The 115,343-nt window shown below is 64.6% G+C and carries 100 protein-coding genes, 1 tRNA gene and 3 pseudogenes (1 of these 104 running past the window's edge); 65 read left to right on the top strand and 39 right to left on the bottom strand.

Translation table 11 applies throughout. The features are described 5' to 3' along the window. Positions 1–1,090: the 5' portion of a BTAD domain-containing putative transcriptional regulator gene (locus C1D09_RS09855; RefSeq protein WP_167514548.1), read on the bottom strand. It extends 929 nt beyond the left edge of the window; 1,090 of the gene's 2,019 nt are visible here — the first part of the coding sequence; its start codon is at positions 1,088–1,090; its stop codon lies off the left edge, out of view. 214 nt (positions 1,091–1,304) lie between these two features. On the opposite strand from C1D09_RS09855, the gene C1D09_RS09850 reads away from it, so the two are divergent. From C1D09_RS09850 to C1D09_RS09840, 3 genes are all read left to right on the top strand, one after another. Then, positions 1,305–2,393 (top strand): PLP-dependent cysteine synthase family protein, encoded by a 1,089-nt coding sequence (locus tag C1D09_RS09850; RefSeq protein WP_143974080.1) that lies wholly within the window; start codon positions 1,305–1,307, stop codon positions 2,391–2,393. A 12-nt stretch (positions 2,394–2,405) separates the two neighbouring features. Continuing rightward, entirely contained in the window at positions 2,406–3,893 is a 1,488-nt protein-coding gene (locus tag C1D09_RS09845) for a pyridoxal phosphate-dependent decarboxylase family protein (protein ID WP_143974079.1), read from the top strand. Between the two features lie 67 nt (positions 3,894–3,960). Next, positions 3,961–4,317 carry a hypothetical protein gene (locus tag C1D09_RS09840; protein ID WP_143974078.1) on the top strand — a complete coding sequence of 119 codons (357 nt, stop codon included), beginning with the start codon at positions 3,961–3,963 and terminating at the stop codon, positions 4,315–4,317. A 26-nt stretch (positions 4,318–4,343) separates the two neighbouring features. Here C1D09_RS09840 and C1D09_RS09835 read toward each other — a convergent pair whose 3' ends face one another. Further along, a complete protein-coding gene (locus tag C1D09_RS09835) occupies positions 4,344–5,852 on the bottom strand; it encodes a winged helix-turn-helix domain-containing tetratricopeptide repeat protein (protein WP_143974077.1) in 1,509 nt (502 codons plus the stop codon). Positions 5,853–6,088: 236 nt separating this feature from the next. Here C1D09_RS09835 and C1D09_RS09830 point away from each other — a divergent pair, with 236 nt between their 5' ends. The 8 genes from C1D09_RS09830 to C1D09_RS09795 all read left to right on the top strand — a co-directional run bounded on the left by C1D09_RS09830 (position 6,089) and on the right by C1D09_RS09795 (position 14,233). After that, complete coding sequence (locus tag C1D09_RS09830) at positions 6,089–6,337, top strand: DUF1127 domain-containing protein (protein ID WP_143974076.1); 249 nt, start codon at positions 6,089–6,091, stop codon at positions 6,335–6,337. 142 nt (positions 6,338–6,479) lie between these two features. Then, positions 6,480–6,851, top strand: a complete 372-nt coding sequence (locus C1D09_RS09825; protein ID WP_143974075.1) for a hypothetical protein — start codon at positions 6,480–6,482, stop codon at positions 6,849–6,851. Positions 6,852–6,956: 105 nt separating this feature from the next. Further along, positions 6,957–7,583: a CDGSH iron-sulfur domain-containing protein gene (locus C1D09_RS09820; protein ID WP_143974074.1), complete on the top strand. Its 627-nt coding sequence runs from the start codon at positions 6,957–6,959 to the stop codon at positions 7,581–7,583. A 59-nt stretch (positions 7,584–7,642) separates the two neighbouring features. Further along, positions 7,643–7,945 carry a cupredoxin domain-containing protein gene (locus C1D09_RS09815; protein WP_143974073.1) on the top strand — a complete coding sequence of 101 codons (303 nt, stop codon included), beginning with the start codon at positions 7,643–7,645 and terminating at the stop codon, positions 7,943–7,945. A 176-nt stretch (positions 7,946–8,121) separates the two neighbouring features. After that, entirely contained in the window at positions 8,122–10,164 is a 2,043-nt protein-coding gene (locus tag C1D09_RS09810; protein WP_143974072.1) for a hydantoinase/oxoprolinase family protein, read from the top strand. Between the two features lie 254 nt (positions 10,165–10,418). Beyond that, positions 10,419–12,590: a malate synthase G gene (locus tag C1D09_RS09805; protein WP_143974071.1), complete on the top strand. Its 2,172-nt coding sequence runs from the start codon at positions 10,419–10,421 to the stop codon at positions 12,588–12,590. Between the two features lie 321 nt (positions 12,591–12,911). Continuing rightward, positions 12,912–13,514 carry a DUF308 domain-containing protein gene (locus C1D09_RS09800; RefSeq protein WP_143974070.1) on the top strand — a complete coding sequence of 201 codons (603 nt, stop codon included), beginning with the start codon at positions 12,912–12,914 and terminating at the stop codon, positions 13,512–13,514. A 131-nt stretch (positions 13,515–13,645) separates the two neighbouring features. Then, entirely contained in the window at positions 13,646–14,233 is a 588-nt protein-coding gene (locus tag C1D09_RS09795; RefSeq protein WP_143974069.1) for a TetR/AcrR family transcriptional regulator, read from the top strand. A gap of 61 nt (positions 14,234–14,294) precedes the next feature. On the opposite strand, the gene C1D09_RS09790 is transcribed toward C1D09_RS09795, so the two are convergent. Both C1D09_RS09790 and gshB read right to left on the bottom strand, forming a co-directional pair. Further along, the gene (locus C1D09_RS09790) at positions 14,295–15,827 is read right to left on the bottom strand and encodes a YifB family Mg chelatase-like AAA ATPase (protein ID WP_143974068.1); all 1,533 of its coding nucleotides are present in this window, start codon (positions 15,825–15,827) and stop codon (positions 14,295–14,297) included. A gap of 181 nt (positions 15,828–16,008) precedes the next feature. Continuing rightward, positions 16,009–16,953 carry a glutathione synthase gene (gene gshB, locus C1D09_RS09785; RefSeq protein WP_143974067.1) on the bottom strand — a complete coding sequence of 315 codons (945 nt, stop codon included), beginning with the start codon at positions 16,951–16,953 and terminating at the stop codon, positions 16,009–16,011. A 223-nt stretch (positions 16,954–17,176) separates the two neighbouring features. Between gshB and C1D09_RS09780 the strand changes: the two genes are divergently transcribed. The 9 genes from C1D09_RS09780 (at position 17,177) to C1D09_RS09740 (ending at position 27,033) form a co-directional block, all read left to right on the top strand. After that, positions 17,177–18,421 carry a glycosyltransferase family 2 protein gene (locus tag C1D09_RS09780; RefSeq protein ID WP_143974066.1) on the top strand — a complete coding sequence of 415 codons (1,245 nt, stop codon included), beginning with the start codon at positions 17,177–17,179 and terminating at the stop codon, positions 18,419–18,421. Then, the gene (locus C1D09_RS09775) at positions 18,418–18,825 is read left to right on the top strand and encodes a GtrA family protein (protein ID WP_143974065.1); all 408 of its coding nucleotides are present in this window, start codon (positions 18,418–18,420) and stop codon (positions 18,823–18,825) included. Before C1D09_RS09780 ends, C1D09_RS09775 begins: the two co-directional genes overlap by 4 nt. A 115-nt stretch (positions 18,826–18,940) precedes the next feature. Then, complete coding sequence (locus C1D09_RS09770; RefSeq protein ID WP_143974064.1) at positions 18,941–20,758, top strand: GtrA family protein; 1,818 nt, start codon at positions 18,941–18,943, stop codon at positions 20,756–20,758. A gap of 210 nt (positions 20,759–20,968) precedes the next feature. Then, positions 20,969–22,318, top strand: a complete 1,350-nt coding sequence (locus C1D09_RS09765; protein WP_143974063.1) for a putative bifunctional diguanylate cyclase/phosphodiesterase — start codon at positions 20,969–20,971, stop codon at positions 22,316–22,318. Between the two features lie 251 nt (positions 22,319–22,569). Continuing rightward, on the top strand, positions 22,570–23,337 hold the full coding sequence (locus C1D09_RS09760; RefSeq protein WP_143974062.1) for an SDR family NAD(P)-dependent oxidoreductase: 768 nt from the start codon (positions 22,570–22,572) through the stop codon (positions 23,335–23,337). Beyond that, positions 23,334–24,293: a 2-dehydro-3-deoxygalactonokinase gene (locus C1D09_RS09755; RefSeq protein WP_143974061.1), complete on the top strand. Its 960-nt coding sequence runs from the start codon at positions 23,334–23,336 to the stop codon at positions 24,291–24,293. The genes C1D09_RS09760 and C1D09_RS09755 overlap by 4 nt, the downstream gene beginning before the upstream one ends. Then, complete coding sequence (locus C1D09_RS09750; protein ID WP_143974060.1) at positions 24,290–24,928, top strand: 2-dehydro-3-deoxy-6-phosphogalactonate aldolase; 639 nt, start codon at positions 24,290–24,292, stop codon at positions 24,926–24,928. The genes C1D09_RS09755 and C1D09_RS09750 overlap by 4 nt, the downstream gene beginning before the upstream one ends. After that, positions 24,928–25,800: an SMP-30/gluconolactonase/LRE family protein gene (locus C1D09_RS09745; protein ID WP_425463410.1), complete on the top strand. Its 873-nt coding sequence runs from the start codon at positions 24,928–24,930 to the stop codon at positions 25,798–25,800. Before C1D09_RS09750 ends, C1D09_RS09745 begins: the two co-directional genes overlap by 1 nt. A 159-nt stretch (positions 25,801–25,959) precedes the next feature. Continuing rightward, complete coding sequence (locus tag C1D09_RS09740; RefSeq protein WP_143974112.1) at positions 25,960–27,033, top strand: D-alanine--D-alanine ligase family protein; 1,074 nt, start codon at positions 25,960–25,962, stop codon at positions 27,031–27,033. A 7-nt stretch (positions 27,034–27,040) separates the two neighbouring features. On the opposite strand, the gene C1D09_RS09735 is transcribed toward C1D09_RS09740, so the two are convergent. Beyond that, positions 27,041–27,577: an autotransporter gene (locus C1D09_RS09735; RefSeq protein WP_143974058.1), complete on the bottom strand. Its 537-nt coding sequence runs from the start codon at positions 27,575–27,577 to the stop codon at positions 27,041–27,043. 138 nt (positions 27,578–27,715) lie between these two features. Here C1D09_RS09735 and C1D09_RS09730 point away from each other — a divergent pair, with 138 nt between their 5' ends. Beyond that, positions 27,716–28,402 (top strand): GntR family transcriptional regulator, encoded by a 687-nt coding sequence (locus tag C1D09_RS09730; RefSeq protein WP_246135694.1) that lies wholly within the window; start codon positions 27,716–27,718, stop codon positions 28,400–28,402. A gap of 99 nt (positions 28,403–28,501) precedes the next feature. On the opposite strand, the gene C1D09_RS09725 is transcribed toward C1D09_RS09730, so the two are convergent. From C1D09_RS09725 to dnaK, 6 genes are all read right to left on the bottom strand, one after another. Further along, a complete protein-coding gene (locus C1D09_RS09725; protein ID WP_143974056.1) occupies positions 28,502–28,789 on the bottom strand; it encodes a DUF1330 domain-containing protein in 288 nt (95 codons plus the stop codon). Positions 28,790–28,804: 15 nt separating this feature from the next. Beyond that, entirely contained in the window at positions 28,805–29,518 is a 714-nt protein-coding gene (pyrF, locus tag C1D09_RS09720) for an orotidine-5'-phosphate decarboxylase (protein WP_167514555.1), read from the bottom strand. 11 nt (positions 29,519–29,529) lie between these two features. Next, positions 29,530–30,126: an NADPH-dependent FMN reductase gene (locus C1D09_RS09715; protein ID WP_143974055.1), complete on the bottom strand. Its 597-nt coding sequence runs from the start codon at positions 30,124–30,126 to the stop codon at positions 29,530–29,532. A gap of 342 nt (positions 30,127–30,468) precedes the next feature. After that, entirely contained in the window at positions 30,469–31,074 is a 606-nt protein-coding gene (gene pmtA / locus C1D09_RS09710) for a phospholipid N-methyltransferase PmtA (protein WP_143974054.1), read from the bottom strand. 144 nt (positions 31,075–31,218) lie between these two features. Continuing rightward, a complete protein-coding gene (gene dnaJ, locus C1D09_RS09705; RefSeq protein WP_010912681.1) occupies positions 31,219–32,349 on the bottom strand; it encodes a molecular chaperone DnaJ in 1,131 nt (376 codons plus the stop codon). A 223-nt stretch (positions 32,350–32,572) separates the two neighbouring features. Then, complete coding sequence (gene dnaK / locus C1D09_RS09700) at positions 32,573–34,489, bottom strand: molecular chaperone DnaK (protein WP_143974053.1); 1,917 nt, start codon at positions 34,487–34,489, stop codon at positions 32,573–32,575. Positions 34,490–34,975: 486 nt separating this feature from the next. Here dnaK and C1D09_RS09695 point away from each other — a divergent pair, with 486 nt between their 5' ends. From C1D09_RS09695 to C1D09_RS09675, 5 genes are all read left to right on the top strand, one after another. Next, a complete protein-coding gene (locus C1D09_RS09695; RefSeq protein WP_143974052.1) occupies positions 34,976–36,937 on the top strand; it encodes an NHL repeat-containing protein in 1,962 nt (653 codons plus the stop codon). A 10-nt stretch (positions 36,938–36,947) separates the two neighbouring features. After that, entirely contained in the window at positions 36,948–40,799 is a 3,852-nt protein-coding gene (locus tag C1D09_RS09690; protein WP_143974051.1) for a DUF7929 domain-containing protein, read from the top strand. A gap of 186 nt (positions 40,800–40,985) precedes the next feature. Then, positions 40,986–41,663 (top strand): ribulose-phosphate 3-epimerase, encoded by a 678-nt coding sequence (gene rpe / locus C1D09_RS09685; RefSeq protein WP_143974050.1) that lies wholly within the window; start codon positions 40,986–40,988, stop codon positions 41,661–41,663. 319 nt (positions 41,664–41,982) lie between these two features. Next, positions 41,983–42,726 carry a GntR family transcriptional regulator gene (locus C1D09_RS09680; RefSeq protein ID WP_143974049.1) on the top strand — a complete coding sequence of 248 codons (744 nt, stop codon included), beginning with the start codon at positions 41,983–41,985 and terminating at the stop codon, positions 42,724–42,726. Between the two features lie 176 nt (positions 42,727–42,902). Next, positions 42,903–44,429 carry a malonate--CoA ligase gene (locus C1D09_RS09675; protein ID WP_143974048.1) on the top strand — a complete coding sequence of 509 codons (1,527 nt, stop codon included), beginning with the start codon at positions 42,903–42,905 and terminating at the stop codon, positions 44,427–44,429. Positions 44,430–44,436: 7 nt separating this feature from the next. On the opposite strand, the gene C1D09_RS09670 is transcribed toward C1D09_RS09675, so the two are convergent. From C1D09_RS09670 to C1D09_RS09645, 6 genes are all read right to left on the bottom strand, one after another. Further along, positions 44,437–46,494, bottom strand: coding sequence for an ABC transporter ATP-binding protein/permease (locus tag C1D09_RS09670; protein WP_143974047.1), 2,058 nt, complete (start codon positions 46,492–46,494; stop codon positions 44,437–44,439). 75 nt (positions 46,495–46,569) lie between these two features. Next, positions 46,570–47,682 (bottom strand): NAD(P)/FAD-dependent oxidoreductase, encoded by a 1,113-nt coding sequence (locus C1D09_RS09665; protein ID WP_143974046.1) that lies wholly within the window; start codon positions 47,680–47,682, stop codon positions 46,570–46,572. Between the two features lie 10 nt (positions 47,683–47,692). Continuing rightward, entirely contained in the window at positions 47,693–48,865 is a 1,173-nt protein-coding gene (gene nagA / locus C1D09_RS09660; RefSeq protein WP_143974045.1) for an N-acetylglucosamine-6-phosphate deacetylase, read from the bottom strand. Next, positions 48,862–49,896 (bottom strand): SIS domain-containing protein, encoded by a 1,035-nt coding sequence (locus tag C1D09_RS09655; RefSeq protein WP_143974044.1) that lies wholly within the window; start codon positions 49,894–49,896, stop codon positions 48,862–48,864. Before C1D09_RS09655 ends, nagA begins: the two co-directional genes overlap by 4 nt. Then, a complete protein-coding gene (locus C1D09_RS09650; RefSeq protein WP_143974043.1) occupies positions 49,893–50,675 on the bottom strand; it encodes a GntR family transcriptional regulator in 783 nt (260 codons plus the stop codon). Before C1D09_RS09650 ends, C1D09_RS09655 begins: the two co-directional genes overlap by 4 nt. Next, positions 50,672–51,553 (bottom strand): glucosamine kinase nucleotide-binding domain-containing protein, encoded by an 882-nt coding sequence (locus C1D09_RS09645; protein ID WP_143974042.1) that lies wholly within the window; start codon positions 51,551–51,553, stop codon positions 50,672–50,674. The genes C1D09_RS09650 and C1D09_RS09645 overlap by 4 nt, the downstream gene beginning before the upstream one ends. Before the next feature lie 198 nt (positions 51,554–51,751). On the opposite strand from C1D09_RS09645, the gene C1D09_RS09640 reads away from it, so the two are divergent. The 7 genes from C1D09_RS09640 (at position 51,752) to C1D09_RS09610 (ending at position 58,606) form a co-directional block, all read left to right on the top strand. Continuing rightward, positions 51,752–52,681 carry an N-acetylmuramic acid 6-phosphate etherase gene (locus C1D09_RS09640; RefSeq protein WP_167514546.1) on the top strand — a complete coding sequence of 310 codons (930 nt, stop codon included), beginning with the start codon at positions 51,752–51,754 and terminating at the stop codon, positions 52,679–52,681. A gap of 117 nt (positions 52,682–52,798) precedes the next feature. Continuing rightward, the gene (locus C1D09_RS09635) at positions 52,799–54,058 is read left to right on the top strand and encodes an ABC transporter substrate-binding protein (RefSeq protein ID WP_143974041.1); all 1,260 of its coding nucleotides are present in this window, start codon (positions 52,799–52,801) and stop codon (positions 54,056–54,058) included. A 234-nt stretch (positions 54,059–54,292) separates the two neighbouring features. Further along, complete coding sequence (locus C1D09_RS09630; RefSeq protein ID WP_143974040.1) at positions 54,293–55,222, top strand: carbohydrate ABC transporter permease; 930 nt, start codon at positions 54,293–54,295, stop codon at positions 55,220–55,222. 9 nt (positions 55,223–55,231) lie between these two features. Further along, positions 55,232–56,071, top strand: a complete 840-nt coding sequence (locus C1D09_RS09625; protein WP_010912697.1) for a carbohydrate ABC transporter permease — start codon at positions 55,232–55,234, stop codon at positions 56,069–56,071. After that, on the top strand, positions 56,068–56,529 hold the full coding sequence (locus tag C1D09_RS09620; protein WP_143974039.1) for a DUF4304 domain-containing protein: 462 nt from the start codon (positions 56,068–56,070) through the stop codon (positions 56,527–56,529). The genes C1D09_RS09625 and C1D09_RS09620 overlap by 4 nt, the downstream gene beginning before the upstream one ends. A gap of 6 nt (positions 56,530–56,535) precedes the next feature. Beyond that, complete coding sequence (locus C1D09_RS09615; RefSeq protein ID WP_143974038.1) at positions 56,536–57,591, top strand: Gfo/Idh/MocA family protein; 1,056 nt, start codon at positions 56,536–56,538, stop codon at positions 57,589–57,591. A 16-nt stretch (positions 57,592–57,607) separates the two neighbouring features. Beyond that, positions 57,608–58,606, top strand: coding sequence for an ABC transporter ATP-binding protein (locus C1D09_RS09610; protein ID WP_143974037.1), 999 nt, complete (start codon positions 57,608–57,610; stop codon positions 58,604–58,606). Between the two features lie 179 nt (positions 58,607–58,785). Here the strand turns inward: C1D09_RS09610 and C1D09_RS09605 are convergent, their stop codons facing one another. The 5 genes from C1D09_RS09605 to C1D09_RS09585 form a co-directional block, all read right to left on the bottom strand. Beyond that, on the bottom strand, positions 58,786–59,631 hold the full coding sequence (locus tag C1D09_RS09605; protein ID WP_143974036.1) for a fumarylacetoacetate hydrolase family protein: 846 nt from the start codon (positions 59,629–59,631) through the stop codon (positions 58,786–58,788). 190 nt (positions 59,632–59,821) lie between these two features. Then, the gene (locus C1D09_RS09600) at positions 59,822–60,553 is read right to left on the bottom strand and encodes an SDR family oxidoreductase (protein ID WP_032932457.1); all 732 of its coding nucleotides are present in this window, start codon (positions 60,551–60,553) and stop codon (positions 59,822–59,824) included. Between the two features lie 188 nt (positions 60,554–60,741). Then, complete coding sequence (locus tag C1D09_RS09595; RefSeq protein WP_143974035.1) at positions 60,742–63,114, bottom strand: aldehyde dehydrogenase family protein; 2,373 nt, start codon at positions 63,112–63,114, stop codon at positions 60,742–60,744. Positions 63,115–63,181: 67 nt separating this feature from the next. Next, entirely contained in the window at positions 63,182–64,228 is a 1,047-nt protein-coding gene (gene deoC, locus C1D09_RS09590; RefSeq protein ID WP_143974034.1) for a deoxyribose-phosphate aldolase, read from the bottom strand. Positions 64,229–64,407: 179 nt separating this feature from the next. Continuing rightward, positions 64,408–65,235 carry a ferredoxin--NADP reductase gene (locus C1D09_RS09585; protein ID WP_143974033.1) on the bottom strand — a complete coding sequence of 276 codons (828 nt, stop codon included), beginning with the start codon at positions 65,233–65,235 and terminating at the stop codon, positions 64,408–64,410. Between the two features lie 221 nt (positions 65,236–65,456). Between C1D09_RS09585 and C1D09_RS09580 the strand changes: the two genes are divergently transcribed. The 4 genes from C1D09_RS09580 to C1D09_RS09565 all read left to right on the top strand — a co-directional run bounded on the left by C1D09_RS09580 (position 65,457) and on the right by C1D09_RS09565 (position 71,476). Continuing rightward, positions 65,457–67,541 carry a hydantoinase/oxoprolinase family protein gene (locus tag C1D09_RS09580; RefSeq protein ID WP_143974032.1) on the top strand — a complete coding sequence of 695 codons (2,085 nt, stop codon included), beginning with the start codon at positions 65,457–65,459 and terminating at the stop codon, positions 67,539–67,541. A 16-nt stretch (positions 67,542–67,557) separates the two neighbouring features. Beyond that, on the top strand, positions 67,558–69,300 hold the full coding sequence (locus C1D09_RS09575; RefSeq protein ID WP_143974110.1) for a hydantoinase B/oxoprolinase family protein: 1,743 nt from the start codon (positions 67,558–67,560) through the stop codon (positions 69,298–69,300). Between the two features lie 122 nt (positions 69,301–69,422). Then, complete coding sequence (locus tag C1D09_RS09570; protein WP_143974031.1) at positions 69,423–70,190, top strand: ABC transporter substrate-binding protein; 768 nt, start codon at positions 69,423–69,425, stop codon at positions 70,188–70,190. Positions 70,191–70,360: 170 nt separating this feature from the next. Next, complete coding sequence (locus tag C1D09_RS09565) at positions 70,361–71,476, top strand: aminomethyl transferase family protein (RefSeq protein ID WP_246135693.1); 1,116 nt, start codon at positions 70,361–70,363, stop codon at positions 71,474–71,476. A 35-nt stretch (positions 71,477–71,511) separates the two neighbouring features. On the opposite strand, the pseudogene C1D09_RS09560 reads toward C1D09_RS09565, so the two are convergent. After that, a pseudogene (locus tag C1D09_RS09560) lies at positions 71,512–71,698 on the bottom strand (ABC transporter permease); the annotation flags it as partial. 142 nt (positions 71,699–71,840) lie between these two features. Here C1D09_RS09560 and hpaR point away from each other — a divergent pair. The 9 genes from hpaR (at position 71,841) to C1D09_RS09515 (ending at position 80,831) form a co-directional block, all read left to right on the top strand. After that, positions 71,841–72,236, top strand: a complete 396-nt coding sequence (gene hpaR, locus C1D09_RS09555; RefSeq protein WP_425463411.1) for a homoprotocatechuate degradation operon regulator HpaR — start codon at positions 71,841–71,843, stop codon at positions 72,234–72,236. A gap of 61 nt (positions 72,237–72,297) precedes the next feature. After that, positions 72,298–72,801 (top strand): helix-turn-helix transcriptional regulator, encoded by a 504-nt coding sequence (locus tag C1D09_RS09550; protein ID WP_246135692.1) that lies wholly within the window; start codon positions 72,298–72,300, stop codon positions 72,799–72,801. Positions 72,802–72,899: 98 nt separating this feature from the next. Continuing rightward, complete coding sequence (locus C1D09_RS09545; protein WP_143974028.1) at positions 72,900–73,994, top strand: transporter substrate-binding protein; 1,095 nt, start codon at positions 72,900–72,902, stop codon at positions 73,992–73,994. Then, entirely contained in the window at positions 73,991–74,608 is a 618-nt protein-coding gene (locus C1D09_RS09540; RefSeq protein WP_143974027.1) for an ANTAR domain-containing response regulator, read from the top strand. Before C1D09_RS09545 ends, C1D09_RS09540 begins: the two co-directional genes overlap by 4 nt. Then, entirely contained in the window at positions 74,586–75,494 is a 909-nt protein-coding gene (locus tag C1D09_RS09535; protein ID WP_143974026.1) for an ABC transporter permease, read from the top strand. Before C1D09_RS09540 ends, C1D09_RS09535 begins: the two co-directional genes overlap by 23 nt. Then, a complete protein-coding gene (locus C1D09_RS09530; protein ID WP_143974025.1) occupies positions 75,491–76,411 on the top strand; it encodes an ABC transporter permease in 921 nt (306 codons plus the stop codon). Before C1D09_RS09535 ends, C1D09_RS09530 begins: the two co-directional genes overlap by 4 nt. 34 nt (positions 76,412–76,445) lie before the next feature. Then, the gene (locus C1D09_RS09525) at positions 76,446–78,089 is read left to right on the top strand and encodes an ABC transporter substrate-binding protein (protein WP_143974024.1); all 1,644 of its coding nucleotides are present in this window, start codon (positions 76,446–76,448) and stop codon (positions 78,087–78,089) included. Beyond that, complete coding sequence (locus C1D09_RS09520; RefSeq protein ID WP_143974023.1) at positions 78,079–79,023, top strand: acetamidase/formamidase family protein; 945 nt, start codon at positions 78,079–78,081, stop codon at positions 79,021–79,023. The genes C1D09_RS09525 and C1D09_RS09520 overlap by 11 nt, the downstream gene beginning before the upstream one ends. Then, positions 79,020–80,831, top strand: coding sequence for an ABC transporter ATP-binding protein (locus C1D09_RS09515; protein WP_143974022.1), 1,812 nt, complete (start codon positions 79,020–79,022; stop codon positions 80,829–80,831). The genes C1D09_RS09520 and C1D09_RS09515 overlap by 4 nt, the downstream gene beginning before the upstream one ends. Position 80,832: 1 nt before the next feature. On the opposite strand, the gene C1D09_RS09510 is transcribed toward C1D09_RS09515, so the two are convergent. From C1D09_RS09510 to C1D09_RS09500, 3 genes are all read right to left on the bottom strand, one after another. After that, complete coding sequence (locus C1D09_RS09510; protein ID WP_143974021.1) at positions 80,833–83,226, bottom strand: glycoside hydrolase family 99-like domain-containing protein; 2,394 nt, start codon at positions 83,224–83,226, stop codon at positions 80,833–80,835. 256 nt (positions 83,227–83,482) lie between these two features. Beyond that, positions 83,483–84,802: a rhamnan synthesis F family protein gene (locus C1D09_RS09505; protein WP_143974020.1), complete on the bottom strand. Its 1,320-nt coding sequence runs from the start codon at positions 84,800–84,802 to the stop codon at positions 83,483–83,485. Next, positions 84,792–85,667, bottom strand: coding sequence for a glycosyltransferase family 2 protein (locus C1D09_RS09500; RefSeq protein ID WP_246135691.1), 876 nt, complete (start codon positions 85,665–85,667; stop codon positions 84,792–84,794). The genes C1D09_RS09505 and C1D09_RS09500 overlap by 11 nt, the downstream gene beginning before the upstream one ends. 369 nt (positions 85,668–86,036) lie before the next feature. Between C1D09_RS09500 and C1D09_RS09495 the strand changes: the two genes are divergently transcribed. Genes C1D09_RS09495 through C1D09_RS09475 form a run of 5 tightly spaced genes read left to right on the top strand, consistent with a single transcriptional unit; the run spans position 86,037 to position 90,630 of the window. Next, a complete protein-coding gene (locus C1D09_RS09495) occupies positions 86,037–87,245 on the top strand; it encodes an ABC transporter substrate-binding protein (protein ID WP_143974018.1) in 1,209 nt (402 codons plus the stop codon). A 13-nt stretch (positions 87,246–87,258) separates the two neighbouring features. Further along, the gene (locus C1D09_RS09490; RefSeq protein WP_143974017.1) at positions 87,259–88,038 is read left to right on the top strand and encodes an ABC transporter ATP-binding protein; all 780 of its coding nucleotides are present in this window, start codon (positions 87,259–87,261) and stop codon (positions 88,036–88,038) included. Then, positions 88,031–88,741 carry an ABC transporter ATP-binding protein gene (locus C1D09_RS09485; protein WP_143974016.1) on the top strand — a complete coding sequence of 237 codons (711 nt, stop codon included), beginning with the start codon at positions 88,031–88,033 and terminating at the stop codon, positions 88,739–88,741. Before C1D09_RS09490 ends, C1D09_RS09485 begins: the two co-directional genes overlap by 8 nt. A 7-nt stretch (positions 88,742–88,748) precedes the next feature. Then, entirely contained in the window at positions 88,749–89,636 is an 888-nt protein-coding gene (locus tag C1D09_RS09480; RefSeq protein WP_143974015.1) for a branched-chain amino acid ABC transporter permease, read from the top strand. A 22-nt stretch (positions 89,637–89,658) separates the two neighbouring features. Further along, on the top strand, positions 89,659–90,630 hold the full coding sequence (locus C1D09_RS09475) for a branched-chain amino acid ABC transporter permease (RefSeq protein ID WP_143974109.1): 972 nt from the start codon (positions 89,659–89,661) through the stop codon (positions 90,628–90,630). Between the two features lie 74 nt (positions 90,631–90,704). On the opposite strand, the gene C1D09_RS09470 is transcribed toward C1D09_RS09475, so the two are convergent. From C1D09_RS09470 to C1D09_RS33715, 4 genes and pseudogenes are all read right to left on the bottom strand, one after another. After that, entirely contained in the window at positions 90,705–91,097 is a 393-nt protein-coding gene (locus tag C1D09_RS09470; RefSeq protein ID WP_143974014.1) for a lysozyme inhibitor LprI family protein, read from the bottom strand. 143 nt (positions 91,098–91,240) lie between these two features. After that, positions 91,241–92,221 (bottom strand): 2-dehydropantoate 2-reductase, encoded by a 981-nt coding sequence (locus C1D09_RS09465; RefSeq protein ID WP_143974013.1) that lies wholly within the window; start codon positions 92,219–92,221, stop codon positions 91,241–91,243. Between the two features lie 2 nt (positions 92,222–92,223). After that, entirely contained in the window at positions 92,224–93,744 is a 1,521-nt protein-coding gene (locus tag C1D09_RS09460; protein ID WP_143974012.1) for an acyl--CoA ligase, read from the bottom strand. A gap of 359 nt (positions 93,745–94,103) precedes the next feature. Continuing rightward, positions 94,104–94,312 (bottom strand): annotated as a pseudogene (locus C1D09_RS33715) (thioredoxin domain-containing protein); the annotation flags it as partial. Positions 94,313–94,508: 196 nt separating this feature from the next. Between C1D09_RS33715 and C1D09_RS09450 the strand changes: the two are divergent. Continuing rightward, positions 94,509–95,019, top strand: a pseudogene (locus C1D09_RS09450) (dihydrofolate reductase family protein). Then, positions 95,016–95,213 (top strand): hypothetical protein, encoded by a 198-nt coding sequence (locus tag C1D09_RS09445; protein ID WP_143974011.1) that lies wholly within the window; start codon positions 95,016–95,018, stop codon positions 95,211–95,213. Before C1D09_RS09450 ends, C1D09_RS09445 begins: the two are co-directional and overlap by 4 nt. Here C1D09_RS09445 and C1D09_RS09440 read toward each other — a convergent pair. Then, positions 95,203–95,955, bottom strand: a complete 753-nt coding sequence (locus tag C1D09_RS09440) for an SDR family oxidoreductase (protein WP_143974010.1) — start codon at positions 95,953–95,955, stop codon at positions 95,203–95,205. The two genes, C1D09_RS09445 and C1D09_RS09440, sit on opposite strands and share 11 nt — an antisense overlap. 229 nt (positions 95,956–96,184) lie before the next feature. Here C1D09_RS09440 and C1D09_RS09435 point away from each other — a divergent pair, with 229 nt between their 5' ends. From C1D09_RS09435 to C1D09_RS09425, 3 genes are all read left to right on the top strand, one after another. Continuing rightward, on the top strand, positions 96,185–98,038 hold the full coding sequence (locus tag C1D09_RS09435) for an ABC transporter ATP-binding protein (RefSeq protein ID WP_143974009.1): 1,854 nt from the start codon (positions 96,185–96,187) through the stop codon (positions 98,036–98,038). A 181-nt stretch (positions 98,039–98,219) separates the two neighbouring features. Continuing rightward, on the top strand, positions 98,220–98,756 hold the full coding sequence (locus C1D09_RS09430) for a helix-turn-helix domain-containing protein (RefSeq protein WP_342780218.1): 537 nt from the start codon (positions 98,220–98,222) through the stop codon (positions 98,754–98,756). A gap of 13 nt (positions 98,757–98,769) precedes the next feature. Beyond that, positions 98,770–99,294 (top strand): GNAT family N-acetyltransferase, encoded by a 525-nt coding sequence (locus tag C1D09_RS09425; RefSeq protein WP_143974007.1) that lies wholly within the window; start codon positions 98,770–98,772, stop codon positions 99,292–99,294. A gap of 326 nt (positions 99,295–99,620) precedes the next feature. Here the strand turns inward: C1D09_RS09425 and C1D09_RS09420 are convergent. Continuing rightward, positions 99,621–99,697 (bottom strand) — tRNA-Arg (locus tag C1D09_RS09420). Between the two features lie 270 nt (positions 99,698–99,967). Beyond that, positions 99,968–101,455, bottom strand: coding sequence for an ATP-binding protein (locus C1D09_RS09415; protein WP_143974006.1), 1,488 nt, complete (start codon positions 101,453–101,455; stop codon positions 99,968–99,970). Positions 101,456–101,735: 280 nt separating this feature from the next. Here C1D09_RS09415 and rpmH point away from each other — a divergent pair, with 280 nt between their 5' ends. The 4 genes from rpmH (at position 101,736) to C1D09_RS09395 (ending at position 104,786) form a co-directional block, all read left to right on the top strand. After that, positions 101,736–101,870, top strand: coding sequence for a 50S ribosomal protein L34 (gene rpmH / locus C1D09_RS09410; protein WP_008833937.1), 135 nt, complete (start codon positions 101,736–101,738; stop codon positions 101,868–101,870). 35 nt (positions 101,871–101,905) lie between these two features. Continuing rightward, positions 101,906–102,238: a ribonuclease P protein component gene (gene rnpA / locus C1D09_RS09405; protein WP_019862424.1), complete on the top strand. Its 333-nt coding sequence runs from the start codon at positions 101,906–101,908 to the stop codon at positions 102,236–102,238. Between the two features lie 14 nt (positions 102,239–102,252). Beyond that, positions 102,253–104,064, top strand: a complete 1,812-nt coding sequence (yidC, locus tag C1D09_RS09400) for a membrane protein insertase YidC (protein WP_143974004.1) — start codon at positions 102,253–102,255, stop codon at positions 104,062–104,064. A gap of 161 nt (positions 104,065–104,225) precedes the next feature. Next, on the top strand, positions 104,226–104,786 hold the full coding sequence (locus tag C1D09_RS09395) for a fasciclin domain-containing protein (protein WP_143974003.1): 561 nt from the start codon (positions 104,226–104,228) through the stop codon (positions 104,784–104,786). Between the two features lie 181 nt (positions 104,787–104,967). Here the strand turns inward: C1D09_RS09395 and C1D09_RS09390 are convergent, their stop codons facing one another. Genes C1D09_RS09390 through C1D09_RS09380 form a run of 3 tightly spaced genes read right to left on the bottom strand, consistent with a single transcriptional unit; the run spans position 104,968 to position 108,105 of the window. Then, positions 104,968–106,515 (bottom strand): DHA2 family efflux MFS transporter permease subunit, encoded by a 1,548-nt coding sequence (locus tag C1D09_RS09390; RefSeq protein ID WP_143974002.1) that lies wholly within the window; start codon positions 106,513–106,515, stop codon positions 104,968–104,970. Next, positions 106,512–107,807 (bottom strand): HlyD family secretion protein, encoded by a 1,296-nt coding sequence (locus tag C1D09_RS09385; RefSeq protein ID WP_143974001.1) that lies wholly within the window; start codon positions 107,805–107,807, stop codon positions 106,512–106,514. The genes C1D09_RS09390 and C1D09_RS09385 overlap by 4 nt, the downstream gene beginning before the upstream one ends. Continuing rightward, positions 107,800–108,105 (bottom strand): hypothetical protein, encoded by a 306-nt coding sequence (locus tag C1D09_RS09380; RefSeq protein WP_143974000.1) that lies wholly within the window; start codon positions 108,103–108,105, stop codon positions 107,800–107,802. The genes C1D09_RS09385 and C1D09_RS09380 overlap by 8 nt, the downstream gene beginning before the upstream one ends. A gap of 177 nt (positions 108,106–108,282) precedes the next feature. Between C1D09_RS09380 and C1D09_RS09375 the strand changes: the two genes are divergently transcribed. From C1D09_RS09375 to yihA, 3 genes are all read left to right on the top strand, one after another. Next, complete coding sequence (locus tag C1D09_RS09375; RefSeq protein ID WP_143973999.1) at positions 108,283–108,597, top strand: hypothetical protein; 315 nt, start codon at positions 108,283–108,285, stop codon at positions 108,595–108,597. Between the two features lie 121 nt (positions 108,598–108,718). Continuing rightward, a complete protein-coding gene (locus C1D09_RS09370; RefSeq protein ID WP_143973998.1) occupies positions 108,719–109,357 on the top strand; it encodes a CatB-related O-acetyltransferase in 639 nt (212 codons plus the stop codon). Further along, positions 109,354–110,013, top strand: coding sequence for a ribosome biogenesis GTP-binding protein YihA/YsxC (yihA, locus tag C1D09_RS09365; RefSeq protein ID WP_143973997.1), 660 nt, complete (start codon positions 109,354–109,356; stop codon positions 110,011–110,013). The genes C1D09_RS09370 and yihA overlap by 4 nt, the downstream gene beginning before the upstream one ends. Before the next feature lie 59 nt (positions 110,014–110,072). Here the strand turns inward: yihA and C1D09_RS09360 are convergent, their stop codons facing one another. After that, complete coding sequence (locus C1D09_RS09360) at positions 110,073–110,807, bottom strand: TetR/AcrR family transcriptional regulator (protein ID WP_143973996.1); 735 nt, start codon at positions 110,805–110,807, stop codon at positions 110,073–110,075. 128 nt (positions 110,808–110,935) lie between these two features. On the opposite strand from C1D09_RS09360, the gene C1D09_RS09355 reads away from it, so the two are divergent. Together C1D09_RS09355 and C1D09_RS09350 are read left to right on the top strand one after the other, a co-directional pair. Next, complete coding sequence (locus C1D09_RS09355) at positions 110,936–112,126, top strand: HlyD family secretion protein (protein WP_143973995.1); 1,191 nt, start codon at positions 110,936–110,938, stop codon at positions 112,124–112,126. A gap of 72 nt (positions 112,127–112,198) precedes the next feature. Next, on the top strand, positions 112,199–113,794 hold the full coding sequence (locus C1D09_RS09350) for a DHA2 family efflux MFS transporter permease subunit (RefSeq protein WP_143973994.1): 1,596 nt from the start codon (positions 112,199–112,201) through the stop codon (positions 113,792–113,794). Positions 113,795–113,916: 122 nt separating this feature from the next. Here the strand turns inward: C1D09_RS09350 and msrB are convergent, their stop codons facing one another. Then, the gene (gene msrB, locus C1D09_RS09345) at positions 113,917–114,420 is read right to left on the bottom strand and encodes a peptide-methionine (R)-S-oxide reductase MsrB (RefSeq protein WP_143973993.1); all 504 of its coding nucleotides are present in this window, start codon (positions 114,418–114,420) and stop codon (positions 113,917–113,919) included. A 208-nt stretch (positions 114,421–114,628) separates the two neighbouring features. Then, complete coding sequence (locus tag C1D09_RS09340; protein ID WP_143973992.1) at positions 114,629–115,186, bottom strand: fasciclin domain-containing protein; 558 nt, start codon at positions 115,184–115,186, stop codon at positions 114,629–114,631. Positions 115,187–115,343: the final 157 nt, after the last annotated feature.

The following is a 115,343-nucleotide window of genomic DNA, read 5'->3' as shown; positions in this document are numbered from 1 at the left end:
TGACGATGAGGCGGCCTGTCAGGCTGCGCACCGTGCCGTTGGCGACATAGTCGACGCCAAGCCTTCTGCCGGCCTCCTCGGGCGCGATGGCCTGCTCGGCCAGTGCGAACACCGATCCGCGTGCGATAACGAAGAAATCCCTGAGCTTGGCAAGCCGGGTGATGATGTCGTGGGTGAACCCGTCGGCCAGCCCGCCGCGTGCGCCGCTTTCGTCGACAAACGGCATCACCGCCAGTGAAGCGTGGCTGGGCTCGACCGGGCCGGCATCGCCCGATGGGGCCACCGATTGCGATAGGGTGGACAGGCGGTCCGGCGGCGGTGCCTGGTGCGCGGCGCGCTGGTCACGGATCGCCCGCCAGGCCTGACGAAGCGGGGCGAAATCCAGCCCTTCCGACTGAAAAAGCCGCTCCGCTGAAGCCAGATGCTGCTCGGCCGCGCCGATCTCGCCGCGCCGGGCAAGACCGGCCAGCAGCGCTGCATGCGCACGCCCGTCGAACGGCGCCAGCTCTACCCATCGATCGAGATGTCCGACCGTCTCGTCACATTCCGCCGGCAGGCTCGCGACGAGCCGTTCCAGCACCGCGGCGTGGTGCGCGTGAAAACGCCGGCGCTGGGCGACCAGCCAGCTGTCGAAAAGCGGACTCCGCTCCAGTTCCAGTCCGTCGAGCAGATCGCCGTCGAACTGTTTTGCCAACCCCTTCAATTGGTCGATGTCGAGCGTACCGATCCCTTGCGCGGCGGCACGACCGATTTGCAGCGCGTCGACACGGCATCCGTCGAGATCGAGCGCGACCATATCGCCCTGGGTGATGACCCGGCGCCGGTCCGGCGTGTCGAGGGCGGCGCGCAGCTTGCTCAGGCACCAGCGCAACTCGCCGCGGGGGTCGTTGGGCACATCCCACAGCAGCTCGCACAGGCGGGCGCGGCCCACGGCATGCGGCGCCAGCGCCAGATAGGCCAGGAGCGCGCGCAGCTTGCGCGAAGCCGGCAGCGCCACGGGCACGCCATCGCGCAGGATTTCCAGCGGTCCGAGCAGGCGCAAGGACAGGATCGGCCTGTCGCCCTCCAGTCTCGATGGTGCGGATTCCACGTGCGTTTCCACGCCTGCTCCCACGCTGGCCCGTCGGCCATTGCTTTATCACCAAACGTGACACGGCGCATCCGGGGCGAATTTCGCGCCGGGTACCGTCATTGCCGCATCGTCGGCATGTCAGTCCTAACGCGGCGATGTCTCGAAACCTCGCCGCCCAAACCGCCGGTTTGTAACCGGCCTGTGAAGCCGAACACGATCGAGGAGATCAAACATGTTGAATAGACAGAAGATCAGAACCACCGCCGGGCGCGGCCGCCTGTTCGACAGTATTCTCGACACTGTCGGCGACACGCCGGTGATCCGCGTCAACAATCTGGCACCGGCCCATGCGACGATCTACGTCAAGGCCGAGTTCTTCAACCCCGCCGCTTCGGTGAAGGACCGGCTGGCGCTCAACATCATCGAGGAGGGCGAGCGCGGCGGCGCGTTGAAGCCCGGCCAGACGGTGGTCGAGGCAACCAGCGGCAACACCGGCGTTGGGCTGGCCATGGTCTGCGCGCAGAAGGGCTATCCGCTGGTCGTCACCATGGCCGACAGCTTTTCGATCGAGCGCCGCAAGCTGATGCGCATGCTCGGCGCCAAGGTGGTGCTGACGCCGCGGGCCGAAAAGGGTTTTGGCATGTACAAGAAGGCGGTGGAACTGGCCGAGGCCAATGGCTGGTTCCTCGCCCGCCAGTTCGAGACGGCCGCCAACGCCGCCATCCACGAGGCCACCACGGCGCGCGAGATCATCAATGATTTCGCCGGCTCGCGGCTCGACTGCTTCGTCACCGGCTACGGCACCGGCGGCACCGTCGTCGGCGTGGCGCGCGTGCTGCGCCGCGAGCGGCCGGAGACCCGCATCGTGCTCTCCGAACCGGCCAATGCCCAGCTGATCGGCAGCGGCAAGGCGCAGCAGCGCGATACCCATGGCGCACCCGCCGCCAGCCATCCGGCCTTCGAGCCGCATCCGATCCAGGGCTGGACGCCGGATTTCATCCCCAATGTGCTGCAGGAAGCCATCGACGCCAGTCTCTACGACGAGGTGATGCCGGTTGCCGGGCCAGAAGGCATCAAATGGGCCAGGGCCCTGGCGCGGAAGGAGGGCATCTTCACCGGCATTTCCGGCGGCGCCACCTTCGCCGTGGCGCGGCAGGTCGCGGAAAAGGCGCCGGCCGGATCGGTGATCCTGTGCATGCTGCCCGACACCGGCGAGCGCTACATGTCGACGCCGTTGTTCGACGGTATCGAGGCAGAGATGGACGCCGAGGAGATGGCGCTGTCGCGCTCGACGCCCGGTTGCCAGTTCCCGGCGGCTTGACGGAGACCGGTCATGGACATCGCGCAGGAAACCCTCGGCATGGCCGCCGAGGAGACGCTCGACCCCGCCGACTGGGCCGCTGTCCTGGCCCTGTCGCACCAGGTCATCGACGATGCCGTCGATTATCTCAGCGATGTCAGGAACCGTCCGGCCTGGCGAGAGATGCCGGCGGATGTCAGAGAAAGCTTCGCGGCACCCTTGCCGCGATCGCCGGCACCGCTGGCCGCCGTCTACGACGAGGTCTCGCGTACGGTGATGTCCTATCCGATGGGCAACATCCATCCACGCTTCTGGGCCTGGTACATGGGGTCCAGCAACTTCACCGGCGCGCTCGGCGACTTCCTGGCGGCAATCCAGGGCTCCAATCTCGGCGGCGGCAACCACGCCGCCGGGCTGATGGACAGCCAGGTGGTGAACTGGTGCAAGCAGATGCTGGGCTTTCCCGCTTCCGCCTCCGGCACGCTGGTCAGCGGCGGCTCGATGGCAAACATCATCGGGCTGACCGTGGCGCGCAACACCAAGGCCGGCATCGACGTGCGCGAGCACGGCGTCGCGGCAATCGAAAAGCCGCTGCGCTTCTACGGCTCGGACCAGCTCCATTCCTGCCACCGCAAGGCGATGGAAGCGCTCGGCCTCGGCAACCGGGCGCTGCGGCGCATCCCGACGGATGCCGGCCTGCGCATCGACATACCGGCCTTGCGCGCGGCGATATCAGAGGACCGTGCGGCCGGTTTCAAACCGGCTTGCGTCATCGGCAATGCCGGCACCGTCAACACCGGCGCGATCGACGATCTTCAGGCGCTTGCCAAACTGGCGCATGAGGAAGGCCTGTGGTTCCACGTCGATGGTTGCATCGGCGCGCTGATCGCGATCGCGCCCGACAACGCGCATCGCGTCACCGGCATCGAATGGGCGGATTCGGTCGCGCTCGATCCGCACAAATGGCTGCACGCGCCGTTCGAGGTCGGCTGCGTCCTGGTCAGGGACGCCGTCGCGCATCGCCGGACCTTCGCGGTGACGCCGGAATATCTGGAATCGGCCCCGCGCGGCCTCGCCTCCGGCGAATGGCTGCACGATTACGGCCTGCAGACCTCGCGCGGCTTTCGCGCGCTCAAAGTGTGGATGGCGCTGAAGGAACACGGCGTCGATAAATTCGGCCGCCTGATCGACCAGAACATCGCGCAAGCCTCCTATCTCGCCGCACGCATCGAGGCCGAGCCGCTGCTGGAGCTGGCCATGTCGCCGACCATCAACATCGTCTGCTTCCGCTACCAGCCCGGCGTCACCGGCGAGGCGCTCAAGGCGCTCAACACCGAAATCATGCTGCGGCTGCAGGAACAGGGCATCGCCGTCCTCTCCGATACCACCGTGCATGGCGAGCACTGGCTGCGCGTGGCGATCGCCAACCACCGCACGAGGCGCGGGGATCTTGATCTTCTCGTTGGCGAAACGGTGCGGCTGGGGCGCGAGATCGCGGCGGAAGGTCCTTCCGTGAAATAGTTCCAAAAGCGAGCGACAGGCATGGGCGGCCATGCGATTCTGGGGCGGTGATTCGGGAGGTCCGTCCGTGACGCTGTTTCGTATGGCCGTGCTCGCGGCGCTGGTCTGTGCCAGTTCGGCCGAGGCCGCCGACATGGCCTTCTTCGTCAAGAACCTGCGCAAGGAAGCGGTTGCGGTCGAACTGTTCAGCCGCGACCGCGAGACCATCTGGCCGGGCAACGGCAAGGTGTTCCTGATCGACCCGAATTCCCAGAAATCGGTGCCGCTCTCCTGCAATTCCGGAGAGCGTATCTGCTATGGCGCCTGGGTCGACGGCAATGACCGGATCTCGGCCGGCGTCGGGCCGGACAACGACCAGCCTTGCGATACCTGCTGCTTCATCTGCGTCGAACACACGACCGAGACGATCGATCTGGTGCCGTGATTGGCGCCTCCGCGCAGGAGGTCACGTCAGTCCGGAAGACCGGCCTTGCGGAAACCATCGACGAAGTGATCGCGCATCGCGCCGTCGCGGAAGGGCTCCGTCCACACCCAGTAGCTGGTCGTGAAGTGCGGGTTGCCGATGAGGAACAATTCGACTTCGGCGCGCGCCTCGTCGAGCCGTCCGAGTTGCGCCAGGCTCGCCGCCAGGAAGCGGCGTGAGCTCGTCCGGTAGGTCTCTTCCCGACGCAAGGTCTCGACGGCGGCTTCGTAGTCGCGCGCCGCATATTGCGCCTCGCCGAGCGTCAGATAGTACCAGCTTGCCGGATAGGGATTGAGCCGGAACGCCTTGCGGATATGCTCGAGGCCTTCCTCGACCCGTCCGGCCAGCACCGCGATGTCGGACAAGGTCGCCCAGGCGTCGGCCTCGTTCGGGTCGAGTTCGAACGCCTTGGCGAATTCGGTTTCCGACTCTTCGAAACTGTGCTCATAGGCGAGCAGATTGCCGAGCACCCAACGGCAGCCGGCATCATTGGGATCGATCGCCACCGCCCTGCGCGCCAGTTCCAGCGCGATGCGACGGTTGGGTTCGACCGGCTCGCCCCAATGCACCCATCCCATCCAATGGTTCATGGCAAGCCAGCGATGGGCTTCGGCATAGTCTGGATCGAGGGACACAGCGCGCGTCAGCAGCAGATGCGCTTCCCGTGCCGTCTGGGGTGATTCGTCGATCAGCTTGCGCGCGCGCACGCACAGATCGTAGGCCTCGAGATTTGTTGGCCGGTTGCGTGGCGGCGCCGCTCGCAGCCGTCCGAGCAGGGCCTCCACGATCTTGGCCGTGGCCTCGTCCTGAACGGCAAAGATATCGTCCAGGCCGCGATCGAAGCGTTCGGCCCACAGATGCTCGCCGCTTATCGCGTCGACCAACTGGGCGTTGATGCGCACGCGCCCCGCGGCGCGTCTGGCGCTGCCTTCCAGGAGGTAGCGCACGCCAAGTTCCTCGGCGATCGCGCGCACGTCCATCGCCTTGCCCTTGTAGGCAAAGGTCGAGTTGCGCGCGATGACGAACAGGCCCGGGGCCCTGGACAGGTCGGTGATCAAATCTTCGGTCAACCCGTCGGCGAAGGCCTCCTGCTCGGGGTCGGTGCTGAGATTGACGAAAGGCAGCACCGCTATCGATGGCTTGTCGGGCAGCGGCAAGGGTTTACGCTTCGCCCGGTCAAGCTGTTCGATGGCGCCCGTGAAGCGGTAGCCGACGCGCGGAACCGTCGATATCCATTCGCCGCCATCGGCGGGAGGGCCAAGCAGCTTGCGCAGCTGCGCGATCTGGCCGGTGAGGTTGCCTTCCTCGACCGCCGTCCCCGGCCACGCCGCGTCCATCAGCTCGGCTTTCTCCAGGATTTCGCCGGGCCGTCCGACGAGCGCGGCAAGCAATTTCAGCCCGCGATAGCCGACCGCAACGGGATCGTCGTTCCGAAGCAGCGTTCCCGCACCCGGATCTAGCACGAACGGACCAAAGGCAAAGCGCGATCCCTGCATAGGCGCATCTATAGAGCAATTCCGGGAAAAATGTGAGCGGTTTCAACGCGAAAAGCGCACCGCTCTTCCCCAGGGAATGATGCCAAAACAACGCGTTAGGGCCTGTTTGGAACTTTTGAGAACTATTTGGCAGGGCTTAATTACGGCGCCCACCATATCCTGCAGAATTCAACCTCGTTCAGCTCGAAGGCCGCCCATTCTCAAACCTGTGGGCGCCAAACCATACGGAGGTTGACATGGCCAATATTCTTGCATCGGCTCCCCATCAGGCAGTGCAGCGGGGAATGTGTGTGGGGCAGGCATCGCGCCGGCGCCATGGCCTTTCCACCTTGCGGAACGCCATCGCGGCCTGGCGCGAACGGAGGCGCTTTCGCTGGGACCTCAAGCGGATCTCGGAAACCGGTCCGCATCTGATCGACGATATCGGTTTGACCAGGCGGCAAGCCGAGGAAGAGATCGCCAAGCTGCCCTTCTGGCAACGATAGGTGAAGGGCGCAATGACCCCGGTTCGTCGGCTGGCGCGTGCGATTATATTAGGGATTGCCGTTATCATCCCTTTAGCACCGGCCCCTGTCATGGCATGATGACCCCATCGGCCGCGGGGCCGATTCTTCATCGGGGGTTTCCATGTCTTTCATACCAGCGCGCGGGCTTGCCACCGCGTTTTCTCTCGCCGTCCTGTTTGCACCCGCCGCCCATGCCGGCGACGTCACCTTCGCCGTCAAGAACAGCCATCCCAACGCCATGCGCCTTGAGCTCTATAGCCAGGATCGCGACTATGTCTGGCCGGGCAACGGCAAGGACTTCTATCTCGACGACGGCGAGACCAAGTCGCTGCCGATCTCCTGCAACGAAGGCGAATCGATCTGCTACGGCGCCTGGGTCGATGGCGACGAGGGCACCTATTGGGGCGTCGGCCCCGGTAACAAGGAAAAATGCGAGGATTGCTGCTACACCTGCAGCGGCGGCGAGACCGAGGAGATCAATCTCGTCCCCTGACCGGTTTGCCAGCTTGACGGTCTTCCCCATGGGAGCCATAGCCTGATGCCCAAAGCGCGCCGCGTCCGTTCAGCCGCGGCGCGCGGTGGCAAGAGGAGCACGGCAATGGCAGGCACGGTCGAGGGCGGGAAGATCGACGTCGGCTTTGCCGGCAAGCGCTGCATCCACTCGCGCAATTGCGTGCTCGGCGACCCGCATGTCTTCGAGCCCAACGCACCGGGGCAATGGATCCATCCCGACGCGGCCAGTGTCGAGAAGATCGTCGCCATCGCCGAAAGCTGCCCGTCCGGCGCCATCACCTATGTCAGGAAGGATGGCGGGCCGCAGGAACGGCCGCCGGTGGTCAACACCGTGCGGCTGCGCGAAAACGGCCCGCTCGCCGTGCACGCCGAGATCGTGCTCGACGGCGAAACCTTCCATCGCGCCACGCTATGCCGCTGCGGGGCTTCGGAAAACAAGCCCTTCTGCGACGGCAGCCACGGCAAGGCCGGCTTCACCGCCACTGGCGAACCGGCGCTGAAGGACACGCCGGCGCTCGAAGCGCGCGATGGCCCGCTGAAGGTGACGCCGACCACCAACGGTCCGCTCAAGCTCGAAGGCAATGTCGAGATCGTCACCGGCACCGGCCACACGATCGACCGCACGCAACGCACCTTCCTGTGCCGCTGCGGGCACTCGGCCAACAAGCCGTTTTGTGACAATACGCATAAGAAGATCGGCTTCGTGGCATAAAACGCCGTTCACCGGCGTTAGTGCAGGATGAGGGTTAGCGCTTCAGGAGGAAATCCATCATGCGCACCATGCTCGTTCTTGCTCTGCTTGCCTTTGCCATGCCCGCCTATGCCGCCAATCATGCGGTTCAGATCAAGGGCATGAAATTCAACCCGCCGAAAATCTCGGTCGCCGTTGGCGATACCATCACTTTTACCAATGCCGACTCGATGACGCACACCGCCACCGCGCTCGATGGCTCCTTCGACACGGGCCATCTCGCCACCGGCAAGAGCGCCAAGGTCAAGGTATCGGCTGCCGGTGCACATCCATTCCATTGTGCGATCCACAGCTCGATGAAGGGCATTGTCACGGCCAAATAGGGGGTATCCTGCCGGATGGTCCCTGGCGTTGCGATCAAGGTGGCCGGTCTCTTCCCGGGGACGACCCGACGCTCCTATGGCGGTCTTCGCGTGTTGGCCCAGCGCTCGCAGCTTTATCGGCCGGCCGCGATAGGCTAAGGGCGGAGAAGCAAAATTCCCCACCGCCCGGACTGCCAATGACCGCCAAGACCAAGCCAAGCCCCCTGTTCCTCGGCATCGACACCGGCGGCACGTATACCGATGCCGTGCTGTGGTCCGAGACCGAAGGTCCGCAGCACGGACCGAACAAGGGCAAGGTGCTGGCCAAGGCCAAGGCGCTGACCACCAGGCATGATCTCGCCGTCGGCATTTCCGGCGCTGTCGACGCGGTGCTCGAAAAGGCCGGTACCGATCCGGCTGCGATCAAACTGGTCTCGATGTCGACGACGCTTGCCACCAATGCGCTGGTCGAGGGCCAGGGTGGCCGCGTCGCGCTCGTCATGATCGGATTTTCCGAAGCCGACCTCGCCCGCGACGGGCTGAAGACCGCGCTCGGCACCGATCCGGTGGTGTTTTGCCCGGGCGGCCACGACGTCCATGGCAATGCCGCCAAGCTTGATTTGTCAGGCCTGGAAGAGGCCTTGCCGGAACTCGGCGCCTCGGTGTCCGGCTTTGCCGTGTGCGCCTATTTCGCCACCCGCAACCCGGCGCATGAGATCGCCGCCCGCGAACTGATCCGCGACAGAACCGGCCTGCCGGTCACCGCGAGCCACGAACTGTCGGCCAAGCTTGGCGGCCCACGCCGGGCGCTGACGACGCTGCTCAACGCCAGGCTGATTTCGATGATCGACCGGCTGGTCGCCGCGACCGAAGGGTTTTTGCAAGCCCGCAACATCGCCGCCCCCCTGATGGTGGTGCGCGGCGACGGCGCATTGGTCTCGGCGGCATTCGCCCGCCAGCGGCCGATCGAGACCATCCTCTCCGGTCCGGCGGCCAGCCTGGTCGGTGCCCGCCACATGACCGGGCTCGACAATGCCGTGGTCTCCGACATTGGCGGCACCACCACCGACGTCGCCGTGCTCGACAAGGGCCGGCCGCGCCTAGATCCCGAAGGCGCCACCGTCGGAGGCTTCCGCACCATGGTCGAGGCGGTCGCCATGCGCACGTTCGGCCTCGGCGGCGATTCCGAAGTGGCGCTGGAGGACGGCGCGCTCAATCCAAAAATCCAGCTTGGGCCGCGCCGCCTTGTGCCGCTGGCGCTGGCCGGCATGGCGCATGGCGAGGCCGTCAGATCAGAACTCGAACGCCAGCTGCGTTCGCCCAATCCCGGCCGCATGGACGGCCGCTTCGCGGTGCGTACCGGCGTGCCGGACAGGCTTGCCGCCGGGCTGACCGCTCCGGAAGCGCGCCTCTACGAGGCGATCGGCGCGATCCCGCTGGCCCTTGACAGGCTGCTGACGTCGAATGCCCAGAACGCCACCTTGAACCGGCTGGTCTCGCGCGGGCTGGTGCATATCTCAGGCTTCACCCCGTCGGACGCAGCGCATGTGCTGGGCAAACAGGCCAATTGGGATGCCGCCACCGCGCGCCTCGGCGCCGAGCTGTTCGCCCGCAAGCGCGACGGCCGCGGCCAGCCGATTGCCGGGTCGCCGGAGATAATCTCGGAGCGCGTGCTGGTGACGCTGACGCGCTGGTCGGCCGAATACATCCTCGAAACCGCCTTCGCCGAGGACGGGCTCGATGGCGCGGCGACAGTGGCACATGCGCTGGTGCAGCGCGCCGTCGATGCCCATCCCGGCATCGCCCGGCTGAGTGTCGCGCTCGACCGCCCGGTCATCGGCCTCGGTGCCTCGGCGCCGCTGCATTATGCCGGCCTGGCGCCTCTGGTCGGCAATGACTGCGTGGTGCCCGAGGACACCGATGTCGCCAACGCGCTTGGTGCCGTCGTCGGCCAGGTCAGGGTCTCGGCCGAGGCGCGGGTCAGCCAGCCCAGGGAAGGGCTGTTCCGGCTTGCCTCGGGTGAGGCGGTGCGTGATTTCCTCGATGAGGCGGCGGCGATCGCGGCCGCCGAGGCCGATGTGCGGGCGATTGTCGCCGAGCGCGCCCGGGACGCCGGCACCGACAGCGCCGAGATCGACGTCGCGACAGAATTCAAGGTTTCCACGGTGGAAGCCCAGCGCATGTTCATCGAGGCGCATGTCGTGGCGGTGGCCTCGGGACGGCCAAGGATCGCGGTGTAGCCTTCTTCCTTCTCCCCGTTCACGGGGAGAAGGTGCCCGAAGGGCGGATGAGGGCAGCGCCAACGAAATTTCACTGTGCCGTCCGTTCGGCCAACGCCGCGCCGCCCCTGGCTGCCGCCATCCCCCCCCTTATACGGGGTGAAGGACGCTCTCGTCGCCAACCTTGCCTAAATGGCCCCTTCACCTTAAGCCGAATTGACCCTGCAAACCTGACATGCCAAAGGCGCCCGAGCCTTTCGTCTGGAGACAAGCTGATGACCGATCGCATCGAGATCGCCGGATTGCGGATTGCCCGCGAGCTGCATGATTTTGTGGCTGGCGAGGCCCTGCCCGGCACCGGCATCGCCGCCGATGCGTTCTGGAATGGTTTTTCGACCATCGTCCACGACCTCGCGCCGAAGAACCGCGCGCTGCTCAAAAAACGCGACGCCATGCAGGAGAAGCTCGACGGCTGGTATCGCGACAATGGCGCGCCGGTCGACATGGAGGCTTACAAGGGCTTCCTGAAAGAGATCGGCTATCTCGTTCCCGAGGGGCCGGCCTTCAGCGTGTCGACGGAGGATGTCGATCCGGAAATCGCCGTCGTCGCCGGTCCGCAGCTGGTCGTTCCCGTGATGAACGCGCGCTATGCGCTCAATGCCGCCAACGCGCGCTGGGGTTCGCTCTACGATGCGCTCTACGGTACCGATGCCATTCCCGAGACCGGCGGCGCGGAAAAGGGCAAAGGCTTCAATCCGGCGCGCGGCGCCAGGGTCATCGCCTGGGCCAAGGATTTTCTCGACCAGTCGGCGCCGCTGACGTCAGGCAAATGGGCCGGCGTCAATGGGCTGTCGGTGGCGCATGGCGCGCTGAAGCTCGGCGAGGGTGCCGGCGACACGACGCTCGCCGACCCCAGGCAATTCGCCGGCTATCGCGGCGATGCCGCCAACCCTGATGCCGTGCTGCTGGCGAAGAACGGGCTGCATGTCGAGATCGTCGTCGACCGCGGCAACCAGATCGGCCGCACCGACCCGGCCGGCATCGCCGATGTCATCCTGGAATCGGCGTTGACGACCATCCAGGACTGCGAGGATTCGGTCGCGGCGGTGGATGCGCAGGACAAGGTCGTCGTCTACCGCAACTGGCTCGGCCTGATGAAGGGCGATCTCGCCGAAGAGATCGTCAAGGGCGGCCGGAGTTTCGTGCGCAAGCTCAATCCCGACCGCGCCTACACCGCGCCGGCTGGCGGCCAGCTTACCTTGCCCGGCCGCTCGCTGATGCTGGTCAGGAATGTCGGCCACCTGATGACCAATCCGGCGATCACCGACCGCGACGGCAGCGAAGTGCCCGAAGGCATCATGGACGCCGCGCTGACGGCACTGATCGCGCTGCACGATGTCGGGCCGAAGGGCCGCCGCGCCAATTCCCGCGCCGGCTCGATGTATGTGGTGAAGCCCAAGATGCACGGGCCGGAGGAAGTCGCCTTCGCCGTCAAGATCTTCGACAGGGTCGAGGCGCTGCTCGGCATGGCCAGGAACACCATCAAGATGGGCATCATGGACGAGGAGCGGCGCACCACCGTCAACCTCAAGGAGGCGATCCGCGCCGCTCGGGAACGCGTGGTGTTCATCAACACCGGCTTCCTCGACCGCACCGGCGACGAGATCCACACCTCGATGGAAGCCGGCCCGATGATCCGCAAGGGCGACATGAAGCAGGCCGCCTGGATTTCCGCCTATGAGGCGTGGAATGTCGACACCGGGCTCGAATGCGGGCTCGCCGGCCATGCCCAGATCGGCAAGGGCATGTGGGCGATGCCGGACCTGATGGCGGCGATGCTGGAACAGAAGATCGCCCACCCCAGGGCCGGCGCCAACACCGCCTGGGTGCCCTCGCCGACGGCCGCTACCCTGCACGCCACGCATTACCACAAGGTCGACGTGCATGCCGTGCAGGCGGCGCTGAAGAACCGGCCGAAGGCCAGGCTCGACGACATCCTGTCGGTGCCGGTCGCGGTACGGCCGAACTGGACGCCGGACGAGATCCAGCGCGAGGTCGACAACAACGCGCAAGGCATTCTGGGTTATGTCGTGCGCTGGATCGACCAGGGCGTCGGCTGCTCGAAAGTGCCCGACATCAACGATGTCGGCCTGATGGAAGACCGCGCCACGCTGCGCATCTCTTCGCAGCACATCGCCAACTGGCTGCGCCACAAAGTGTGCTCGGAAATCCAGGTGCGCGATTCGCTGCAGCGCATGGCGGCGATCGTCGACCGCCAGAATGTCGGCGACCCGCTTTACCGGCCGATGGCCCCCGACTTCGACCAGTCGATCGCCTTTCAGGCCGCCTGCGACCTGGTGTTCAAGGGCACCAGCCAGCCCAACGGCTATACAGAGCCGGTGCTGCACGCGCGGCGGCTGGAGCTGAAGGCGCGCGACACGGCCTGAAAGGCAGGGTTGGCCCCAAGCGCCAACGCCCGCCTGCGCCACGCGCTCTGAACTCATGCGATAGGAAACCGCCTTGGCGGGGTGGATGTGGCCGACGGTTTCGATGGCGTCGGCGAGCGTGCGTCCCATTGAAGGCTGCCCTCGAGCAAGCCGAAAACGCGTCTAAAGAAGCCCCTTTAATTCTTGCCCTGCAAGGGCGCAGGTGAGCGCGCCGATCACACAAAAGAGATGTCAAGGTGATCGGCGATCGGCTCTGGAAGCCTTGACCGTAGACGAACTACCTACTAGTTGGTAGGCAATTGAAACGGAAGGTCCCCCATCATGCCTGGACAAATGAATGATCAGAGCCCGTCATCAAACGGCTGGCTCAAAAAGTATTACTACATGCGGTTTGCCGTATCGGCGGCCTGGGTTGCGGCGGCTTTCACCGTAGCGAAGAGCAGCCCGCCGCTCGCCGCCGCCATGCTGGTTTCCTACCCTGCATGGGACGCGCTCGCGAATTACATCGACGCCCGGCGCACCGGCGGGCTCGGTCGCAACAAGTCGCAATTGCTGAACTTTGCCATCAGCATCGTCGCCACGATTGCGGTCGCCATCGCGCTCGGTCACAGCATGAACGCGGTGCTGTCGGTCTACGGCGTCTGGGCCGTTGTCTCCGGCGTGTTTCAGCTCCTGACCGCGGCGCGGCGCTGGAAAACCACCGGTGCGCAATGGCCGATGATCCTGAGCGGCGCCCAATCGGGGCTGGCAGGTCTCTTCTTCGTCAAGATGGCAGGCGGCACCGGGATCATCGGCATCGCCAATGTTGCGCCCTATGCCGCATTCGGTGCCTTCTACTTCCTCGTGTCCGCTCTATGGCTGTCGGTCAGTGACGTCCTTCGAAAGTCGTCGCGCTCGCAAGCCGGAATTCCAGAAAAAGCGTGAGCCGCTGGGCTCGCGACTTCGCGGTAGACTCCGTCCGGAATTCCGTCAAAGCAAAGACTTGGAGCGGTTGGCCGTTTCCATGAAACGGCGAAACTCTCTAAGGACAGAGGAGCCCTCCGCCGGAGCACGTCATGAGCAAGCCTTCGAACACTGCCGATGAGATCCTGGCCGCCGCGCGAAGCTTCATCGTCGCCGGCGGCTACAATGGCTTCAGCTACGCCGATATCGCTGAGGTGGTTGGCATCCGCAAAGCCAGCATCCATCACCATTTCCCGAGCAAGGTCGACCTCGTGCAGACCCTTCTCAAGCGTTACCTCGAGGATGCCGTCACGGGCATGGCAGGGCTCGAACGCGATGTCCCCGAGCCGCCGGAGTTGCTTCGAACCTATGCCGGCATCTGGTCCCGATGCATCGAGGATGCGAGCATGCCGTTCTGCGTCTGCGCGCTGCTTGCCAGCGAGCTGCCGGCCCTTCCGCCGGAGGTTGCCGTGGGAGTCCGGGCGTATTTTCAGTTTCTCTCGGGATGGCTGACGGGTGTCATCGAGCGCGGTGCCGAAAAAGGCACGCTGGCAATTTCTGCTTTGCCACGCGTTGAGGCCGAGGCCTTCATGGCGACCGTGCATGGCGCAATGCTTTCCGCGCGAGCCTATGGCGATGTCTTGACCTTTGGCATGATCCTGACGCCAACGCTTCAGAAGTTGATCCCCGCGACCGATTGATCCGGGCAAAGACGGATCGGCCCGGGGAAAAGGACCAGGCGTAGCTCCAGAGGCCCTTCGCCTACGCCGCCTGCGCCAAGCGCTCCGAACTCATGCGATAGGAGATCGCCTCGGCCAGATGGATGCGGCCGACGGTTTCGCTGGCGTCGAGATCGGCCAGCGTGCGCGCCACCTTCAGCACGCGGTGATAGGCCCGCGCCGAAAAGGCGAGCTTCTCGCTGGCGTCCTTGAGCAGCGACAGGCCGGCTGCGTCGGGCATGGCGATGTCTTCGATGACAGCCGGCGCGCAATGGGCGTTGGTGGTGGCGCCGGTCACGCCGAGCCGTTCGAAACGCTCGCGCTGCAGGGTGCGGGCGCGCGCGACGCGCAGCGCCACATCAGCACTTTTCTCCGCCCGGTCAGGCCTTATCAGGTCGCTGGCCGAGACCGCCGGCACCTCGATCCGCAGGTCGATGCGGTCGAGCAGCGGACCGGAAATGCGTGCCTGGTAATCGGTGCGGCAGCGCTCGCCGCGCAGGCAGCGATAGCCCGGCTCGCCGGCCATGCCGCAGCGGCACGGGTTCATCGCCGCCACCAGCTGGATGCGCGCCGGATAGGTGACGCGATGGTTGGCGCGCGCGATCATGCAGTCGCCCGTCTCCAGAGGCTGGCGCAGCGCATCGAGCGTCTGCGGCGTGAATTCGGGGAACTCGTCGAGGAACAGCACGCCGTGATGGGCGAGCGAGACTTCGCCCGGCCGTGCGCGCAGCCCGCCGCCGACCATCGCCGCCATCGAGGCCGAATGGTGGGGGGCGCGGAACGGCCGCCGGTCGGTCAGCTTGCCTTCGCCGAGTTCGCCCGCCACCGAGGCGATCATCGAGACTTCGAGCAATTCCTTCGGCGCCAGCGGCGGCAGGATCGACGGCAGCCGCTGCGCCAGCATCGACTTTCCCGAGCCCGGCGGGCCGACCATCAACAGATTATGCCCACCGGCCGCCGCCACTTCCAGCGCCCGTTTGGCCGTCTCCTGGCCCTTGATGTCGGCAAGGTCGGGCAGGTCGCGCGCCGAGGCGTGGATGCCGGCCTCCGGCCGCGACAGCACCTGCGTACCACGGAAATGATTGGCGATGGCGATCAGGCTAAGCGGCGCCAGAATGTCGAAATCCTTGCCGGCCCACGCCGCCTCAGGCCCGCAGGCGAACGGACAGATCAGGCCCTTGCCCTCGGCATTGGCGCCGATCGCCGCTGGCAGGGCACCGGCGACGGCTGCAATGGTGCCGTCGAGCGACAATTCGCCAAGCACGACATAACCGGCCAGCATGTCGCCCGGAATGGCGCCAAGCGCGGCCATCAGGCCAAGCGCGATCGGCAAATCGTAGTGGCTGCCTTCCTTGGGCAGGTCGGCCGGCGCCAGATTGACCGTCACCTTCTTCGACGGCATCGACAGGCCCGACGCATGGAGCGCCGCCTGCACCCGCTCGCGGCTCTCGGCCACCGCCTTGTCGGGCAGCCCAACGATCTGCATGCCGACCTTGCCCGGCGCGATCATCACCTGCACGTCGACCGGCACGGCCTCGATGCCCTGGAAAGCGACCGTGCGAACCCGCGCCACCATTTTCCCACCCCGGATATGGGCCGCAACCCTGCGATTGGCCCGGAATATGGACCCGGAGGAACACAATCACAGATTGCTGGTCAAATCAAGAACATTACGAGAACAAGGCAATTGCTGTGGTTGCAGCGGGATTGAGCCCGGTTGAAAAAGCGGAACATGGTTAAGACAAAATGAAAACGGCTTACCTGCCCCGCTTCCCCTCGACCGCGTCCCAGAACAGGCTGGCGATGTCGGCGCCGCCAAAGCGCTGCACCTCGCGCACGCCGGTCGGCGAGGTCACGTTGATCTCGGTCATGTAGTCGCCGATGACGTCGATGCCGACCAGGATGAAGCCGCGTTCCCTGAGCGACGGCCCGATGCGGGCGCAGATCTCGCGCTCGCGCTCGGTCAGGTCGGTCTTTTCGGCGCGGCCGCCGACATGCATGTTGGAGCGGGAATCGTGCTCGGCCGGCACGCGGTTGATGGCGCCGACCGGCTCGCCGTCGATCAGGATGATGCGCTTGTCGCCCTTGCGCACATCCTTGAGATAGCGCTGCACGATATAGGGCTCGCGGAACAGCTGGCTGAACATTTCGAGCAGCGAGGCGAGGTTGCGGTCGGCCTCGTGCAGATGGAAGATGCCGGCGCCGCCATTGCCGTAGAGCGGCTTGACGATGATGTCGCCGAATTCCTTGCGGAAGGCAGCTACTTCCAGCGGATCCTTGGTGATCAGCGTGTCCGGCATCAGGTCGGCAAACTCGGTGACGAATATCTTCTCCGGGCTGTTGCGCACCCAGGCCGGGTCGTTGACCACCAGCGTCTTCGGGTGGATGCGCTCGAGGATATGCGTGGTGGTGATGTAGTTCATGTCGAAGGGCGGATCCTGACGCAGCAGGACGACGTCCATCTCGGACAGGTCGGTGCGCACCTTCTCGCCCAGCGAGTAATGGCTGCCCTTCTCGTCGCGCACCTGCATTTCCTCGATGCGGGCGAACACCTTGCCGTCGCGCAGCGACAGCCGGTCGGGCGTGTAGTGGAACAATTGATGGCCGCGCCGCTGCGCTTCCAACGACAGCGCGAACGAGGTGTCGCCGGCGATCGACACGGTGGAGATATGGTCCATCTGGACGGCGATTTTCAGCTTCATGGCGGGTCCCCAGCGCAGTCGACGAGAGCGATATAAGGGTCGCCGCGCCTTCTGCCAATCGCGACGTCTGAAGATCGGCAACAGCAGGACACGATCCTCGCCAGCCCGATCGCGACAAGCCTATGGGCCGTGTCATCGTTTTCTTAAGCCTTGCCGTACAAGAATAGGCCTCGAATACCCCAACGGCAGGCGCCGGCTGGGGGTCCTCGATGGAACAACGACCATGAACGCGCTCACCGCCATCCGCGCCGCCGCGACCAAACAGCTTGAACTCACCATCCTGATGCCGTGCCTCAACGAGGCCGAGACGCTGGCCGTTTGCATCGGCAAGGCCAGGGCCTTCCTCGACAAGGCCGGCATCCTGGGCGAGGTGCTGATCGCAGACAATGGCAGCACCGATGGTTCGCAGGAGATCGCGGCCCAGGGCGGCGCCCGTGTCGTCCCGGTGGCGCAGAAGGGCTATGGCGCGGCCCTTCTGGGCGGCATCGCCGCCGCCAGGGGGCGCTTCATCATCATGGGCGATGCCGACGACAGCTACGATTTCGGCGCGCTGGATGCGTTCATGACGCGCCTGCGCGGCGGCGCCGACCTGGTCATGGGCAATCGCTTCCAGGGCGGCATCGAAACCGGCGCCATGCCGCCGCTGCATCGCTATCTCGGCAATCCGGTGCTGAGCTTCGTCGGCCGCCTGTTTTTCCGCATCAAGACCGGGGACTTCCACTGCGGCCTGCGCGGCTTCAACGCCGAGAGCATCCGTAAGCTCGACCTGCAGACGACGGGCATGGAATTCGCCAGCGAAATGGTTGTGCGCAGCGCGCTTGCCGGGTTGCGCATCGAGGAAGTGCCGACCACGCTGAAGCCCGACGGCCGCAGCCGGCCCCCGCATCTCAGGACCTGGCGCGACGGCTGGCGGCATCTCAAATTCCTGCTCGTCTACAATCCGCGCTGGATGTTCTTCATCCCGGGCGCGGCGCTGTGCGGCCTGGGCATGCTGTTCGCCGCCCTGCTGGTGTTTGGGCCGCTGCGGGTGATCGACAATCTTTCGCTCGACCTCAACACGTTCGTCGCCGCCTGCTTCATGATCATCACCGGCATCCAGCTCATCACCTTCGGCGCCATATCGCGATACTATGCCGAGATCACCGGTATTCTGCCGCGCAGCCGTGGGTCCGACTGGCTGAGAAGGACCATCAGCACCGACCGTCTTGCCGCCAATGCCGGCATCTGCTTTGCCGGCGGCGTGCTGTTCGTCGGCTATGCGGTGCTGCGCTGGGCGCATCTTGGCTTCGGCCCGCTGAACGATTCAGAAATCCCGCGCATCGTCGTGCTGGGCCTGAGCCTGATCGTCATTTCCTTCCAGGCCTTCTTTTCGGCATTCCTGCTCGGCGTCCTGGAGATCCCGGTCAAGCGGCTGAAAGCCGGCCAGCCCGGCGGATCGGGTGAAGCCGCCGCGACGGCCGAAAAATGAGCCGGCTTCTACGAAAATTCGCCGCCGTACGGCTTGTACGATTTGTCGTCGTCGGCATTGGCGCGGCGCTGCTGCTCTTCGTACTGTCATGGGCCTTGGTGTCGGCCGGCTTGCCGCCTTTCGTCGGAAGCGTCATCGCCTACATGCTGGCCTTTGTCGTGGCGTATTCGGCACAGCGTGGCTGGACGTTCGAGGGACGCCACGACCACGCCCATGCGCTGCCACGGTATCTCGCCACCCAGCTGGTCTGCGCGGCGTTTGCAGGCCTGTCCGCCCATGTCGCGGTGTCGATATTTTCTGCCTCGCCGGTGATCATGTCAGCCATTATCACGGTCGCCGCAAGCGCCGCGAGCTATGTGCTCTCATCGCTCTGGGTGTTTCGCGACGACCAGAGAGCCGCGTGAAGGCATTCGACGCGGCGCGACGACGCGATGCGACGAAGTGCAAGGCCGGTTTTAAGATTTGCGCAGTGAGTTCGCGATAACTTCCGGCACGAAAAGAGCGCCCAGAGGCCGTCCCGTGACTCCTGTCGATATTATGATCCCTGTCGAGGCCACGCCACTTCCGTCGCGACGCAACGACCTCGCGCTCGTGCTCGTCGCGACGCTGGTGATGGTTGTCGTCAGCGCTCTCAGCGGATTCCGTGACTTGACCGACGCCGGTGGCGACAATGACAATCTGCTGCGTCTGGTCGAGGTTCGCGACATGCTGGCCGGCCAGGGCTGGTTCGACCTGCATCAGTACCGGATGGGCCTCGAAGGGGGCTTCGTCATGCACTGGTCGCGGCTGGTCGACGCGCCGCTCGCCGTCATCGTTCTCGCAGCCTCGGCGCTGACCGGCAGCGTCGCCATGGCCGAGACCATCGCCGAGGTGCTCTGGCCGGCGCTGCTCTTCTACCTCGCCTTGCTCTTTACCGCCCGCGCTGCGCGCAGTTTCGCCGGTGCCGCCGCCGTGCTGCCGGCCGTGGTCATCGGCGCCGCGGCGCTGCACTTCATCGGCATCTTTTCGCCCGGCTCGCTCGATCATCACAACGTCCAGCTGACGCTGACCATGGCCTGCCTGAGCCTGCTGCTCGATGCACCCGTGCAGCGCTGGGCCGCGCTGCTCGCGGGCTTGTGCGCGGCGCTGATGCTCGCCGTCGGCATGGAAACGGCGCCCTACGTCGGCACCATCGGCGCGTGCATTGCCCTGCTGTTTGTCGCCGACCCCGGCGGTGAGGGGCGGATCGCCAGGGATTTCGGGCTTGGCTTTGCCGGCGTTTCAGCGCTGGTCTTCGTCACCACCATCGCCCCATCCGCGTGGGGCCAGCCGCAATGCGATGCCTTTTCGACAGTGCAGTTCGTGGTGGCCGCTCTCGCCGGATGCGGCCTCGCCGCCTTGGCATCGCTCGATATGGCCAAAGCCACGCTCGGCCGGCGTCTCGTGGCACTCGGCCTGCTTGCCGTAGCGATGGGCGCTGTCGTGGTGTCGCTTTTCCCGCAATGCCTGGCGGCCCCCTATGCGAACCTCGATCCGCGCCTCAGGGAATTGTGGCTCGACAACATCGAAGAGGCGCAGTCGCTGTACAAGCTCGTCATCTACAATCGGGTCGCGGTGGTGGAGCGTTTTGCCACGCCACTGCTGGCGATCATGCTGATGGCGCTTGGGCTCGGCCGCGGCGGCTCGCGGCGGCAGGACAGCCTCGTTGGCGCGCTGCTGGTGGTGGCGTTCCTGGTCAGCGCCTGGCAAGTGCGCGGCTCGACCTTCTCCATTGCCTTGGCCGTCATCCCGCTTTGTGCCTGGATCGCCAAATGGCGGCTGCGGGCCGAAGCCAGCCCGTCGCGCGGCCCCGCGCTCAAGCTGGCCGCGGCCTGGCTGGTCTCGGTCAACGCACTCTGGGCCTGTGCAGCCGTGGCTGCATCAACCGCCTTCGGAACCGCTGCGGCCGTCGATGGCGCCAGTGTCAATGGGAACTGCCAGGGCAAGACCTCGTTCGTAGCGCTCAGCCAGCTGCCGGACACCACCGTGCTCGCCATTTCCAATCTTGGCTCGCCCATCCTGGCCTATTCCGGACATCGCGTGTTCGCCGGGCCGTATCATCGCAACGTCGCCGGAAACCTGCTTGCACTCGATACGTTCCTCGGATCGGACGCCGACGCCAGGTCGGTGGTCGAAAGCCACCATGTCGGGCTTGTCGCGCTCTGCCGCGGCAACCCGGAAACCCGCCTGCTCGTCGGCAGGGCGCCGAACGGCTTTCTGGCCGGGCTGACCCGCGGCAACGTGCCGGACTGGCTGGAGCCGGTGGCGGGGACAGTCGGGGCCGAGCTCGAGCTCTATCGCGTCAAGCTCGGAGGCTGAAAATCAGCGCGAAAACAAAGGTTTGAGGCTCGGTTTAGCCGGCTTTCGCCGGGCATCCGGCCCTTTGCCGTGGCAAGATCGCCGGGAAAACCGGACGCCGCTTCTCCGGATCATGTCCGGCGCGGAAAAAATCGATTTTCGAGATACGTTTCCTAAAGGGTTTGCTGCCAGTCTCCGACATAAATTCCGACGTCAAAAACAGGGACACCGATGCAAACTCCGTTTGGCACCGGTCAGGCAAACAGGGAGAGCACGGATCTGGCCTTCACCGATCCGTTGACCGGGCTTGGCAACCATCGCCGCTTCTTCGACAAGGCCGATCGCCTGATCAGCGACCGTGCCGATGATCCCGCGCCTTTCACCGTCGGCATTCTCGACCTCGACGGCTTCAAGCCGATCAACGATCTGTTCGGCCACAAGGCCGGCGACGATATCCTGATCCAGGTCGCGATGCGGCTACGCGCCTCGATGGACGGCCATTCGACGGTCTGTCGCATCGGCGCCGACGAATTCGCCTTCCTCTATCCGCTGGTGTTCTCCGAGGAAGCGGCGGCGGAAAAGTCCCGCATGCTGATCGAGATCCTGTCGGCGCCCTACGATGTCGGCGAACGCACCGCCAGGCTGTCGGCCTCGGTCGGCTGCTCGCTGTTCTATTCCGGCGACGAGACCACCGAGATCCTCATCAACAAGGCCGAGACGGCGCTCTACCACGCCAAGCGCTCCGGCCGTGGCCGCGTCGTCGTCTACACCCGTGAGATGGAAGAGGCGGCCAAGCGCGTCACCCGCATCGAACAGGCGCTGCGCCGCGCCGTCTCGGCCGGCGAGGTGGAGCCGCATTTCCAGCCGATCGTCGACCTCACGACGCGCCGAACCATCGGCTTCGAGACGCTGGCGCGCTGGACCGATCGTGACCTCGGTGCCGTGCCGCCGACGGTCTTCATCCCCATCGCCGAGGAACGCGGCATCATCGGTCCGCTGTCGCAGCTCGTGCTGCGCAAGGCGACCGAGGCGGCCAGGAACTGGCCGAGCGACCTGTTCCTCTCCTTCAACCTGTCGCCCTCGCAGCTGGTCGACCAGAACACCGGCCTGCACATATTGGCGATCCTCGACCGCACCGGCTTCGATCCGCGCCGCCTCGAGATCGAGATCACCGAGACCGGCCTGATGAACGACCCGGCCTCGGCGGCGCAGATCGTCGAGGATTTGCGGCGCGTCGGCATCCGCGTTTCGCTCGACGATTTCGGCACCGGCCAGTCCTCGCTCGGCCGCCTGCGCGAATTCCATTTCGACAAGCTCAAGATCGATCGCGCCTTCGTCTCCTCCATTCTCGACGACCGCCCGTCCGAACACATCATCCGCGCCATTCTCGCCATGTGCGAAGGGCTTGGCATGGATGTGGTCGCCGAAGGCATAGAAGAGGAAGCGCAGGCCGATCGCCTGGTCCAGTTCGGCTGCGCCGGCGGGCAGGGCTATCTGTTCGGCAGGCCGGCCGATGCCGACGCCACGCTCGGCTATCTCCGCGATTCCTTCCGTGGCGCCCTGCGCGCCAAGGCGATCTGACCGGCGATCCCTGGGCTGTGCGCTATCGCGACAATGCGCCGAGTGCGCATTGTCGTTTTGTCTGACATAAGCCTGCAAATCCGACGTTTCACCCTTGCCCGCGCGACTTGCGTGGCTAGGATGCGCGCCGTTCACGCGTACAGCGCGCGCGCCTGTGGACGCGCAAAGCCGCTGTCGCAACTTATGTTTGCGCCTGATCCCTGTCCGAAAATCGAATCCGATTTCGGGGTCATGCGCCGGGAGAGAAGAATATGATGCCATCGGCGGATTTTGCCGACCTCAAGGGCGCCTCGGTGTTGATCACCGGCGGCGGTTCCGGGATCGGCGCGGCGCTGACCGAGGGTTTCGTGCGCCAGGGCGCCAATGTCGCCTTCATCGACATTGCAGAGGGGCCGAGCACGCTGCTTGCCGACCGCATCGAGAAGGAATTCGGCCGCCGGCCGCTCTATCTCAAGACCGACCTACGCGACATCGCGGCGCTGCGCGCCTCGGCGGCCAAGGCAGCGGAGGCGCATGGCGATGTCACCGTGCTGATCAACAATGCCGCCTGGGACGAGCGCCACGCCGTCGAGGACGTGACGGTGGAGTTCTGGGACAACAACCAGGCGATCAACCTCAGACCACATTTCTTCACCGCGCAGGCGGTGGCGCCGGGAATGAAGCGGGCCGGCGGCGGCTCCATCATCAACTTCACCTCGACATCCTACCTCATCAACCATCCCGACATGCCGGCCTATACCGCCGCCAAGGCGGGCATACTCGGCCTCACCAAAGGGCTGGCCGGCAAGCTCGGGCCCGACCGCATCCGCGTCAACGCCGTCGCGCCCGGCTGGGTGATCACCGAACGCCAGCAGGAACGCTGGGTGACCGAAGGGGCACTTGCAGCCCATGTCGCCAAGCAATGCATCAAGGAGGTCATGCGCCCGGACGACATGGTCGGAACGGTGCTGTTCCTGGCCTCGGACGCCTCGCGCATGCTGACCGCGCAGATGCTGATCGTCGACGGAGGTTTTCTGTGAGCCCGGAATTTGCCGGCGATGCGCCGGCGGTAGCCGCGCTCGACTGGGGCACGACGCGGCTGCGCGCATGGCTGATCGACGGCGGCGGCAAGGTGCTTGCCGAGCGCCGCGGCGATGATGGCCTGATCACCGCGCGCGAGAAGGGGTTCTCCAACGTGCTGGAAGGCCACCTGGCCGCGATCGGCGCGCCGGAAACACTGCCCGTCATTATCTGCGGCATGGCCGGCTCTCGTCAGGGCTGGATCGAGGCGCCCTATGTGAGCGTGCCGGCGCCCATCGGCGCCATCCTCGGTGGCGCTGCCCGCGTGGCTGATCGAAAACGCGACATCCGCATCGTGCCGGGCCTCGCCCAGCGCCTGGCCGATGCGCCCGATGTCATGCGCGGTGAGGAAACACAATTGGCTGGCGCCGGTTTGCCGGCAAGGGGGCGGCATCTTGCCTGCATGCCCGGCACCCATTCGAAATGGGTGCTGGTCGAGGACGGCGCGGTTGCCGGCTTCGGCACCTGGCCGACCGGCGAATTGTTCTCGGTGCTGGCCGCGCATTCCATCCTCAAGCATTCGCTGGGCGAGCATCCGGCTCCCGTCGCTGCGGACAATCCGTTCTTCCGGCAGTGGTGCGGACGCGCGCTCGGCGAGGGCGGCGACGTCACCTCGAAGCTGTTTGCCATCCGCGCCGCCGGGCTCCTGCAGGACCTGAAGGCGGAAGATGCGGCGGCCTGTCTGTCCGGCCTTCTGATCGGCGGCGAGATCGCCTCGGCCAAGCGCCGCTATGGCGCGGGCGATGCGCCGGTCGTGCTGATTGCCTCGGGCGCCCTCGCTGTGCTCTACCAGGCTGCACTCGGCCTTGCAGGGCTTGCCGTCCGCACCGTCGACGCGGATGAAGCGGTGCGCGCCGGCCTCATCGAAGCCGCGCGCGAAAACGGCATGATCGCCAGAACCGGAGCCTTGGCATGACCGAGACCGCAGCCTTTCCAAAACTCAAGCGCGGGCTGGTCGCCATCCTGCGTGGCCTGAAACCCGCCGAGGCGATAGCCATGGGGCAGGCGCTGTTCGACGCCGGCATCGAGGCCATCGAAGTGCCCCTCAACTCGCCCCAGCCATTCTCGTCGATCGCCAGGATTGTCCAGGTGCTGCCGAAAACAGCCTTGATCGGCGCCGGCACGGTGCTGACGGCGACCGATGTCGACGGCTTGCACCAGGCCGGTGGGCGGCTGCTGGTCAGCCCCAACATCGATGCCGATGTGATGGCGCGCGCCATGCACTACGGCATGGTGACCATGCCCGGCGTGTTCACACCGACGGAAGCTTTTCAGGCGATCCGGCTGGGCGCTTCGGCCCTGAAATTCTTTCCGGCGAGCGCGCTCGGCGCATCGGGCATTTCCGCCATTCGGGCGGTGCTGCCGGCGCGGACCCTGGTCGGCGCCGTCGGCGGCGTTTCGGAGAAGGACTTTGCCGGCTACAAGGCGGTGGGCGTCACGGTCTTCGGCCTGGGCTCCAGCCTGTTCAAACCGGGCATGAGCGTCGACGACGTCGCGGCTCGTGCGCACGCCGCCGTTGCGGCCTGGGATGCGGTGTTCGGAGACGCATGATGAGCGCGGTTTCGATTTTTTCCGATCACATCTGCCAGCTCGGCGAAGGGCCGAGCTACGATCCCGCTGCCGATGCGCTGTTCTGGTTCGACATCGTCAACGGCCAGCTTCTGGAAAAGCCGCTCACGGGCGTGCTGAAGATCCATGAGCTTGGCCTGATGGCCAGCGCCATCGCCATTATCGACGACCAACGTCAGCTGATCGCCACCGAGACCGGGCTCTTTGTCCGCGATGTCGCGACCGGCACGATGGCGCTGCACACGCCCATCGAAGCCGACAACCCGCTCACCCGCTCCAACGATTCCCGCGTCCATCCCTGCGGGGCCTTTTGGGTTGGCACGATGGCCAAGGACGAGAGCAAGGGCGCGGGCTCGATCTACTGGTTCTTCAAGGGCGAACTGCGCCGCCTGTTTTCGGACATCACCGTGTCGAACTCGATCTGCTTTTCCAAGGACGGGACGATCGCCTACTACACCGACACCGCGACCGGTCTGTTGATGCGCGTCGCCTGCGATCCGGTCACAGGCCTGCCGGTTGGCGAGTCGAAAGTGTTCGTCGACCATCGCTCGTCGAAGGGCTATGTCGACGGCTCCGTCGTCGACCGCGATGGCGTGCTGTGGAATGCCGTCTGGGGCGGCAAGGCGGTTAAGGCCTATTCGCCCGATGGCGCATTGCTGCGCGAAATTCCCATGCCGGCGACGCAGGCCTCCTGCCCGGCCTTTGTCGGGTCCAAGGCCGACCGGCTGGCGGTGACCTCGGCCTGGAAGGGCAAGGACGACAAGCAGCGCAAGCTCGACCCGCAGGCGGGCATGACCTTCCTCATCGACATCCCCGTCAACGGCCGGTTCGAACCGCGCGTGCTGATCGCCTGAACTCCCGCGGCAGCTGATTGTTTTCGCCGGGCGTTGTCACGCAACCGCCCGGCACGGTCGGTTTCGCGAAAGCCGACGGCCGGCGCCGTGTGGTGGTAATGCATGTCGTTTCGACGCGACGCGCTCCAAGCCATCGCACCGCTGGAATCCCGCACCATCATGTCAAAGCACAATCCGAAGCTGATCCTTGTCTACGAGCCCGAAAAGGCCTGCTTCGACCGGCTGGTCGCCGACGGCTTCGCATTGCAGCGCGCCACCGAAATCTCATCCTACCTCGCGCAGTCGACGGACATCGCCCCCGAATTCGCGGCACTCGCCGCCGCCTGCCAGGCGCGGGGTCTCGCCTTCGCGCCGGTGGCGCTCGACGATGCCGCCGAGGCGCTGGAGGGTGCGGATGCGGAGAGCACGCTGGTCTGGACGCTGTCCGACGGCGTCGCGTATTTCCGTGGCGGCGCGGCGCCGGTGCTGGCCCGGCTCAAGGGGTTGCGGACGATCGGAGCCGATGATTCCCTGTTCGCGCTCTGCCAGGACAAGTTCCGCTCCGGCGCCGTGCTTGGCGCGCTCGGCCTGCCGGCGCCGCAGGCTGGCCTCGCCCGCGACGGCAAATGGCTGGTCGAGCCGCCCGCCTCCGCCGGTGGCTGGTTCGTCAAGCCCAACCGGCTTGGCGCCAAGATCGGCATCTGGCCGGATTCCCGGTGCCATGAGCTGGCCCATGCGCTCGAGCTTAGCCGGCGCGTCTTCGCCGCCTATCGCGACGATGTCGTCGTCCAGCCCTATGTCGCCGGCCGCAATGTGCGCGCCAGCTTTCTCGCGCTGACGCCGCGAACCGGTGTCGAGGCGCTCGGCACCGTCTTTGTCGATTCCGGCGCGGATTTCCAGACCATGGCGGACAGTATGGCGCTCTACGGCGAAACCGGCGAGGCGGCTAAGGCGGCAGGAGTTTATGCCGAACCGGGGCTCGTCGCGGTCGCCGATGTCCAGCCGGTCGCAGACGCCAGGATCAGGGCAATCGCCGGGCAGCTGATCGCCGGGCTCGGCCTGCGCGACGTGTTTTCCATCGACCTGCGCGTCGAGGCTGACGACACGGTTCACCTGATCGAATTCGAGGTCTGCCCGGGCCTGCCTTGCTTCGATTTCCGCGCCTACTGTCGCCGGCAATGGGGCCTGGAGCTTGCCGACGCCATGGCGGAGACGGCGTCGAGCCGATTTGTCGGCCGGCGCCTCGGCGGCTAGGCTCGGCCTATATCGGCCATGCGCCGGCCATGTACCTGGCGTTGTCGAACGGTTCCGGCCGGCTGTCGGCCAGGCTCCACAATTGGCGGTCGGTGCCTGGCAGATCGCCGAGATAGACGTGCAGGGCGCCAGAGCGGGTACTGCCGGTATTGGCGACCGAGTGAATGGTGCTGGAAGACATGTGCACCAGCGCGGGCGCTGAAAGATCCTGCCGCTCCGGCTCGTCGACCTTTTGGCCGGCGAGTGGGTAGATGAAATTGGTCTCGCCGCCCCAATAGATGCCGACCAGGGCGTCCATCAGATGGTTGTGCGGCGGATACTGCACCCCGGGCGAGAGCGTGATGTGGTAAATCGTCAGCTGCGGGCTGGCATGCAGCAAAACCTCGTCGTCCTCCTCCTCGTGAACCAGTCCGCCGAGCGCATGGAAGCGGTGGGTATAGCCGTTCAGCACGGCCTTGACGTCCTCGAAAGGATTGGCGCCAGCCGCCGCGTTGACGATATCCCTGATCGCGGGGTAGAGAGGGGAGTCGGCGGATAGAGGCATGCCACAGCTCCTGACTGAGATGCTCAGTTAGCATAGCTAAGATGGCCAATGTCAAGGCCGATGCGAAGCGGGAGAAGCATGGAGCCGACAAAAGCCACGCCATCGAAATCGGCCGCGTCCCCGGGTGGGACGCCGGCGTTGTCAACGGCGGATGTGCTGCGCAGCGAACAGGCCTACGAACAGCTGAAGAGCGATATCGTCGCTTGCGTCCTGTTGCCCGGTGAAGCCCTGACCGAAAAGCAGATCGAGGCGCGCTACGGCATCAAGAAGGCGACGATCCGCTCCGCGCTTGCCAGGCTCATGCAGGAGGGCCTGGTCAGGAGCGAGCCGCGTCGCGGCTATGTCATCACCACGCTAACCCTACGCGACGTCAACGAGATCTTCGACGTGCGCGGCCTTGTCGAGCCGGAAGTGTTCCGGGTTGCCACCACGGGCATCACGGAGCGCGGGCTGGACGAGATCAGGCTGGCCGCCAGAAAGGTGCTGAAGCCGGAGACGCTGCGCAGCCCTGTTGCATTCCTTGCGGCCGATCGTGCCTTCCGCTTGGCGATCGCCGAGCTTTCCGAGAACTTGCGGCTGGCGCAGCTGCTCAGCCAGATCCTCGACCAGTCGGAACGGGCGCTCCATCTCGGCTTCAAGTCGCGCGATTTCATGCCGCTGATCATCGAACAGCAGAAGCAATTGCTGCAGGCCTGCGAAAAGAGCGACGTTCCCGGCATCGTGAAACGTGCCCGCTCGCAGTGCGTTGCCCTCAAGCACCAGCTGGTCGGGGCGCTGCTTGGCGGGGCCAAGCTGCGGGATGTGAATCTTCAGGACTTTGTCTGAAGCAATTCCAGGAAAGGCGTGTAGCGGTTTTCCCGGAAAAGCGCATGGCGCTTTCCCTTGGGGGTTGCGTCACACCAAAACGACCCTTGTCGAGCCGCTTCAGGCCCCTTCGACCAGCACGATCTCGCCGTCGGCGACCTTCTGGCGGATGGCGACCGCGCGCTGATATTCCGGCGAGTGGTAGCAGTCATGCGCGATCGCCAGCGATTCGAATTCGATGACCACGTTGCGAGCGCGGCCGGGGCCCTCGGCCAGCTCATGGGCTCCGCCGCGCGCCAGGAATTTCGCGCCAAAACGGTCGAAGGCGAGCTTCGAAGCGGCGATATACTCCTTGTAGCCTTCGCTATCGCGCACGTCGACGCGGGCGATCCAGTATCCCTTCGGCATTCTTCTCTCCCTTATCTATGCAGAGCGCATTTCGTCGAGGATCGCCTGCGCTGCCGCGCGGCGGTCGTTTGCCGCGACGATCGGGCGGGCGACGACGAGGTGGCTGGCGCCGTTGCGGATCGCTTGCGCCGGCGTCACCACGCGTTTCTGGTCGCCATGATCGCTGCCGGCCGGCCGGATGCCGGGCGTCACCACCGCCATGTCGGGCCCAACGATGCGGCGCACCGCTTCGGCTTCCGCGGCCGAGCAGACGATGCCGCCCATGCCGGCATGCAGCGCCTGCTCCGAGCGCCTCAGCACCAGCGTGTGCGGGTCGTATTCGTAGCCGACATCGATCATGTCCTGCTCGTCCATCGAGGTCAGCACGCTGACGGCGAGCAGGCAAAGGTCGCTGCCGCTGGCCGCGTCCACCGCCGCACGCATCGCCTTGGGATAGGCGTGGATGGTCAGCATGGTCATGCCCATCTTGACGATGTTCTCCACTCCCTTTGCCACCGTGTGGTCGATGTCGAGCAGCTTCATGTCGAGGAAGATCTTTGTCCCGCCGCTGGCCAGTTCCCTGGCGAAGTCGAGCCCGCCGGCGAAGGCAAGCTGATAGCCGATCTTGTAGAAGGAGACGACGCCGTCGAGGTCGCGCACCGCCTGCTCGGCCTCCCGCACGGTCGGCACGTCGAGGCCGACGATCAGTCTTTCCTGGATGGACTGGGCCCGGATGGATCTGCCCTGCATGGTCGCGGCGGTCACGTCTCGATCCGGGTCGACAGCATGCGCGAGGTTTCGATCAGCGTGCGGCATAAATGCTCCATCGATTGGTACAGTCTTTGGTCACGGAAATTGCCGCCTTCGTCGAAGGCGTCGCCGCCGTCCGGCACCGAGCATTCCGGTGTCACCACCTCCATCCGGCAGCGTACCAGCACGGCGCGCAGATGGTTGATGCAGCGTATGCCGGCAAAATGGCCGTTGGAGGACGAGCACAGCCCGGCGACCTTGCCGGCAAGCGGCCTGACCGATCGGCCGCCGTCGCGGCGCACCCGGCTCACCCAGTCGATCGCGTTCTTGAGCAGTGGCGGGATCGAGCCGTTGTATTCGGGCGTGGCGATCAGCAGTCCGTCATGGGCCGATATCAGACGGCCGAGTTTGACGGCGTTTTCCGGAACACCCTTTTCCTTCTCCAGATCCTCGTCGAGGATCGGCAGGGGATAATCGGCGAGCGAAATGCGGGTCACCTCGGCGCCTTGCACCGCGAGTTGCTTCTGCGCCACATCGGCGGTCCTGCCGCTATAGGCGCCACTGCGCACCGAGCCGGCGAAGACGAGGATTTTCGGGATCACTGCCATTGGCCACCCTTGTTCCCGGACAGGTACAGCCAGAGGCCATCCAAATCAACGCGCCGGAGCCACAAAACGTTCGGCATTTGCTGAAGTCTCCCGCCTGGTCATACCTGGGCGGGGCAGGTGCGAAGTTCCGTCGCGGAGACCCCGGATCCAATCGGTGACCTTGCCACGGAATGCGGCGGAGCGGAATTCCGCACCGTCGGCGCTTCTGCCCACCGGCATGGATCCTCCGGTCCGCGCCGCGTCGCGCCGCTCCGCCCGCGGAGGACTAAGTTATTGATGTTTCAGGCAATCGCCAAGCAATGCAGCCAGCGCCAGGCACCGCGAATGGCGCAGTGTAAGGAACTAGTGCGCGTCGCGGCGGTAAATCCACAGCTGCGTCGGCGGGATGTTGCGGAAGATGAAATCGAAGTGCTTGACCGTATAGTCGCCGCGGCCGGCCGGGATCGGCGACATCGGGCCGTAGGTCAGCTGCACGATCGGACGGCCCGCCGGGATGCGGTCGAGCAGGCTCTCTATATAGGCGATGCGCTGGGCGACCGGGAAGTTGAGCAGCGGCACGCCGGACACCACGGAATCGAAGATCATCCCGCTCTTCTCGCCAAGCGTGGCGTTGAGGTTGAAGGCGTCGCCCTCGATGACGTTGACGCCGGGATAGAGCTGGCGCAGATGGCGCACGAAATCGGTGTTGTATTCGACGGCATAGAGGTTCTCGGGCCGCACGCCCTGGGCGAGGATGGCGCGGGTGATGACCCCGGTGCCGGGACCGACCTCAAGCACCGGCAGGCCGGACCTCGGGTTGACGATCGAGGCCATCTTGCGCGCGGTGATCGAACTGGTCGGCACGATCGACCCGACCGTCTTCGGCTTGTCGATCCAGCCCTTGAAGAATTTGAGTTCGTCGTCGAACTTCTCGGCAAGCGCCCTGCGCAGTCCGTGACCACGTGTCATGCAAGCTCTCCTCAAGGCTCCCCGCAACGCTACTTAACACCTGGTTGACGCAAGGCAAGGCGTTGCGAGACGCATGTCGTGGATAAGATAGATTTCGTCGCGTCTCAAGACACGGCGCGTTTCATCGCGCGCCGTACGTGTCGGTCAGCGCTCGCCGAAAGACTCGAAGAAATCCTTCATGCGGGCGAAAAACCCGCTCGATTGGGGCGAATTGTCCTGCGAGGACAGCTGTTCGAATTCCTCCAGCAACTCGCGCTGGCGGCGCGACAGGTTCTGCGGCGTTTCGACAGCGGTCTGGATGTAGAGGTCGCCGACATTGGGCTGGCGCAGCACCGGCATGCCTTTGCCCTTGAGGCGGAACTGGCGGCCGTTCTGTGTGCCTTCGGGCACTTTCACCTTGGTCTGGGTGCCGTCCAGCGTCGTCACCTCGAACGAGCCGCCAAGGGCGGCCGTCGTCATCGAGATCGGCACCTTGCAATAGAGATCGGCGCCGTCGCGCTGGAAGAATTCATGCGGCTTCACCGCCAGGAAGATATAGAGATCGCCTGAAGGCCCGCCGCGCAGGCCGGCCTCGCCCTCATTGGCAAGGCGGATGCGCGTGCCGTCCTCGATGCCTGCCGGAATGTTGACCGACAGCGAACGCTCCTCGGTGACGCGGCCCTGGCCGGCGCATTTCGGGCACGGATCCTTGATCGTCTGGCCGCGGCCCTGGCATTGCGGGCAGGTGCGCTCGATCGAGAAGAAGCCTTGCGTCGCCCGCACCTTGCCATGGCCGTGGCACATCGAGCAGGTCACCGGCTGAGTGCCGGGCTTGGCGCCGCTGCCGGAGCATTCCGTGCACGAGATCGAGGCCGGAACGCGGATCTGCGCGGTCTTTCCCGCGAAAGCCTCTTCCAGCGAGATTTCCATGTTGTAGCGCAGGTCGGCGCCGCGCTCGCGGCCGCCCGACGAGCGGCGCTGGCGCCCACCCATCATGTCGCCGAAAATATCCTCGAAGATGTCGGCGAAACCGCCCGCGCCAAAGCCTTGCGCGCCGCCATTCATGCCGCCCTGCTCGAAGGCGGCGTGGCCGAAACGGTCATAGGCCGCGCGTTTCTGCGGATCCTTCAGCGTCTCGTAGGCTTCGTTGATTTCCTTGAACTTGTGCTCGCAGGAATGATCGCCGGGGTTGCGGTCAGGATGGAACTGCATGGCGAGCTTGCGGAAAGCGCTCTTTAGCTCCTTCTCGTCGGCGCCCTTTTGTACGCCTAGCGTTTCGTAGAAATCAGCTTTCATTTTTTCCCGCTGTCCGGATGCTCAACGTCTTGATGCATTGTTGCGTCTGTTGCCGGCACGTCGTCTCGATTTAGGAGCGGTGCTGTCCCGATGCTAGGGCCGGCGCGAACTTGTCCGTGGTTTTCAGTGATTTTTTCGGCAGGCCTCGCACTTTTTTGAGCGAGGGTTGCAAAAAAGCCCGGCTTTACGCCGGGCTTTCCGCTTTATCTTGCCGTTAGGCGGCTCAGGCCGACTTCTTCTTGTCGCCGTCCTCGTCGATTTCCTCGAAATCGGCATCGACCACGTCGGAGTCCTTGGCGGCATCCGCCTTGGCGTCGGCTTCCGCCGCTTCCTTCTGCGAGGCCTCGTACATGGCCTGGCCAAGCTTCATCGACGCTTCGGCGAGCGCCTGGCTCTTGGCCTCGATGTCGGCCGCGTCGTCGCCCTCGGCGGCGGTCTTCAGCGCCGCGATGGCATCGGAAATCGCCGTGCGCTCGGCTTCCGAGACCTTGTCGCCATATTCCTTCAGCGACTTCTCGGACGAATGCACCAGCGCCTCGGCCTGGTTGCGCGCCTCGACCACGGCGCGCCGCTTCTTGTCGGTCTCGGCATTGGCCTCGGCGTCCTTCACCATCTTCTCGATGTCGGCGTCCGAAAGGCCACCCGAGGCCTGTATGCGGATCTGGTGCTCCTTGCCGGTGCCCTTGTCCTTGGCCGAAACGTTGACGATGCCGTTGGCGTCGATGTCGAAGGTGACCTCGATCTGCGGCACGCCGCGCGGCGCCGGCGGAATGCCGACCAGGTCGAACTGGCCGAGCGCCTTGTTGTCGGCAGCCATTTCACGCTCGCCCTGGAAGACGCGGATGGTCACGGCCGACTGCGAATCTTCAGCGGTCGAGAACACCTGGCTCTTCTTGGTCGGGATCGTCGTGTTGCGCTCGATCAGCCGGGTGAACACGCCACCCAGCGTCTCGATGCCGAGCGACAGCGGCGTCACGTCGAGCAACAGCACGTCCTTCACGTCGCCCTGCAGCACGCCGGCCTGGATGGCGGCGCCGAGAGCAACGACCTCATCCGGGTTGACGCCCTTGTGCGGCTCCTTGCCGAAGAACTGCTTCACGATCTCCTGGATCTTGGGCATGCGGGTCATGCCGCCGACCAGCACCACTTCGTCGATCTCGCCGGCTTTCAGGCCGGCATCCTTGAGCGCCGCCTTGCAGGGGTCGATGGTGCGCTGGACGAGATCCTCGACCAGGCTTTCGAACTTGGCGCGCGTCAGCTTCAGCGTCAGGTGCTTCGGGCCGGTCGCGTCGGCGGTGATGAAGGGCAGGTTGATTTCGGTCTGCGTCGTCGACGACAGCTCGATCTTGGCCTTTTCAGCCGCCTCCTTGAGCCGCTGCAAGGCGAGCTTGTCGTTCTTCAGGTCGATACCCTGTTCCTTCTTGAACTCGGCCGCCAGATATTCGACCAGACGCATGTCGAAATCCTCGCCGCCGAGGAAGGTGTCGCCATTGGTCGACTTCACCTCGAACACGCCGTCGCCGATTTCGAGCACCGAAATGTCGAACGTGCCGCCGCCAAGGTCATAGACGGCAATGGTCTTGCCATCCTTCTTGTCGAGGCCGTAGGCGAGCGCGGCAGCCGTCGGCTCGTTGATGATGCGCAACACTTCGAGGCCGGCGATCTTGCCGGCGTCCTTGGTGGCCTGGCGCTGGGCGTCGTTGAAATAGGCCGGAACGGTGATGACAGCCTTCTCGACCTTCTCGCCGAGATAGGCTTCCGCCGTTTCCTTCATCTTCTGCAGGATCATGGCCGAGATCTGCGAGGGCGACTGCTTCTTGCCTCCGGCTTCGACCCAGGCATCGCCATTGTCGCCCTTGACGATCTTGTAGGGGACAAGCTTCTTGTCCTTTTCCGTCACCGGATCGTCATAGCGGCGGCCGATCAGGCGCTTGACCGCGAAGATGGTGTTTTCAGGATTGGTGACCGCCTGGCGCTTGGCCGGCTGGCCGACCAGACGTTCGCCGTCGCCCGAGATGGCGACGATGGAAGGCGTCGTGCGCGCGCCTTCCGCATTCTCGATGACCTTGGGCTCCTTGCCATCCATGATGGCGATGCAGGAATTGGTGGTGCCGAGATCGATACCGATAACTTTTGCCATTTCTATTCTCTCCTCTAAGCAGGCTTTCAGGACCCATGAAGGCGTTCCGACGAAAGCCCCTGTTCACAAGAAATCCCGTTCGGCCTCCGGGTTCCGGCGCTGAACGGCTTGGCGCGTATATAAGAACAGGCGGCAGCGGGCGCAAGCATTCTGCGCAAGGCTTCCGTGAACCTTTCCACCTCCGTCGGCGACAGAGGTCAAGGTGCCGCATGGTGCGGCCCGGAAAGGAAGCCCCCCATGACCACCAACCCAGAGGCTCTGAGGTCTCCGGGAGCAACAGGAACTCGGCGCGACCACCGCCTTCGGGACGGGGTCGATGCGCTGGGCTTCCTGCTGATTCCGTTGACCCTGCGTAAGAGCAGGCGTATCGTGACAATGAGGAAAGCAGACAATTCGAGCAGGGAAGAACGAGCCGGACCGCCGCGCCTTGCCCTGGTTCGCGCGGCACAGCCGGACGCTCCTCCCGCAGACTTCGGGGGGAGTTCCATGTCTTGCGATCACGGCCCGTTCGTGTCTTCTCGCGCCAGCCGTTTGCGCCACCTGATCAAGGCAACCGGCGGACTTCTTGCGTTTGCCCTGGCCGCCAGCCTTTGGCTTGGCGGCGTCGCCCGGGCGCAGGACACCCAGATCATCTACCCAGGGTCGATGGCGGTCACCGGGTTTTCCGGCACAATCATTCCGAACTTCGATGAAGGCCTGCCGCCCGGCGTCGATCCGGTCGACGAAACCTTCATCGACACCACTCGCGCCACCTTGCGCGTTTTCGACGTTTCGCATCTCGGCGGGCCGGCCTCCGGCCAGCTCGTCTTCACGCCGCCACCTTTCGAGGTCACGGCCGGCCAGATCGGCCAGGTTTTCGGCCTCGCCTATGATGACGGCGTGCGCGACGGCGTTCCGTCGGGCATTCCCAACCTCTATGCCGCCGCCACCTCGCTGCACGGCATCCGCATCGTCACGCCTGACGCCGACAGTGACGGCAGGCCGGAGCGGCAGCGCCGCGGCACGGCAGGCGCCACCTTCATGGAAGGCCAGTTCGGCACCCAGAACGGCGGCGGACCGGGCACCATCTGGAAGATCGACGGCATTACCGGCCAGGTCGCCAAATTCGCCGACATCGACACCAACAGCGGCCCCGGCATCGGCAATCTCACCTTCGATCCCAATCACCGCCAGTTCTTCGCCTCGGATCTCGACACCGGCCTGATCCATCGCATCGACGCCAACGGCAGATCGATCGATACGTTCGATCATGGCGTCGCCGGGCGCCCGGCGCATGGTCTGGCTCCCGTCGCCGACGATGGCGTGGTGATGGACATTCAGGGTGCCGCCTTCGACACGGAAGACCCCGAGACCTGGGGCTACACCCAGGACGAGCGCCGCGTCTGGGCCGTCTCATACCACGGCGGCCGGCTCTACTATTCGGTCGGCGAAAAGTCGGAAATCTGGTCCGTGGGCATCGCCCGCGACGGCAGCTTTGCCGGCGACCCGCGCTGGGAACTGACGGTCAAGGCCGACAAGGACTACGCCGTCACCGACATTGCCTTCGACAACAGCGGCTTCATGTATCTCGCCCAGCGAGGCCCGGTCGAAAACCGTTATGATTACAGCCAGTTCGCGGATTCCGGCAAAGGCGAGGTCATCCGCTACTGGCACGAGAATCCGGACGATCCGGCAACGGAATCGCTCTGGGTGGAAGTGCCGCAGGAATATGCGGTCGGCTTTCCACAGGGCAACCGGCAATCGGCTGGCGGCCTCGACCTGCAATATGGCTATGACGCCGACGGCAATCTCGACACGTCGGTGTGCACGCAGACGCTGGTCAACACAGGCGACAAACTGCGCGACAATCCAACGCTTGCCGAGCAGCTCTCAGCCGGCGGGCCGCTCGCCGTGCATGGCGTGCAGATCACGCCCAAGGACCTGGTCAAGCCGGCCAACGTGCCGCCCTTCGGTTCCTGGTTCGTCGATTTCGACGGCTATTTCGAAGATCCCGAGGTGGAAGGCCATGTCGGCGACGTCGCCGTCTGGCACCCCTGCGAGGGCCGCGCCGACTATTATGAAGAAATCCCGGGCGGCTACCTGCCACCCTTCTATCCGCCGGACTTCCCACCGCCCGGCAACCTGCCTCCCTGCCTCGATGTCGAGGACGTCCAGTATTACTGCACGCCCTCGGGCCTCGAGGCCGATCTCTATCTCCATGACCATGCCGGCTTCGGCGGCGATTCGATCAAGGCCCAGTCCAGGACGCCAGGCGTCGGGGTGACATCACCCATGTCGCATGCGCCCGGCACGCCTTACACGATCGGCATCACCGGCCACTATCCGGGCGACAGGGTGGATGTTGGACTTTGCTTCTACAGGAAGTCCGACAAGGACAAGGGTGGCTACTACCCTTGCTGCAAGATGACCTTGCCGCTCCGCACCCCAGCCGTCAGCTGCGAACGTTGAGGAGGGGAAGATGAACAATCTCGCACTCTCCCCGTTCGCGCAAAACCACTCAACCGTCATGGAGACGATCATGAAACCCCTGTCATACGCCAGGCGCGGCGCGCGCTGGCTGATGGCGGCCGGTATCGCGGTCGCCATGCTCACCCCTGTACAAAGCCATGCGGAAGACGCCGCTCCGATCACACCGGAACTGAGGCTCGACCTCGACAATTCGCGCGTCGTCAATCCGAGGCCGGAGCGGCTGGTCCCGTTCTTCACCAAGCAAGGCACCCAGAGAGGCTGCGACTATGTCGTCTACTCGCTGAGCTTCGGCCTGCGCGGTGATCCGCGGGGCTTTGCCGACCCGGGCCTTGCGGGCTTGCTGAAGAAACTCAAGATCGAGTTCAAGGACCAGCTTCCGCACGGCCTTGCCATCGTCAACGTCAATGTGTCCGGCGACGGCACCGATTCCTCCGGCGGACCCTTGCCGGGCGCGACGATCAGCAATTCGGCGGGTCCCAACGACACCGCAACGGTGTCCGATTTCCGGCTCTCCGCCGCCGATCTCGACGGCGCGGGCGCAGTCAATGAACGCGTCATCAAGTTCCAGATCACCGCCAAGATCGACCATGCGGCGTTTCCCGCGCCGACGATCGTCGACAATCAGGGCCTGATCAAGGTCAGCAACGAAGCCGGCACCGGGACCATCATCCCGTCGCAGGATCCGAGCAAGCCTGACGATGGCGACTACAAGACCGGTGTGAAGACCTCGATCAAGATCGACGTCACCAAGTGCAACCCGCCACCGCCGCCTCCCGGAAAGGAATGCTTCAAGGTGGAACGCGGCACGGTCGATTGCGTGCCCGGCGGGGGCGCCTTCATCTACCACATGCCGGTCGGCCCGGAGATGGGCGGCAAGTGGGTGCAGGTGTCGACCACCACGCCCGGCATCACCATCATCCCCGACACCCAGCTGGTGCCTGTGGGCGGCGGCGTGCTCAACTGGAAGATCGTCGGCGCGTCGCCCGGCGACGTCATCCACCTCATCGTCACCGGCATCGAGACTTATGCCGGGCCGAAGGAAGGCTGGGGACTGTGCTGCACGCAGACCATCGACATCGTCATCCCGCGTGACCAGCGGTGCCCGCCCAAGGACAAGGAGCCGGACCTCAAGGTCGAGAAACGCGCCGACGTCCCGCGCTGCACCATGGCCGGCGGCTGCGACTTCACCATCAGGGTCAGCAATGTCGGCACCGCGCCTTACAACGGCAAGATCGTGCTCGACGAGGTGACGCTGCCGGCCGGCTCGACGCTGAGTTCGGGGCCCAATCCGCCCTGGGTCTGCGTGCCCGGCACCAGCCCGATGACATGCACCTACCCGGTGACCACGCTCAATCCGGGGGCTTTTGTCGACCTCAAGCTCGGCTTCAGGCCGGCCGGGGGCTGGCAAGGCAGTGCACTGCGCAACTGCGCGACCTACGACTATGCCGCCAGCGGCAAGCCGTTGTTCGGCAGCCAGTCGAACGACCGTGGCTGCGCCTCGATCCCGATCTGCCGCCGTGGCGATCGTGACCGCGACTGCCAGCCGCCGGTGGAGAAGAAGGTCGACCTGATCCTGAAGAAGCGGGCCCGTACCGAAATCTGCACGCCGGACGGTGTCTGCACCTTCGTGATCGACATCATCAACAACGGCACATCGACCTATAACGGGCCGCTGACCGTGATCGACAACTATCCCGGCGGCGCGCCGAGCTCCTCGACCTTCGGGCCGAGCCCGCCCTGGACGTGCGGTCCGAACGGCCCTGGCCAGTTCCGCTGCGACAATGCCGGCATCTCGCTGCCCGCGGGCGCCTCGACGCCGCTCTTCGTCAAGGCGGTCATGCCGGCCGGCTACCAGTCGGATACGGTCGAGAACTGCGCTGCGGTGAAGGCCATTCCCGGTGAGGTCGACCTCACCAACAACAAGGCGTGCGCCAAGGAACGCATCCGTCGTCCCAATGGCGGCAAGCCAGGCCTGCGCATCACCAAGGTCTGCAACGGCTCGCTGGCCGGTGCCGCGGTCGTCTCGTGCCGCATCACCGTCTCCAACGCCGGCACGGCTGCGCCCACCGGTCCGGTGCGAGTCAACGATGCCGCCACGCTGGTGTCGGGCGGCGCGCCCGTCCAGATCCAGACCGTCACCCCTGACGGCGCGGAATGGGCGTGCGGACCGGTTCCGGCCGGCACGCTGTCCTGCCAGATTCCCGGCGCCGTCATGACGCCCGGAACCAGCAGGCACTTCGACGTCACCGTCTCGGCCAATGGCGAGTTCGAGAACTGCGCGCGCGGCTCCTATGGTCCGGCGCCTGGCGACGACATCGTCTATCCGATCGGCCAGGCCTGCGCCAAGGGCGGCGGCGCTTCGACCATCCGTGTCGAAAAGACCGGCGACCGCGAATGCCGGCTCGGCCAGCCCTGCTCGTTCGACATCACCATCACCAATGACGGGACGAGCCCCTTCTCCGGCCCGGTCCGCATCGGTGATGCGATCGGCGTGGAAGGTCTCGGCCGGCTCGACGGCGTTGCGATCACCTCGATCGACCCGCCCTTCGGCTGCTCGCCCGAACCGGCAACCCTGCCTCTGTCCTGCATTGCCAACCTGACGCTCGGCGCCGGCGAAAGCCAGTCGCATCATGTCATCGTGGTCATTCCCGACGACGGGCGTCTGGCCAACCTGCAGGGCAACGTCAATGGCCAGAACTGCGTTGGTGTCCTGTCTCCCGACACGCGGGTGCAGGGCGGCGACGTGCTGTCCAGCGATGCGGCCAATGTGCAAGGCGATCGCGGCAAGGCCTATGCGTGCCATCCCTTCATCATCACCCATGAGGTGAAGAAGGAATGCTCGCCGGGCTTCGTCATGAACGATGCCGGCCGCTGCGTCTGCCCTGAAGGCACCACCTTCCGCAACGGCCAGTGCACCGGCGGCGGCACCAACATCCTGCCGACGCCACCGCCGCCGCCGAAGCGCTGCGTGCTGCTCGAAGGCCAGGTCCGCACCGAGGACGGGCGCTGTATCTGCCCGCGCGGCACGGCGCTGGAGAACGGCAAGTGCGTCAGCAGCGACAGACCCGAGCAGTGCACCATCCGCGGCCAGATCCACAATGCCGATGGCGATTGTGTCTGCCCGCAAGGAACCGAGGTGCGCAACGGCGCCTGCCGTCCGATCCGGCCGAAGCCTCAGGAGTGCGGCATCCCCGGCCAGATCCGCAATGGCGATGGCGACTGCGTCTGTCCGCAGGGCACCGAGGTGCGCAACGGGGCCTGTCGTCCGGTCCGGCCGAAGCCTCAGCAGTGCCGCATCCCCGGCCAGATCCGCAATGGCGATGGCGATTGCGTCTGTCCGCAGGGCACCGAGGTGCGCAACGGGGCCTGTCGCCCGGTCCGGCCGAAGCCTGAGCAGTGCGCTATCCGCGGCCAGGTGCACGATGCCAATGGCGATTGCGTCTGCCCGCGTGGGACCGAGGTGATCGACGGCGCATGCCGGCGCAAGCAGCCGCAACTGGAGCAATGCGACATACGCGGCCAGGTCCACAACAAGCGCGGCGAGTGTGTCTGCCCGCGCGGGACCGAGGTGATCGACGGCGCATGCCGCAGGCCCAGGCAACAGACGGAGTGCGCGCCGGGCACCCAGATGATCAATGGCCAGTGCCAGCCGATCCTCAAGCGGCGCTGCCCGGAAGGCACGATTGGCCGGTATCCCAACTGCCGGCCGATTCGGGGACAGCCATCGCTGGAGATCAACCCGGGATTGCTGCTGCAGCAGGTGCTGCCACGGCGTCAGCCGCAGGTCGACCAGCAGCAGGATCCGGCCCCGAATAGAATCCTGAAGCTCCAGCAGCAATAACCAGCTGCTGGACGCCAGACCGGAAACCCGCCGGAGCGATCCGGCGGGTTATTTTTTATCCTCGGCAATCCTGTCGCGCCATGCGGTGCGGGCGGCGCCGGTACCTGCGCCCTCGACAAGTCACCTGGAGCGCATTAGGCAGTCGGTTCAGAGCCCGATTAAAAGGACGCTTGGAAAGGCCGCAGGATGAGCAGAAAGACCTTGATCGCACCGTCGGTGCTGGCTTCGGACTTTTCGAGGCTCGGAGACGAGGTCGAAGCCGTCGCGGCGGCAGGCGCCGACTGGATTCATCTCGATGTCATGGATGGCCATTTCGTCCCCAACATCACCTTCGGCCCACCCGTCATCAAGGCGATCCGCAACCGCACCAAGGCCTTCTTCGACTGCCATCTGATGATTGCTCCGGCCGATCCCTACCTCGCCGCCTTCGCCGAGGCCGGCTGTGACGGCATGACCGTGCATGCGGAGGCCGGACCGCATCTCGACCGCTCGCTGCAGGCCATCAGGAACCTCGGCAAGAAGGCCGGTGTGTCGCTCAATCCGGCGACGCCGGAAACGATGATCGAATATGTACTCGACCGGCTCGACCTGATCCTGATCATGACCGTCAATCCCGGCTTCGGCGGCCAGGCCTTCATCCCGGGGATCGTCGACAAGGTGAGAAGGGTCAAGGCGCTGATCGGCGACCGGCCGATCCGCATCGAGATCGACGGCGGCGTCTCGCCCGAGACAGCCCCCCTGGTCACGGCGGCCGGCGCCGATGTGCTGGTGGCGGGTGCGGCCATCTTCAAGGGCGGCAGCGTCGAAGCCTACCGCGCCAACATCGAGGCGATCAGGACAGCCGCCGACAGGGCCGCCGGGTAGCCGCGCCCACGAATCAGATTCGCTGAAAGGCCTGATTCGGGCGGACCGCCCGTGGTCTTTGCGCGCGACAGAAAAGATGCTCGCACAGGCACACAGAAACATATAGATCTGCGTGCAAAGAAAACATGTTAAGTTTCTGCTGGTTGTAGAGATGCGCAACCTTCCGCGATCAGATGCGGATCGAGGTATATTCCTTTGTGCTTAAGTACAATAGCGCCATCTTCTGCTTGAGCCCCGTGACGCAGACACGGTATGGTACACGTACGGAAGGTTCTTCTCGGACTCGCATTGCCCGGAAAATTGGGACAAGGAGTCGACCTTGACATACGGAGCTGCCAACCTGAACGACGACGGCACAGGATCCAAGAGCACCCTTGCCAGTACGGTCTACCAACAATTGCGGGAGGATCTGCTCAGCGGCGCTCTTGGAACCGAAAGCAAGTTGCGGGTCGAGTGGGTTGTTTCCAAATATGGCGCCGGCGCTTCACCGGTTCGCGAAGCTCTCAATCGTCTTGCATCCGAAGGACTTCTTGGTCGCCACGACCAGCGTGGTTTTTTCATCATGCCGGTCAGTGCGGCGGAGCTCGACGAGCTGACGCGCACCCGCTGCTGGCTCGAGGAGCGGGCGCTTCGCGAGTCCATCGCCCACCGCACCGCCGAATGGGAAGAACAGCTGGTGCTGGCGCTGCATCGCCTGGGCCGCGCCTCACGTCGTTCGCCGCAAAATGCCACGCCGCTCGATCCCGACTGGGAGAAACTGCACCGCACCTTCCATCGGGTGCTGATTTCTGCCTGCCGGTCGCACTGGCTGGTGGGTTTCTGCGATCAGCTTTCCGATCACGCCTATCGCTACCGGCAAATGGCCAATGACGGCGAAAGCATCCCGCGGGACGATTTCGCCGAACACCGGCTGATTGCCGAATGCGCGCTGGACGGCAACGCCGACGGCGCGGTCCAGGCCTTGATCGAGCACTATCAGCTGACCGCTTCCATATGCATGGAGCGTTTCAAGCAAGGCGAAGTCTCAAAGGTCGCCGCGTCGGCCGCACGCGCCCGCCGGTAACGATCTTTTCCCCTGGCGCCTTGTCGCGATCCTTCGCGACCTTTCGGCGGGCATGACCTGCCGGCCGCCGTTTGCGGCCTTGACGGCATGGCCGGGAAACGCGAACTCTTCGCCGCCGACTCATCGCCCTAAAGGCGCTGGCGGCGTCGCCATTGCCGTCACTGCGGGAAGACTTCATGAGCAATCATCTGTTCGACGCGTTCCGGTCTCGGATGCCGGCGGCAGGGCATCTGTTGATGGAAACCGATGACGGGCGCGCGCTCGTCTACGGCGACATGCTGGCGCGGTCGGCGCAGCTCGCGCATGCGCTCCTGCAGTTGGATGTCGAGCCCGGAGACCGGGTCGCCGTGCAGGTCGAGAAGAGCCCGGAGGCGCTGCTGCTCTATCTCGCCTGCGTGCGCGCCGGTGCCGTCTTCCTGCCACTCAACACCGCCTACACGCTGACCGAGCTCGGCTATTTCTTCTCGGATGCAGCGCCGCGCGTCATCGTCTGCGATCCGGCAAAGGCGGCCGATATCGGCCGCATGGTCGAGCCCTCCGGCGCCGTCGTCGTCACGCTCGACCGCGATGGCCGGGGATCGCTGGCGGACCAGGCCTCGCGTCTGGCGTCGGATTTTCACGATGTGGCGCGCGGGCCGGACGATCTCGCGGCAATCCTCTACACGTCGGGAACGACAGGCCGCTCGAAAGGCGCCATGCTCAGTCACGAAAACCTGGCCTCGAATGCACGGGTGCTGGTCGAGCAATGGCGCTTCACCCCGGGCGACGTGCTGATCCACGCTTTGCCGATCTTCCACACCCATGGGCTGTTCGTCGCCACCAATGTCGTCCTGATGGCGGGCGCCTCGATGCTGTTCGAACGGAAGTTCGATCCGGCCCGCATCGTCGCGCTGCTGCCGCGCGCCACGGCGCTGATGGGCGTGCCGACCTTCTATGTGCGGCTGCTGCAGCAGGATGGACTGGACCGACCGGCGACGAAGACCATCCGTCTGTTCGTATCCGGTTCGGCGCCGCTGCTGGCCGACACGCACAAAGCCTGGCGCGAGCGCACCGGCCACGCCATCCTCGAACGCTATGGCATGACCGAGACCAACATGAACACCTCGAACCCCTATGAGGGCGAACGGCGCGCCGGCACGGTCGGCTTCCCCTTGCCTGGGGTGTCGCTGCGCATCACCGACCCGGACAGCGGCAAGCCGCTGGCCCAGGGCGAGGTCGGCATGATCGAGGTCAAGGGTCCGAACGTTTTTGGCGGCTACTGGCGCATGCCGGAAAAGACCAAGGCGGAATTCCGCACCGACGGTTTCTTCATAACGGGCGATCTCGGCATGGTCGACACCGATGGCTATGTCCATATCGTCGGCCGCGGCAAGGACCTGATCATATCGGGCGGCTACAACATCTATCCGAAGGAACTGGAAAGCGAGATCGACGCGCTTGATGGAGTGAGCGAAAGCGCCGTCATCGGCGTCGCCCATCCGGATTTCGGCGAAGGCGTCACCGCGGTCGTCGTGCGGGTGCCGGGGGCGGCGATCGGCGGAGCCGAAATCCTCGGCGCCATCGCCGGGCGCCTGGCCAGGTACAAGCACCCGAAGCAGGTGATCTTCGTCGACGAATTGCCGCGCAACACGATGGGCAAGGTCCAGAAGAACCTTCTGCGCGAGACCTACAAGGATCTCTACACGTCCCAGGTCGTGGGGTGACTCTCCGCTACGTCGTCTTACGCGGCTTCTCGGTCCTCGTGCCGGAGCCCCACAAGGCGCGCTGAAACAGGCCGAGTTTGCGGTTGCGCGCCACGAGGTCGATATCCCCGACCAGTTTCGCGCCGCCCTTGCGTCGCTCCAGGGTGATCTTGCGGGTGTGGAATGCTTCCAGCTCGGCGCGATGCGCCACGCTGACGATGGTCACCTCAGGCAGCTCGCGGATCACCGTTTGCATCATCTGGTCCTGGCTCTTTTCGTCCAGCGCCGACGTTGCCTCGTCCAGCACGACGATGTCGGGGCGATGCAGCAGAAGGCGCGCGAAGGCGACACGCTGTTTTTCGCCGCCCGACAGCGTCTGGTCCCAGGGCGCTTCCTCCTTGATCCGGCCGGCGAGGTGGCCGAGGCCGACCTTGTCGAGGGCGGCCTTGATCTGCTCGAGCTTCCACTTGTTGGGGGCCGCTGGGTAGGCGACCACCCGGCGCAGCGTGCCCGAAGGGATGTAGGGCCGCTGCGGCAGCATGAACAACCGCTTGTCGGGATGGAAATTGACGCTGCCGCTTCCCCACGGCCACAGGCCGGCGATCGCCCGCACCAGCGTTGACTTGCCCGAGCCGGATTCGCCTGAAACCAGCACCCGTTCGCCCCGTTCGACGGCGACCTCCGTCTCCTTGACCACAGACGTGCCGTCGTCGAGCGTCACGCAGAGCTCGTTGAGGGAAAGCATCGTATCGCCCTTGGTCTCGCCGTGCTGAATGCGCCCGAGCTCGTCGCTCTGCTCGGCGCGCTCCAGCCCGTCGAGCGACATCATCAGCGAAGCGATGCGGCGCGCGGAGGCGTTCCAGTCGGCGAGGCGCGGATAATTGTCGACCAGCCAGCCGAAAGCGCCCTGCACGATGGCGAAGGCGGAGGCCGCCTGCATGACCTGGCCGAGCGACATCGAGCCTTCGAGGAACTTTGGAGCACACAGCAAGACCGGCACGACGGGGGCGAATAGGCTCGAGCCCTGCGAGACAAGGGCCGTGCGCATATGCTGGCCGGTCAGTTGCGCCCAGCGCTTCAGCACGCTGGCGAAGGTCCTGTCGATGCCGCTGCGTTCCTCCTCCTCGCCGCCAAGCAGAGCGATGCTCTCGCCGTTTTCGCGCACGCGCGTCAGCACGTAGCGGAATTCGGCTTCCGTCTGGTTCTTCTCTTCGGACAGCCGCACGAAATCGCGGCCAATGACGAACATCGAGGTTGAGGTGATCGCGGCATAGATCACCGCCGTGACGACGAGGAAGCCGGGCACGGTGAAGGTCGAGCCCCCCAGGGTGAAGCTCAACGCCCCGCCAATCGTCCACAGCACCACGATGAAGGTCGACGCCGAAAGGATGGCGACCATCACGCCGGCAACGAAATCGATCGGGGCCTCGGTGGCGACACGCAGATCTTCCGAGAGGCGGGCCTCGGGGTTCTGGTGGTCGCCCTGCACGAGATTCAGCTGGTAGTAGCGGCCGTTGGCGAGCCAGCGCGCTATCACCGCGTCGGTCAGCCAGGAGCGCCAGCGGCGCTGCATGGTCATGCGCAGATAGACCTGCGCGACGACGAGGCTGAGGCTGCCAAGCACGACAGGCACGAACACGGCGCTCAGGAAATAGACGGTGTGGGCGTCGCGCTTCTCGATGGCGTCGAAGATCGAGCGGTTCCAGACATTGATCCCGTACTGGAAGCCGAGATTGACGACGATGAGGATCAGCAGTGCGACCGTCAACGGCCAGCCGAGCTTGTCGCCGTGCCGCCCCCAATAGCCGCGTCCGCTGATCCAGAATCGCTTCAGCAGGTACTTCTTGCGCGCCTGCTCTGCCTGCTCGGGCGTCAGTTGGGCATCGGGTTCGGCGGCTTCCGGCGGCGGAGCTTCGCCGGCAGTCCCGGACGCGGCCGCCTCGACGGTCGATATCTTCTCGTTGCCTGGCTTCTTTTCGCGCGGCTGCTCGGCGCGTGAGCGATCGTCAAGCCGCCGTCGCGGCTTGGGGGCGCCGCGCGGTTCGATGCCGTCGGCCGGTCTGGGTCTGAGTTTCGCCTCGGACATACGCCCCGACAACGAGCTCGAAATCAAAAGGTTTCATAACCGCCGCTTGCGACGACAAATTCCTGGCCGCGCCCGCTATCGCGGGTACAGCAGTTCGACGACATGATCGGCGATGGCCAGGCTTGCCGTCAGGCCGGGGCTTTCAATGCCGAACAGATTGACGATCCGCCCGGCGCCATGATCGCCCGGACCCTGGATCATGAAATCGGCGGCAGGCTGGCCGGGACCAGACAATTTCGGCCTGACGCCGGCATAGGCCGGCTGCAGGGCGCCGTCGGCAAGGTCGGGCCAATAGCGCCGGATCGCTTCGTCGAAGACGGCGCTTCGGCCGGGATCGACCGTGTAATCGACACGGTCGATCCATTCGACATCGGGCCCGAAGCGCGCACCGCCGCCAAGGTCGAGCGTCAGATGGACGCCGAGGCCACCTTCGACCGGAACCGGATAGATCAGCCGCGAAAACGGCGAGCGACCGGGAAGCGCGAAGTAATTCCCGCGCGCCAGCCTCTGCCGGGGGATGAAATCCCTTGGGAAACCCTCGATCCGGGCGGCCACGGCCTGCGCCTCGAGGCCCGCGGAATTGACGAAGGCGCCGGCCTGGAGGGCGAAGGTCCCGCCAGCGGCATCGCGCGTTTCGATCCGGATCCCGTCGGCCTCGATCGTCGCCCCGGCAACGGTGGTCAGGAACGCAAAGGACGCACCGGCGGCTTCCGCCTCGCCGCGCAACGACAGCATCAGCGCATGGCTGTCGACAATGCCCGTCGACGGCGACAGGAGCGCGCCGGCGCAGGTCAGTGCCGGCTCCAGGCTGACGGCTTCGTCAGGCATCAGGAGTTGGAGGTCGTCGACCCCGCAGCGTCGCGCATTGGCCTCGATCCTGCGCAATCCATCGGTCTGGCTTGGCTCGCTGGCGACGATCAGCTTGCCGGTACGCTTGTGGGCGATGTCGTGCTCGGCGCAGTAGGCGTAGAGACGCCGGCGCCCTTCGACGCAGAGCCGGGCCTTCAGGCTTCCGGGCGCATAATGGAGCCCGGCATGGATGACTTCGGAATTGCGTGAACTGGTGACGGTGCCGATCGCATCCGCCTGCTCGATCACCACCACCTCGCGGCCCGACGCGGCAAGCGCCCTGGCGACGGCAAGCCCGACGACGCCCGCTCCGGCGACGACACAATCGATTGTCTGCATGGCCCCGCCTTCAGCGTGAAGCGCCGGCCTCGAACACCTTGTCGCCGCCGATCCAGACGCTTCCTATGCCAAGATCGTCCGACAGCGCAACGATGTCGGCCGCCGTGCCGTGGGCCAGGCGGCCAAGCCGGTGCGACTGGCCGATCGCCTGCGCCGGATAGAGCGAGGCCATGCGCAAGGCCTCGGACAGATCGACACCGACGACATCGTGCATGAACCGGACAGCCGAGATCATGTCGAGATCGGCGCCGGCCAGCGTGCCGTCGGCAAGCCGGAGGCTCCCGTCCTTGCGGTGGATGGTGCGGCCGTTGAGCGTGAACGAGGTCATGGCGGTGCCGATCGTCGCCATCGCATCGGTGACCAGCACGATCTTGCCCGGTCCCTGTTTGGCGTCGAGCGCGATGCGGATGGTTGCCGGATGGACATGGATGCCGTCGGCGATCAGCCCGGCGGACAATGTGCCGATGCCGATGGCCGCACCGACGAGGCCAGGCTCGCGGTTGCCGATCTGGCTCATCGCGTTGAACAGATGGGTGACCACGCCGGCACCGGCTTCGGCGAAGGCTTTTGCCGTGGCGTAGCCCGTGTCGGAATGACCGAGGCTGACGATGATGCCGGCCTTGGCCAAGGCCGCAACGCGCGCCGGATCGACGGATTCCGGCGCGATCGTGGTGAGCAGCACCGGCAGTTTCGGCCGCGCCGCGATCAGCGTCGCCTGGTCGGCATCCGTCATCGGCCGGATCAGTGCCGGATCATGCGCGCCCTTGCGCGCGATCGACAGATGCGGGCCTTCGAGATGCAGGCCGAGGAAGCCCGGCACCTTTTGCTGCGCGGCGGCCTCGCCGGCGGCGATGGCGGCAGCGGTGATCGCGGGCGTGTCGGTGATCAGCGTCGGCAGCAGCGCCGTCGTGCCGAAGGGCGCATGCGCCCGGCATATGGTTTCGATCGAGGCGACATCTGGATGATCGTTGAGCATGACGCCGCCGCCGCCATTGACCTGGATGTCGACGAAGCCCGGCACCAGCATGCCGCCACCGGTGTCGGCGGTGCGGATATCGGAGGGGATAGCGCCAGAGGGCGAAATAGCCTCGACCAGCCCGTCGCGCACGACGAGTGCCGCATCGTCATGCCAGTCGTCACCATCGAAAATGCGGGCGCCAGTCAGGGCAAAACGGTCGCTCATACGGTCTCCGTCACCTTGCGAAGATTGCGCGGCGTGTCCGGATCGAGGCCGCGATGGCGCGCGAAGGCCTCGACGAACACGTAGAACGAAACGATCAGCGTCAGCGGATCGGTCAGCGGGTGACCGGTGGCGACATGCGGCAGGCGGGTGGCGCGGTTGGCAAGCGCCGAGGTGACGAACACCGGCGCCCCCTTTGCCGCCAACCCGTCGGCCGCCTCGGCGACGGACGGTTCCGAGGCATCGCGCGCGGCCAGCGCCAGCACCGGAAAGTCGGGGCCGATCAGCGCCAGCGGACCGTGCATGACCTCGGCCGCGCTATAGGCCTCGGCATGCATGCCGCAGGTTTCCTTGAACTTTAGCGCCGCCTCGTTGGCCATTGCCGCCGACGGGCCGCGGCCAAGGATGAACAGCGATTTCTGCTTCTCGATGGTTTCGGCCAGCACGCTCATCCAGTCGCAGGCGATCGCCTTGCCGAAATGCGCGGGCAAGCGGGCCAGCGCTGCCAGAAGCGCTTCGTCGCCGGTGGAATGCGCCATCAAAGCGAGACCGGCGACGGCGGAATTGACGAAGGTCTTGGTCGCCGCGACGCTGCGCTCGGGTCCGGCAAGGATGTCGATCGCATAGTCCGAGGCGCGCGCCAGCGGCGAGTCGGCGGTGTTGGTGACTGCGATGGTCAGCGAGCCGCCGGCGCGGGCGGTTTCAGCCATGGCGACGATGTCGGGGCTCTTGCCCGATTGCGAGATCGCGAGACACGCCGAGCCGTCGAGCCTCAGCTTGCGGCCATAGATCGAGGCGATGGACGGACCGACCGAGGCGACGGCGAGGCCCGCGGTCAGCTCCACGGCATATTTCATGAAGGTCGCCGCATGATCGGACGAGCCGCGCGCGACGGTGACGACGAAATGCGGCTCGCGCTCCTTGATACCGCGCCCGGCTTCGGCGAGCACGGCGCCGGAGCCGTCGAGCAGGCGGGCGACGGCCTCGGGGATCTCCTCGATCTCGCGCTGCATATGGGTGATGTTGGAGATCATGGTCGGCCCTCTTCGTTCGGCCCTGTCAGCCGCAGTTCGGCGACGAAATCATAGGCGTCGCCCCGGTAGATGGATCGGGTGAATTCGATCACCTTGCCGCTCGCCAGGTAGGAGATGCGTTCGATATGCAGGCCGGCGACACCGGCCGGCACCTCGAGCAGGCGTGCATCGCTGTCGCCGAGATTGGCGGCTGAGATGCGCTGCACCGCCCGCACCGGCCGGTTGCCGGTCAATTCCAGCGCGGCATAGAGCGAGGAGCCGATGCCCGCCGGGTCGGGCAACGCACTGGCCGACAGCGAGGCGCGTTCGATCGCCAGGGGGGTGTCGTTGGCAATGCGCAGGCGAGCCACGCGCGCCACCAGCTCGCTCGACGACAGGCCAAGCACCATCATCTCGTCGGGCGAGGGCGCGTAGAGGCCGCGGTCCAGCCATGCCGAACGCACCGCCATGCCGCGCCGCGCCATGTCTTCGGTAAACGAGGTCAACCGCGACAGCGATTGCTCGACGCGTTCCATGCGCGGCGCGACGAAGGTACCGGAGCCGTGGCGCTGCACGAGGATGCCGCCCTTGACCAGGTCCTGCACCGCCTTGCGCACGGTGACGCGCGAAATGTCGGCCTTGGTGGCGATATCTCGCTCGGAGGGCAGCGCATCGCCCGGCCCGATCAGCCCACGGTTGACCGCGTCCTCGATGCTTTTGCGCAGCTGCAGGTAAAGCGGCGCGCCGCTTTGCGCGGATTGCTTCAGCGTGGCGAAGATCTGGTCGGCGGCGTCGCTCATCGCGCTGCCTCCACCGGCCTGGCGAAAAGCCGGACCGCCATCTGCACCGCGCCGCCCAGCGCGTCGTCGAGCGGCGGCTTGAGCAGTGCCCGGTAGCGCGCCGACAGGCGCGGCGCATAAAGCGGCGCCAGTCCGCCAAGCAGGCAAAGCGGCGCGTCGTCCGAAAGGCCGAGTGCGCCCAGCGAGGCCTCGACATCGCCGACCGCCTTGTCGACGATCCAGTTGGCGACGGCATCGCCCTTTTGCGCATGCTCGAACACTTTGGGCGCGAAGCCGCCGAAATCGCCCGGCTTGGCATTGGTGGTGAATTCGACCACGTCCTCGGGATTGTTGCGGAAGATGGCCATCATGGCGTCGGTCAGCGGCGAAGCCGTGCGCACGCCGTCATGGGCAAGCAGCGTCTGTTCGAGCAGGTCGCGGCCGATGCGGGCGCCGCTGCCCTGGTCGCCGACCTGGAAGCCCCAGCCGCCGATGGCACGCGACGTGCCATCCTTGCGCGCCATATAGGCGGTGCCGGTGCCGAGGATGGCCATGGCGCCGTCGCCGGAGCCGACGGCCCCTTCGAGCGCGATCTCGGCATCGGTCTCGACGCGGCTGATGCTGAACGGCAGGATGGCTTCGAGCTGCTGCCGGTAGGTGCCGACATTGGCACCGGCAAGGCCGAGAACGGCCGGCGTTTGCGGGATGAGTTCGGCATCCTGCCCGGCGGCGATGAAAGCCTGCCGCGCGGCATCGACGATGTTCGAGCGCGCGCCGGTGAGGTCGGTGCGGATGTTGGCGGCGCCGCTTTTGGCACGGCCAATGACCGTACCTTCAACCGTTGCCAGGGCGGCCCTGCAACTGGTGCCGCCGCCATCGATGCCGAGCACGAATTTCACGCGATTTCTCCTCCGGGCGGATAATACCAATAAAATACCAATAGCCAAGGGTTAATTTCCGTTTCAAAAAGATTAAGCCGTATTCTACTGAAAGCCCTGCATTTTTCGTCGGCTCAGCGATTTCCTGTCCGCGATTTCGTTAATGCGTGTGGACAAGTGGTATTTTTTTGGTATTGTTCCGGTATCGGAGGAACGCTGATGGCTGAAACGCGCACCGAAGCGCTTCACAGAAATGCCGAGGGGCTGGATATCCAGGCCCCGGAAGCCATCCTTGTTTCGCTGGCCGATGCGCAGATCGAAGCCGCAAAGGCGGTCCGCAACGCCATCCCCGCCATCGCCAAGGCAGCCGAGATCATCGCCGGGCGACTGAGCGGTGGCGGCAAGCTTGCCTATGCCGCGGCCGGCAGTTCCGGCCTGATGGCGCTGGCCGACGCCCTGGAACTTCCCGGCACGTTCGGCATCCGGCGCGACCGTATTGCCATCCTGATCGCCGGCGGCGACGAGGCCTTCAAGACGCTGGCCGGCGGCCCAGAGGACGATACGGAGGAAGCCGCGGTGGCGGTCGCCAAGGCCGGCATCGGCGCGGGCGATTGCCTGATCGCCCTTTCCGCCAGTGGCACCACGCCCTATGCGGTGCGCGCCATCGAGGAAGCTGCCAGCCGGGGTGCGGCCACCATCGGCATTGCCAACAATCGGGACTCGGCCCTGCTTCGTCAGGCGGAAATCGCCATCCTGCTCGAAACGCCGCCGGAAGTGATCGCCGGCTCGACGCGCATGGGCGCCGGCACCGCGCAGAAGATCGCGCTCAACATGCTGTCGACGCTGACCGCCGTCCATCTCGGCCATGTCCATGATGGCTACATGGTCAATCTCACGGCCGACAACATAAAGCTGCGCGACCGCGCCGCGCGCATCGTCGCCGCCATCAGCGGGCGCGACAGGGACGAAGCCGCCCGGCTGCTCGAAAAGAGCGGCGGCGCGGTCAAGACCGCCATTCTGCTCGCCGCCGGCGCCGACAGCGCCGATGCGGCGCACAAGATACTGGAAGAGGCCGGCCAGAAGCTGCGGCCAGCCCTTTCCAGGCTCGAGCATGATCCCGGAAAAGATCATGCTCGAACAAGGAAGTAGGGCCTATTTCATCCCGATTTCCATCGGGACGAAACGGGCTTGCGAGGGGAGCAAGGGGTCAAAAGCCTCTGTTCTCATCAAAACCGAACCTGAAAAAGGTCAACAGGGAGACTGAGCATGACAACGAAATTACTGACGGCACTGCTTCTGGGCACCAGCATTCTCGGCTCGGCCGGGTTGGCTCACGCCGAGGACGTAACGCTCAACATCGAAAGCTGGCGCGGCGACGACCTTGCCATCTGGAAGGACAAGTTGATCCCGGCCTTCGAAGCCAAGAATCCCGGCATCAAGGTGGTGTTCGCGCCATCGGCGCCGACCGAATATGACGCCGCCCTTGGCGCCAAGCTCGCCGCCGGCTCGGCTGGCGACCTGATCACCTGCCGCCCCTTCGACAAGTCGCTTGAACTCTACAAGAAGGGCAACCTCGCCGATCTCTCGGCGCTGCCCGGCATGGAGAACTTCTCGCCCGTCGCCAAATCCGCCTGGCAGACCGATGACGGCAAGGCGAGCTTCTGCGTGCCGATGGCGTCCGTCATCCACGGCTTCATCTACAACAAGGATGCCTTCGACAAGCTCGGCATCAAGGTGCCGACGACCCGCGACGAGTTCTTCGCCGCGCTCGACAAGATCAAGGCCGACGGCACCTACATCCCGATGGCGATGGGCACCAAGGACCTCTGGGAAGCCGCGACCATGGGCTACCAGAACATCGGCCCCAACTACTGGAAGGGCGAGGACGGCCGCGCTGCGCTGATCAAGGGCACGCAGAAGCTCACCGACAAGGACTGGGTCGCTCCCTATGAGGAACTGGCCAAGTGGAAGCCATATCTCGGCGACGGCTTCGAGGCGCAGACCTATCCGGACAGCCAGAACCTGTTCACGCTCGGCCGCGCCGCCATCTACCCGGCCGGCTCGTGGGAAATCGGCCTGTTCAACACCCAGGCCCAGTTCAAGATGGGCGCCTTCCCGCCGCCGGTCGAGAAGGCCGGCGACACCTGCTACATCTCCGACCATACCGATATCGGCATGGGCCTGAATGCCGCCTCAAAGCATGCCGACGCCGCCAAGACCTTCCTGTCCTGGGTGGCCTCGCCTGACTTCGCCACCATCTACGCCAACGCGCTGCCGGGCTTCTTCAGCCTGAACTCCTCGCCGGTGAAGATGGCGGACCCGCTGGCGCAGGAATTCGTCTCCTGGCGCGGCAAATGCAAGTCGACGATCCGCTCGACCTACCAGATCCTGTCGCGCGGCACGCCGAACCTCGAAAACGAGACCTGGGTTGAATCGGCCAACGTTATCAACGGCACCGACACGCCGGAAGCCGCGGCCAAGAAGCTGCAGACCGGTCTCGACAGCTGGTATAAGCCGGCGAAGTAACAGCTCAGGCAACGGAGCCGGCCGGGCGCATGCCTGGCCGGTTCCGAATACCCCGTTCAGATGGCGATTGTCGGCGCCGCCTCGTGGCCTTACCCTTGCTCGTCTTGGGGAAGGCTAGCTGACCAGTCGCAGGCCTCCGTTCTTGCCGCACCGGCAAGGATGTCTGGGCCGAGCATCGAGGCATCATCTAGCAACAACATCGTCTGGAACCGAGAGACGGCGGGAACCGAACTCATGGCCGCAGATATCCGACCGAAAAGACCGTTCCGCTGGCATATCGCCATCTTCCTGGCGCCGGCCGTGCTCGTCTATACGGCAATCATGATCCTGCCGCTCGCCGGTACGCTGCAGCTGTCGCTGTTCCGCAACATCGAGCAGCACCAGGTCTTTGTCGGACTGGACAATTTCCGCACCCTGTTCGGCGACCCCAACTGGTCGGTGAATTTCTGGAACGCGCTGCGCAACAACGTCTGGTTCTTCATCATCCATATGCTGGTGCAGAACCCGATCGGCGTCATGCTGGCAGCCCTCCTGTCCAGCCCGAGGCTTAGATTCGCGGCCTTCTACCGCACGGCGATCTTCGTGCCGACCATCCTGTCCTTCGTCATCGTCGGCTTCGCCTGGAAGCTGATCCTCTCGCCCCTCTGGGGCGTGGCGCCGCACATGATGGACCTGGTTGGCCTGAAAAGCCTGTTCACGCCGTGGCTCGGCAAGGAAGAATACGCGCTTACCGCGCTCAGCCTGATCTCGGTCTGGCAGTTCGTCGGTATCCCGATGATGCTGATCTACGCTGCACTCCTGTCGATCCCCGACGAGGTGATCGAGGCCGCCGAATGCGACGGCATAACCGGCCTGTCGCAGTTCTGGAAGATCAAACTGCCGCTGATCCTGCCGTCGATCGGCATCATCTCCATCCTCACCTTCGTCGGCAATTTCAACGCCTTCGACCTGATCTACACCGCGCAGGGCGCGCTCGCCGGGCCGAACTATTCGACCGATATTCTCGGCACCTTCCTTTATCGCGCCTTCTTCGGCTTCCAGCTGCAGGTCGGCGATCCCAATATGGGCGCGGCCATCGCCACGATGATGTTCCTGATCATCCTCGGCGGCGTCTGCGTCTACCTCTTCCTCGTCCAGACGCGCCTGCGTCGCTACCAGTTCTGAGGGCAAGAGATGAGCACCGCCACCCGTTCGCTGCCCCGCACCATCGGCGCCCACGCGATCCTGTTGACCTACACCGCGATCGCGCTGTTTCCGGTGATCCTGGTCATCATGAACTCGTTCAAGTCCCGCGCCGGCATCTTCGGCGCGCCGCTGACGCCGCCGACGCCGAAGACATTCGACCTGATCGGCTACACCACGGTGATCGGCCAGGGCGACTTCATCCACTACTTCCAAAACAGCCTTGTCGTCACTGTCGCCTCGCTGTTCTTCGTGCTGCTGTTCGGCGCCATGGCGGCCTTCGCGCTGTCGGAATACCGCTTCCGCGGCAATTCGCTGATGGGGCTCTATCTCGCGCTCGGCATCATGATCCCGATCCGGCTGGGCACCGTCGCCATCCTGCAATTGATGGTGGCGAGCGGGCTGGTCAACACGCTGACGGCGCTGATCCTGGTCTACACCGCGCAAGGCCTGCCGCTGGCCGTCTTCATCCTGTCGGAATTCATGAAGCAGGTATCCGACGATCTCAAGAATGCTGGCCGCATCGACGGCCTGTCGGAATACACCATCTTCTTCCGGCTGGTGCTGCCGCTGGTGCGGCCATCGATGGCGACGGTCGCCGTCTTCACCATGATCCCGATCTGGAATGATCTGTGGTTCCCGCTGATCCTGGCGCCGTCGGAGGAGACCAAGACGGTGACGCTCGGCGCGCAGCTCTTCCTCGGTCAGTTCGTCACCAACTGGAACGCCATCCTGGCAGCACTCTCGCTGGCGATCATGCCTGTGCTGATCCTCTACGTCATCTTCTCGCGCCAGCTGATCCGCGGCATCACGTCGGGAGCCGTCAAGTGAGCGACGGCCGAAAGATTATCGTGCAGGCGCTTGTCGAGACAGCGAGCCGCTATGGATTTCGAGGCGTTCGCGCCACGAATTTCTACAGGGAATGGCCGGAGACGATCTGCTTGCTGAACCTTCAGAAATCTTCCTGGGGGCCGCAATTCTATATCAACGCCGCTGTCTGGTTCAGGCGGCTTGGTCCGGAGCGCCGGCCGAAGGAATACAAATGCCACATCATCTGGCGGCTCGACTCTCTGATGAGCGACGAGCAATCCAAGGCATTCGAGGAGGCGCTCAATCTGGATCGTTCGATCCCGGATGACCGGAGATATTCGCTGATCAAAGAGGGTATCGAAACATACGGTTTCGGACTTCTGGCGCGTTGCGAAAGCGAAGAGGCTGCTCTGCAGACCGCCGATGAAAAGGGGCCGAATGTGAGGGTGGCTCTCGCGGCCCGCAGGCAAGAAAAGTAGATTGAAATGGTCCAATCCCTTCGCGTCGTCGTCGCCGGGCTCGGCAATATGGGCCGCAGCCATGCGCTGGCCTATCATACCAATCCGGGCTTCGAGATCGCGGCCCTCGTCAACCGCTCCGACGTGCCGCTGCCGGACGGGCTGGCGGGCTATGGCATCAGGCGCTCCTTCGACGAGGCGCTGCGCGAGGAAAAGCCCGATGTCGCCTGCATCGCCACCTATTCCGACAGCCATGCCGACTACGCCGTGAAGGCGTTCGAGGCCGGTTGCCACGTCTTCGTCGAGAAGCCGCTGGCAACGACGGTGGCTGATGCAGAACGCGTGGTCGCGGCCGCCAAGGCCAACGGCAGGAAGCTGGTGATCGGCTATATCTTGCGCCACCATCCGTCCTGGATCAGGCTGATCGCCGAGGCGCGCAAGCTCGGCGGTCCCTATGTCTTCCGCATGAACCTCAACCAGCAATCATCAGGCGATACCTGGGAGACGCACAAGCAATTGATGCGGACGACATCGCCGATCGTCGACTGCGGCGTGCACTACCTCGACGTCATGCTGCAGATCACCGACGCGAAGCCGGTGGAGGTGCGCGGCATGGGACTGCGGCTGACGCAGGAGGTGGCGCCGGCAATGTACAATTACGGCCACCTGCAGGTGCTGTTCGATGACGGTTCGGTCGGTTGGTATGAGGCCGGCTGGGGTCCGATGATTTCCGAAACCGCCTTCTTCGTGAAGGACGTCATCTCGCCGAATGGCTGCGTGTCGATCGTCATGAAGGAAGGTGTGAAGTCGGATGACATCGATACCCACACCAAGACCTCGACCATCCGCCTGCACAGTGCGGCGACCGGTCCCGACGGAAAATTCGCCAAGCAAGACGAAATGCTGTCGATGGCGGGCGAACCCGGCCACCAGGACCTCTGCGACCTCGAACAGGCCTTCGTGCTGAAGGCGATCCGCGAGGATCTGGATCTCACCCGCCACATGGACGACGCGGTGAAGTCGCTCGCCGTCTGCCTTGCCGCCGACGAGAGCGTGCGCAGCGGCGCAGCCGTCAAACTCTAAAGCTAGGAACAATATTGTGGGCTCGCTGAAGATCGAGAATGTGAAGAAGGCCTTCGGGCCGGTCGAGGTGCTGAAGGGCATCAACCTCGACGTGACTGATGGCGAATTCGTCGTCTTCGTCGGCCCGTCGGGCTGCGGCAAGTCGACCTTGCTCAGGGTCATCGCCGGGTTGGAGGATTCGACCTCGGGCCGCGTGGTCATCGACGGGCAGGATGTCTCCGTCACGCCGCCGGCCAAACGCGGCATCGCCATGGTCTTCCAGACCTATGCGCTCTATCCGCATCTTACGGTGAAGAACAATATGGGCCTCGGTCTCAAACAGGCCGGCACGCCGGCGGCCGAGATCGATCGCCGCATTGGCATTGCCTCGTCAATGCTGTCGCTGGAGCCCTATCTCGAAAGGCGCCCGGCCGAACTCTCCGGCGGCCAGCGCCAGCGTGTCGCCATCGGCCGCGCCGTGGTGCGCGAGCCCAAGCTTTTCCTCTTTGACGAGCCTTTGTCGAACCTCGATGCGGCACTGCGCGTCAACACGCGGCTTGAGATCGCGCAGCTGCACCGCCGGCTCAAGGCAACCATGATCTACGTCACCCACGACCAGGTCGAGGCGATGACGCTGGCCGACAAGATCGTGGTGCTCAACGCCGGCCGCATCGAGCAGATCGGCGGCCCGATGGAGCTCTACAATTCACCGGCAAACGAATTCGTGGCCGGCTTCATCGGCTCGCCGAAGATGAATTTCATCGACGGTGCGCGCCTCGGCGAGACGGCCAAGACCATCGGCGTGCGGCCGGAACATCTGACCGTCGATCCGAAGTCGGGCAGCTGGAAGGGCACCGTGGTCCATGCCGAGCATCTCGGCGCCGACACCAATCTTTATCTCGATTGCGAAAAGGCCGGGCTGATTACGGTACGGATCTTTGGCGTGTATGACGCCGAGCCGGGCGCGACGCTTTATGCGACGCCGGATCCGGCGAAGACCTATCGGTTTGGCGCCGATGGGAAGACGATCAAGTAGCGCGGGACCGCGCTCTCCCTTCCCCCCTTGTGGGGGAAGGTGGATCGGCGCGTTAGCGCCGAGACGGATGGGGGGTGCTCAGCGAAGTGAGACGTCGGCGTTCCCTGGAGCACCCCTCATCCGACCTCGCTTCGCGAGGCCACCTTCTCCCGCAAGGGGACAAGGTAAGGAGCCGCCGCCTACAAATCAGCCTTGAACGTCTGCTTCTGCTGGCCGAGGCCCTCGATGCCCAGTTCCACCACGTCGCCGGCCTTGAGGAACACCGGCGGCTTCATGCCGAGGCCAACACCGGGCGGGGTACCTGTCGAGATGATGTCGCCAGGGTGCAGCGACATGAACTGGCTGAGATAGGACACCAGATATTTGACGCCGTAGACCATGGTCTTGGTAGAGCCGTTCTGCATGGTCTTGCCGTTGACGGTCAGCCACATCTTCAGGTTCTGCGGATCGGCGACTTCGTCCTTAGTCACCAGCCACGGGCCGGTCGGGCCGAACGTGTCGCAGCTCTTGCCCTTGGTCCACTGGCCCTGGCGTTCGGCCTGGAAGGCGCGCTCGGACACGTCATGCGCAACGGCATAGCCGGCGACATAGTCGAGCGCATCGGCTTCGCTGACATATTTCGCCGTCTTGCCGATAACCACGGCGAGCTCGACTTCCCAGTCGGTCTTTTGAGAGCCGCGCGGGATCAGCACGTCGTCATCGGGACCGACGATCGCCGAGCTTGCCTTCATGAAGATGATCGGCTCCGGCGGCACGGTGGCGCCGGTTTCGGCGGCGTGGTCGGAGTAGTTGAGGCCGATGCAGATGAATTTCCCGGTGCCGGCGACGCAGGGGCCGAGGCGAGGCTTGCCGGAAACCGCCGGCAGCGACTTCGCGTCAAGCTTGCCCAGCATCTCCAGCGAGGCCGGATGAAGCGTGGTGCCGGCAATGTCGGTGACATGGGCGGAGAGATCGCGGATCGTTCCATCCGCATCGAGCAGGCCGGGGCGTTCGCTCCCCGCCTCGCCGTAGCGCAGCAGTTTCATCTAATCCTTCTCCTGGTTGCGGCCTCGCGGCCTTTTGCAAAATCTCTCCCCGAGGCGATGGCTCCCCGAGCAGCCGGGCGGACCGTACCCATCGACCTCTTCCCGGGCAAGCACGGACAGCTGTTGGGCGTTCCGGCACCCTGGATTTTCAGACTTCCCGATCCGGCAAACGTTAGCGCGCGGCCCGATCTCAGATCGACCAGCCGCCGTCGATATTATAGGCCTGCCCGGACGTATAGGTCGCGCCGGCCAGGTAGACGGCGAGATCGGCGATTTCCTCCGGCGTGCCGAGCCGGCCCATCGGCTGGCGCGCGATGAAGGCGGCGCGGGCCGCCTCATAATCGCCTTGCGCGTGCATGCGGTCCTGCAGCGACGGGCTCTCGACGGTGCCTGGGCAGATGGCGTTGCAGCGTATGCCCTTGCCGACATAGTCGGCGGCAATCGCCTTGGTCAGGCCGATGACAGCGGCCTTGGTGACGCCATAGGCAAAGCGGTTCGGCACGCCTTTGCCGGCGCCGGCAACGGAAGACATGTTGACGATCGATCCGTCGCCGCGCTCCAGCATGCCGGGCAGCACGGCCCTGATGGTGCGGATCATGGCGCGGACATTGAGGTTGAAGGCGAAATCGAGATCGCCATCCTTCATCTCCAGGATCGAGCCGGAATGGACGAAGCCGGCGCAGTTGAACAGCACGTCGACGCGGCCGATCTCGGCGAAGGCGGTGTTGACCGCCTCGTCGTTGAGCACATCCAACTTGCGGGTCTTGATTCCAGGCGTCTTGGCGAGTTCGGCGAGAAGCGTCTCGTTGATGTCGGTGGCGTGGACGGTGGCTCCAGTCTTGGCGAAGGCCAGCGCGCTCGCCTTGCCGATGCCTTGCGCCGCCGCCGTGATGACAACGACCTTGCCTGCCAGATCCGCCATGCCTTTTTCCTCGCCTGCTTGGGTCAACTGCCTTTATCGGCGGCCGGCCGAGGCGTCATGTGCCAGTCAGGCTCGATTGTGCGGCCTGTGTCGCAGCCAGTTCACTGATAAAGATGTTTTTTCTCGTTAAAGAACATATGTGCGGGCGTCAAGCCCGAACACGATCACAGTGCGACAGCCCGCGAATGTCAGTCGCCGTAAGGCACCCAGACATTCTTGACCTCGACGGCGCGGCGCAGGAAAGCATCGCCGGCCGCCTCGTCGGATGCCCAGTCGAGGCCGCGGCCATTGCCGCTCCAGACGCGTTTGAGGTTGCCAATGGACTCGGCTTCCGCCTTGGCGCAGGTCTCGGCATCGGCGAACACCCAGAGCCCGTCGACATCGTCATGCTTGGCCAGCACGCCGGCAAGTTCGGCGCTGCGGCCGGTGACGATGTTGATAGCGCCGGCCGGAACGTCGGAATATTCGATCACCTGGTAGAGATCGGTGGCGAGCAGCGGATAGCGTTCCGAAGGCACCGCGACCACCGTGTTGCCCATGGCCAGCGCCGGCGCCACCAGCGAGATCAGGCCTAGCAGCGGCGAAGCGTCCGGCGCGACGATGCCGACGACGCCGACCGGCTCATGCAGCGCCAGCGTCACCGCGCGGGCCGGCGGCTGGTGCACGCGCCCCTCGAACTTGTCGGCAAGGCCGGCATAGAGGAACAGCCGTTCGATCGATTGCTCCACCTCTTCCCGCGCGGCCTTGGCATTGGCGCCGGTCAGCTCGCTGAGACGGGCGGCAAACTCGCCAGCGCGGCCGGAAAGATTCTCGGCCAGATAATAAAGCACTTGCGAGCGATTGTAGGCGGTGGCTTCCGGCCAGCCTTTGCAGGCGCGCGCGGCGGCAACCGCGTCACGGATGTCCTTGCGGTTGCCAAAGCCGACTTCACCGGCCAGCTTGCCCTTGGCGGTGGCGACGGCCAGCGAATAATTGCCGTCCGGCCGCACCTGCTTGCCGCCGATGAACAGTTTCGCGGTGCGGTCGATGGCCGCGCCGTCAGCCTGCTCGACCGGCTGCGCGGAGACCGTTGCCGACTTGATGACCGGGCCGAGCGGCAGTCTTGCCGCGAGATATTCGAACATGCCCTCGCGCCCGCCCTCGCGGCCGAAGCCGCTTTCGCGGTAGCCGCCAAAACCGCAGGCGGCATCGAACATGTTGGTGCCGTTGACCCAGACGACGCCGGCCTTCAGCTGCGGCGCGACATGGAGCGCGAGGTTGACGTTCTCACTCCACACACTCGCCGCGAGCCCATAGCGCGTGTTGTTGGCAAGCTCGATCGCTTCCTCGGTGTTGCGGAAGGTCATGGTCGCCAGAACTGGCCCAAATACCTCTTCCTGCGCCAGGATATTAGCCGGCGAAACGCCGGTGGCGAGCGTCGGCAGATAATAATAGCCGGAGGCTGGCAGCGCCGCGTCCGGCTGCCAGCAGACGGCGCCCTGCTTCGCGCCTTCGGCGACCAGACCCTTGACGCGGTCGAGCTGCGTCAGATCGACCAGCGGACCGATATCGGTGTTCTTGTCGAGCGGAGCGCCGACGCGCAGCCGGCTCATCCGCGTCTTGACCTTGGCGATCAGGGCTTCGGCGATGCCTTCCTGCACAAGGAGCCGCGATCCGGCGCAGCAGACCTGCCCCTGGTTGAACCAGATGCCGTCGACCAGGCCTTCGACGGCGCTGTCGAGATCGGCATCCTCGAAGACGATGAAGGCCGATTTGCCGCCGAGCTCCAGCGACAGTTTCTTGCCCGACCCGGCGGTGGCTTTCCTGATGATCTTGCCGACTTCCGATGAGCCGGTGAAGGCGATCTTCTGGATGCCGGGATGGTTGACGATGGCCGCGCCCGCTTCCGGTCCGCCCTGCACGATGTTGACGACGCCCTTCGGCACGCCGGCGCGCTCGCAGATCTCGGCGAACAGGATGGCGGTGAGCGGCGTGAATTCGGCGGGCTTCAGCACCACCGTGCAGCCGGCGGCCAGCGCCGGCGCGATCTTCCAGGCCAGCATCAGCAGTGGGAAATTCCATGGGATGATCTGGCCGACGACGCCGACTCCCTTGTGCCCGGGAAAATCCTTGTCCAGCGCCTGCGCCCAGCCGGCGTGGTGGATGAAATGGCGGATCGCCAGGGGCACGTCGATGTCGCGGCTTTCGCGGATCGGCTTGCCGTTGTCGATGGACTCAAGCACCGCGAACAGGCGCTGATGCCGCTGCATGGCGCGGCCGATGGCATAAAGCACTTTGGCGCGCTGATAGCCTGAACTGGCGTTCCATTTCGGCAGCGCTTTGGTGGCGGCCGCAACCGCCGCGTCGATATCGGCGGCACTGGCGTCGGAAACCTTGGCCAGCAGCTTGCCGGAAGACGGCTCGCTGGTGTCGAAGGTCTTGCCGCCGGAAGCGGCTTTCCAGCTGCCGTCGATGAACAGCGCCTTGCCGAAGTCGCGCGCGGCAAGCCAAGCATCGGCCTCGTTGCGGGTTTCAGGCGCCGGACCGTATTCCATGGCGTGATAGCGGTCGAGAATATTCATGGGGTGCCTCCTTCACCCTTCCCCTTCGCGGGGAGGGTCGACCGGCCAAGCCGATCGGGGTGGGTGCTCAAGCCATTGCGTGGCGGTGATTGGCCGAATAGTGACCGGTCAGATGGTGCTCGAGCTGCCGCTCGATGTCGGTCAAAAGGCTGGACGCGCCGAAGCGGAACAGCTCCGGTTCCAGCCATGGCCGGCCGAGTTCCTCCTTCATCAGCACCAGCCAGTCGAGCGACGCCTTGGCGGTCGAAATGCCGCCGGCAGGCTTGAAGCCGATGAGATAGCCGGTTTCCTCGAAATAGGCCCTGATGGCGCGCACCATGGCGAGGCCAACGGGCAGCGTGGCGTTGACGCTTTCCTTGCCAGTCGAGGTCTTGATGAAATCGGCGCCCGCCATCATCGCCACCATCGAGGCCAGCATGACGTTGCGCAAAGTGGCGAGGTCGCCGGTGCCCAGAATGACCTTCAGATGCGCGTCTCCGCAGGCAGCGCGCATCGACACGATCTCGTTGTAGAGCTCCCGCCACTTGGCGCCGAACACCAGCCCGCGCGGGATGACGACGTCGATCTCGTCGGCGCCGTCGCGCACCGAAGCCTCGATTTCCTGCAGCCGGGTCGACAGGGGTGCCAAGCCATGCGGGAAGGCGGTGGAAACGGCGGCGACGTGGATGCCTGTGCCGCGCACGGCATCGACGGCCGTGGCGACGAAGGGGTGGTAGACGCAGACGGCGGCCGGCCGGATGGGTTCCCCTGCGATGCCGAGGCCTTCGACGATGTCACGGCGAAACGGATTGATCGCCTTGGCGCAGAGCCGGCGCACGCGCTCCTCCGTGTCGTTCGAGTTGAGCGTCGTCAGATCCATGCAGGCGACGGCGCGCAGCAGCCAGGCCGCCTGGTTATCGGCCTTGATCGAGCGCCGCTTGGTCAGGCTGGCGACGCGCCGTTCGAGCGCCGAGCGGTTGACGCTGCGCACCGATTCCATGAAGCCGAGGTCGAGTTTCATGCCGGGATTGCGCGCAATGCGATGATCCGGCGGTATCGGGGTGTTGGCGGCGGCGCGGGCCGGCAGCGGCGTCACCTTGGTGCCAAGATCGGCTTCGCGGATTGTGCTGCTCATCTCCTGCCCTTTCATTCAGCGACTTGCGCTTATGTCTTGGTGCGCGTCGTTTCCCGACAAGATAGCCCGTGAAGCCACGCTTCACGAGTCCTCAAGCGAGGGATAGCCGAAAAAGGCCGCGAAAGCAGCTAGTTTTTGACCGCATGGTCAAAATGCAGGTTTTGAGGTCGGCGTGCGGCTCAGCCGACGAAGGCGCGCTCGACGACGAAAGTCGCGGGATGGCTGAGCGAGCCTTCCTGGAAGCCGAGGCTTTCGGCGAGTTCCTTGACGTCCTTCAACATATGCATCGAGCCGCAGATCATGATGCGGTCCGTTTCCGGATTGAGCTTCTCGATGCCGAGGTCGGCGTAGAACTTGCCCGAACCGATCAGCGCGGTGATGCGGCCCATGCAGGCCGATTCTTCGCGGGTCGTCGAATTGTAGAGCGTCACGCGCCCGGTGGTCAGTTCGCCGATCAGCGGGTCGCTTTCCAGGCCCGCCACCAATTCCTGGCCGTAGGTCAGCTCGGCATTGTCGCGGCAAGTATGGGTCAGGATCAGCTGGTCGAATTTCTCATAGGTGTCGGGGTCGCGCAGCAGGCTGGCGAAGGGCGCGATGCCGGTGCCGGTCGAGATCATGAACAGCCGCTTGGCCGGGGTCAGCGCGTCGACCACCAGCGTGCCGGTCGACTTCTGGCGCATGATGACGGTGTCGCCGACCTGGACCTTCTGCAGTTCCGAGGTCAGCGGGCCGTCCGGCACCTTGATCGAGAAGAATTCAAGCTCTTCGTCCCAGGCCGGGCTTGCCACCGAATAGGCGCGGAACACCGGCTTCTCGGCATTGGGCAGGCCGATCATGACGAATTCGCCGGAGCGGAAGCGCAGCGACTGCGGGCGGGTGATGCGGAACGAGAACAGCCGGTCGGTGTAGTGCTTCACCGAGACGACCGTTTCGGCATAGACATTGGCTGGAATCGGGAACTGAAGCGGGCGGGCGCCGGCGGTGTTGAAGGCGGATGTGGTGTTCATCAAATCCAACTTTCTGGCCCAACCGGGGACGCGGGCGCCAAACCTTTTCCTGCACGTCCGGACCGTTCAGGTCCCGGCGTGCTGCTCGCACACTCCCAAAGCGGTAAGCTCTTGTGTCCCGAATTTATTAGTATACAAACGATATTTGCGTCAAGATACCGGCGCGAAACACCTTTCCAAACTGCGCCATATCCGTAGTCCCAGCATTTCGGGTTTCGACAATGGAAGAGAATTTTTCGGTGCAGCCGCCGGATTCCCTGGGCAGCGTCGTGGCCGGCATCGATGTCGGCGGCACCTTCACCGACCTGCTTCTGGTCGACGGCCGGCACGGTGGCAAGGTGCATATCGCCAAGACCCCGACGACCGTCGACAACCAGGCCTTCGGCGTGGTTTCGGCGCTTGGCGCCACCGGGTTTGCGATCGACGGCATCGACCTCATCGTGCATGGCACGACCACCACCACCAATGCCGTGCTCGAGCGCCGGCTGGCCAAGACCGGCATGATCACCACGCGCGGCTTTCGCGACGTGATCGAGCTTGGCCGGCGCACGCGGCCGCACCCCTATGGCATGACCGGCACTTTCGTTCCCGTCATCCCGCGCAATCTCAGGCTCGAAGTGTCGGAACGCGTCGAGGCCTCGGGTGCGGTAAACACGCCGCTCGACGAGGCCGAAATGCGCGAGGCAGTGAAGGCGCTGATCGCGGCCGGCTGCGAATCCCTGGTGATCCATTTCCTACATTCCTACGCCAACCCCTCGCATGAGCGGCGCGCCGCCGAGATCGCCGCCGAACTCTGGCCGAACGGCTACATCACCACGGGCCACGCGCTGCTGTCGGAAGCGCGCGAATTCGAGCGCGGCGTCACCGCGTCGGTCAATGCCTCGGTGCAGCCGATTCTCGAACGCTATGTCGAGCGGCTGCGCAAGGAATTGGCCGCCAAAGGCTATGCCCGCGACTTCCTGATCATGAACGGCAATGGCGGCATGATCTCGGCCCGCTTCGTCACACGTGAATCGGCCAAGACCGTAATGTCCGGTCCGGCCTCGGGCGTCATCGCTGCCGCCTATACGGGCAAGCGCGCCGGCTTCGACAACCTCGTCACCTACGACATGGGCGGCACCTCGACCGACGTGGCGCTGATCCGCAACGCCGAGCCGGCGGTCTCCAACGAGATCGAGATCGAATATGCCATGCCGATCCATGTGCCGATGGTGGCGGTGCACACGGTCGGCGCCGGCGGCGGTTCGATCGCCCGCGTCGACGCGGCCGGCCTGATCCAGATCGGCCCGGAAAGCGCCGGCGCCAATCCCGGCCCGATCTGCTATGGCCGCGGCGGCCTGGAGCCGACGATCACCGACGCCAATCTGGTGCTCGGCCGGCTGGCGCCGAAGAAGCTGCTGGCCGTTGAAAACCCGGTCACAGTCGAGCGCGTCACCGGCGTCTTCGAGGACAAGATCGGCAAGGCGACCGGACTGTCCGGCGTCGAGGCGGCGGGTGCGGTGCTGCGGCTCGGCAACATGAAGATGGCGGGCGCCATCCGTATGGTTTCTGTGTCGCGCGGCCATGATCCGCGCGATTTCGCGCTGTTTGCCTTCGGCGGCGCCGGCCCGCTTCATGCGACAGCGTTGGCGCGCGAACTCGGCCTGCCCCGCGTGCTGGTGCCGGCACGTCCCGGCATCACCAACGCGCTCGGCTGCGTCGTCGCCGATCTGCGCCATGACTTCGTCAACACCATCAACCAGCCGGTCTCGGTTCTCGACGAAACCCAGCTGCACCAAGTATTGGAACGGCACCGAAACGAAGGCGGGGAACTGATCGGCAAGGAGGCGGTGAAGCCGGAGACGATCCGCGTCAGCCATTCCGCCGACATGCAGTTCGTCGGCCAGACCCACATCATCAATGTGCCGCTGCCGTCCTCGTCGGTGACCCGGCAGGAGCTGCAGGCCCTGTTCGAAAAGGCATATTTCGCCCGCTTCAAGGTCGAGCTGCCGGAAATCCGCGCCAACCTGGTCAACCTCAACACTTCGGTGACCGGCGTGCGCCCGGCGATCGACCTGTCGCGGCTGATCGACCCGGCCGGGCGCGCCGGGACGCTGGACGAGGCGCGTCGCGAGATCCGGCCGGTCTGGTATGCGGGCCGATGGCACGACACGCCGGTGTATGCGCGCGAAAAGCTGCCGCTCGATGCCGTTATCGAAGGGCCGGCGATCCTCGAACAGATGGACGCCACCACCGTGCTCGAGCCCGGCGACCGCGCCCGCTGCGATGCCGACGGCAACATCATCATCGACATTGGCGAGGCCTGAGATGTCTCACATTGATATGGCCAAGCTCGACGCCATCACGCTTTCGGTCCTCCAGGCCGCGCTGCAGCAGGTCTGCGACGAGATGGATCTGACATTCTCCCGTGCGGCGTTCTCGCCGGTCATTGCGGAAGCCAACGACCGCTCCGACGGCATCTATTCGGCCGTCGACGGCTCGCTGATCGCGCAGGGAAGCCAGGGCCTGCCGGTGTTCGTCGGCGTCATGCAATATTCGACGAGGACGGTGATCGAGATGATCGCGGACGGCCGCTGCCTGGCCCCTGGGCCGGGCGACATCTACATTGTCAACGACCCCTATCTTGGCGGCACCCATCTGATGGATGTGCGCTTCGCCATGCCGGTCTACAGGGACGGCAAGATCTTCTGCTGGCTGTCCAACACCGGCCACTGGCCCGACATTGGCGGTTCGGTGCCCGGCGGCTTCTCGGCCTCCGCGACCGCGGTCGAGCAGGAAGGCCTGCGGCTGCCGCCGGTCAAACTGTTCAAGAAGGGTGTGCTCGATCCCGAGATCTACGCCATCATCTGCTCCAACATCCGTGTCGCCGACCAGCGCATCGGCGACATCAGGGCGCAGGCCGCGGCGCTGCTGATCGGTCAGGATCGGCTAAACGAAATCCTGGATCGTTACGGGAGCGAAACAGTGGTCGAGGCGATCGCCGAACTGCGCCGCCGCGCCGCCGAGCAGATGCGCGCCAACATAGCCGCCATTCCCGACGGCACTTATCATTCGAAGGCCTTTGTCGATTCCGACGGCGTGGTCAACGAACCGCTGACCATTGCGCTTGCGGTGGAGAAACAGGGCGACACGCTGACCTTCGATTTTTCGGGCTCGTCCAAGCCTTGCGCCGGGCCGATGAACAGCGTGCTGGCGACGACCTTGTCCTCGGTCTACCTCGCCATGCGCCACATTTTCCCGGATGTGCCGATCAGCGCCGGCGCCTTCGAGCCGCTGATCGTCAAGCGGCCGGAAGGCACCTTCCTCGATGCCAAATATCCGCGTCCCGTGTCGGGCTGCGCGGCGGAAGTCTCGCAGCGCATCGCCGAGGCGGTGTTTGCGGCCATGGTCCAGGCATTGCCCGACAAGGTGACGGCCGCACCCGCCGGCTCCAGCGGCAATTTCGCGCTCGGCGGCAACGACCCGGTGCGCGGCCGCGACTACGTCATGTACCAGATCTCCGGCGGCGGCTATGGCGGCAATTCTGGCCATGACGGGCTGACCAATGGCTGCTCGACCATCGGCATTTCCAAATCGCCGCCGGTCGAGATCATGGAGCAGGCTTTTCCGGTGCTCTACCGCCACTACGCGCTGCGCGAAGGCTCGGGCGGCGCCGGCAAGCATCGCGGCGGCTTCGGCCTCGCCTATGAGGTCGAGATCCTGCGCGGCGATGCGCGGGCCTCCTTCGTCATGGATCACGGCCGTTTCGGCCCGCAAGGCGCGCTCGGCGGAAAGGACGGCGAGCCCAACAGCGTGACGGTCTTCCGGGGCGGCGTGGAGCATGTGCCGCCGCATCTGTCCAAGGAGCAGGACATTCCGCTGAAGGCCGGCGACCGCGTGCGCGTCGGCACGCCGGGCGGTGGCGGCTATGGCGACCCGCGCGAGCGTGACGCCGGTCTTGTCCTTCGCGATGTGGCGCTGGGGTACTACACCTCAGCGCAAGCCAGCGAGAAGTTTGGCGTGGTCCTGTCGGCGGGTGACCTCACGATTGACCGCGAGGCGACGGACAGGCAGCGCGCCGGCTAAACACCGCATCCGCCACGGCGTGGATCGCGCATCGCGCCGTGATCGCCGCAGCGCATGTCGCTTCCGTCTCCGCCGCGCGCATGAAAGCCCCTAGACTTCTCCGGTCAACGGAGATCTGGAACATGCGTCTTTTCGGTCGTTTCGTGCTTGCCGCTTCCGTCGCCCTTGCCGCCGGTGCCGCCAGCGCCCAGGACAAGCTCAGGATCGGCACCGAGGGCGCCTATCCGCCCTTCAACTATGCCAATGCCGACGGCACGCTGGGCGGCTTCGACATCGACTTCGGCAAGGCGCTGTGCGCGCAGATGAAGGCCGAGTGCGAATTCACCGTTCAGGACTTCGACGGCTCTATTCCCGCGCTGCAAGCCGGCAAGTTCGATGCCATCATCAACATCACAATCACGCCGGAGCGGGCGCAGAAGGTCGAGTTCACCCACAAATATTACCAGACGCCGCCGGCCATCGCCGTGCCGAAGGACTCGACCATCGCGGGCACCTCTCCCGATGATCTGAAAGGCAAGGCGCTCGGCGTGCAGACCGCCACCATCCACCAGAAATTCGCCGAGCAGAAATATGCGGGCTCCACCGTCAAGGCCTACCCGACCGGCGACGACGCCCGTACCGACATGGCCAATGGCCGCCTCGATGCGATGATGGACGGCTCGATCATCCTGACCGAATGGCTGAAGAAGCCCGATGGCGCCTGCTGCAAGCTGCTCGGCACGCTGACGGCCGATCCGGCCATTCACGGCCCCGGCGTCGGTATCGCCCTGCAGAAGGGCAACAAGGAACTCGCCGACAAGTTCAATGCGGCGATCGACGCCCTGCGCGCCAATGGAAAGTACAAGGAAATCAACGACAAATACTTCTCGTTCGACGTCTACGGCAGCTGAGACCGTTTGGAAATTCTACTCTGGCGGCCATCTGAAGGTGTTTCCTGCGCTTCCGGTGCTCACGGACCTGAACGTCCGCTGCCCTCCGGTTCTCGAAACCACCACCCTATGTCTCGCCAGAGCGAATCTCGAAACGGTCTCTAGACCACAGATACATTATGGAGACCTTCTTGGCTGAGCGGCGTTCCCCCTTCTACAGCAGCATCGTCGGATTGGGCGCGACCATGGGTCGGGTCGGCGGCGATTTCATCTCGGCCAAATATTACTCCGGCATCGCCGACGAGCACCTGAACACGCGCGCCAATGTCGGCGTGCAGGATCTCAGCACCATGGGCAAGATGGACATCAAGGGGCCAGAGGCCGAGGCGCTGGTCAACCATGTCATCGTCAACGATGCCGCGGCGATGAAACCGGGCCACGTCCGCTATTCCACGGTCTGCCGCGAGGATGGCGGCATCATCGACGACCTCACCGTGTTCCGGCTGGGACAGGAGCATTTCATGCTGGTCACCGGCTCGGTCAATCGGCTGAAGATGCTGCCCTGGCTGCAGCACCATGCCCAGGGCCGCAAGGCCTATGTCACCGACATCACCGCCGCCGTCGCCTTCCCGACCATCCAGGGCCCGCGCTCGCGCGAATTGCTGAAGGCGATGATCGGCGATGCCGACCTCGACGGACTGAAGCGCTGGTCATTCACCGCGGGCCATGTCAACGGCACACGCGTCCTGATCTCGCGCACCGGCGTGACCGGCGAACTCGGCTTCGAACTCTTCGTGCCGGCCGACGAGGCGGCCTCGCTCTGGGCTACGCTGATGCGAGCCGGCAAGGACTTCGGCCTGAAACCTTATGGCGTGCTGGCGATGTTCACGCTCGGCCTGGAGAAGGCCTATCCGGCGCATGGCATCGACATGGACGAGACCCGCACGCCGTTCCATGTCGGCCTCGACCGCTGGATCAAGTTCGACAAGGGCGACTTCATCGGCCGCGAAGCGCTGCTCAAAATCCGCGACAGGGGCCTCGACGAGCGCTGGACCGGCCTGATCCTCGACGGCGACAGACCGGCGGCGACGGACGCCAGGGTTTTGGCTGATGGCGAGGATGCCGGCGTCGTCACCTACAGCGACCACGGCTATTCCCTCGGCAAGGTGCTGGCGACCGCGCATTTGCGCTTGCCGTTTACGAGCGTCGGCACCGAGCTCGGCATCGACATAGGCGGCAAGCCGACCCGCGCGGTGGTTGCGCCGATGCCGTTCCTTGATCCGGAAGGGGTTAGGTTGCGGGCTTAGCCGGCTCACCCCCGCCGGTTCAGCCGTGCCGCCAATCAATCCCCCTCCCACTGGATCCCGCACACCAGGATGATCAGCACGATCACCACCGCGACCATCGCCGAGGTCTCGAACCGCTGGTAGCCACACCGGATGGCGAGGTCGCCGAGACCGCCGGTGCCGCTGGCCGGCCACGGCCGAGGCGCCGACAAGCGTCACCGAGGTCACCGCGAAGCCCTCAAGTCAAGCCTTGCACCCGGCCCGATGCGACGATACGGGATGACGGGCCTTGACGGCCAGGCTGTGCTCGGCAAAGCCTTGTCGCCGATTGCAAGCTCGGAGAGAATTTCACGTGCTGCCCGAGAACATCCGCCGCTCCCTGCCAATGGCGCTTCTTCATGCCCGCGAAGTGGTGATGGCCCGGTTTCGCCCGATGCTCGCCGCGCATGACGTGACCGAACAGCAGTGGCGCGTGTTGCGGGTGCTGAGCGAGGCCGGCCCGGTCGACGCGACCGAGCTTGCCGATCGCGCCTCTGTGTTGCCGCCCAGCCTGACGCGCATCATCAAGGCGCTCGAGGGCCGGAGATATATCACCCGCAACAAGGCGGAAGGCGACGGTCGCCGTGTCGTCCTGGCCATCGCCCCGGCCGGCTCTGCCCTGATCGTCGCCCTGTCCCCCGAACGCCGCGTCATCTATGACGACATCGAGCGCCGCTTCGGACATGAACGGCTGGAGCAGTTGCTCGACCTGCTGGACGCGCTGATCGACGGCGAGAGCTGAGCTCATCCGCCAAAGCTGCAGAGCCGTGTCGGCTGTGCGTGGTTGCGATCGACATAGGGCAGTGCCGAGCCGCCGCCCAGGCGCAGGCCGGCAACGACACCATCCGCCGTCGCTGGTTGCCGTCGCGCTCTCCCGCATCGCGCGTCTCGCGCCGGCGACTGCCGCCGCCGCCCGATCGTCCGATGCATTGCTGGCCATGGGCCTGCGCCGGCCTGTCGATGCGCATTTCCGCGACAACTCGCCGGTCGACCGTTACGTCGAGACGCTGGCCACGACACCGCGTCATCTCGACAGGGCCGCCCATGCGGTGCTGGGCAGCGGCGTCAAGCGCGTCGTCGGCGAGCGATGGCTTCCGCAAGCCAAGCGGCTCCTGCTGTTCACCGTGCGCACGGTCGAGGACATCGCTTGCCAGATCGGCTTCGACCAGCCGGCCTCTTTCTCGAGGTTCTTCCGAGAATGGACAGGCGAAGCGCCTGCCGCCTGGCGTCGGAAGCAGTTGCCGCAGGGCGGAGGCGAGCCCCGCGCACTTTCCCGCTTGACTGACCGGCCGGACCGAATACCCTAAGGCCAAATACCGGCTCTGATCGCCGGGCGGCAAGAATGCCTCGTATGCCTCGCCCTTGCGGCGCTGGCTGCGGGGCTTTTTCATTTCTGGGGTCCTGTTTGAAACGGCGCATCGAGATCGGCATCCTCTATTCCCGTTCGGGGAGCTATCAGCTCGTCTCCGATGCTTGCCGCATGGGTGCCATGCGGGCGATCGCCGACATCAATGCCGACCGCGGCTCAGGCATCGAGCTGGTGCCGGTCGAGCGCGATCCGCAAAGCAATGCCGACCGCTACGCGACGCTTTGCGAAGACATCTTCAAGACCAGCAGCGCGCGTCATGTCGTCGGCTGCGTGACCTCCTGGAGCCGCAAAGAGACCATTCCGGTGCTGGAGAAGGCCGGCGGCATGCTCTGGTATGCATGCCCCTATGAAGGCTTTGAGGCCAACGAGCATGTCGTCTATATGCACGCTTGTCCCAACCAGCATCTGGTGCCGCTGATGGCCCATGTCGTGCCGCGCTTCGGCGCCAACGGCTTCCTGCTCGGCTCGAACTATATCTGGGGCTGGGAGATGAACCGCGTGGCGCGCGACCTGATCGCCGACGCCGGCGGCAAGGTGCTGGGCGAACGCTATCTGCGCATCGGCGAGACCGACGTGTCGCGCCTGATCGGGGAAATCCGGGCGACGCGGCCGAGCTTCATCCTCAACAATCTGATAGGCACCTCGTCCTACGCCTTCCTCGCCGACTATCGCCGGCTGGGCGACGAGGATGCGGCCTTCCGTCCGGAAAATTGCCCCGTCATCTCCTGCAACCTCACCGAGGGCGAACTGCCGGCGATCGGCGAGACAGGGAGAGGGCATCTGTCCGTCGGCCCGTATTTCGCGCCGCGGCCGGCGGCCTTCGCCTCGTCCTTCGAGGCCTCGGCCTATGCCTCGGTGCAGGTCATGGCCGACGTGCTCTCGCGCAACCCTGAAGCCGGACCCGGGGAATTCTCCAAGGCCTTCGCCGAACGGCGCTTCTCCACCCGGCTCGGACCGATCGTCATCGACGCCAACACCCAGCACGCGACGCTGCCTGTCATCATCGGCCGGATCGCCGATGGGTTCTTCGAGGTCGTCAGTCGTGAGGATGAGGTCGCGCCGGATCCCTATCTGTCGCGCTACGATCCTGCCAGGACGTTCGGGCGTCCGCGCCTGCGGGTGGTGTCGTGACCAGAACGCCGCGCATTCCCAATCTCGGCGGTGCCAGGGCCTTCATCCTGCATCGCCCGCATCCCACGGTGCAGGCCATCACCAGGCAATTGTCGGCCATCGGCCTGATCGCGCTGGATTGCTGGCCGGAACTGCCGCCGGGGGCGCTGGCGGCCGATTTCGTCTTCTTCGACGCAGATCTCGGTTTCGACGAGCAATTCCCCTGGAAAGCCGGTGAAGCGCCGATGCCGCTGGTGGCGCTGATCGGTTCGGAGGCGCCCGGCCGCATCGAATGGGCGCTGTCGCACAAGGCCGACGCGCAACTGCTTAAGCCGGTCGGCACTGCCGGCGTCTACAGCGCGCTATTGATCGCAAGGCAGAGTTTCGAGGCGCGCAAACACCTGGCCGGCGAAATCGCATCGCTGCGCCAGCGCGTCGCCGAGCGGCAGACCATCGTGCGCGCGGTGGCGGCGTTGTCGAAAGGCTCGGACGACGAGCGCGCCTATGCGCAGCTGCGCTCGCTGGCGATGAGCTGGCAGATCAGCGTCGAGGATGCCGCGCGCCGGATCGTGGCGATGACCGACGAGGAAGCAACGAGCGGGGAAGGCGGCGATGACCAGTCCCATCGCGCCTGACCTCACGGCGCCCGCGCGCATGCCGGCCAAGCCGCGCGCCGGCGTCTGGCGCCGGCTGGTCAAACGCCGCCTGGCGTTGCTCGGCCTTGTCATCGTCGCCATTGTCGTCGCCGCCGCCGTACTGGCGCCGTGGCTGACCGGCTATGATCCCAACGAGCAGATGTTCGACGGCCTGACCATAGAGGGCTCGCCACTGCCGCCGGATGCCAAGTTCTGGCTCGGCACCGACCTGCTCGGCCGAGATCTTCTGACCCGCATCCTCTATGGCGCCCGCACCTCGCTGATCATCGGCATCGTCGCCAATGGGGTGGCGCTGTTCATCGGCACACTCGTCGGCGTCACCGCCGGCTATTTCCGCGGCTGGATCGGCAGCGCGCTGATGCGTTTCACCGATCTGATGATGGCGTTTCCGGCGCTGCTGCTCGCCATCTGCCTGGCGGCGGTTTTCCAGCCGAGCCTGTGGATCGTCGCCATGGTCATCGCGCTGGTCAACTGGGTGCAGACCGCGCGCGTCATCTACACCGAAACCTCCTCGCTTGCCGAGCGCGAATTCATCGACGCCGAGCGCACCATCGGCGCCGGCGCGCCACGCATCCTGTTCCGCCACATCCTGCCGCATCTCCTGCCGACCATCATCGTCTGGGGCACGCTCGGTATTTCGACGACGGTGCTGCTCGAGGCGACGCTCTCCTTTCTCGGCATCGGCGTGCAGCCGCCGACGGCATCCTGGGGCAACATCATCTTCGAGAACCAGACCTATTTCCAGGCCGCCCCCTGGCTGGTGTTCTTCCCGGGAGCGGCGATCCTGGCGCTTGCGCTGGCCTTCAACCTGATCGGCGACGCGCTCCGCGACATCCTCGATCCGACGCAAAGAGGCCGGGCATGATCGCCTATCTCGGTCGCCGCGTCATCCAGTCGCTGCTCATCCTGCTCGGTGTCTCGCTGATCACCTTCGCGCTGCTCTATCTCTTGCCGGCCGATCCGGTGCGCCAGATCGCCGGCCGCAGCGCCACGCCGCAGACCGTCGAGAACATCCGCCAGCAACTCGGTCTCGACCAGCCCTTTGTCGTCCAGTACTGGCACTATCTGACCAGGCTCGTCAGCGGCGATCTCGGCCGCTCCTACATCCAGCGCTCCGAAGTCACCGAGCTCATCGTGTCGCGGCTGCCGGCCAGCCTGCTCTTGATGGTCGGCGCCATCCTGTGCGAATTGCTCATCGGGCTGAGCATGGGCCTCATCGCCGCCGTCAAGCGCGGCACGGCGACCGACCAGACCTTGATGGTCGCCTCCTTCGTCGGCGTCTCGGCGCCGCAATTCGTCGTCGGCCTTCTGCTGCTCTACGTCTTTGCCGTCAGGCTCAGCTGGTTTCCGATAGGCGGCTACGGCACCTGGCGCCATCTGGTGCTGCCGTCGCTGACCATGGGCATCCTCGGCGCAGGCTGGTACGCGCGCATGATGCGCTCGTCGATGATCGACGTGTTGCGCCAGGATTATGTGCGCACCGCGCGCGCGAAAGGCCTGGCGCGCGGCGCCATCGTTTTCCGCCATGCGCTGCCCAACGCCATCCTGCCGGTCATCGCCATGATCGGCATCGATATCGGCATCTTCATGGGCGGCATCGTCGTCGTCGAAAGCGTGTTCGGTTGGCCCGGTATCGGTCAACTCGCCTGGCAGGCAATCCAGCGCGTCGACATCCCCATCATCATGGGCGTCACGCTGGTCTCGGCCTTCGCCATCGTGCTCGGCAACCTCTTGGCCGACATCATCGCCCCCTTCATCGACCCCCGCATCAAACTCAGATGAAACCAAGAAAACGATCAGAGAAAGGGAACACCAAATGAGAAGATTTCTGGCCACCACCGTGGCGGCATCGGCGTTGGCGCTGATGCTCGGCATGGCAAGCGCCCGCGCCGAGGATACCATCGATCCCAACGCCAAGCAGGGCGGCGCCATCACCATCACCTACAAGGACGATGTCGCCACCCTTGACCCGGCGATCGGCTACGACTGGCAGAACTGGTCGATGATCAAGAGCCTGTTCGACGGTCTGATGGACTACGAACCGGGCACCACCAACCTCAAGCCCGACCTTGCCGAAAGCTACGAGATTTCGCCGGACGGCAAGACCTTCACCTTCAAGCTGCGGCACGGCGTGAAATTCCACAATGGCCGCGAAATGACCGCCGACGATGTGAAATATTCGCTCGACCGCGTCACCAACCCGAAGACGCAGAGCCCGGGCGCCGGCTTCTTCGGCTCGATCAAAGGCTATGACGATGTCGCCGCCGGCAAGGCCGAAAGCCTGTCTGGCGTCACCGTCGTCGATCCCTATACGGTCAAGTTCGAGCTGACCCGCCCCGACGCCACCTTCCTGCATGTGATGGCCATCAACTTCTCGCATGTCGTGCCGAAGGAGGAGGTCGAGAAATACGGCGCGGATTTCGGCAAGCATCCGGTCGGCACCGGTGCCTTCAAGCTCGCGGAGTGGACGCTCGGCCAGCGCATCGTCTTCGAGCGCAATGCGGACTACTGGCACAAGGGCCTGCCGCATCTCGACAAGATCACCTTCGAGATCGGCCAGGAGCCGATCGTGGCGCTGCTGCGCTTGCAGAAGGGCGAGATCGACGTGCCCGGCGACGGCATTCCGCCGGCAAAATTCCAGGAGGTGATGGCCGATCCCGAACAGAAGGCGCGCGTCGTCGAAGGCGGCCAGCTGCACACCGGCTATGTCACCATGAACACCACCATGGCGCCGTTCGACAATGTGAAGGTGCGCCAGGCCGTCAACATGGCGATCAACAAGGCGCGCGTCATCCAGATCATCAACGGCCGCGCCGTGCCGGCCAACCAGCCGCTGCCGCCGTCGATGCCAGGTTACGACAAGGAGTACAAGGGTTACCCCTATGACGTCGCCAAGGCCAAGGCGCTGCTGGCCGAGGCCGGCCATCCCGATGGCTTCGACACGCAATTGTTCGCCATGAACACCGACCCGAACCCGCGCATCGCCCAGGCGATCCAGCAGGATCTGGCGGCGATCGGCATCAAGGCCAGCATCCAGTCGCTGGCGCAGGCCAACGTCATCGCCGCCGGCGGCGACAAGGCCGGCGCGCCGATGATCTGGTCGGGTGGCATGGCCTGGATTGCCGATTTCCCCGATCCGTCCAACTTCTACGGCCCGATCCTCGGCTGCGCCGGTGCGGTACCGGGCGGCTGGAACTGGTCGTGGTATTGCAACAAGGATCTCGACGCCAAGGCGGCCGAGGCCGACTCCGTGGTTGACCCGGCCAAGGCCGTCGAGCGCGACAAGATGTGGAGCGCCATCTACGACAAGATCATGGAGGACGCGCCCTGGGCGCCGGTGTTCAACGAGCAGCGCTTTACCATGAAATCGGCCCGCATGGGCGGTGCCGACAACCTCTATGTCGACCCGGTCCATATCCCGATCAACTATGACAATGTGTACGTAAAAGATGTGCAATAGTTGCGACTACACCATCCATGGGCGCCATCACCATTTCGGCTGGGACAATTCCTTTGTCCCGGCCGAGCGGGTGGCGCCCGGATCGACCATCGAGTTCCAGTGCCTGGATTCCTCCGGCGGCCAGCTGAAGGCCGACAGCACGGTCGCCGACATCGCCAAGCTGGACTTCGCCGGGATCAACCCGGTGACCGGACCGATCTTCGTCGATGGCGCCGAACCGGGCGACGCGCTGAAGGTGACGATCGAGTTGTTCAAACCGTCCGGCTTCGGCTGGACGGGGAATATTCCAGGATTTGGCCTGCTCGCCGACGACTTCAAGGAGCCGGCGCTGAACATCTGGAAATACGACGCGGCCTCTCTCGAGCCGGCGCTGTTCGGCAAAAATGCGCGTGTGCCGCTGAAACCTTTTGCCGGCACCATCGGCAACGCGCCGGCCGAGATGGGCCTTCACTCGGTGGTGCCGCCGCGGCGCGTCGGCGGCAATCTCGACATCCGCGATCTCGCCGCCGGCACCACGCTGTACCTGCCGGTGGAGGTGGCCGGTGCGCTGTTCTCGGTCGGCGATACGCACGCCGCGCAAGGCGACGGCGAGGTCTGCGGCACGGCGATCGAAAGCCCGATGGATGTCGTGCTGAAGCTCGACCTGGTCAAGGATGCCAGGCTGAAGACGCCGCGCTTCACCACCCCTGGCCCGGTGACGCGTCACCTCGATGCCAAGGGCTATGAAGTGACGACGGGTATCGGCCCCGACCTGATGGCGGGCGCCAGGGAAGCGGTTGCCCAGATGGTCGACCTGGTTGCCGGGCGCTACAAGATCGACCCGGTCGAGGCCTATATGCTCGCCTCGGTGTGCGGCGATCTCAGGATCAGCGAGATCGTCGACATGCCGAACTGGGTGGTGTCGTTCTACTTCCCGCGCTGCGTGTTTGAATGAACGCAGGCGCTGGCAAAAACCGGATCGGGGCAATCACCCCGGCAACGGCCGGATCGGTGCTCGACATCGCCAACCTCTCCGTCAGCGTGCGCGGCGAGGACGGCGAGCGCGAGGTCGTGTCCAACCTGTCGCTGACGCTGGCGCGCGGCGAGACGCTTTGCATCGCCGGAGAATCCGGCTCCGGAAAGTCGATGACGGCGCTGGCAATCATGCAGCTCCTGCCGCAGCCTGCCGCCCGCATTTCATCTGGAAAGATCCGGCTTGGCGATACCGATCTGACGGTTCTCGACGAGCGCCGGATGCGCCGCGTTCGCGGCGACCGCATCGCCATGATCTTCCAGGAGCCGATGACCTCGCTCAATCCAGTGCTGTCGATCGGTCAGCAGCTCACCGAATCCATCGAGGCGCATACCAGCCTCTCGCCAGCCGAGGCCCGCCAGCGCGCCATCGAGGCGCTGAAGGCGGTGCGCATTTCGGAAGCCGAAAGCCGGCTAAGGCAGTTTCCGCATGAACTCTCCGGCGGCATGCGCCAGCGGGTGATGATCGCCATGGCCCTGGCGCTCGAGCCCAACGTGCTGATCGCCGACGAGCCGACGACCGCACTCGACGTCACCGTGCAGGGGGAGGTGCTGGAACTGCTGCGCGACCTGCAGCGCCAGCACGGCACCAGCATCATCCTCATCACCCACGACATGGGCGTGGTCGCCGAAATGGCCGATCGCGTCATCATCATGCGGCATGGCCGCATGGTCGAGGAGGGCAAGACATCGGACATCTTCGCCCGGCCGCGCGCGGATTATACGCGCGAACTGCTGGCCGCGGTGCCGCGCATCGGCAGCGGCGTGGGCCGGCAGAAATCGAGGCATATGGAGACGGCAACGCCAGCCAGCGTCGCCTCGGTCGAAGACCTGCATGTCCGCTTCGACCTGCGCGGCGGCGTCTTCGGCCGGGTCACCCGCCGGGTTCATGCGGTCGAGGGGGTCAGCTTCTCGATCGCGCCCAACGAGACGCTGGCGCTGGTCGGTGAATCCGGCTGCGGCAAGTCGACCACCGCCAAGGCGCTGGCCGGGCTGGTACCTTACAGCGGCGACATCATCGTTGGCGGACGCAACCTGTCGGGCCTCGGCCGTGACGAACGCAAGGCGGTGCGCCGCGACGTGCAGATGATTTTCCAGGACCCCTTCGCCTCGCTCGACCCGCGCATGCGCGTCGGCGACCTCGTCGCCGAGCCGCTGGTGATCCACGGCATCGCCTCCAGGGACGAGCGCAGCCAGCGCGTCGCGGCACTGTTCGAACGCGTCGGCCTGTCGGCCGATCAGATGGATCTCTATCCGCACGAATTCTCCGGCGGCCAGCGCCAGCGCGTCTGCATTGCCCGCGCTCTCGCCTTGCGCCCGAAGCTTATCATCGCCGACGAAAGCGTTTCGGCACTCGATGTCTCAGTGCAGGCGCGCGTGCTCGATTTGTTGAAGGAATTGCAGCGCGAATTCGGCGTCGCCTATCTCTTCATCTCGCATGACATGGCGGTGGTCGAGAACATCTCCGATCGCGTCGCCGTCATGTATCTCGGCCAGATCGTCGAAATGGGCACGCGCGATCAGGTCTTTTCCAACCCGCGCCATCCCTACACCAGGCGGCTGATCGAAGCCGTGCCTGTGCCCGATCCGGCGCGGCGCAGAAGCCGCTTTGCCCGCCTCGACCAGGAAATCCCGAGCGCCACCCGCAGGATCGGCGAGGCGCCGCTGAAACTGGCGTTGCAGGATGTCGGCAACGGCCACCTCGTCGCCGCGGACAGCTCGCCGGTGTAATTTAGTTCGGCACGATGATCGGGTCCGCGGGCGGCTGGCCTGCAACCTTGCGCATGGTCGACAGCAGGTGCGGAAAGACCCGGTCGGTGGAAAAATGCCGCCGTGCCTTGGCGCCCGCCTGCCGGCCGAGCTGCATCCGCAGCGACTGGTTCCGGATCAGTTTCAGTGTGGCATCGGCCATGGCAGCCGGATCGGCCCGTTCGACGATGATGCCGGCATCGTCCTCGACGAAATCCGGCGCCCCGCCGCTGCCTGCGAAGCAGATCACCGGCAACTCGGCGAAGGCCGCCTCCAGCATGACGCGGCCGAACGGCTCTTCGCGGGATGTCAGAAGAAACAGATCGGCAGCCCGGAGATAGCCGCGCACATCGTCGACATCGCCCAGAAATGTAACCTTTTCGTCCAACCCGTCCGCCCGCATCCTGTCGAGGTGCTGCGACCAGGTGCCGAGAACCTCATCGCGTTCCCGCTCCGGAAACGAGCCGAGCCAGTAGAAATGATAGTCCTCGACCCCACGGGCCCGAAGGATTCGGGCCACCTCGATAAACAGGTCGGCGCCCTTGCGGAATGGCATTGCGAGGCCCGATCCCAGGACGATCGTCTTGTCCACGGGCCAGCCGGCCAGCCGGCGACGTTCAAGACGCTGGATTTCCGTCTGACCGGCATCGGCGCCGGGCTGCGGAACCGCGCTTGGAATGACGTCGATGGCGTTCGTTTCGACCTTGTGCTCGGCCACCAGGTAGTCCCGGACGCTTGGCGAACACGCAACGAATCTTCGCGTGTGGGAAACGACATCCTCCATGTCGTCCCTGGCGTATCGGGCGACGCTGGTTGCCAATTCCCTGGCATGCGTCAGAATAGGAATGTCCAGTTCACCAAGCAGCGCATGCACGCGGCCGGTGGCCAGGCTGTTGCAATAGATGAGGTCCGGCCTGCCACCGTACCAATCGGCGATGCGGGCCAGCTTCGTCGCGGTCGTCTCGGTTGGCGAAACCAGATCGTCCAGAAGGACGGTATCGACGATGCGTCGAAACTGTTCGAGCCGTTCACCGCCTGCCAGGCACAGGACCTTGATCTCCAGCTCCGTGTGCGACTGCAGCCATTGGACGATGTCGATCAACGAAGCCTGCGCCCCGCCGAGGGCCGCATCGTGCGAAACGAACAGGACGCGCCAGGACGCTTCCCGGGGAAATCTGCCGGCTGCGGACGGAGCCGACAGGACGTTCCGCGTCGCTTGCAGATAGGCATAGCCATAGCGGGCGTCAGGCTCGAGATAGGCTCCCTCCGCCCACTCGTTCCAGGCATTGACGAAGATCAGGCGGCTGTCGAAATCGGCGAAACGATCGGATGTATCGGCGACCGCGTTGCCGAGCCATTCTGCGTAGCGCGACGGCGATGCGTTCATCAGAATGTGGGCTGCCTCCATCCTGCGTGCGGTGTTGTCCCAGGAAGGGCAAAGTCCGCGAAACAGCGTGTAGGGAACCTGTGGGTAGGCGCGGCTGCGATTAAGGAGCTCCGTCCAGTCGAAGATCTTTCCCCTGAAGCCGCTCTTGAGGGTTGGAATTCTGCCGCTGATCTCGCGAAATTTCCCAAGATTCGGTGGGAATTCGACAGCGGCGTCGAACCCGAATGCGGCGGGATCGTCCTTGTCGAACGACTGCGGATAGGCAAGAAAAATCTCGCCGATGCCGGCTTCCCGGCAATAGGCTCTCCAGCGTTGTGCTGTTTCAGCGGCCGAGGGAAACAATCCGGGTCGGTAAATCATCAGCAGAGGCTTGCCGCCGATGCGGATGTATCGCCGGTCGCGAAAATAGCGGGATACATGTTCGATGAAGGCCAGGTCGTCTTCGGGCGAATGCGATTGCGCGATCAGCACCTCCTGTTCGCGCCCATCCCAACGGCGGCTCCAGGGTTCATTTGCCCAATTGATGCAGAAGCCCAGTTCGTGCGCGTCATTCTCGACAAATTGCGTGATCGGCATCTCGAGGACGCGCTTGCCGTTGAACCAGTAGAAGTGAAAACAGAACCCCGAGACACCGTACTGAAGGGCAATCTCGATCTGTTCCTTCTGGATGTCCTTCACCCTCAGGTCGTAGAAGCCGAGGTCCGCCGGCCGCCTCGGCTGATAATGATCATCGAACTGCGGCGTCGCGCGTGTCACATTCGTCCATTCCGTGAAACCCTTTCCCCAAAAGGCGTCGTTTTCAGGAATCGGATGAAACTGCGGTAGGTAGAAGGCAATGAGGCGCGCCTTCAATGCGGCGGGCCGCCTCTCGCTGGATCGCGGCACGTACGTGTCGGGTCTCTGGATGGCGCCGGCATCTGTGCCCGAGGCACGTCGGGGGCTGCGCCCTTCGATCTTGCCGTAACGAATGTAGTGATCCAGCGGATTCATCGACGCGGCGGCCACGTCGGGATTCTTCGCCAGATAGTATTCGTTGTCGAAGTCCGGACTGGGGTTTCGGGACTCCGAGACACCGTACCGGATGTAATGCAGGATTGGATCTTTCCCACTCCGGGCTATGTCCGGATTTTGAACGAGATACCACGACACATCGAACAGCCCGCTGGCTCGAATTCGTTGCCAGAGGCGAAACCTCTTCCATCTGCTTCTGCTGGTGAGCGATCTTACAAAGATCAAGAATTCAGATCTATCCAATCGGGTCTGCCTCGCGGGAATCCGTCGTCATGTCGCCATCCGAGGCAATGCCGATCTTGGTGCAGATCATTCCAAGAACACGCTCGAGGGCATGCTGCAATGTGCCGTCTTGTTGGCCTGCCTCCTCGGGAAAGGCTGCCAAGGGCAGATCGAGCCGTAGGAGTGGTTCCAGCGCGCCGCGGCGGACCCAGAACATCGTCCCGGCAAAGAAGTCGAGGCGGGAACTGGAGGGCATTCCCATTGTCTCCAGCAGATTGAGGGCCATCGCCCTGTTCTCGCCCCACGCGGCCTTCTCCCCCTTCCATTCATTGGGCAGCCGAAAGCGTCTGGATCCGATCATCTGGGTGTCGGGAGAACGCTCGAAGTTGGCGATGATGCGGTCGACCACGCCGCGCGATCCGATCAGGTCGAACGCGCTCACCTGGCGCCAGATCTCGCCCAGAACCATGCGCGGCCCGCTCTGGCCCGACTTCTTGCCATGCAGCTTGCAGATAAGATCGAAGGGATCGAACTTTCCTTCGCGAAGCAATTGGATGAAGGGGCCGACGTCGCGGCCACGATTTTCGTAAACCGTGATCTCGGCACCCGGAAATCTTGCCTTAACGCGTTGCGCGAGTGCCGCGTCAGGCCGGGTCAGCGTGAGGAAGAGCTGGAATTGACGATCGGTCGCCTCCAGCAACGCCTCGAACTCGGACCAGAGGTCGGGGTAATGCAGGTGAAGCGCCACGGCAATCTTCGGCTCGACGGTGGGCCGGCATTCGGGAGCCTCGGCTGGCGGGCCATCGAAGTGCCGCGACAGGGTCTTCTGCAGATTGTCGCTTGCCGTGCCGAAGCCCCAACCGGCGAGACTGCCGAGGGCGCGGGCCAACTCACGCCCTTGCGGTCCCGAGATGTGCAAAAGAGGCTGCAAGACGAGGCCTTCGCCGAGCGGCAGCTGAAATCGCTTGTGGCGACGGCGCCGACGCAGCAGCGCGCCGATATCCCCGATGGCCAAGGGCCGAACGCTCGCGGCAACGACGTCGCCTCTGTCAAATTGCAGCACCAGGCCGCCTTCGCTGCTTTTGAGCAGATAGGACGTGCGCGTGGTGACCGGCACATAGACGATCCTGTCCGCATGTCCGGCGCGGCGCACATCGAGCCGCACAAACGGCATCGACCTCTCTGTCGGCCAAAGCTCGATGATATAGCGTCCCGGCGCGTCGATGTGGATTTCGCCCGCGGCACTGCTTGGATCGACGCCGTCGCCTTGTCGGGGTTCGCGGGACAGGACACCAGGCAAGGCAGCCCTGGTGTCGGCAGCGTCAGGCGACATAGCCGCCGTTCCGATTCGCGCGCGATCGGTCAAGGATGCTGTCGAATATGCCAATCAGTCGGCCCAGGGAATTGATCAATCTGTTTCGATTAAGCGTCAGGCAATAGAAGCCGATTTTCGTCGAGTAACGGAGTATGTCCACGAATGGGCTATAGGCGATGCCGTATTTCTTGCGCAAGTGGATCTCCGATCGCATCTTCGAGCGATACCGGAAAATCCGCGACCGGGTTGATTGTGCAACCGACGTGCCAATGTCGTGGACAGCATGCGCGCCACTGACAAGGATCATGGGCTCGTCACGCTGCAGCAGACGATATGAAAGGTCGTCATCTTCGAAATACAGGAAAATATCCTCGTCAAACCCGCCCGTATCGAGGAAGAGCGTTCTTTTGATCATGAACACGCCGCCATTGACGAAGCGGACGCAACAATCTCCCCAGACCTGCCGGATGCGTGTGGGCAGCGACACGCCGCAAAGGCGATCGATCTCGCTCTCCTCGCGAAACCACAGCCGGCCATCCACCGTATTGGTGCGCGGCACGAAGACACCGCAATTTGGATAGCGTTCAGCCGCCTGCATGAGCGCATCGACGGCGTCGGTCCCAAGACGTACGTCGGGGTTGACGAACAGCAGATACTCACCTTTCGCCGCCGCTGCCCCGATGTTGCAGGCGCGTCCGAAGCCGAGGTTTACAGGATTGTCGATACGATGAACGGCAAGGCCGGACAGCGCGGCGGAAAGATCGTCGGTACTTGCATTGTCGACGCAGACGATTTCTACCCCTGGAGGCAGACGGGCGAGCGCCCCCCGCACGGTATGCGCGCTGTTATGCGTCACTGTAATGGCGGTTATCGACCAGTTCATTGCCAAAGCCATCCTGATACCTCAGTTGGCTTCCCCCGTGGAAAGGCTAGTAATCCGTGCAATCTAAGCGCTGTGACTCGGGTGGTCGAGTCAATACTCCCGACTAAGTTCGTGGGCATGGACGCGCGGTCTCGCCAAGCCGCCGGTCACGGTTCACATGGTCTTGCTGCCTCTGGGGTTTCCGGCTGGCGTGATGGCCAGTCGCCCTGGCTGCCCTCGGGGCGGTAAACTCCCGGCGAGGAAGGCTGCTTCGAACCAGAAATCCGCAACGGCCCCTTGCCGTTCATCCCTACCTTGCTCATGTTCAATACCGCTTGCTGGTGATCGTCCGGGGGGAACGATCGGATTCATTATGGGAGGAAGTCGATAATGAAGGTATGCTGTTTCGTTTCCGCCGCGCTTCTTGCCGCGGCCGCTATCCCCGCCTCTGCCGCCGAAATTTCCGATGGAAAAGTCAAGATCGGCATCCTCAATGATCAATCCGGCGTCTATGCCGATTTCGGCGGCAAATGGTCGGTCGAGGCGGCCAAGATGGCGGTCGAGGATTTCGGCGGCAAGGTACAGGGCGCGCCGATCGAGATCATCAGCGCCGACCACCAGAACAAGCCTGACATCGCCTCCAACGTCGCGCGGCAATGGTACGACACCGAACAGGTCGATGCCATCATGGAACTGACGACTTCATCGGTCGCGCTCGCCGTCCAGGGGATTTCCAAGGAAAAGAAGAAGATCGACATCGTTACCGGCGCGGCAACGACCGATCTCACAGGAAAGCAATGCTCGCCCTACGGCTTCCACTGGGCCTATGACACCCATTCGCAGGCGGTGGGAACCGGCGGCTCCCTCGTGCAGCAGGGCGGCGACAGCTGGTTCTTCGTCACCGTCGACTATGCGTTCGGCTATTCGCTCAAGGAGCAGACCGCCAAATTCGTCGAGAGCCACGGCGGCAAGGTGCTGGGCGAAGTGCGCTATCCCCTGGGGTCGACCGATTATTCATCCTTCCTCCTGCAGGCGCAGGCGTCGGGCGCCAAGGTCATCGGGCTGGCCAATGCCGGCCTCGACACGTCCAACTCCATCAAGCAGGCGGCCGAATTCGGCATAGTCCAGGGCGGCCAGCGCCTTGCGGCTCTTCTGTTCACGCTGGCCGAGGTGCATGGGCTGGGCCTTCAGGCCGCGCAAGGCGTCGTGCTGACCGAGGGCTATTATTGGGATCGCGACGACAAGAGCCGCGAATTCGGACAGCGCTTTTTCAAGCGCACCAACCGCATGCCGAACATGATCCAGGCCGCGACCTATTCGGCGGTGACGCAGTATCTGAAGGCGATCGACAAGGCCGGCACCGACGAGACCGAGGCCGTCGCCAAGCAATTGCATTCGATGCCGGTTGACGACGCCGTGACGACCAACGGCAAGGTGCAGGCGGACGGTAACATGGTCCACGACATGTATCTCTACCAGGTGAAGGCGCCCAGCGAGAGCACCAAGGACTGGGATTATTACAAATATCTGGCAACCATCCCCGGCAAAGAGGCCTTCCTGAGCGAGAAGGAAAGCGGCTGTCCAACCGCGGCCCAGTGATCGGCGCGGGCCCGTGGCGCCGTCTGATCTCAACGCCAACGAACCGCCGGTGGTGCTCTCCGCCCGCGGGCTGCGGCGCGATTTTGCCGGCTTCGTCGCCGTCAGGAATGTCGATCTCGATGTCCGCCATCGCAACATCCATGCGCTGATCGGGCCTAACGGCGCCGGCAAGACGACCGTTTTCAACCTGCTCACCAAGTTCCTGGCGCCGACCAGCGGCAGGATCGAACTGCTCGGCCACGACATCACCCGCACGCCACCGGCAAAGGTGGCGCGCATGGGGCTGGTGCGCTCGTTCCAGATATCGGCGATCTTTCCGCATCTGAGCGTGCTCGACAATGTACGCGTCGCATTGCAGCGGCCGGGCGGGCTCGGCGTCCAGTTCTGGCGTTCCCTGGCAGCGCTCGATCGGTTGACGCCGCGAGCCGTCGAACTGTTGCGCTCCGTCGGTCTCGACGACGCCAGGAACAGGCTGGCGGGCGATCTTTCCTATGGAAGGAAGCGCGCGCTGGAGATCGCCACGACCCTGGCTCTCGACCCGAAGGTGCTGCTGTTGGACGAGCCGATGGCCGGCATGGGGCATGAGGACGTGGCCATGGTTTCCGACCTCATCCGTTCGGTGGCGAGCGAACGCGCGGTGCTGATGGTCGAGCACAATCTGACGGTTGTCGCCGATCTCTGCGACTGGATAACCGTCATGCAGCGCGGCGAGGTGCTCGCGGCCGGCGACTACGCGACGGTCAGCCGCGACGAGCGGGTGAAGGTCGCTTACATGGGCACCGCCGATGACTAGCACCGCCCCGCTGCTTGCGGTCCGAGGCCTCAACGCCTGGTATGGCGAGGGCCATGCGCTGCACGGCGTCGATCTGGAGGTGTTTGCCGGCGAGACGGTCACGCTGCTCGGCCGCAACGGCGTCGGCAAGACGACGACGCTGCGCGCCATCATGGGGCTGATCCGCACGCGGACCGGCGAGGTCGTTTTCGACGGCGCGGATCTAATGCGCCTGCCGCTGCACCGCACCGCGCATCAAGGCATCGGCTTCGTGCCGGAAGAGCGCGGCATCTTCGCGACGCTGACGGTCGATGAGAATCTGGTGCTGCCGCCGGTCGTCGCCGAGGGCGGCATGAGCGTCGCCGAGATATTCGACCTCTTCCCCAATCTGAAGGAGCGCCGCAACAGTCCCGGCACCAGGCTGTCGGGCGGCGAACAGCAGATGCTGGCGATCGCCCGCATGCTGCGAACCGGCGTCAAGATGCTGCTTCTAGACGAGCCGACCGAGGGCCTGGCTCCCGTCATCGTGCAGCGCATCGGCGAGTTGCTGGTGACGTTGAAGAAGCGCGGCATGACCATCCTGCTGGTCGAGCAGAATTTCCGCTTCGCCAGCCGTGTCGCCGATCGCTTCTACCTGATGGAGCACGGCAAGGTCGTCGCCGGGTTCCCGGTTGGCGAACTGACGAACCGCATGGGGCAGCTCCACGAGGTTCTGGGTGTATGAGGACGCCATGACGATGATCTTCGGAATCCCCGTCCAGGCACTGCTTGGCCAATTGCTTGTGGGGCTGATCAACGGCTCCTTCTACGCCATGCTGAGCCTGGGGCTGGCCGTCATTTTCGGCTTGCTGCGCGTCATCAATTTCGCCCATGGAGCCCAGTATATGCTCGGCGCCTTCGTCGGCTACCTGCTGCTCACCCATCTCGGCATCGGTTATTGGCCGGCGCTGATCCTCGCGCCGCTGACCGTCGGCCTCTTCGGCATCGTGGTCGAGCGCCTGGCGCTGTCGCGGCTTTATGACACCGATCCGCTCTACGGCCTGCTTTTCACCTTCGGTCTCGCGCTCGTGCTCGAAGGCATATTCCGCTATTACTACGGCGTGTCGGGCAACCCTTACGCCGTGCCGTCGCTGCTTGCGGGCGGCACCAATCTCGGCTTCATGTTCCTGCCCAACTATCGCGGCTGGGTGGTGGTCGCCTCGCTGATCATCTGCTTCGGAACCTGGGCGCTGATCGAGAAGACCAGGCTCGGCTCCTATCTGCGCGCGGCAACCGAGAATCCCCGTCTCGTCCAGGCCTTCGGCGTCAACGTACCGTTGCTGCTGACACTGACCTACGGTCTCGGCTCCGCCCTTGCCGGGCTTGCCGGCATTCTGGCCGCCCCCGTCTATCAGGTAAGCCCGCTGATGGGATCGGATCTCATCATCGTCGTCTTTGCGGTCGTCGTGATCGGCGGAATGGGGTCGATTCTTGGCGCGATCGTCACCGGCTACATGCTCGGCCTCGCCGAGGGCCTGACCAAGGTCTTCTATCCCGAGGCCTCCAACCTCGTGGTCTTCGTCATCATGGCGATCGTGCTTCTGGTCCGGCCGGCCGGCCTGTTCGGAAGGGATGCCTGACATGTCGGAAGGGACATCTGACATGGCCGGGCTGTCGCGTCGCGAGATATCGGCCGGAACCCCGGCATGGCCCGAATGGACGCTGGTCGGGCTCGCCATAGCGGCGCTGCTGGTTGCGCCCTTCCTGGTCTATCCGATCTTCCTGATGAAGATGCTGTGTTTCGCGCTGCTTGCCTGCGCGTTCAATCTCCTGCTCGGCTACACCGGCCTTCTGTCGTTCGGCCACGCCACCTTCTTTGGCGGCGCCGCCTATTTCACCGCGCATGCCGTCAAGGTGTGGGGCTGGCCGCCGGAAGCCGGCATCCTGCTCGGCATGGCAGGCGCCGCGCTGCTCGGCCTGGTCATGGGCTTCTTCGCCATTCGCCGGCAAGGCATCTATTTCGCCATGATCACCCTGGCGCTGTCGCAGATGTTCTTCTTCTTCTGCGTGCAGGCGCCTTTCACGGAGGGTGAGGACGGCATTCAGGGCGTGCCGCGCGGCATGCTGTTCGGCGTCCTCGACCTGAACGTCTCGCTGAACATGTATTACTTCGTGCTTGCGGTATTCCTGATCGGCGTTTTCGCCATCTGGCGCATCGTCAATTCACCCTTCGGCATGATCCTGCGTTCGATCCGGGAAAACGAGAGCCGCGCCATTTCGCTGGGCTATTCCGTCGCCAACTACAAGCTCGGCGCCTTCGTCATGTCGGCGGCGCTGGCCGGGCTGGCAGGCTCCCTCAAGGCGATCGTCTTCCAGTTCGCCACGCTCACTGACGTCACCTGGCAGATGTCGGGCGAGGTGATCCTGATGACGCTTCTGGGCGGCATCGGCACCATGGTCGGGCCGATCGTCGGTGCCAGCCTCGTCGTCGGGCTGGAGAACACGCTTGCCACCTCCGGGTTCCCGGTGACCATCGCCACCGGGCTGATCTTCATGGTGTGCGTGCTGGTCTTCCGGCGCGGCATTGTCGGCGAACTCTACGCGCGGCTTCTCAAGCGACAGGGCAGGCACTGATCCGTTCCAGATCGAGCGGGCGCGATTGATCGGGCCGCGCCAGGGCGCCGGCCAACGATGACCCGGTTGAGTGGCTACGGGTTTTGCCGGACTCGTTTCTCGAGTTCGGCCGTGCGCGCGCTCAAATCGTCCAGTTCAAACGCCTGGGACGTAAGGAAGGCCGCTTCTCCGTTGTCGGGATCGGCGGCAAGACGGTGCGTTTCCCGCAGATGATGTTTCAGCCAGGCGCGCTGCTCGCGCTGCAACCGGGCACGTTGAGGGCCATGTTCGCGATGCATCAGCGTGTTGTAAGCCGCGTTCAGCCTGGTATCGAACTTGTCGATCTCCGTCTTCCCGCAATCCAGCATTTTCGACGTGTAGCCGCCGGACTGGCCGACGCACGCTTTCATTTCATCATCGCTCTGTGCCATCGCGGGATGAGCCGTCGTCATGGCCAAAATTCCGAAGAGGCAGGCATATCGGAGCATGGAGGCGGTTCCTTGAAACCAAAGGCTGAATGCGGGTCAGGGCATATCTGTTTCGGCACGCCCGGCCGGCATCGGCAACAAGGGCGCCAACGATATGTTGGGCAGGCCGCCAACGCGTCAAGGTGTGGCCCGCCGCGCGCCCATCACCCGTAACACCCGCGCTCCACCGCCAGCCGCCGCAACAGCGCCGAGACCGCATCGATGGTCGGCGTCGGCTTGTCCGTAAGCCGGCCAAGCTCCTGCACCGCGCCCACCAGCGCGTCGATTTCCATCGGTCGGCCGCGCTCCAGGTCCTGCAGCATCGAGGTTTTGTGCTCGCCGACATCGCCGGCGCCCTTGATCCGGCGGTCGACCCCGATCGGAAAGCGGACGCCAAGGCTTTCGCCGATCGCCTGGGCTTCCAGCATCATGGTGCGGGCAAGCGCGCGGGTGCCTTCGTCGGCGACGATTCCCGCCAGCGTGGAGCCGGTCAGCGCCGAGATCGGGTTGAAGGAGAGGTTGCCCCACAGCTTTACCCAGATTTCGCTGCGGATATCCTCGCGCACCGGCGCCTGCAGGCCGGCCTTGACCATTTCCTCGGCCAGTCGCGTCACCCGTTCGCTGCGTTCGCCCGAGGGTTCGCCGAGCGAGAACCGCTTGCCCTCGACATGGCGGATGAGGCCGGGCGCGTCGACCTCGACGGCGGGATAGACGACCGAGCCGATGACGCGCTGCGGCCCGATCCGCTGCCAGATCGCCTCTCCGGGATCGACCGCGCTCAGCCTTGTGCCTTCGAGCGGCCCGCCCAGTTGATGGAAATACCACCATGGCACGCCGTTCTGCATGGTGACGACGGATGTGTGGTCCCCGAGCAGCGGCGCGATCTGGTCCAGCGCCGGCGTCAGCGAATGGGCCTTCAGCGCCAGAACGACGGTGTCCTGCACTCCGAGCTCCTCGGCCTTGGCGGCGGCTCTTACCGGCGCCACCGATTCCTCGCCGTCCTCGATCAGGCGCAGGCCGTTCGCCCGGATCGCTTCCAGATGCGCGCCGCGCGCGACGATCGACAGGTCGGTGCGGCCGGCGATCGCCAGCCTGGCGGCGAGATAGCCGCCGATCGCACCGGCACCGAAAATGGTGATCTTCATCGTCAAAGCCCGAGTTTGGCGGCGAGCCCGATGCGCTGCAGCTTGCCGGTCGCGCCTTTGGGGATATCGTCCAGGATCAGGATCTTGCGCGGCACCTTGAAGTCCGCGAGCCGCGTCGCGGCATGGCTGCGGATGTCGCTCTCGGTGGCGCTCATGCCTTCGCGCAGCACCACGGCCGCCGCCACCTCCTCGCCGAGCTTGTCGTGCGGCATGGCGAAGGTGACGACCTGCGCCACCGCGGGATGGTCCATCAGCACATCGTCGACCTCGAGCGGCGAGATCTTTTCGCCGCCGCGGTTGATGATCTCCTTCAGCCGGCCGGTGACGCGGAGATAGCCGTCCTCGTCGAGCACGCCCTGGTCGCCGGTATGGAACCAGCCATGCGCGAAGGCCGTGGCATTGGCATCCGGGTTCTTTTCATAGCCCGCGGTGACATTAGGCCCGCGAATGACGATCTCGCCGGTCTCGCCGGCTTCCATCAGCCGCCCGTCCGCCGCCATCACCGCGACCTCCGGTCCGGCGCCGGCGCCGACGCTGCCCGGCTTGCGCAGGCCCGGCGGCAGCCGGTTCGACGCCATCTGGTGGGCGGCCTCGGTCATCCCGTAGGATTCGATTACCGGGCAGCCGAAAGTCGCTTCCAGTTCCGCCATCACTTGCGCCGGCAGCGACGCCGAGGACGAACGGATGAAGCGCAGGCGTGCCGTCGCCAGCACCTCTTCATTGCGCGCCGCCCGCGCCAGGATCGCCTGGTGCATGGTCGGCACCGCCGTGTACCAGCTTGGCTTGGCGTCGCTCAGCCAGTGGAAGAAGCGCAGCGCGTTGAAGCCCGGCGTGCAGTAGATGCTGCCGCCCGCCGCCAGCGACGACAGCACCGCCGCGATCAGGCCATGGATATGGAACAGCGGCATGATATTGAGGCAGCGGTCGCCGGCGGTCAGGCCGAGTGTCGCGCCGATATGGGCTGACGAGGCCGCGATGTTGGCATGGCTGAGCGGCACCAATTTGGGACGCGATGTCGTGCCCGACGTGTGCAACAGCAGCGCGATGTCGTCATCTCCTGCCATGTCGGGCGCCGCCTGCGGACCGATCGCCGCGCCCTCGATGGTGAAACTGCCGGCAGGCACGCCCGGCGAAACGATAAGCCGCAGCACGCCGATGCCGAGACGTTCGGCCACCGCCACCGCCGGACCGCTCTCGTTCGCCGCGACCAGGATCGCCTTGGCGCCGATGTCGGTGAGGTAGAAATCGAGCTCGTCGGCGCGATAGGCGGGATTGAGCGGCGCCGTCGACGCGGCGGCCGCCACCGCGACGAAGGCGGTGGCCATCTCCGGCCCGTTCGGCAGCACGATCGCCACCCGGTCGCCCCGGCCGATGCCGAGCGCATGCAGCCGCTCGGCCGTGATTGCGATCAGGCGGCGCAGTGCACCATGGGTCAGCGTCGCCCTGTCGGGCGCCAGGATCGCCGGCGCTTCGTCGGCGCCGGCGGCGAGACGGCGGGAAAGGTCTTTTGAATTCGTGCTCATGGTCACCGACTATGTTTCAAACGACTGCTTCTAGAAAGCCCTGGGGATAAGCACCGCTTCCTCTCCCCGTTCACGGGGAAGTCGAGGAGTGGCCCGCGCGGCCGAGGAAAGGCAACTGCTTGGCTTTTCGAACGACGAACGCCCGAAGGGCGGCTGAGGGGCGGCGCCAACGTCCACCAAGCGGCTCCCCCGACTGCCTCAATAGCCCAGCGCCATCCCGTCCTTGCGCGGATCGGAGGCGCCGGTGAGCGTGCCTTTCTCCCAGTCGATCAGCACCGCCTGCCCGCCGCCAAGCGGATGCCGCGCGACCGACAACAGGACGATCGGCAGAACGATCAGGCAGATCGAGATGGCGGCGAACGCGCCACCAAGTACTCCATGATCGCAATCGACTCCATGACGACGTCGCCGTCCCGAATAGCCCGGATGAACCCGCCAGGGTTGATGGCCAGGAACTCCTTGTCGTCCCGGCCGCCAGGTCCACGGGCCTCGAACGGCAAGCGAGTCCCATTTCCTCCTGTAGCCAGGCGACCCGAAAGCCTCTGCCTTCCCCGAAGACCGTGAGCATGCATGCACCTGCAACTGATCGCAACGGACCAGCGGTCATTTATCGGCGGACCGATCTGTGTTGCAAGCGGTGACCCAAAAACCAATTGCGATCCGAAATCAGTCGATCTAGCCTATAACCGATTGCATAACACAATCGGAACCGCGCGGACGGGCCCGGTGAGGAAAGGAACGGGGATGCAAAGCTCGTGTTCGGAATGAACCAGTCCCTGGACGGCTATGTCGACCACATGGCATTTGCGCCGGGCGCCACGCTTTTCCGCCACTTCATCGAGGAGGCTCGGGCGCAGGCGGGCAGTGTCTATGGTCGCCAGATGTATGAAATCATGCGGTACTGGGACGACGATCATCCTGAATGGAACGCAGACGAACGCGCCTTCGCCGCAGCGTGGCGGAACCAGCCGAAATGGGTCGTCTCGCGCTCGTTGAAGTCGGTTGGTCCCAACGCCAGGCTCGTCGGGGACGATCTTTGGGGGCGCGATCCGCGAGTTGAAGGCCGAGCGCGACGGGGAGATCGAAGTCGCCGGCCCGAAGCTGGCGCAAAGCCTCACCGAACTTGGCCTGATCGATGAGTACCGCATCTACCTGCACCCCGTCGTGCTTGGGCACGGCAAGCCCTATTTCGCCGGGCCCCGGCCGCGGCTGCGCCTTATGACGCATGATCGGATCGGCGAGGATGTGATCAGGTTGACCTACGTTCCCGCATGATCTCGCGGCCCGCCGAATGGACATCGCCGCTGAAGTCCGGTCTTGGGTTGGACAAGGCGGCGGCGACGCTGCGCTCTGATGGCGAGCGCCGTATCGTCGAAAAGCCGGACGAACTGAGGCGGGGCGGTCTGTTTGCGCGGCTGCGGGAGCGCACCGAGGTGGGGGCACCAGTTCGACCGACCCTCAGCCCTTGAGTTCCTGAAGGCTGTTGCCGCCGTCGACCACCAAAAGGGCGCCATTGACATAGCTGGCGCCTTCCGATGCGAGAAACACCACCACTGCGGCCACCTCATCGGGCCGGCCTGCTCGCCCCGGCGGCGTGTGCAGGGCTGCCGTCAGCTCCGTCGCGCTCGACGAGCCCGTTTTGATCCAGCCGGGCGCCACGGCATTGGCAGTGATGCCGCTCCTGGCCACTTCGAGCGCCAGCGTGCGCGTCAGGCCGACCATCCCGGCCTTGGCGGCGGAATAGGCCGACGTGCCGCCGAAAGACACCACCGGCCCGGTGACCGACGCCACATTGACGATGCGACCATAGCCTGCCTCGACCATCGCCGGCAGGAACGCATGGGTGACCAGAAACGCCGTCTTCAGGCTGACCTCGATGCCTTGGTCCCAATCGGCTTCGGTCATGGCGACAAACGCCTTGTCGACCGAGGGCGACGCCAGCGAGCCCATGCCGGCATTGTTGACCAGTATGTCGACGGCGCCGACATCAGCCCGCAGCCGGCCGACCTCGGCGGCCTTTGTGAGATCGGCGACCACGCCCACGGCAGCGATGCCTTCGGCGCATAGCTCGGCGGCGCGGTCAAGCACGCGCCCACTGGCGCCGGTGAGGAACACCGCAGTGCCGGTGCGGCCGAGTTGGCGGGCGATGGCGAAGCCGATGCCGTCGGCGGCTCCGGCCCCCGTGATCAGCGCACGCTTGATGAGGGTCATGGTGGGATCAGGCTCCGCTCGCTGGGCGTTGGTTTGAAAATGGTGCAAGCCTGAACATGAAAGAAACTACGTCAGCCGCGCACCGCCTGGGACATAGCCTATCTTGAAAAAGCGGCTACCCCTTCATGACATTTGCCGGAGATGTTCTAGTTGAGGTTGCGGCCGGCAGGTGATCCTATTGCGGCAGTTGAGTCCTCGCCCTCGGTTCCACTCAGAGCTCAAGCGCACCATGTCGATTTCAGACGCGATCTACCGTCCGTTCGAAAACCTGATCCGGCCGCTGGATATTCCCTACCGGCCGCTGCCCCCCAAGGGGCCTGTAGCCGTCCTCCTGCACTTTATTTCGATGTTTCGTGGCGTGCTGGTTGCGCTGGCGCTTTGCTCCATGGCGATGGAAGCTATCAATCTGACGATCGTCTGGGGGCTTTCGGTCATCGTTGATGGCGTGACGCGACAGGGCGCTTCCGCCTTCCTGCACAATGAATGGCCGCTTTTGACGTTCCTCGGGCTGCTGATCTTTCCGGCGATGCCGGTGGTCTCGTTCCTGCTCAACACGTTGACCTCGCACACGCTCGGCGTGGGCATGCCGGCCGCCATCCAGTGGCAGGGCCACAAGGCGGTGGAACGACAGGATCTCGCCTTCTTCCATGACCTCTATGCCGGTCAGGTCGCCTCGCGCCTGCAGCAGGTGGCATCCGCTGTCCAGCAGCAGATCATTGCCGCCTTCCAGTCCATTCCACGCTTCCTGCTGCAGTTGGTCGGTTCGGTGGTCCTGCTCAGCGCGCTGTCCTGGCAGCTTGCCTTGCCGGTCGTCGTCTGGATCGCGCTGAACGTGGCATTCACCGTCAGGGTCGTTCCCACCTTTGCCGAGCGCTCGCGCCGCACCGCCAAGCAGCGCAGCATGGTGGCCGGCGCCATCACCGATCTCTACACCAACATGCAGATGATCAAGCAGTTCGCCGCCGAGGACAGCGAGGCAGGCGCTATCCGTCGCATCATCGGGCAGTCCGTGCACACCCAACACAGCGAACAACGCATCTATCGTACCGCGGAACTGACTGTCGTCGTCCTCAATATGGGGCTGTGGCTGACCGTGCTTTCGATCGGATTTTCGGGTCTGGTCAACGGGTTTCTCTCGATCGGCCAGTTTGTCGGCGCCGTCTACATCCTCCAGCGCCTGTCGACACAGATCTTCACATTCCTGCAGATGGGCCAGCAGATCTTCCAGGCGATCGGCACGATCAAGGACGCCATGCCGGTCATGACGACTCCGCCCGCCATCACCGACCGGCCGGATGCGGCTGATCTCAAGGTCGAGGCCGGCGAGATCCGTTTCGAGAACGTTCGCTTCGCCTACAAGGCCGGAAAGCCTGTCATCGAGGATCTGTCGCTGAGGGTCCGTCCCGGCGAGAAGATTGGCCTCATCGGCCTTTCGGGCGCGGGCAAGACCACGCTCGCGAACCTGCTCATGCGCTTCTACGATGTCAGGGAGGGCGCGATCCTGATCGACGGGCAGGATATCCGTGCCGTCAGCCAGGCAAGCCTTCGGCGCGCCATCGGCGTCATCGCGCAGGATGTCGCACTGCTGCATCGGTCGGTCGGCGACAATATCCGCTATGGCCGGCCGGAGGCGAGCGAACAGGAGATCGAAGAGGTGGCGAAGATGGCCGCCGCCGATGCCTTCATCGCCGATCTTTCGGACGCCGAAGGCCGCAAGGGCTATGAAGCCTTCGTCGGCGACCGCGGCATCAAGCTGTCAGGCGGCCAGCGCCAGCGTGTCGCCATCGCCCGCGTGTTGTTGAAGAACGCGCCGATCCTGGTGCTCGACGAGGCAACCTCCGCCCTCGACAGCGAGTCCGAGGCTGCCATCCAGGGGAGGCTTAACCTCGTGATGGACGGAAAGACTGTTATCGCCATCGCCCATCGCCTCTCGACGATCGCCATGATGGACCGGATAGTCGTGCTCGAGCAGGGTCGTATCGTCGAAGAAGGAAAGCCGGACGAACTGGTCAAGCGGGACGGCCTGTTTGCACGGCTTTGGAAGCGCCAGACAGGTGGCTTTCTCCCTGAACGGATCGGCTAGTCTGGAAGTGCCCCCGATTCTCCGCGTGGGTGCCCCTCACCGAACATGGCTTGGCTACGCCGTCCGCCCTGCGGGTCTTCTTTTTTTGCAGATGGCGCAGGGGTTCCTTGTCAACGGCCCCGCGCTTGCAATTTCCCATATTTGAGCTATTTTCCCACATATGGACACAGCGTCACCCCACGTGAAAGCCTTGGCCGACCATCTTCGCCTGCTTCGAGCGGATCGTGGGCTTACCCTTCAGGATCTGGCGGCAAACAGCGGCGTCAGTCGGGCGACGCTGTCGCGGATCGAGAATGGCGAAGTCAGCCCCACAGCGCAAACGCTTGGTCGTCTGGCGTCGGCTTTCGCGTTGCCGCTTTCCCAGCTTCTGGCCCCGCTCGAGCCGGACTTTCCCCCGCTTGTCCGCCGCGCTGACCAAAGCATATGGTCGGATCAGGAGAAGGGCTTCACTCGTCGTGCTCTTTCGCCGCCCAGCGGACAACTGAAGCTCGAAATGATCGAGTGCGAGATCGCGCCCAACCAGCGCATCGTCTACGAGCGGCCCGCTCTTCCGGGGCACGAACACCATTTGGTGCTTCTGGCGGGTGCCCTTGTTTTGATCGCCGATGGCATTCGGCACGACCTGCGTCCCGGCGACTGCCTGCGCTATCGGCTGCGCGGCGCCTCTTCCTTTGAGACCGGCGAACAACCGGCTCGTTACATTATCGCCATGGCTTGAGGAACCGCCATACATGGAAACGCTGATCATTGAACTCGACGGCCTCGCCATCGGGAAAAGGCTAGGGGAGCTTTCCAGGGTTCTCGCAGACAGCGTAGCCGAGGGGGCGGCTATCAGCTTCATGGCGCCCATGCCCTACGAGGACGCGGCTCGGTTCTGGTCGGGCGATGTTCAACGTGAGGTCGCTGCAGGACGTAGAGTGCTTTTCGGCGCGGAGCGGGGCGGCGAGATCGTCGGAACCGTCCAGCTTCTCACCACCATGCCGCCCAACCAGCCGCATCGTTGCGAGATCGCAAAAATGGTGGTCCATCCGCGCGCACGCAGGCTCGGCATCGGGCGAGCCCTGATGAACGAAGCGCTGAACCGCGCGCGTGAACTGGGGAAGACCCTCGTAACCCTCGACACGCGGACCGGGGACGCCGCGGAGCCGCTATACGCTTCCGTTGGCTTCGCGGTGGCCGGCGTGATCCCTGATTTCGCCTGGGACCCGGACGGCAAGGCGCTGCACGCGACGACCTACATGTACAGGCGGATATAGCCAGGTGCCAGCTGGTCTGGTACTCGCCGGCATGAGCGCGGTGACCGGCGGAATGATGGTTGCCGCGCAAGGTCCAATTTAAGCGCGTCTGTCCGGGGAATTGCCCCGCGATTCGCTCGCCGCGACCCTTTTTGGCTTTCCTGACAGCCACCGCTGCGACCCGCGCGCGCTCTCCATGCCGCCAGCAGAGAGGGCCTCGACATCGTTTCCGGATCATTGCCACGATTTGTCATCCGCCCCGGTGCGACACCTGTGCGACAGATCGACCCTCGCACGGCTTCCGACGGGGTACTCGATCCGAATATCCAACGGTATGGATGAGTGAATGGCGCGCCCGAAGAGATTCGAACTCCTGACCCCCAGATTCGTAGTCTGGTGCTCTATCCAGCTGAGCTACGGGCGCGCATCGGCCATGTTTTCAACGGCCCCGCGATCCGATCCCGGGGACCGGCCGCGAATGTGTGCAGTTCCCTAACGACTGAATTTGGGAAAAGCAAGCCGATCCGGCAAAAGTTTTGTCGCGAGGGCGTCATCCGGTGACGACGGCCCCAATCCCAGGGCTTTGGAGCCGCGAAGCCGGTCTGTTCAGGCCGACGGAGGAAAAGTCTCGGCGAAGGTCATGGAAAGCGCAAGGCTTGAAGGGCAGAAGCCCTGGAAAACGGCGCCGACCTCGTCACGCCGGGCGGCGCAGGCTGCCGCGGGCCTGGTCGAGCCGCACCGGCTGGTCGGGGATGGTGACGGCGAAAGTCGTGCGCCCGCCAATCGATTCGATCAGTTCCACCGTGCCGCCATGCGCCCGGATCAGTTCGTGGGCGATCGCCAGGCCAAGGCCGGTGCCGCCGCTGCGCGCCGAACCGCGGAACGCCGCGAACAGGTTTTCGCGCGCCTTCGGCGGCAGGCCGGGGCCGGTATCGGTGACGGCGATGCGGCTGACGCTGCCCATGCGCTCGGCCGATACGGCGAGCCGCCGCACCACGGCGCTCTCTGTGTCGGCCGCCATCGCCTGCACCGAATTGCGGCACAGATTGGTGAGCACCCTAAACAGCTGGTCGGAATCGGCGTCCACCTCGAAAGCCGCCTCGACGGCGTTGATGAACTCGATGCCTTCCTCGATGTCGAGCAGGCCGTGCACGTCCTCGACCAGCTGGCGCAGCCGCACCCGGCGGCGCGAAGGCGGCGGTTCCTGCGTGCGGCCGTAGTGAAGCACGCCTTCCGAATAGGAGACGGCCCGGTCGAGCGCGCGCAAAAGCTTCGGCGCGAAGGCCTGCACGGTCGGATCCCTCACCTGGCGCAGGCGGTCCGACATCAGCTGGGCCGAGGCCAGGATGTTGCGCATGTCGTGGTTGATCTTCGAGACCGCCAGGCCGAGATCGGCAAGGTGTTTCTGCTCCGAAAGCATCTTTTGCAGCCGCTCCTGCATCTGCGACAGCTCGCGTTCGGCAACGCCGATCTCATCGGAGCGGGCGGCGGGACGGATGATGCGCCCGGGATCGTCAGGCGCTTCGGAGAAGGACAGCATCGAGCGCGTCATGGTGCGGATCGGCCCGATCATGATCAGGTCGATCGCGGCGTAGACCAGCATGGCGGTGAACAGCGAGATCAGCAGCGAGACGAAGGCGACGTTGCGCGAATAGATGAGCATGGCCTTGCGCAGCGAGTAATCCGGCATGATCAGCTCGAATTCCTTGTCGCTGTCGCCAACCGGACCGAAAACGCGCAGCATCCGGCCGCCGCCGAAGAACAGCGTGTCGAGCGCGCCGGTCATGCCCTTGATCATGCCGACGCTGGCGAGGTCGATATGCTCGTCGACCTGCGGCGGCATGTCCGCCACCACCAGCAGCCGCGAGACGCCGCCATCGCGCACCGCGATCGCCTTGGCGCCGATCGCCATCAGCACGTCATTCTGGGCAGTGCGCGATAGCGAGGTCGACTCGCCCTGCACCAGCACGATCGACACGGCCGCCGCCGTGCTCAGCCGTTCCTTGAGCCAGCTCAGCCGGTAGCTGGCGATCCAGGGCAGGAAGATGAGAACTTCGGCCAGAAGCACGAAAACGATGGTCAGCAGCAGCAGTTTCGTCGACAAACCGCGCGACAGCGGGACCGTGCGGACGGCGGCGGGCGCCGTTCCGTTCCCTTCCCCCGCTTGGCTGGTTTCGCTCATGCGACTCTGTCTTCACAATCACTTGATCGGCCAAGATTAGGCGATTACGGCATTTTTGCCAATTTCATCCTTCGGCCGGAACATTAAATTACCGTCATAAAGCCTGCGTCCATGCCGTCCCGACGCCGGATTGACTTCCAAAACCCTTCTTTCTATAAGCCCGCTCACGCTCGGGCCACTCGTCCCGGCGCGGTTTCGATCGCGCCAAAGCCGGCCCGGCAAAGCTCCTGTTACAGAGTGACAGAATCAAGAAGGGCCGCACCCCGCGGTATTAAAACAAATGAAGCGTACCTACCAACCGTCCAAACTCGTCCGCAAACGCCGGCACGGTTTCCGTGCCCGCATGGCCACCAAGGGTGGTCGTGGCGTCGTCGCAGCTCGCCGCAACCGCGGCCGCAAGCGGCTTAGCGCCTAAGCGAGACGATATCGTTGCCCGCAACCGGCAAGCCAATGGGGCAAAATCCCAAGCGGCTTCTGAAACGCGCGGAATTCCTGGCCGTCCGTCGTGGTGAAAAGCGACGCGGACGGTTTTTCCTCGTCGAGGTCCTCGACCGCGGCGATGGCGGGGTGCCGCGCGTCGGCTACACCGTCACCAAGAAGGTCGGCAACGCTGTTGTGCGCAACCGCGTCAGGCGGCGGCTTAAAGAGGCCGTCCGCGTCCATGCCGCAGATGACATGGTGCCCGGCAATGATTATGTCATCGTCGGGCGCGACGATGCGCTGCGCGCCCCCTTCGGCCAGTTGAAGGCCGAACTCTCCCGCCGACTTCGCGGAACACGATAGGCCAAGGGCTCTCGATGGAAAACAACCGGAACTTCTTCATCACCATCGCGCTGTCGGTGCTGATCCTGACTTTGTGGCAGGTTTTCTACATGAACCCGCGCGTCGAGCAGCAGCGCCAGGCCGCCAAGATCGAGCAGCAGCGGGTGGAAGAGCAGAAGAAGGCGGCCGAGGCCGCCAATCCGGGTGCTGGCACACCGGCGCCGGCGCCGGGCACCATTCCCAGCGCGCCCGGCGGTGACACCGTCACCGCGGCCGGCCGCGACCAGGCGCTGGCCGTTTCCAAGCGCGTCAAGATCGACACGCCGAGCCTCGAGGGCTCGATCAACCTGACCGGCGCTCGCCTCGACGACCTCAAGCTCAAGCACTACACAGAGACCGTCGACAAGAATTCGCCCGAGATCGAACTGCTGAACCCGCAGGCGCTGCCTACCGGTTATTTCGCCGAGATCGGCTTCGTCGGCAACGACAAGACGGGCACGGTGCCGGGTGCCGAAACGGTCTGGACTGTCGATGGCAATCCGACGCTGACGCCATCGACGCCGGTCACGCTCACCTACACCAACGACAAGGGCCTGACCTTCAAGCGCGTCTTCTCGGTCGATGCCAACTACATGTTCACGGTCACCGACACGGTGCAGAATTCCGGCTCCAGCGCGGTTTCGCTGTTCAACTATGGCCGCGTCACGCGCTACGACAAGCCGGCCGTCGCCAGCACCTATGTGCTGCATGAGGGCCTGATCGGCGTTACCGGCACCGAGGGCTTGGCCGAATACAAATACGCCAAGATCGAATCGGAAAAGCAGGTCACGCCGGGCAAGTCGACCGATGGCTGGCTCGGCATCACCGACAAATACTGGGCCGTCACGCTGGTGCCGACCGAAAAGCAGCCTTTCCAGCCGCGCTATGCCTTTTTCGAGGATGGCCGCCACCGCTATCAGTCCGACTTCCTCACCGATGCGATCAATGTCGATGCCGGCCAGTCGGCGACGGTGGAGACCGAGATCTTCGCCGGCGCCAAGGAAGTCGCCAAGATCAACGCCTACGAGGCGGACCGTCATATTCGTCAGTTCAATCTGGTGATCGACTGGGGCTGGTTCTATTTCATCACCAAGCCGATGTTCTGGCTGATCGACACGCTCTACAAGTTCTTCGGCAATTTCGGCCTGGCGATCCTCGCCACCACCGTCATCGTCAAGGCCATCTTCTTCCCGCTCGCCAACAAGTCGTACGCGTCGATGGCGAACATGAAGAAGGTGCAGCCCAAGATGCTGGAGATCCGCGAGAAATACGCGGACGACAAGATGAAGCAGCAGCAGGCGATGATGGAGCTGTACAAGACCGAGAAGATCAATCCGCTTGCCGGCTGCTGGCCGGTGGCGTTGCAGATCCCGGTCTTCTTCTCGCTCTACAAGGTGCTCTACATCACCATCGAGATGCGCCACGCGCCGTTCTTCGGCTGGATCCAGGATCTGGCGGCGCCCGATCCGACCTCGATCTTCAACCTGTTCGGCCTGGTTCCGATCACGCTGCCGCACATGCTGATGATCGGTGTCTGGCCGCTGATCATGGGCGTCACCATGTTCCTGCAGATGCGCATGAACCCGACGCCGCCGGATCCGACGCAGGCCGCGATCTTCACCTGGATGCCCGTCATCTTCACCTTCATGATGGCGGGCTTCCCGGCCGGCCTCGTCATCTACTGGGCCTGGAACAACACGCTGTCGATCCTCCAGCAGGGCGTGATCATGAAGCGCCAGGGCGCCAAGATCGAGCTGTGGGACAATCTGATGGCCCTGTTCAAAAAGAAACCGTCACCGGCGGAATAGAAATTCTCGAGAAAGCCCGGTTCGTCCGGGCTTTTTCTTTGGGCGGGCATTCGTTCACGTTTCCGTGATCGGTGAAACCGCGAGCGGTCGCGGAGCGTGACTGCGTGTGCAATTCCAAAGGCTTATCAATTCCGATCAGCCCTCACCCGGAGGAAGACCACATGCGCTTGCCGTCATTCAGGATCATCGCCATTTCCGCCCTCGTCGCCGGCGTGGCGATTGCCGCCCCCGCCTACGCCAAGAACCCGAATGTCGGCGGGGCGCCGATGTACACCACCAAGAACATCGTCCAGAACGCCGTCAATTCGAAGGACCACACCACGCTGGTCGCCGCCGTCAAGGCCGCCGGCCTGGTCGACACGCTGCAGGGCGCCGGCCCGTTCACCGTCTTCGCACCGACCAACGAGGCCTTCGCGGCACTCCCGTCCGGCACGGTCGACACGCTGCTCAAGCCTGAGAACAAGGACAAGCTCACCAAGGTGCTGACCGCGCATGTCGTGGCCGGCAAGATTTCAGGCGCCGAGATGATGAAGAAGGCCAAGGCGATGGGCGGCAAATACGAGATGAAGACCGTCTCCGGCGACACGCTCACCGCCGAGGTCAAGAAGAACAAGCTTTACATCATGGATGAGTCCGGCGGCGAGGCGAAGGTGACCATCGCCGACGTCAACCAGTCGAACGGCGTCATCCATGTCGTCAACAAGGTGCTGTTGCCGAAGTAGCGGCTTCCGGCCAAAAGGGGGCAGTGGCAGGTCGTTGGGGCTTTCTTGGCCTGCCATCCCCCGCCTCGGAACGAGGTGCCACGTTTCTTGGGAAGTCGTTATCGGCGAGGCCGGGGTCCTGCAGTCCCTCGCAGGGCCCCGGTTTCTTTTTGTGTGCCGTGAACACGGCCGGACGTCAGCATCACTCCATCACGGCACTATGGTCGACCTTGGCCGGCGTGCCTGGCTTGCGCAGCAAGAGCACCAGCGGGATGGCGGCCAGCGACAGCACCATCATCAGCTTGAAGTCATCCATGTAGCTGATGACAGTCGCCTGCAGCGTCACCACGCCGTCCAGTGCTGCGCGACCGGCGGCGGTGTAGGGGTTCATCGCCTGCGCGATCGCCGGATTGCCGAATGCCTGGTTGAAGGGCGTCACATAGGCGGCGATGTTGGCATGGTTGATCTGCACGTTCTGCGTCAGGAGCGCGGTGACCACCGAGATGCCGACGCTGGAGCCGATGTTTCGCGACAGATTGTAGAGCCCGGTGCCTTCCGCCCGCCGTTCCGGCGCCAGCGTGGCGAAGGTTATGGTGGTCAGCGGCACGAAGAGGAAGCCGAGCCCCGCGCCCTGGATGAAGCCGGTGCTGATGATCGTCCATTGCGAGACGTCGGGCGTCCAGCCGGTCATGTCGTACATCGCCCAGGCGGTGATCGCGAGGCCGATGAACAGCAGCCAACGTGTGTCCACCTTGCCGACCAGTCTGCCGACCAAGAACATGCAGGCCATGGTGCCGAGGCCGCGCGGGCCCATGACGATACCGGCCGTCACCACCGGATAGCCCATCAGCGTCTGCAGATAGGGTGTCATCAGCGCCAGCGAGGCGAGATAGGTGATGCCGACGATGAAGATGAAGATCATGCCGACGGCGAAATTCCGGTCCAGGAACAGCCGCGGATTAACGAACGTGTTCCTGGCGGTGAAGGTGTGGACGAGGAAGATGTAAAAAGCCGACGCGCAGATCAGCGCCTCGACGATGATCTCGGACGAGGAGAACCAGTTGAGCTGCTCGCCGCGGTCGAGAAACATCTGCAGCGCCGCGATGGTGATGCTGAGCATGCCGAAACCCAGCCAGTCGAGCCTTGCCTTGCTGTCCAGCTTGGTTTCCAGCACGAACAGGGACACGCCGGCGAAAGCCAGCGCCCCGATCGGCACGTTGATGTAGAACACCCAGCGCCAGGAGACGTTCTCGGTCAGCCAGCCGCCGATGACCGGGCCGAGCACCGGCCCGACCATCACCGACACGCCGAACAGCGCCATCGCCGAGCCCCGCTCTTCCACACTGTAGATGTCGAGCAGGATGCTCTGCGACAGCGGCACCAGCGCCGCGCCGAACAGGCCCTGCAGCAGGCGGAAGCCGACGATCTGCGGCAGCGACTGCGCGAAGCCGCACAGCACCGAAGCGACGACGAAGCCGGTGATCGAGGTCAGCAGGATGCGCTTGCGGCCGAACCGGTTGGCGAGGTAGCCCGAAGGCGGCGTCATCACCGCTGCCGCGACGATATAGGAGGTCAGCACCCAATTGATCTGGTCGGCGCTGGCCGAAACGCTGCCCTGTATGTAGGGCAGCGCGACATTGGCGATGGTCGTGTCCAGCGCCTGCATGATGACCGCCAGGATCACGCAAGCCGTGATGGCGCCGCGATTGGCGACCACCGGTGTGGCACCTGCCGCGGTCGCGCTGGTCATGACTTGTGCCCGAACCGGTCGATGAGGTTGGCGACGAAGTCCGGCAGGCCGCGCGCATGGCCGGTCTCGACGTCGACGACGACGCTCATGCCGCCGCGCAGCGGTGGCTTGCCCTTGCTATCATCGACCGTCACGCGCATCGGAATGCGCTGCACGACCTTGACCCAGTTGCCGGTGGTGTTCTGCGCCGGCAGCAGCGAGAAGCTGGACGACGAGGCCGGGCTGATCGAGGCAACCGTGCCGTGCCAGACGGCGCCCGGATAGGTGTCGACGCTGATCGTCGCCGTCTGTCCCGGCCGCACATAGGTCAGTTCGGTTTCCTTCGGCTCCGCCTCGATCCACAGATCGGTCGACGACACCAGGCTGAAGGCCGGCTGCGAGGCCGGCAGATATTTGCCGACCTGAAGCGCGTCGACATTGGTGACCACACCGTCGAACGGCGCCTTGACCACGGAATCGGCGAGGTTGCGCTGGGCATCGTCGACGCCCGACTGGGCCTGCAGGTAGAACGGGTTCTTCTCCACCGGCTGGTTGGCGTCGCCGCCCAGCTGGGCAAGCGTGGCCTGCGCCTGCGCCTTGGCGACGGACACTTTCTGGCGCGCCGCGACGAGGTCGTGCTGGGCACTGTCGAAAGACGCCTTGGAGGCGGTGGAGGTCTTGAGCAGGTCCTGCTGCCGCTGGAACGCGGCCTCGTAATAGGGAATGTCGGCTTGCGCCTGTTCGATCTGCGACAGCGACTGCTGGTAGCTCGCCTGCAGGGTCAGCACCTGGTTGCGCACCGTCCCGAGTTGTGCCTGGGCGGCGGCAAGAGCGGTTTCGAAGGAGGCCGGCCGCAGGCGGAACAGCACGTCGCCCTTCTTCACCGACTGGTTCTCGTGCACGTCGATCTCCTGCACGGTGCCGGAGACGTCGGTGGACACGCCGAGCGACTGCGCCTGGATGTAGGCATTGTCGGTCGTCATCACCTGGCCGCCGGTCACGTAGTAATAGCCGCCGACGGCGAGCCCGATGGGAAGCAGGGCAAACAGCACCGGGCGCTTCAGGCTGCGCTTCGGCTTGGCCGGAACAGGAGCGGGAGGGGCAACGGCGACAGGAGCCGGCTGCGGCTCCTTGGCCGGCGCCTCGAGTGCCGCCGGCTGCAGCCCGACCGGCGCTTCCAGCTCGCCATTGTCGATGACGGCATTGGCGCGCCTCTGCTCGCGCTCGCTGTCCAACCGGATGACCTGGTCGCCGGTGCGACCCGTGGCCGGGTCGTTTTCGGCGGGCTTCTTGGGGGATGTGGATTCAGCCATGGACTTTCTCCCGGTCGTCGGCTGGCCGGGTGCGAGCCGCGAGCAGATTGGATTTGATGAAGCTTGGGGTTTGCGGCCGAAGCCGCCGTGTTTCAGACGAATGACCGGCCAAGGCCTCGTCCCGTGTTTTCCTGCCGTTGCCGCGCATGATCTCGAGCAGCGGGCCGGCATGCGGGATCGGGTAAGGCAGGCACGGCCGGCGGTCGTCCAGGCGGACCCGCGAACGCTTCCCGAAGCGCGTTCGAAGCAGGCGCGCGACGTTGCGCGGCACGAAGCCGATATGAGGGGAGGAGGACATGGGAAGAGATCAGGACCTACAGACACATTTTCGTGAGCATGCTTATTATCATCATGCACATAATCCCGCTGGACGGCGCGTGCAAGACGGACTAAGCCGCGCGGACCAAAAAACGCATGGGCCACGACACGGAAGCGGCGCCCCGGCGGCGCGGATTTTCCGGCAAGGATCTCGAAGATGAACTGGATCAGGATCGCAGCCGTGACGGCTCTCGTCGGGTGTCCCGGCATCGCGGTTGCAAAGGACGCGGTCAGCTGCGGCGGCGCCGCCATGCTGGGTGGCGCGCAGCTGAACTGCAGCCACGTCGAACCCGCGGCGCCGCCGCAATTGTGCGCGTTCAGCTGGGCTCTCCACACGATGGCGGGCGATCAGAAGGTCGTCGAAGGCACGTTCCTGCTACCGCCAGGTGCGGCCAACATCGCCGTCTACCAGGGTGGCGGTTTCGACAGCGCGCTGTCCAATCCGATCGTGATCTGCCGCGGCAACAAATGAGCCTGGCACGCACGGAAGACTCGCTCCTCGTCCGATTGGTGCTATAGGGCGGATCACGTTATTTTGACCAGACGCCCCCAGTGGCGGACGCGCCTGCCTGCCAATTCCCGGAAGAACCGACATGGACGGACCCAACCCCGACATCAAGCACCCGATCCCGATGCACACCCGCGTCGGCTTCCTGAAGCCGCTGGTGACGGAGCCGAACATCGAGATTGGCGACTTCACCTATTATGACGACCCGGACGGACCGGACAAATTCGCGCAGAAATGCGTGCTGCACCACTATCCCTTCATCGGCGACAAGCTCATCATCGGCAAGTTCTGCGCCATCGCCGAAGGCGCGCGCTTCATCATGAACGGCGCCAACCACGCGATGTCCGGCTTTTCCACCTATCCGTTCAACATTTTCGGCCATGGCTGGGAAAAGGGGTTTGACCCGGCGACATGGTCGAAGGAGGTGCGCGGCGACACGGTGGTCGGCAGCGACGTCTGGATCGGCATGGAGGCGGTTATCCTGCCCGGCGTGGAAATCGGCCATGGCGCCATCATTGCCGCCAAGTCGGTGGTGACGCACGATGTGCCGCCCTATGCCATTGTCGCCGGCAACGCCGCCAAGGTGGTGAAGATGCGTTTCGACGATGGGACGATCAGGCGGTTGATGGCACTGGCATGGTGGCATTGGCCGGTGGACAAGATCGGCCGCAACCTCGATGCCATCAGGGGCGCCGACATCTCTCTTCTGGAGGCAGCAGCTTGAACGCTCTGAACAGCACTGTGATCACCACCGACCTGTTCACGCGCGGTTGGATTTTCATCCGCGGCGTGCCGGCCATGAAGTTCCTGCCGCCGGAAGGGCCGCCGGAAATCGCCTTTGCCGGCCGCTCCAATGTCGGCAAATCGTCGCTGATCAACGCGCTGGTCAACCAGAAGGGGCTGGCGCGCACCTCCAACACGCCGGGGCGCACGCAGGAACTCAACTATTTCGTGCCGGACGGATTTTCGGGCGAGGGCGCCGACCTGCCGCCGATGGCGCTGATCGACATGCCCGGCTACGGCTATGCCACCGCGCCCAAGGAGAAGGTCGACGAGTGGACGAAACTGGTCTTCGACTATCTCAAGGGCCGGGTGACGCTGAAGCGGGTGTATGTGCTGATCGACGCCCGCCACGGCATCAAGGCCAAGGACGACGAGGTGCTGTCTCTGCTCGACAAGGCGGCGGTGTCCTACCAGATCGTGCTGACCAAGACCGACAAGATCAAGGCCGCCGGGGTACCGCGGCTGATCGAGGAGACGCTTGCCAAGATCAAGAAGCGGCCGGCGGCGTTCCCATTCGTCCTGGCGACGTCGTCGGAAAAAAGCGAGGGCCTCGAGGAATTGCGCGCCGCGATCGTGCTTGCCGGCAATGGCGGCTAGACCCTTTGGGTTGACGCAATTCCGGACGGAAAACCGTCCACGCTTTTCCTGGAATTGCTCTAAGCCTTAGCCTCCAGGGCAATCATCTGGTGGCCTTCTTCCTCGGCGAGGCTTTCGGTGCCGTAGGCCATCAGGAACATGCGCACGCCCGACCTCACGACATGGTCGATTTCATCCTGGGTCGGCGCCTTGGCCCGATAGGCGAAGATGCACTGCCGGAACAGGCCGGCCAGGCATAGATCGGTGAACTGGTAGGCCGCAAGGTCGACATCGTCGATCTTGAGCAGGCCGCGCTCTATGGCAGCGTTGAGAAAGACCACGAACTTGTCATGGCCGCGTTTCGGGCCGCGCTCGTAGAAGCGCGCGCCAAGCTCGGGTATCCTGTCCGACGCGCCGATCACGGTGCGCTGTGCCTGGATCACCTTGGCCGAGGTGATCTTCATGGACAGCACCTTGCCGAACTTCACCAGCGTCTCGCGCAGGTCATCAGCCCGGTCCAGCACGTCGTACATGTTCTTGAAGATGGTGCCGCGCTCTTCCTCGATCAGCGCCTCGAACAGCTCTTCCTTGTTGGCGAAATAGACATAGATGGTGCCTTTCGACACGCCGGCTTCCCGCGTGATGTCGTTCATCGAGGCGGCCTCGAAGCCTTTGTCGATGAAGACACGCCGGGCGCCGTCGATGATCTGGCTGCGCTTGACCGGATCCTGCCCGGCCGCCGGCCTGCCACGCCGCAGGCTCTCCAGCAGTTCATTGCATTTGTCGGTTTCGACGTCAGGCGTTGTCTCGGCCATCAAAGTCACACCTCGAAAATAATTCGAACCAGCCGGTTCGATTGCCCCTTGATATGGTCCTCTTTCCGCGCTATGTCAACGGCCGGATCGAACCGAACGGTTCAGTATTATTACTTTAGAGAGATGTCATGTCCTCGAACGCGCCCAACACCGCCGAAGTCCGCCCTTTCCCCAACGCCAAGGTCGCACCGGCGACCGAAGCGCCGGAAATCCCCGTCCAGCCAGTCGCCGCCCCGCGGCCGGCGGCCGAAGCTCCGGCCAAGAAGAAGCGCTCGGTGCGTTCCTTCCTGCTGCCGATCATCGGCCTTGCCCTCCTGGGCGGCGGCGCCTGGTACGGCTATGACTATTGGACCACGGGCCGTTTCATGATCTCGACCGACGATGCCTATGTCCAGGCCGACATGGCGTTCGTTTCGCCCAAGATCTCCGGCTATGTCGACCAGGTCAAGGTCAGCGAGAACCAGCTGGTCAAGGCCGGCGACCCGCTGCTGACGATCGACGATGGCGACTACAAGATAGCCGTCGCCCAGACCGAGGCGCAGATCGCCACGCTGGCGAAGACGCTCGACCGCATCGACGCGCAGACCAAGGCGGCACAGGCGTCCCTGCAGCAGGCCCAGGCGCAGAAGGTCGCCGACCAGGCCGCGGCCGACAATGCCGCCCGTGCCCAGCAGCGCGCCGCGCAGCTGGTCAAGACCCATGTCGGCACGCAGGCGCAACTGGACGACGCGCAGACCGCGCTTGACCAGGCCAATGCCGCGCTGGTTGGCGCGGATGCGCAGATCGCCGCCGCACAGGCCAATATCGGCGTGTTCGAGGCACAGCGCGCCGAGTCCGCGAGCACGCTCGCTTCGCTGCAGCTCAGCCGCGACAAGGCGGCGCGCGACCTGTCCTTCACCGTGCTCAAGGCGCCTTATGACGGCGTCGTCGGCAACCGTTCCGTCGAGCAGGGCGATCTCGTCAGCCCCGGCCAGAAGCTCGCCGTCGTCGTGCCGTTGGACAAGCTTTACATCGTCGCCAACTTCAAGGAGACGCAACTCGCCCGGCTCGTTCCCGGCGAAAAGGTCAACATCTCGGTCGACGCCATCGACGGCCATCCCATCCAGGGAACCGTCTCGTCGCTCGCTCCGGCCTCGGGCGCGGTCTTCTCGCTGCTGCCGCCGGAAAACGCCACCGGCAACTTCACCAAGGTTGTGCAGCGCGTCCCGGTCCGCATCGACGTGCCGGCCGATGCCCTGAAGACCGGCAAGCTGCGTGCTGGCCTCAGCGTTGTCGTCAACGTTGACAGCCGCACCGCACCCGCCGCGACGACCAACTAGGCACTTTCGGAGGGCGGTTCGGCGGCTGATGAAGCGCTGGGCCGCCCGGCCGGCCTCAAGGAGGCCCATGAAATGGCAACCGCTACCATCACCGCAGGAGCGCCGCCGGCAAGGCCCGCGGTCCCTGACACTATCTCCACACGCCGCGTCATCGCCTTCCTCGCGATGGTGTTCGGTATGTTCATGGCGATCCTGGACATCCAGATCGTCTCGGCTTCGCTCGCCGAAATCCAGGCGGGCCTCAGCGCCAGCTCCGACGAAATTCCGTGGGTGCAGACGGCCTATCTGATCGCCGAGGTGGTCATGATCCCGCTGTCGGGCTTCCTCAGCCGGATGCTGTCGACGCGCGTGCTGTTCACCATCGCCGCCGCCGGCTTCACCGCGGCCAGCGCGCTTGCCGCGACCGCCACAAACATCGACCAGATGATCGTCTACCGCGCCGTGCAGGGCTTTATCGGCGGCGGCATGATCCCGAGCGTCTTTGCAGCGGCCTTCACCATCTTCCCGCCCTCCAAGCGCGCTGTCGTCTCGCCGATGATCGGTTTGGTGGCGACGCTGGCGCCGACCATCGGCCCGACCGTCGGCGGCTATATCAGTCACGCCTTTTCATGGCACTGGCTGTTCCTGGTCAATGTCGTGCCCGGCATCCTGGTGGCGACCGCCGCCTGGTCGTTGATCGATTTCGACAAGCCCAATCTCAAGCTGTTCAACAAGTTCGACTGGTGGGGCCTCGCCGGCATGGCGGCGTTCCTCGGCTGCATGGAATATGTGCTGGAGGAGGGTCCGAACAATGACTGGCTGCAGGACCAGGGTGTGTTCATCTGCGCCATCGTCATGAGCGTCGGCGCCGTGATCTTCTTCTGGCGCGTCTTCACCGCCGAGGAGCCGATCGTCGACCTCAGGGCTTTCAGCAACGTCAACTTTGCCTTCGGCTCGCTGTTTTCCTTCGTTATCGGCATCGGCCTCTACGGCCTGACCTATCTCTATCCGGTCTTCCTCGGCCGTATCCGCGGCTATGATTCGATGATGATCGGCGAGGCGCTGTTCGTCAGCGGCCTGGCGATGTTCGTCACCGCGCCGATCTCCGGCATCCTGTCGAGCAAAATGGATTTGCGGCTGATGATGATGATCGGCTTCTTCGGCTTCGCTACCGGTACCTGGTGGATGACGCATCTCACCGCCGACTGGGATTTTTACGAGCTGCTCATCCCGCAGATCCTGCGCGGCTGCTCGATGATGCTGTGCATGGTGCCGATCAACAACATCGCGCTCGGCACGTTGCCGCCCGACCGGCTGAAGAACGCGTCCGGCCTGTTCAACCTGACCCGCAACCTCGGTGGCGCCGTCGGCCTAGCCCTCATCAACACCGTGCTGATCGACCGCAACGCCTTCCACTATGCGAGGCTCGCCGAGCATGTGCAGTGGGGCAGTGCCGCCGCGCAGACCAAGCTGCAGAACATGACGCTGAACTTCGAGCAGACGACCGGCCTGGATGCGGCCAGTGCGGCGATCTCCAAGCTGTCCGGCATGGTCCAGCAGCAGGCGGCGCTGCTGTCCTTCATGGACGTGTTCTACATGCTGACGGTGCTGTTCGCCACGCTCGGCCTGTTCACGATGCTGATCAACAAACCGGCCGCGCCCGGTGGTGGTGGAGGCGGCGGGCATTAAGACAAACACAGACGTGGGCAGCGGTTTCGGGAAGCTCCTCCAGTCCACGCCCGAAAAGCTCTGACCGCGCAAAAAACTCCGGGCCGCAAGACCCGGAGTTTTTCGTTTCTGGTCGAATCTCGTCAGGCCGTGGCAGGCTTGAAGGTCAGCGCCACGCCGTTGATGCAGTGGCGCAGGCCGGTCGGCGCCGGACCGTCGTCGAAGACGTGGCCGAGATGGCCGCCGCAGCGGCGGCAATGCACCTCGGTGCGCGTCATGCCGAGCGACCTGTCCTCGGTCTTGCCGATGCCGTTGGCGATCTCCTGCCAGAAGCTCGGCCAGCCGGTGCCGGAATCGAATTTCGTGTCCGAGGGATAGACCGGCAGGTCACAGCCGGCACAGGCGAAGATGCCCTTGCGGTGCTCGTTGAGCAGCGGGCTGGTGCCCGGATACTCCGTGCCTTGCTTGCGCAGGACGTCGAAAGCGGCGGGCGACAGTATGGCTTTCCACTCGTCGTCCGTCTTGGTGATCTCGAACTTTTCGGCCGCCAGCGCGGGCTGCGGAGTTCCCATGCGCAGCATGGTTGCGGCGGCCCCGACGACGCCAATGGCGGCGGCACCGCTCAAAAGAAAGTCGCGACGGTTCATGACCAGTTCCTCCGGTTGTCCTTTTGCCAAACTATACCGCCACGCCAAAATCAAAAGCCGGTGACGGTTGCCCCAAAACGTCGCTCCGCGCCGTTCCACAGCTGGCTGTGGGCGGCGCGGAGCGTGCGTGTCGATTGCGGACCCGGGAGCGGGACGACTCAATCGGCGGAGAGCTCTTGCCGCAGGTTCGTCCGCGGCCAGCCCATTGTTACATCTTCGGCAAAAGAACCTTGTCGATAACGTGGATGACGCCGTTGGACTGCTCGACATCGGCGATCGTCACATTGGCGACATTGCCGTTCTCGTCGGTGACGGTGACCTTGCCGCCCTCGGCCTTCAGCGACAGCTCGCAGCCGCCGACGGTCTTGACCTTGTGCGTGCCGCCGTCAGCCTTGGCCATCGATGCCACATCCGCCGCCATCGCCTTGGCGCCGATGACATGGCAGGTCAGGACCTTGGTCAGCTTGTCCTTGTTCTCGGGCTTGAGCAGCGTGTCGACCGTGCCGGCCGGCAGTGCCGCGAAGGCCTCGTTGGTCGGCGCGAAGACGGTGAACGGACCGGCGCCTTGCAGCGTCTCGACCAGGCCGGCGGCCTTGACGGCGGCGACCAGCGTCGTGTGATCCTTCGAGTTCACGGCGTTCTCGACGATGTTCTTCTGGGCGTACATGGCGGCACCGCCGACCATCGGGTTTTCGGCATAGGCGGCGGTGGCAAGCGCGGAAACGGCGATCGTACCGGCAAGCAAAAGGGCGGCGTATCTACGCATTATGTTCAAACTCCTCGGGTTTCTCTTCCCATTTTTGGGAACGTGAGGAGATACGGAACAAAAACGCGCGAGTTTCAGAATATTTTTGGATTTTTGATTTTTCGCTCTGGCAAAGAGAGTTCATGACACGCCTGCTTGCCGGCACACACACCTATTT

It is taken from the genome of Mesorhizobium intechi (genome assembly GCF_002879535.1).
GTDB classification, from domain to species: Bacteria; Pseudomonadota; Alphaproteobacteria; order Rhizobiales; family Rhizobiaceae; genus Mesorhizobium; species Mesorhizobium intechi.
The sequence above is the reverse complement of the archived record's forward strand: the minus strand, read 5'-3'. Positions and strand labels throughout refer to the sequence as shown.

Excerpts from the sequence above, each read along its gene's own strand:
- C1D09_RS09850 (WP_143974080.1), top strand. The coding sequence starts at position 1,305 with ATGTTGAATAGACAGAAGATCAGAACCACCGCCGGGCGCGGCCGCCTG.
- C1D09_RS09845 (WP_143974079.1), top strand. The coding sequence starts at position 2,406 with ATGGACATCGCGCAGGAAACCCTCGGCATGGCCGCCGAGGAGACGCTC.
- C1D09_RS09835 (WP_143974077.1), bottom strand. The coding sequence starts at position 5,852 with ATGCAGGGATCGCGCTTTGCCTTTGGTCCGTTCGTGCTAGATCCGGGT.
- C1D09_RS09830 (WP_143974076.1), top strand. The coding sequence starts at position 6,089 with ATGGCCAATATTCTTGCATCGGCTCCCCATCAGGCAGTGCAGCGGGGA.
- C1D09_RS09825 (WP_143974075.1), top strand. The coding sequence starts at position 6,480 with ATGTCTTTCATACCAGCGCGCGGGCTTGCCACCGCGTTTTCTCTCGCC.
- C1D09_RS09820 (WP_143974074.1), top strand. The coding sequence starts at position 6,957 with ATGGCAGGCACGGTCGAGGGCGGGAAGATCGACGTCGGCTTTGCCGGC.
- C1D09_RS09815 (WP_143974073.1), top strand. The coding sequence starts at position 7,643 with ATGCGCACCATGCTCGTTCTTGCTCTGCTTGCCTTTGCCATGCCCGCC.
- C1D09_RS09810 (WP_143974072.1), top strand. The coding sequence starts at position 8,122 with ATGACCGCCAAGACCAAGCCAAGCCCCCTGTTCCTCGGCATCGACACC.
- C1D09_RS09805 (WP_143974071.1), top strand. The coding sequence starts at position 10,419 with ATGACCGATCGCATCGAGATCGCCGGATTGCGGATTGCCCGCGAGCTG.
- C1D09_RS09800 (WP_143974070.1), top strand. The coding sequence starts at position 12,912 with ATGCCTGGACAAATGAATGATCAGAGCCCGTCATCAAACGGCTGGCTC.
- C1D09_RS09795 (WP_143974069.1), top strand. The coding sequence starts at position 13,646 with ATGAGCAAGCCTTCGAACACTGCCGATGAGATCCTGGCCGCCGCGCGA.
- C1D09_RS09790 (WP_143974068.1), bottom strand. The coding sequence starts at position 15,827 with ATGGTGGCGCGGGTTCGCACGGTCGCTTTCCAGGGCATCGAGGCCGTG.
- gshB (WP_143974067.1), bottom strand. The coding sequence starts at position 16,953 with ATGAAGCTGAAAATCGCCGTCCAGATGGACCATATCTCCACCGTGTCG.
- C1D09_RS09780 (WP_143974066.1), top strand. The coding sequence starts at position 17,177 with ATGAACGCGCTCACCGCCATCCGCGCCGCCGCGACCAAACAGCTTGAA.
- C1D09_RS09775 (WP_143974065.1), top strand. The coding sequence starts at position 18,418 with ATGAGCCGGCTTCTACGAAAATTCGCCGCCGTACGGCTTGTACGATTT.
- C1D09_RS09765 (WP_143974063.1), top strand. The coding sequence starts at position 20,969 with ATGCAAACTCCGTTTGGCACCGGTCAGGCAAACAGGGAGAGCACGGAT.
- C1D09_RS09760 (WP_143974062.1), top strand. The coding sequence starts at position 22,570 with ATGATGCCATCGGCGGATTTTGCCGACCTCAAGGGCGCCTCGGTGTTG.
- C1D09_RS09750 (WP_143974060.1), top strand. The coding sequence starts at position 24,290 with ATGACCGAGACCGCAGCCTTTCCAAAACTCAAGCGCGGGCTGGTCGCC.
- C1D09_RS09745 (WP_425463410.1), top strand. The coding sequence starts at position 24,928 with ATGAGCGCGGTTTCGATTTTTTCCGATCACATCTGCCAGCTCGGCGAA.
- C1D09_RS09740 (WP_143974112.1), top strand. The coding sequence starts at position 25,960 with ATGTCAAAGCACAATCCGAAGCTGATCCTTGTCTACGAGCCCGAAAAG.
- C1D09_RS09735 (WP_143974058.1), bottom strand. The coding sequence starts at position 27,577 with ATGCCTCTATCCGCCGACTCCCCTCTCTACCCCGCGATCAGGGATATC.
- C1D09_RS09725 (WP_143974056.1), bottom strand. The coding sequence starts at position 28,789 with ATGCCGAAGGGATACTGGATCGCCCGCGTCGACGTGCGCGATAGCGAA.
- pyrF (WP_167514555.1), bottom strand. The coding sequence starts at position 29,518 with ATGCAGGGCAGATCCATCCGGGCCCAGTCCATCCAGGAAAGACTGATC.
- C1D09_RS09715 (WP_143974055.1), bottom strand. The coding sequence starts at position 30,126 with ATGGCAGTGATCCCGAAAATCCTCGTCTTCGCCGGCTCGGTGCGCAGT.
- pmtA (WP_143974054.1), bottom strand. The coding sequence starts at position 31,074 with ATGACACGTGGTCACGGACTGCGCAGGGCGCTTGCCGAGAAGTTCGAC.
- dnaJ (WP_010912681.1), bottom strand. The coding sequence starts at position 32,349 with ATGAAAGCTGATTTCTACGAAACGCTAGGCGTACAAAAGGGCGCCGAC.
- dnaK (WP_143974053.1), bottom strand. The coding sequence starts at position 34,489 with ATGGCAAAAGTTATCGGTATCGATCTCGGCACCACCAATTCCTGCATC.
- C1D09_RS09695 (WP_143974052.1), top strand. The coding sequence starts at position 34,976 with ATGTCTTGCGATCACGGCCCGTTCGTGTCTTCTCGCGCCAGCCGTTTG.
- C1D09_RS09690 (WP_143974051.1), top strand. The coding sequence starts at position 36,948 with ATGAACAATCTCGCACTCTCCCCGTTCGCGCAAAACCACTCAACCGTC.
- rpe (WP_143974050.1), top strand. The coding sequence starts at position 40,986 with ATGAGCAGAAAGACCTTGATCGCACCGTCGGTGCTGGCTTCGGACTTT.
- C1D09_RS09675 (WP_143974048.1), top strand. The coding sequence starts at position 42,903 with ATGAGCAATCATCTGTTCGACGCGTTCCGGTCTCGGATGCCGGCGGCA.
- C1D09_RS09670 (WP_143974047.1), bottom strand. The coding sequence starts at position 46,494 with ATGTCCGAGGCGAAACTCAGACCCAGACCGGCCGACGGCATCGAACCG.
- C1D09_RS09665 (WP_143974046.1), bottom strand. The coding sequence starts at position 47,682 with ATGCAGACAATCGATTGTGTCGTCGCCGGAGCGGGCGTCGTCGGGCTT.
- nagA (WP_143974045.1), bottom strand. The coding sequence starts at position 48,865 with ATGAGCGACCGTTTTGCCCTGACTGGCGCCCGCATTTTCGATGGTGAC.
- C1D09_RS09655 (WP_143974044.1), bottom strand. The coding sequence starts at position 49,896 with ATGATCTCCAACATCACCCATATGCAGCGCGAGATCGAGGAGATCCCC.
- C1D09_RS09650 (WP_143974043.1), bottom strand. The coding sequence starts at position 50,675 with ATGAGCGACGCCGCCGACCAGATCTTCGCCACGCTGAAGCAATCCGCG.
- C1D09_RS09640 (WP_167514546.1), top strand. The coding sequence starts at position 51,752 with ATGGCTGAAACGCGCACCGAAGCGCTTCACAGAAATGCCGAGGGGCTG.
- C1D09_RS09635 (WP_143974041.1), top strand. The coding sequence starts at position 52,799 with ATGACAACGAAATTACTGACGGCACTGCTTCTGGGCACCAGCATTCTC.
- C1D09_RS09630 (WP_143974040.1), top strand. The coding sequence starts at position 54,293 with ATGGCCGCAGATATCCGACCGAAAAGACCGTTCCGCTGGCATATCGCC.
- C1D09_RS09625 (WP_010912697.1), top strand. The coding sequence starts at position 55,232 with ATGAGCACCGCCACCCGTTCGCTGCCCCGCACCATCGGCGCCCACGCG.
- C1D09_RS09615 (WP_143974038.1), top strand. The coding sequence starts at position 56,536 with ATGGTCCAATCCCTTCGCGTCGTCGTCGCCGGGCTCGGCAATATGGGC.
- C1D09_RS09605 (WP_143974036.1), bottom strand. The coding sequence starts at position 59,631 with ATGAAACTGCTGCGCTACGGCGAGGCGGGGAGCGAACGCCCCGGCCTG.
- C1D09_RS09600 (WP_032932457.1), bottom strand. The coding sequence starts at position 60,553 with ATGGCGGATCTGGCAGGCAAGGTCGTTGTCATCACGGCGGCGGCGCAA.
- C1D09_RS09595 (WP_143974035.1), bottom strand. The coding sequence starts at position 63,114 with ATGAATATTCTCGACCGCTATCACGCCATGGAATACGGTCCGGCGCCT.
- deoC (WP_143974034.1), bottom strand. The coding sequence starts at position 64,228 with ATGAGCAGCACAATCCGCGAAGCCGATCTTGGCACCAAGGTGACGCCG.
- C1D09_RS09585 (WP_143974033.1), bottom strand. The coding sequence starts at position 65,235 with ATGAACACCACATCCGCCTTCAACACCGCCGGCGCCCGCCCGCTTCAG.
- C1D09_RS09580 (WP_143974032.1), top strand. The coding sequence starts at position 65,457 with ATGGAAGAGAATTTTTCGGTGCAGCCGCCGGATTCCCTGGGCAGCGTC.
- C1D09_RS09575 (WP_143974110.1), top strand. The coding sequence starts at position 67,558 with ATGGCCAAGCTCGACGCCATCACGCTTTCGGTCCTCCAGGCCGCGCTG.
- C1D09_RS09570 (WP_143974031.1), top strand. The coding sequence starts at position 69,423 with ATGCGTCTTTTCGGTCGTTTCGTGCTTGCCGCTTCCGTCGCCCTTGCC.
- hpaR (WP_425463411.1), top strand. The coding sequence starts at position 71,841 with ATGGCGCTTCTTCATGCCCGCGAAGTGGTGATGGCCCGGTTTCGCCCG.
- C1D09_RS09535 (WP_143974026.1), top strand. The coding sequence starts at position 74,586 with ATGACCAGTCCCATCGCGCCTGACCTCACGGCGCCCGCGCGCATGCCG.
- C1D09_RS09530 (WP_143974025.1), top strand. The coding sequence starts at position 75,491 with ATGATCGCCTATCTCGGTCGCCGCGTCATCCAGTCGCTGCTCATCCTG.
- C1D09_RS09525 (WP_143974024.1), top strand. The coding sequence starts at position 76,446 with ATGAGAAGATTTCTGGCCACCACCGTGGCGGCATCGGCGTTGGCGCTG.
- C1D09_RS09520 (WP_143974023.1), top strand. The coding sequence starts at position 78,079 with ATGTGCAATAGTTGCGACTACACCATCCATGGGCGCCATCACCATTTC.
- C1D09_RS09515 (WP_143974022.1), top strand. The coding sequence starts at position 79,020 with ATGAACGCAGGCGCTGGCAAAAACCGGATCGGGGCAATCACCCCGGCA.
- C1D09_RS09510 (WP_143974021.1), bottom strand. The coding sequence starts at position 83,226 with ATGAATCCGCTGGATCACTACATTCGTTACGGCAAGATCGAAGGGCGC.
- C1D09_RS09505 (WP_143974020.1), bottom strand. The coding sequence starts at position 84,802 with ATGTCGCCTGACGCTGCCGACACCAGGGCTGCCTTGCCTGGTGTCCTG.
- C1D09_RS09500 (WP_246135691.1), bottom strand. The coding sequence starts at position 85,667 with ATGAACTGGTCGATAACCGCCATTACAGTGACGCATAACAGCGCGCAT.
- C1D09_RS09495 (WP_143974018.1), top strand. The coding sequence starts at position 86,037 with ATGAAGGTATGCTGTTTCGTTTCCGCCGCGCTTCTTGCCGCGGCCGCT.
- C1D09_RS09485 (WP_143974016.1), top strand. The coding sequence starts at position 88,031 with ATGACTAGCACCGCCCCGCTGCTTGCGGTCCGAGGCCTCAACGCCTGG.
- C1D09_RS09480 (WP_143974015.1), top strand. The coding sequence starts at position 88,749 with ATGACGATGATCTTCGGAATCCCCGTCCAGGCACTGCTTGGCCAATTG.
- C1D09_RS09475 (WP_143974109.1), top strand. The coding sequence starts at position 89,659 with ATGGCCGGGCTGTCGCGTCGCGAGATATCGGCCGGAACCCCGGCATGG.
- C1D09_RS09470 (WP_143974014.1), bottom strand. The coding sequence starts at position 91,097 with ATGCTCCGATATGCCTGCCTCTTCGGAATTTTGGCCATGACGACGGCT.
- C1D09_RS09465 (WP_143974013.1), bottom strand. The coding sequence starts at position 92,221 with ATGAAGATCACCATTTTCGGTGCCGGTGCGATCGGCGGCTATCTCGCC.
- C1D09_RS09460 (WP_143974012.1), bottom strand. The coding sequence starts at position 93,744 with ATGAGCACGAATTCAAAAGACCTTTCCCGCCGTCTCGCCGCCGGCGCC.
- C1D09_RS09445 (WP_143974011.1), top strand. The coding sequence starts at position 95,016 with ATGATCTCGCGGCCCGCCGAATGGACATCGCCGCTGAAGTCCGGTCTT.
- C1D09_RS09440 (WP_143974010.1), bottom strand. The coding sequence starts at position 95,955 with ATGACCCTCATCAAGCGTGCGCTGATCACGGGGGCCGGAGCCGCCGAC.
- C1D09_RS09435 (WP_143974009.1), top strand. The coding sequence starts at position 96,185 with ATGTCGATTTCAGACGCGATCTACCGTCCGTTCGAAAACCTGATCCGG.
- C1D09_RS09425 (WP_143974007.1), top strand. The coding sequence starts at position 98,770 with ATGGAAACGCTGATCATTGAACTCGACGGCCTCGCCATCGGGAAAAGG.
- C1D09_RS09415 (WP_143974006.1), bottom strand. The coding sequence starts at position 101,455 with ATGAGCGAAACCAGCCAAGCGGGGGAAGGGAACGGAACGGCGCCCGCC.
- rpmH (WP_008833937.1), top strand. The coding sequence starts at position 101,736 with ATGAAGCGTACCTACCAACCGTCCAAACTCGTCCGCAAACGCCGGCAC.
- rnpA (WP_019862424.1), top strand. The coding sequence starts at position 101,906 with ATGGGGCAAAATCCCAAGCGGCTTCTGAAACGCGCGGAATTCCTGGCC.
- yidC (WP_143974004.1), top strand. The coding sequence starts at position 102,253 with ATGGAAAACAACCGGAACTTCTTCATCACCATCGCGCTGTCGGTGCTG.
- C1D09_RS09395 (WP_143974003.1), top strand. The coding sequence starts at position 104,226 with ATGCGCTTGCCGTCATTCAGGATCATCGCCATTTCCGCCCTCGTCGCC.
- C1D09_RS09390 (WP_143974002.1), bottom strand. The coding sequence starts at position 106,515 with ATGACCAGCGCGACCGCGGCAGGTGCCACACCGGTGGTCGCCAATCGC.
- C1D09_RS09385 (WP_143974001.1), bottom strand. The coding sequence starts at position 107,807 with ATGGCTGAATCCACATCCCCCAAGAAGCCCGCCGAAAACGACCCGGCC.
- C1D09_RS09380 (WP_143974000.1), bottom strand. The coding sequence starts at position 108,105 with ATGTCCTCCTCCCCTCATATCGGCTTCGTGCCGCGCAACGTCGCGCGC.
- C1D09_RS09375 (WP_143973999.1), top strand. The coding sequence starts at position 108,283 with ATGAACTGGATCAGGATCGCAGCCGTGACGGCTCTCGTCGGGTGTCCC.
- C1D09_RS09370 (WP_143973998.1), top strand. The coding sequence starts at position 108,719 with ATGGACGGACCCAACCCCGACATCAAGCACCCGATCCCGATGCACACC.
- C1D09_RS09360 (WP_143973996.1), bottom strand. The coding sequence starts at position 110,807 with ATGGCCGAGACAACGCCTGACGTCGAAACCGACAAATGCAATGAACTG.
- C1D09_RS09355 (WP_143973995.1), top strand. The coding sequence starts at position 110,936 with ATGTCCTCGAACGCGCCCAACACCGCCGAAGTCCGCCCTTTCCCCAAC.
- C1D09_RS09350 (WP_143973994.1), top strand. The coding sequence starts at position 112,199 with ATGGCAACCGCTACCATCACCGCAGGAGCGCCGCCGGCAAGGCCCGCG.
- msrB (WP_143973993.1), bottom strand. The coding sequence starts at position 114,420 with ATGAACCGTCGCGACTTTCTTTTGAGCGGTGCCGCCGCCATTGGCGTC.
- C1D09_RS09340 (WP_143973992.1), bottom strand. The coding sequence starts at position 115,186 with ATGCGTAGATACGCCGCCCTTTTGCTTGCCGGTACGATCGCCGTTTCC.